This is a genomic window from Actinopolymorpha singaporensis (assembly GCF_900104745.1).
GTDB lineage: Bacteria > Actinomycetota > Actinomycetes > Propionibacteriales > Actinopolymorphaceae > Actinopolymorpha > Actinopolymorpha singaporensis.
The window spans coordinates 1,025,099-1,140,441 of record NZ_LT629732.1; the positions used below are offsets into that span (position 1 = coordinate 1,025,099).

102 protein-coding genes, 1 tRNA gene, 2 pseudogenes and 1 riboswitch (2 of these 106 running past the window's edge) are annotated in these 115,343 nt (G+C 69.5%); of the genes and pseudogenes, 45 read left to right on the forward strand and 60 right to left on the reverse strand.

Annotation, left to right across the window (positions count from 1 at the left end):
* Positions 1–1,020: the 5' portion of a phospholipase D family protein gene (locus BLU27_RS04715; RefSeq protein WP_092650887.1), read on the reverse strand. The gene continues 585 nt to the left of window position 1, outside the view; only the first 1,020 of its 1,605 coding nucleotides appear in the window; its start codon is at positions 1,018–1,020; the stop codon falls past the left edge of the window.
* A gap of 321 nt (positions 1,021–1,341) precedes the next feature.
* Here BLU27_RS04715 and BLU27_RS04720 point away from each other — a divergent pair, with 321 nt between their 5' ends.
* Positions 1,342–1,905 carry a hypothetical protein gene (locus tag BLU27_RS04720; protein WP_092650889.1) on the forward strand — a complete coding sequence of 188 codons (564 nt, stop codon included), beginning with the start codon at positions 1,342–1,344 and terminating at the stop codon, positions 1,903–1,905.
* An 18-nt stretch (positions 1,906–1,923) separates the two neighbouring features.
* On the opposite strand, the gene BLU27_RS04725 is transcribed toward BLU27_RS04720, so the two are convergent.
* Positions 1,924–2,847 (reverse strand): hypothetical protein, encoded by a 924-nt coding sequence (locus BLU27_RS04725; RefSeq protein WP_092650891.1) that lies wholly within the window; start codon positions 2,845–2,847, stop codon positions 1,924–1,926.
* A 1,178-nt stretch (positions 2,848–4,025) separates the two neighbouring features.
* On the opposite strand from BLU27_RS04725, the gene BLU27_RS04730 reads away from it, so the two are divergent.
* The 5 genes from BLU27_RS04730 (at position 4,026) to BLU27_RS28785 (ending at position 8,590) form a co-directional block, all read left to right on the forward strand.
* Positions 4,026–5,168 carry an NAD(P)-binding domain-containing protein gene (locus tag BLU27_RS04730; protein WP_092650893.1) on the forward strand — a complete coding sequence of 381 codons (1,143 nt, stop codon included), beginning with the start codon at positions 4,026–4,028 and terminating at the stop codon, positions 5,166–5,168.
* A 253-nt stretch (positions 5,169–5,421) separates the two neighbouring features.
* Positions 5,422–6,123 carry an alcohol dehydrogenase catalytic domain-containing protein gene (locus tag BLU27_RS04735; RefSeq protein ID WP_241827986.1) on the forward strand — a complete coding sequence of 234 codons (702 nt, stop codon included), beginning with the start codon at positions 5,422–5,424 and terminating at the stop codon, positions 6,121–6,123.
* On the forward strand, positions 6,120–7,223 hold the full coding sequence (locus BLU27_RS04740) for an NAD(P)/FAD-dependent oxidoreductase (protein WP_172804871.1): 1,104 nt from the start codon (positions 6,120–6,122) through the stop codon (positions 7,221–7,223). Before BLU27_RS04735 ends, BLU27_RS04740 begins: the two co-directional genes overlap by 4 nt.
* Before the next feature lie 540 nt (positions 7,224–7,763).
* Entirely contained in the window at positions 7,764–7,991 is a 228-nt protein-coding gene (locus tag BLU27_RS04745) for a hypothetical protein (RefSeq protein ID WP_092650897.1), read from the forward strand.
* Between the two features lie 395 nt (positions 7,992–8,386).
* On the forward strand, positions 8,387–8,590 hold the full coding sequence (locus BLU27_RS28785) for a hypothetical protein (protein WP_157728221.1): 204 nt from the start codon (positions 8,387–8,389) through the stop codon (positions 8,588–8,590).
* Positions 8,591–9,228: 638 nt separating this feature from the next.
* Here the strand turns inward: BLU27_RS28785 and BLU27_RS04750 are convergent.
* Both BLU27_RS04750 and BLU27_RS28790 read right to left on the reverse strand, forming a co-directional pair.
* The gene (locus tag BLU27_RS04750; protein WP_157728222.1) at positions 9,229–10,302 is read right to left on the reverse strand and encodes a hypothetical protein; all 1,074 of its coding nucleotides are present in this window, start codon (positions 10,300–10,302) and stop codon (positions 9,229–9,231) included.
* Positions 10,303–10,332: 30 nt separating this feature from the next.
* Complete coding sequence (locus BLU27_RS28790) at positions 10,333–10,473, reverse strand: hypothetical protein (RefSeq protein ID WP_157728223.1); 141 nt, start codon at positions 10,471–10,473, stop codon at positions 10,333–10,335.
* A 152-nt stretch (positions 10,474–10,625) separates the two neighbouring features.
* Between BLU27_RS28790 and BLU27_RS04755 the strand changes: the two genes are divergently transcribed.
* From BLU27_RS04755 to BLU27_RS28795, 5 genes are all read left to right on the forward strand, one after another.
* On the forward strand, positions 10,626–11,303 hold the full coding sequence (locus tag BLU27_RS04755) for a response regulator transcription factor (protein WP_092650901.1): 678 nt from the start codon (positions 10,626–10,628) through the stop codon (positions 11,301–11,303).
* Positions 11,296–12,450 carry a sensor histidine kinase gene (locus tag BLU27_RS04760; RefSeq protein WP_197681683.1) on the forward strand — a complete coding sequence of 385 codons (1,155 nt, stop codon included), beginning with the start codon at positions 11,296–11,298 and terminating at the stop codon, positions 12,448–12,450. The genes BLU27_RS04755 and BLU27_RS04760 overlap by 8 nt, the downstream gene beginning before the upstream one ends.
* 892 nt (positions 12,451–13,342) lie before the next feature.
* The gene (locus BLU27_RS04770; RefSeq protein WP_241827784.1) at positions 13,343–15,124 is read left to right on the forward strand and encodes a long-chain fatty acid--CoA ligase; all 1,782 of its coding nucleotides are present in this window, start codon (positions 13,343–13,345) and stop codon (positions 15,122–15,124) included.
* A 422-nt stretch (positions 15,125–15,546) separates the two neighbouring features.
* Complete coding sequence (locus BLU27_RS04780; protein ID WP_092650907.1) at positions 15,547–16,125, forward strand: 3'-5' exonuclease family protein; 579 nt, start codon at positions 15,547–15,549, stop codon at positions 16,123–16,125.
* A 50-nt stretch (positions 16,126–16,175) separates the two neighbouring features.
* Positions 16,176–16,364 carry a hypothetical protein gene (locus BLU27_RS28795; RefSeq protein ID WP_157728224.1) on the forward strand — a complete coding sequence of 63 codons (189 nt, stop codon included), beginning with the start codon at positions 16,176–16,178 and terminating at the stop codon, positions 16,362–16,364.
* Between the two features lie 318 nt (positions 16,365–16,682).
* Here BLU27_RS28795 and BLU27_RS28800 read toward each other — a convergent pair whose 3' ends face one another.
* The 4 genes from BLU27_RS28800 to BLU27_RS04800 all read right to left on the reverse strand — a co-directional run bounded on the left by BLU27_RS28800 (position 16,683) and on the right by BLU27_RS04800 (position 19,360).
* On the reverse strand, positions 16,683–17,075 hold the full coding sequence (locus BLU27_RS28800) for a hypothetical protein (RefSeq protein WP_157728225.1): 393 nt from the start codon (positions 17,073–17,075) through the stop codon (positions 16,683–16,685).
* 171 nt (positions 17,076–17,246) lie between these two features.
* Positions 17,247–18,062 (reverse strand): family 1 encapsulin nanocompartment shell protein, encoded by an 816-nt coding sequence (locus tag BLU27_RS04790; protein WP_092650909.1) that lies wholly within the window; start codon positions 18,060–18,062, stop codon positions 17,247–17,249.
* Positions 18,059–19,096, reverse strand: coding sequence for a Dyp-type peroxidase (locus tag BLU27_RS04795; protein ID WP_092650911.1), 1,038 nt, complete (start codon positions 19,094–19,096; stop codon positions 18,059–18,061). The genes BLU27_RS04790 and BLU27_RS04795 overlap by 4 nt, the downstream gene beginning before the upstream one ends.
* A gap of 15 nt (positions 19,097–19,111) precedes the next feature.
* Positions 19,112–19,360 (reverse strand): RsbRD N-terminal domain-containing protein, encoded by a 249-nt coding sequence (locus BLU27_RS04800; RefSeq protein WP_092650913.1) that lies wholly within the window; start codon positions 19,358–19,360, stop codon positions 19,112–19,114.
* A gap of 1,098 nt (positions 19,361–20,458) precedes the next feature.
* Between BLU27_RS04800 and BLU27_RS04810 the strand changes: the two genes are divergently transcribed.
* Positions 20,459–20,923: a hypothetical protein gene (locus BLU27_RS04810; protein WP_157728227.1), complete on the forward strand. Its 465-nt coding sequence runs from the start codon at positions 20,459–20,461 to the stop codon at positions 20,921–20,923.
* Positions 20,924–21,287: 364 nt separating this feature from the next.
* Positions 21,288–22,505, forward strand: a complete 1,218-nt coding sequence (locus BLU27_RS29760; protein WP_197681684.1) for a peptidoglycan-binding protein — start codon at positions 21,288–21,290, stop codon at positions 22,503–22,505.
* A gap of 130 nt (positions 22,506–22,635) precedes the next feature.
* On the opposite strand, the gene BLU27_RS04820 is transcribed toward BLU27_RS29760, so the two are convergent.
* The gene (locus BLU27_RS04820) at positions 22,636–23,187 is read right to left on the reverse strand and encodes a hypothetical protein (RefSeq protein WP_157728228.1); all 552 of its coding nucleotides are present in this window, start codon (positions 23,185–23,187) and stop codon (positions 22,636–22,638) included.
* Between the two features lie 1,255 nt (positions 23,188–24,442).
* On the opposite strand from BLU27_RS04820, the pseudogene BLU27_RS04825 reads away from it, so the two are divergent.
* Positions 24,443–24,598, forward strand: a pseudogene (locus BLU27_RS04825) (transposase); the annotation flags it as partial.
* 63 nt (positions 24,599–24,661) lie between these two features.
* On the opposite strand, the gene BLU27_RS04830 reads toward BLU27_RS04825, so the two are convergent.
* Positions 24,662–25,264, reverse strand: a complete 603-nt coding sequence (locus BLU27_RS04830; RefSeq protein WP_092650924.1) for a DUF4142 domain-containing protein — start codon at positions 25,262–25,264, stop codon at positions 24,662–24,664.
* 325 nt (positions 25,265–25,589) lie between these two features.
* Positions 25,590–26,363: an MFS transporter gene (locus BLU27_RS04835; RefSeq protein ID WP_277869302.1), complete on the reverse strand. Its 774-nt coding sequence runs from the start codon at positions 26,361–26,363 to the stop codon at positions 25,590–25,592.
* 56 nt (positions 26,364–26,419) lie between these two features.
* On the opposite strand from BLU27_RS04835, the gene BLU27_RS04840 reads away from it, so the two are divergent.
* Positions 26,420–26,806 carry a VOC family protein gene (locus BLU27_RS04840; RefSeq protein WP_092650928.1) on the forward strand — a complete coding sequence of 129 codons (387 nt, stop codon included), beginning with the start codon at positions 26,420–26,422 and terminating at the stop codon, positions 26,804–26,806.
* Positions 26,807–26,915: 109 nt separating this feature from the next.
* On the opposite strand, the gene BLU27_RS04845 is transcribed toward BLU27_RS04840, so the two are convergent.
* The 6 genes from BLU27_RS04845 to BLU27_RS04870 form a co-directional block, all read right to left on the reverse strand.
* Complete coding sequence (locus tag BLU27_RS04845) at positions 26,916–27,290, reverse strand: molybdopterin-binding protein (RefSeq protein WP_092650931.1); 375 nt, start codon at positions 27,288–27,290, stop codon at positions 26,916–26,918.
* 369 nt (positions 27,291–27,659) lie between these two features.
* Complete coding sequence (locus tag BLU27_RS04850) at positions 27,660–27,995, reverse strand: WhiB family transcriptional regulator (RefSeq protein WP_092650933.1); 336 nt, start codon at positions 27,993–27,995, stop codon at positions 27,660–27,662.
* Positions 27,996–28,250: 255 nt separating this feature from the next.
* Complete coding sequence (locus BLU27_RS04855; RefSeq protein WP_157728229.1) at positions 28,251–28,547, reverse strand: STAS domain-containing protein; 297 nt, start codon at positions 28,545–28,547, stop codon at positions 28,251–28,253.
* Between the two features lie 344 nt (positions 28,548–28,891).
* Positions 28,892–29,431: a hypothetical protein gene (locus tag BLU27_RS04860; RefSeq protein WP_157728230.1), complete on the reverse strand. Its 540-nt coding sequence runs from the start codon at positions 29,429–29,431 to the stop codon at positions 28,892–28,894.
* Entirely contained in the window at positions 29,421–29,993 is a 573-nt protein-coding gene (locus BLU27_RS04865) for a hypothetical protein (protein WP_092650941.1), read from the reverse strand. Before BLU27_RS04865 ends, BLU27_RS04860 begins: the two co-directional genes overlap by 11 nt.
* A gap of 229 nt (positions 29,994–30,222) precedes the next feature.
* On the reverse strand, positions 30,223–30,543 hold the full coding sequence (locus BLU27_RS04870) for a hypothetical protein (RefSeq protein ID WP_092650943.1): 321 nt from the start codon (positions 30,541–30,543) through the stop codon (positions 30,223–30,225).
* A gap of 504 nt (positions 30,544–31,047) precedes the next feature.
* Between BLU27_RS04870 and BLU27_RS04875 the strand changes: the two genes are divergently transcribed.
* Positions 31,048–32,127, forward strand: a complete 1,080-nt coding sequence (locus tag BLU27_RS04875; RefSeq protein WP_092650945.1) for an NsdA family TPR-like regulatory protein — start codon at positions 31,048–31,050, stop codon at positions 32,125–32,127.
* Here the strand turns inward: BLU27_RS04875 and BLU27_RS04880 are convergent.
* Positions 32,124–32,588, reverse strand: a complete 465-nt coding sequence (locus BLU27_RS04880; protein ID WP_241827785.1) for an NUDIX hydrolase — start codon at positions 32,586–32,588, stop codon at positions 32,124–32,126. The two genes, BLU27_RS04875 and BLU27_RS04880, sit on opposite strands and share 4 nt — an antisense overlap.
* A gap of 1,124 nt (positions 32,589–33,712) precedes the next feature.
* Between BLU27_RS04880 and BLU27_RS28805 the strand changes: the two genes are divergently transcribed.
* A complete protein-coding gene (locus BLU27_RS28805; protein WP_157728231.1) occupies positions 33,713–34,477 on the forward strand; it encodes a hypothetical protein in 765 nt (254 codons plus the stop codon).
* A gap of 1,203 nt (positions 34,478–35,680) precedes the next feature.
* On the opposite strand, the gene BLU27_RS31105 is transcribed toward BLU27_RS28805, so the two are convergent.
* The 6 genes from BLU27_RS31105 to BLU27_RS28815 all read right to left on the reverse strand — a co-directional run bounded on the left by BLU27_RS31105 (position 35,681) and on the right by BLU27_RS28815 (position 42,332).
* On the reverse strand, positions 35,681–36,835 hold the full coding sequence (locus tag BLU27_RS31105) for a helix-turn-helix domain-containing protein (protein ID WP_092650949.1): 1,155 nt from the start codon (positions 36,833–36,835) through the stop codon (positions 35,681–35,683).
* A 19-nt stretch (positions 36,836–36,854) separates the two neighbouring features.
* Complete coding sequence (locus tag BLU27_RS04890; RefSeq protein ID WP_197681688.1) at positions 36,855–37,448, reverse strand: hypothetical protein; 594 nt, start codon at positions 37,446–37,448, stop codon at positions 36,855–36,857.
* Between the two features lie 302 nt (positions 37,449–37,750).
* A complete protein-coding gene (locus BLU27_RS04895) occupies positions 37,751–38,242 on the reverse strand; it encodes a zinc-binding dehydrogenase (RefSeq protein ID WP_206744635.1) in 492 nt (163 codons plus the stop codon).
* A 170-nt stretch (positions 38,243–38,412) separates the two neighbouring features.
* Positions 38,413–38,847 carry a tetratricopeptide repeat protein gene (locus BLU27_RS31110; protein WP_092650955.1) on the reverse strand — a complete coding sequence of 145 codons (435 nt, stop codon included), beginning with the start codon at positions 38,845–38,847 and terminating at the stop codon, positions 38,413–38,415.
* On the reverse strand, positions 38,840–41,020 hold the full coding sequence (locus BLU27_RS30970) for a tetratricopeptide repeat protein (protein ID WP_092657181.1): 2,181 nt from the start codon (positions 41,018–41,020) through the stop codon (positions 38,840–38,842). The genes BLU27_RS31110 and BLU27_RS30970 overlap by 8 nt, the downstream gene beginning before the upstream one ends.
* 814 nt (positions 41,021–41,834) lie before the next feature.
* Positions 41,835–42,332 carry a hypothetical protein gene (locus BLU27_RS28815; protein WP_157728234.1) on the reverse strand — a complete coding sequence of 166 codons (498 nt, stop codon included), beginning with the start codon at positions 42,330–42,332 and terminating at the stop codon, positions 41,835–41,837.
* Positions 42,333–42,703: 371 nt separating this feature from the next.
* Here BLU27_RS28815 and BLU27_RS04915 point away from each other — a divergent pair, with 371 nt between their 5' ends.
* Positions 42,704–43,414 carry a GTP pyrophosphokinase gene (locus BLU27_RS04915; protein ID WP_092650957.1) on the forward strand — a complete coding sequence of 237 codons (711 nt, stop codon included), beginning with the start codon at positions 42,704–42,706 and terminating at the stop codon, positions 43,412–43,414.
* A gap of 179 nt (positions 43,415–43,593) precedes the next feature.
* On the opposite strand, the gene BLU27_RS04920 is transcribed toward BLU27_RS04915, so the two are convergent.
* Positions 43,594–43,684, reverse strand: a tRNA-Ser gene (locus BLU27_RS04920).
* A 196-nt stretch (positions 43,685–43,880) separates the two neighbouring features.
* Positions 43,881–45,317 (reverse strand): FAD-binding oxidoreductase, encoded by a 1,437-nt coding sequence (locus tag BLU27_RS04925; RefSeq protein ID WP_197681689.1) that lies wholly within the window; start codon positions 45,315–45,317, stop codon positions 43,881–43,883.
* A gap of 280 nt (positions 45,318–45,597) precedes the next feature.
* Between BLU27_RS04925 and BLU27_RS04930 the strand changes: the two genes are divergently transcribed.
* Entirely contained in the window at positions 45,598–46,155 is a 558-nt protein-coding gene (locus BLU27_RS04930; protein WP_092657183.1) for a phosphotransferase-like protein, read from the forward strand.
* A 32-nt stretch (positions 46,156–46,187) separates the two neighbouring features.
* Here BLU27_RS04930 and BLU27_RS04935 read toward each other — a convergent pair whose 3' ends face one another.
* Together BLU27_RS04935 and BLU27_RS04940 are read right to left on the reverse strand one after the other, a co-directional pair.
* On the reverse strand, positions 46,188–46,646 hold the full coding sequence (locus tag BLU27_RS04935) for a YbaB/EbfC family nucleoid-associated protein (protein WP_092650958.1): 459 nt from the start codon (positions 46,644–46,646) through the stop codon (positions 46,188–46,190).
* Positions 46,647–46,711: 65 nt separating this feature from the next.
* Positions 46,712–47,776, reverse strand: a complete 1,065-nt coding sequence (locus BLU27_RS04940; RefSeq protein ID WP_157728235.1) for a hypothetical protein — start codon at positions 47,774–47,776, stop codon at positions 46,712–46,714.
* A gap of 237 nt (positions 47,777–48,013) precedes the next feature.
* Here BLU27_RS04940 and BLU27_RS04945 point away from each other — a divergent pair, with 237 nt between their 5' ends.
* Positions 48,014–48,538: a hypothetical protein gene (locus tag BLU27_RS04945; protein ID WP_157728236.1), complete on the forward strand. Its 525-nt coding sequence runs from the start codon at positions 48,014–48,016 to the stop codon at positions 48,536–48,538.
* Between the two features lie 19 nt (positions 48,539–48,557).
* On the opposite strand, the gene BLU27_RS04950 is transcribed toward BLU27_RS04945, so the two are convergent.
* The 8 genes from BLU27_RS04950 to BLU27_RS04985 form a co-directional block, all read right to left on the reverse strand.
* Positions 48,558–49,376, reverse strand: coding sequence for an endonuclease/exonuclease/phosphatase family protein (locus BLU27_RS04950; protein WP_157728237.1), 819 nt, complete (start codon positions 49,374–49,376; stop codon positions 48,558–48,560).
* Between the two features lie 42 nt (positions 49,377–49,418).
* Positions 49,419–50,285, reverse strand: a complete 867-nt coding sequence (locus tag BLU27_RS04955) for an endonuclease/exonuclease/phosphatase family protein (RefSeq protein WP_241827786.1) — start codon at positions 50,283–50,285, stop codon at positions 49,419–49,421.
* Positions 50,286–50,536: 251 nt separating this feature from the next.
* Complete coding sequence (locus BLU27_RS04960; RefSeq protein WP_172804873.1) at positions 50,537–51,547, reverse strand: Gfo/Idh/MocA family protein; 1,011 nt, start codon at positions 51,545–51,547, stop codon at positions 50,537–50,539.
* Positions 51,544–52,812: a DegT/DnrJ/EryC1/StrS family aminotransferase gene (locus tag BLU27_RS04965; protein WP_092650970.1), complete on the reverse strand. Its 1,269-nt coding sequence runs from the start codon at positions 52,810–52,812 to the stop codon at positions 51,544–51,546. The genes BLU27_RS04960 and BLU27_RS04965 overlap by 4 nt, the downstream gene beginning before the upstream one ends.
* A complete protein-coding gene (locus BLU27_RS04970; protein ID WP_092650972.1) occupies positions 52,809–54,161 on the reverse strand; it encodes a hypothetical protein in 1,353 nt (450 codons plus the stop codon). The genes BLU27_RS04965 and BLU27_RS04970 overlap by 4 nt, the downstream gene beginning before the upstream one ends.
* 126 nt (positions 54,162–54,287) lie before the next feature.
* Positions 54,288–55,751 carry a CynX/NimT family MFS transporter gene (locus tag BLU27_RS04975; protein ID WP_172804875.1) on the reverse strand — a complete coding sequence of 488 codons (1,464 nt, stop codon included), beginning with the start codon at positions 55,749–55,751 and terminating at the stop codon, positions 54,288–54,290.
* Between the two features lie 159 nt (positions 55,752–55,910).
* A complete protein-coding gene (locus BLU27_RS04980; RefSeq protein WP_157728239.1) occupies positions 55,911–56,612 on the reverse strand; it encodes a WecB/TagA/CpsF family glycosyltransferase in 702 nt (233 codons plus the stop codon).
* Between the two features lie 233 nt (positions 56,613–56,845).
* A complete protein-coding gene (locus BLU27_RS04985; RefSeq protein ID WP_092657186.1) occupies positions 56,846–57,646 on the reverse strand; it encodes a carbon-nitrogen hydrolase family protein in 801 nt (266 codons plus the stop codon).
* A gap of 39 nt (positions 57,647–57,685) precedes the next feature.
* On the opposite strand from BLU27_RS04985, the gene BLU27_RS04990 reads away from it, so the two are divergent.
* The 5 genes from BLU27_RS04990 (at position 57,686) to BLU27_RS05005 (ending at position 62,055) form a co-directional block, all read left to right on the forward strand.
* Positions 57,686–58,672: an NTP transferase domain-containing protein gene (locus tag BLU27_RS04990; RefSeq protein ID WP_157728240.1), complete on the forward strand. Its 987-nt coding sequence runs from the start codon at positions 57,686–57,688 to the stop codon at positions 58,670–58,672.
* 33 nt (positions 58,673–58,705) lie between these two features.
* Positions 58,706–59,938, forward strand: coding sequence for a potassium channel family protein (locus BLU27_RS04995; protein WP_092650976.1), 1,233 nt, complete (start codon positions 58,706–58,708; stop codon positions 59,936–59,938).
* Positions 59,939–60,013: 75 nt separating this feature from the next.
* Positions 60,014–61,000: an NAD(P)H-quinone oxidoreductase gene (locus BLU27_RS05000; RefSeq protein WP_092650978.1), complete on the forward strand. Its 987-nt coding sequence runs from the start codon at positions 60,014–60,016 to the stop codon at positions 60,998–61,000.
* A 214-nt stretch (positions 61,001–61,214) separates the two neighbouring features.
* Positions 61,215–61,373, forward strand: coding sequence for a hypothetical protein (locus tag BLU27_RS28820; protein ID WP_157728241.1), 159 nt, complete (start codon positions 61,215–61,217; stop codon positions 61,371–61,373).
* 76 nt (positions 61,374–61,449) lie between these two features.
* Positions 61,450–62,055 carry a bacterial proteasome activator family protein gene (locus tag BLU27_RS05005; protein WP_092650980.1) on the forward strand — a complete coding sequence of 202 codons (606 nt, stop codon included), beginning with the start codon at positions 61,450–61,452 and terminating at the stop codon, positions 62,053–62,055.
* 67 nt (positions 62,056–62,122) lie between these two features.
* Here the strand turns inward: BLU27_RS05005 and BLU27_RS30220 are convergent.
* The 5 genes and pseudogenes from BLU27_RS30220 to serS form a co-directional block, all read right to left on the reverse strand.
* A pseudogene (locus tag BLU27_RS30220) lies at positions 62,123–62,941 on the reverse strand (HAD family hydrolase).
* Between the two features lie 30 nt (positions 62,942–62,971).
* Entirely contained in the window at positions 62,972–63,706 is a 735-nt protein-coding gene (locus tag BLU27_RS05015) for a hypothetical protein (protein WP_157728242.1), read from the reverse strand.
* A gap of 85 nt (positions 63,707–63,791) precedes the next feature.
* Positions 63,792–65,483, reverse strand: coding sequence for a methionine--tRNA ligase (gene metG / locus BLU27_RS05020; protein ID WP_092650984.1), 1,692 nt, complete (start codon positions 65,481–65,483; stop codon positions 63,792–63,794).
* 187 nt (positions 65,484–65,670) lie between these two features.
* On the reverse strand, positions 65,671–66,561 hold the full coding sequence (locus BLU27_RS05025) for an HAD family hydrolase (RefSeq protein ID WP_197681692.1): 891 nt from the start codon (positions 66,559–66,561) through the stop codon (positions 65,671–65,673).
* Complete coding sequence (gene serS, locus BLU27_RS05030) at positions 66,558–67,832, reverse strand: serine--tRNA ligase (RefSeq protein ID WP_092650986.1); 1,275 nt, start codon at positions 67,830–67,832, stop codon at positions 66,558–66,560. Before serS ends, BLU27_RS05025 begins: the two co-directional genes overlap by 4 nt.
* 226 nt (positions 67,833–68,058) lie before the next feature.
* Between serS and BLU27_RS05035 the strand changes: the two genes are divergently transcribed.
* Positions 68,059–70,101, forward strand: a complete 2,043-nt coding sequence (locus BLU27_RS05035; RefSeq protein WP_157728243.1) for a bifunctional phosphatase PAP2/diacylglycerol kinase family protein — start codon at positions 68,059–68,061, stop codon at positions 70,099–70,101.
* Between the two features lie 29 nt (positions 70,102–70,130).
* Here BLU27_RS05035 and BLU27_RS29775 read toward each other — a convergent pair whose 3' ends face one another.
* On the reverse strand, positions 70,131–73,394 hold the full coding sequence (locus BLU27_RS29775; protein WP_197681693.1) for a hypothetical protein: 3,264 nt from the start codon (positions 73,392–73,394) through the stop codon (positions 70,131–70,133).
* A gap of 89 nt (positions 73,395–73,483) precedes the next feature.
* Positions 73,484–73,589, forward strand: a riboswitch (ZMP/ZTP riboswitch).
* Positions 73,590–73,625: 36 nt separating this feature from the next.
* Between BLU27_RS29775 and BLU27_RS05045 the strand changes: the two genes are divergently transcribed.
* Entirely contained in the window at positions 73,626–74,624 is a 999-nt protein-coding gene (locus BLU27_RS05045; protein WP_092650990.1) for a 5-aminoimidazole-4-carboxamide ribonucleotide transformylase, read from the forward strand.
* Between the two features lie 14 nt (positions 74,625–74,638).
* Here BLU27_RS05045 and BLU27_RS30975 read toward each other — a convergent pair whose 3' ends face one another.
* From BLU27_RS30975 to BLU27_RS05055, 3 genes are all read right to left on the reverse strand, one after another.
* Entirely contained in the window at positions 74,639–74,752 is a 114-nt protein-coding gene (locus BLU27_RS30975) for a hypothetical protein (RefSeq protein ID WP_338417591.1), read from the reverse strand.
* A 580-nt stretch (positions 74,753–75,332) separates the two neighbouring features.
* A complete protein-coding gene (gene pheA / locus BLU27_RS05050; protein WP_092650992.1) occupies positions 75,333–76,271 on the reverse strand; it encodes a prephenate dehydratase in 939 nt (312 codons plus the stop codon).
* Positions 76,272–76,416: 145 nt separating this feature from the next.
* Complete coding sequence (locus tag BLU27_RS05055; RefSeq protein ID WP_092650994.1) at positions 76,417–77,178, reverse strand: TetR/AcrR family transcriptional regulator; 762 nt, start codon at positions 77,176–77,178, stop codon at positions 76,417–76,419.
* A gap of 221 nt (positions 77,179–77,399) precedes the next feature.
* Here BLU27_RS05055 and BLU27_RS05060 point away from each other — a divergent pair, with 221 nt between their 5' ends.
* Together BLU27_RS05060 and BLU27_RS05065 are read left to right on the forward strand one after the other, a co-directional pair.
* Positions 77,400–78,527 carry a DUF418 domain-containing protein gene (locus BLU27_RS05060; protein WP_092650996.1) on the forward strand — a complete coding sequence of 376 codons (1,128 nt, stop codon included), beginning with the start codon at positions 77,400–77,402 and terminating at the stop codon, positions 78,525–78,527.
* 119 nt (positions 78,528–78,646) lie between these two features.
* A complete protein-coding gene (locus tag BLU27_RS05065) occupies positions 78,647–79,723 on the forward strand; it encodes an aldo/keto reductase (protein ID WP_092650998.1) in 1,077 nt (358 codons plus the stop codon).
* Between the two features lie 49 nt (positions 79,724–79,772).
* Here BLU27_RS05065 and BLU27_RS05070 read toward each other — a convergent pair whose 3' ends face one another.
* The 3 genes from BLU27_RS05070 to BLU27_RS05080 all read right to left on the reverse strand — a co-directional run bounded on the left by BLU27_RS05070 (position 79,773) and on the right by BLU27_RS05080 (position 83,106).
* Positions 79,773–80,225 (reverse strand): RpiB/LacA/LacB family sugar-phosphate isomerase, encoded by a 453-nt coding sequence (locus BLU27_RS05070; protein WP_092651000.1) that lies wholly within the window; start codon positions 80,223–80,225, stop codon positions 79,773–79,775.
* A gap of 149 nt (positions 80,226–80,374) precedes the next feature.
* Positions 80,375–81,907, reverse strand: coding sequence for an NADP-dependent phosphogluconate dehydrogenase (gene gndA / locus BLU27_RS05075; RefSeq protein ID WP_092651002.1), 1,533 nt, complete (start codon positions 81,905–81,907; stop codon positions 80,375–80,377).
* Complete coding sequence (locus BLU27_RS05080; protein ID WP_241827787.1) at positions 81,904–83,106, reverse strand: anhydro-N-acetylmuramic acid kinase; 1,203 nt, start codon at positions 83,104–83,106, stop codon at positions 81,904–81,906. Before BLU27_RS05080 ends, gndA begins: the two co-directional genes overlap by 4 nt.
* A 339-nt stretch (positions 83,107–83,445) precedes the next feature.
* On the opposite strand from BLU27_RS05080, the gene BLU27_RS05085 reads away from it, so the two are divergent.
* Positions 83,446–84,060, forward strand: a complete 615-nt coding sequence (locus BLU27_RS05085) for an SRPBCC domain-containing protein (RefSeq protein WP_092651004.1) — start codon at positions 83,446–83,448, stop codon at positions 84,058–84,060.
* Between the two features lie 11 nt (positions 84,061–84,071).
* Positions 84,072–84,407, forward strand: a complete 336-nt coding sequence (locus BLU27_RS05090) for an ArsR/SmtB family transcription factor (protein ID WP_092651007.1) — start codon at positions 84,072–84,074, stop codon at positions 84,405–84,407.
* On the opposite strand, the gene BLU27_RS05095 is transcribed toward BLU27_RS05090, so the two are convergent.
* Positions 84,404–85,402: a helix-turn-helix transcriptional regulator gene (locus BLU27_RS05095; RefSeq protein ID WP_092651009.1), complete on the reverse strand. Its 999-nt coding sequence runs from the start codon at positions 85,400–85,402 to the stop codon at positions 84,404–84,406. The two genes, BLU27_RS05090 and BLU27_RS05095, sit on opposite strands and share 4 nt — an antisense overlap.
* Positions 85,403–85,522: 120 nt before the next feature.
* Between BLU27_RS05095 and BLU27_RS05100 the strand changes: the two genes are divergently transcribed.
* On the forward strand, positions 85,523–86,272 hold the full coding sequence (locus BLU27_RS05100; protein WP_092651011.1) for an alpha/beta fold hydrolase: 750 nt from the start codon (positions 85,523–85,525) through the stop codon (positions 86,270–86,272).
* A gap of 39 nt (positions 86,273–86,311) precedes the next feature.
* Here the strand turns inward: BLU27_RS05100 and BLU27_RS05105 are convergent, their stop codons facing one another.
* Positions 86,312–87,322 carry an aldo/keto reductase gene (locus tag BLU27_RS05105; protein WP_092651013.1) on the reverse strand — a complete coding sequence of 337 codons (1,011 nt, stop codon included), beginning with the start codon at positions 87,320–87,322 and terminating at the stop codon, positions 86,312–86,314.
* Positions 87,323–87,529: 207 nt separating this feature from the next.
* Between BLU27_RS05105 and BLU27_RS05110 the strand changes: the two genes are divergently transcribed.
* Both BLU27_RS05110 and BLU27_RS05115 read left to right on the forward strand, forming a co-directional pair.
* Positions 87,530–88,012, forward strand: coding sequence for a hypothetical protein (locus BLU27_RS05110; RefSeq protein ID WP_092651015.1), 483 nt, complete (start codon positions 87,530–87,532; stop codon positions 88,010–88,012).
* Positions 88,013–88,333: 321 nt separating this feature from the next.
* A complete protein-coding gene (locus BLU27_RS05115; RefSeq protein WP_157728244.1) occupies positions 88,334–89,269 on the forward strand; it encodes an alpha/beta fold hydrolase in 936 nt (311 codons plus the stop codon).
* A 12-nt stretch (positions 89,270–89,281) separates the two neighbouring features.
* Here BLU27_RS05115 and BLU27_RS05120 read toward each other — a convergent pair whose 3' ends face one another.
* The 6 genes from BLU27_RS05120 to BLU27_RS05145 all read right to left on the reverse strand — a co-directional run bounded on the left by BLU27_RS05120 (position 89,282) and on the right by BLU27_RS05145 (position 95,916).
* Positions 89,282–89,500: a hypothetical protein gene (locus tag BLU27_RS05120; RefSeq protein WP_092651019.1), complete on the reverse strand. Its 219-nt coding sequence runs from the start codon at positions 89,498–89,500 to the stop codon at positions 89,282–89,284.
* A gap of 38 nt (positions 89,501–89,538) precedes the next feature.
* Complete coding sequence (locus BLU27_RS05125; RefSeq protein WP_092651021.1) at positions 89,539–90,150, reverse strand: D-sedoheptulose-7-phosphate isomerase; 612 nt, start codon at positions 90,148–90,150, stop codon at positions 89,539–89,541.
* Positions 90,143–92,770 (reverse strand): alpha-mannosidase, encoded by a 2,628-nt coding sequence (locus tag BLU27_RS05130; protein WP_092651023.1) that lies wholly within the window; start codon positions 92,768–92,770, stop codon positions 90,143–90,145. Before BLU27_RS05130 ends, BLU27_RS05125 begins: the two co-directional genes overlap by 8 nt.
* A gap of 126 nt (positions 92,771–92,896) precedes the next feature.
* Positions 92,897–94,030, reverse strand: coding sequence for a LacI family DNA-binding transcriptional regulator (locus tag BLU27_RS05135; RefSeq protein WP_241827788.1), 1,134 nt, complete (start codon positions 94,028–94,030; stop codon positions 92,897–92,899).
* A 120-nt stretch (positions 94,031–94,150) separates the two neighbouring features.
* Complete coding sequence (locus BLU27_RS05140; protein WP_092651027.1) at positions 94,151–95,140, reverse strand: AraC family transcriptional regulator; 990 nt, start codon at positions 95,138–95,140, stop codon at positions 94,151–94,153.
* Complete coding sequence (locus BLU27_RS05145; protein WP_092651029.1) at positions 95,137–95,916, reverse strand: phytanoyl-CoA dioxygenase family protein; 780 nt, start codon at positions 95,914–95,916, stop codon at positions 95,137–95,139. Before BLU27_RS05145 ends, BLU27_RS05140 begins: the two co-directional genes overlap by 4 nt.
* Positions 95,917–96,356: 440 nt before the next feature.
* On the opposite strand from BLU27_RS05145, the gene BLU27_RS05150 reads away from it, so the two are divergent.
* Positions 96,357–97,256 (forward strand): hypothetical protein, encoded by a 900-nt coding sequence (locus tag BLU27_RS05150; RefSeq protein WP_157728245.1) that lies wholly within the window; start codon positions 96,357–96,359, stop codon positions 97,254–97,256.
* Positions 97,253–98,149 carry a carbohydrate kinase family protein gene (locus tag BLU27_RS05155; protein ID WP_092651032.1) on the forward strand — a complete coding sequence of 299 codons (897 nt, stop codon included), beginning with the start codon at positions 97,253–97,255 and terminating at the stop codon, positions 98,147–98,149. The genes BLU27_RS05150 and BLU27_RS05155 overlap by 4 nt, the downstream gene beginning before the upstream one ends.
* Here the strand turns inward: BLU27_RS05155 and BLU27_RS05160 are convergent.
* A complete protein-coding gene (locus tag BLU27_RS05160) occupies positions 98,133–98,759 on the reverse strand; it encodes a flavin reductase family protein (protein ID WP_241827789.1) in 627 nt (208 codons plus the stop codon). The two genes, BLU27_RS05155 and BLU27_RS05160, sit on opposite strands and share 17 nt — an antisense overlap.
* A 65-nt stretch (positions 98,760–98,824) precedes the next feature.
* Here BLU27_RS05160 and BLU27_RS05165 point away from each other — a divergent pair, with 65 nt between their 5' ends.
* From BLU27_RS05165 to BLU27_RS05180, 4 genes are all read left to right on the forward strand, one after another.
* Positions 98,825–99,517: a winged helix-turn-helix domain-containing protein gene (locus BLU27_RS05165; RefSeq protein WP_092651034.1), complete on the forward strand. Its 693-nt coding sequence runs from the start codon at positions 98,825–98,827 to the stop codon at positions 99,515–99,517.
* 293 nt (positions 99,518–99,810) lie between these two features.
* Positions 99,811–102,039: an anthranilate synthase component I gene (locus BLU27_RS05170; RefSeq protein ID WP_092651036.1), complete on the forward strand. Its 2,229-nt coding sequence runs from the start codon at positions 99,811–99,813 to the stop codon at positions 102,037–102,039.
* Positions 102,040–102,121: 82 nt separating this feature from the next.
* Entirely contained in the window at positions 102,122–103,780 is a 1,659-nt protein-coding gene (locus tag BLU27_RS05175) for an HNH endonuclease signature motif containing protein (protein ID WP_092651038.1), read from the forward strand.
* Positions 103,781–103,817: 37 nt separating this feature from the next.
* Positions 103,818–104,372, forward strand: coding sequence for a YciI family protein (locus BLU27_RS05180; protein WP_092651040.1), 555 nt, complete (start codon positions 103,818–103,820; stop codon positions 104,370–104,372).
* A gap of 12 nt (positions 104,373–104,384) precedes the next feature.
* On the opposite strand, the gene BLU27_RS05185 is transcribed toward BLU27_RS05180, so the two are convergent.
* Complete coding sequence (locus tag BLU27_RS05185; RefSeq protein ID WP_092651042.1) at positions 104,385–104,957, reverse strand: TetR/AcrR family transcriptional regulator; 573 nt, start codon at positions 104,955–104,957, stop codon at positions 104,385–104,387.
* A gap of 87 nt (positions 104,958–105,044) precedes the next feature.
* Between BLU27_RS05185 and BLU27_RS05190 the strand changes: the two genes are divergently transcribed.
* Both BLU27_RS05190 and BLU27_RS31115 read left to right on the forward strand, forming a co-directional pair.
* Positions 105,045–105,416, forward strand: a complete 372-nt coding sequence (locus tag BLU27_RS05190; protein WP_092651044.1) for a DUF4267 domain-containing protein — start codon at positions 105,045–105,047, stop codon at positions 105,414–105,416.
* Positions 105,417–105,513: 97 nt separating this feature from the next.
* Positions 105,514–105,789 (forward strand): AraC family ligand binding domain-containing protein, encoded by a 276-nt coding sequence (locus BLU27_RS31115; protein WP_197681877.1) that lies wholly within the window; start codon positions 105,514–105,516, stop codon positions 105,787–105,789.
* Between the two features lie 14 nt (positions 105,790–105,803).
* Here BLU27_RS31115 and BLU27_RS05200 read toward each other — a convergent pair whose 3' ends face one another.
* Positions 105,804–106,841 carry an ornithine cyclodeaminase family protein gene (locus BLU27_RS05200; protein WP_092651046.1) on the reverse strand — a complete coding sequence of 346 codons (1,038 nt, stop codon included), beginning with the start codon at positions 106,839–106,841 and terminating at the stop codon, positions 105,804–105,806.
* Positions 106,842–106,975: 134 nt separating this feature from the next.
* Between BLU27_RS05200 and BLU27_RS05205 the strand changes: the two genes are divergently transcribed.
* Entirely contained in the window at positions 106,976–109,957 is a 2,982-nt protein-coding gene (locus BLU27_RS05205; RefSeq protein WP_092651048.1) for an FAD-binding and (Fe-S)-binding domain-containing protein, read from the forward strand.
* A 99-nt stretch (positions 109,958–110,056) separates the two neighbouring features.
* Here the strand turns inward: BLU27_RS05205 and BLU27_RS05210 are convergent, their stop codons facing one another.
* Complete coding sequence (locus tag BLU27_RS05210) at positions 110,057–113,332, reverse strand: S41 family peptidase (protein WP_092651050.1); 3,276 nt, start codon at positions 113,330–113,332, stop codon at positions 110,057–110,059.
* 637 nt (positions 113,333–113,969) lie between these two features.
* Here BLU27_RS05210 and BLU27_RS05215 point away from each other — a divergent pair.
* Together BLU27_RS05215 and BLU27_RS05220 are read left to right on the forward strand one after the other, a co-directional pair.
* Positions 113,970–115,046 (forward strand): polysaccharide biosynthesis protein, encoded by a 1,077-nt coding sequence (locus BLU27_RS05215; RefSeq protein ID WP_092651052.1) that lies wholly within the window; start codon positions 113,970–113,972, stop codon positions 115,044–115,046.
* Positions 115,047–115,058: 12 nt separating this feature from the next.
* On the forward strand, positions 115,059–115,343 hold the 5' portion of the coding sequence (locus tag BLU27_RS05220) for a glycosyltransferase family 2 protein (RefSeq protein ID WP_092651054.1). 966 nt of this gene lie beyond the right edge of the window; 285 of the gene's 1,251 nt are visible here — the first part of the coding sequence; its start codon is at positions 115,059–115,061; its stop codon lies beyond the right edge, outside the window.

Below are 115,343 nucleotides of genomic sequence, written 5' to 3' on the forward strand. Positions count from 1 at the left end.
ACCGTCCTGGTCGGGGTGGTGAGGGATCACCGCGACAAGTAACAGGTCGGAGTTGGCGGCGAGCGCGTCGGCGAAGCAGGAGGCCACGTCATCCGACCACAGGTACTGGTCTTCGACGTAGACGAGCCGGTGCGCGCGGGCGAGGACCTTGCGGTAGGCGCGGGCGATGCTGCGTTCCCCGTCCGGAGCGAACGGGTAGCGGGGACGCCGCGACGGATAGGTGCGCAGCACCTGCACGAGATGGGTGCCCACCGGTGACGGGTCGGACGGCTGCGCGGGAAGGGTGGACGGGTCGTCATCGTCGCGCCGTAGTACGTCGGCCACCCGGTAGGCGGGGTTGAGACTGACCGGTGTTGGGTCGTTCCAGCGTTCCCGAAAACTGAACTCGAGATCCCCTACCGCCGGCCCACGGATCTCCAGTTGAATGTCGTGCCACGGTGGATGGGGGCCATAGACATCGCTCATCGGCTGCCGCTGCGGGTCGCCGTGGTGTTCGCTGGTGTCGCGCCGGCTGTGGCACAGGTCGATACCGCCGGCGAATGCCACGTCCCGCTCGGGGTGTCGGGCGTGCCGGACGACGACGAACTTCTGATGATGAGACCCGCCAGGACGCACCCGCATGTCGCGGATGCACTCACCGCCCGCGGCATTGATGTCCTCGCCCAAATGCCGGTTCTGCTCCGCGCTGAACGCCAACCGGTCCCAGTGCGAACGCCAGATGAGCCCCTTGACGATCACACCGCGGCCGGCGGCTTCACACAGCACGCGCGACACCTCGGCGCCCGGCTCGTCGAGACGCTCGTCGGGGTCGCCACGCCAGTCGGTGAACATGATGACGTCCCCGGCTTCGGTGGCAGTGACGACCTCGACGAGGCGGGCGAAATAGGTCGCGCCGTGCACCAGCGGCGTGACCGTGTTCCCGCCAGACCATGCTGCCGCCCCGTCGCCGCGTCGGTGGTCGAGTTCGGTGGCGTGGTTGCCCCGCTCAGCCGCGGTGAGGAACCACTCCTGGTCCGTCATCCGCGCGCTCTACCCTCCGTGACCGCCTGCCCAGGCAGCCGCGCCCGGTTCATCCGCGGCAACGCGCCGGTCAGGTAGAAGAGGGTCACCGGCGCAAGGTAGCACCAGCGACTGGGGCGCCGGTCCGGCCACCGCCTCGACCACGGCGGCGCGCCCAGCGCCGCGCGCCGCGCTGGAGTTTGCGTAGTCGAGTGCGATGGAGTACCCAATACCGGACATAACGCCCCACCCGGGGCCGGCGGGCGAGGGGAGGGCCCCCCCGGCCCCGGGACAACGAAGGAGACCATCATTTCGACTCACCAGCCGTACCGGGCAGGCCACATGGCAACCCGCGAGGACCTGGCCACCCGGCGGGTACCGGTGGCCGACCCGGCGCAGCCGGTGGTCCAGCACCAGACTGCCGGACTTCACTGGCCGCAGTACGTCAACAACCACCGGCTCATCGGCGGACTCGTAGCGGGCTTCGCGGCCCTCCACATCGCCGACATGATCGGCTACTGGCTACCCGGCATCGGCCTGCCGAAGCTGGACTTCGCCTACTTCAATGGCGCCATTCTCATGCCCAAAGCGGCCGCCACGCCGCAGTGGTTCGAAGGGCACATCTTCCACACGTTCAACGGCCTCGTGTTCGCACTCGGCTACGCGCTGGTGGTCTTCCCGCTGCTGGGCAAGACGCTGACGACCGCGCGAAACGTCGCCCGCGGAGTCGCCATGGGTATGGTCCTGGCAACGCTGAGCTGCCTGTGGTGGATCCCGACCCAGTTCCCGGCTCTCCACGCGGGCTTCATGTCGCACAACCTCGGCTGGAAACTCGTGCTGGGCGTGTACGTGTGGCACCTTGCCTGGTCACTCGCGATCGGCTTCTTCTTCAACCCGAAGGACTGAGCACCACATCAACGACGGTCACTCGGCCGCCGGCCAGCCCTCGAGCTGGCCGGCGCCACCCGCACGCAGATAGGCGTGGAGGCGTACGCAGGCGTCCTGGTCGCTGTCCGGCCGCAGCGTCAACTGCCGCTTGCCGGAATGCACGGACGCGACACCCCCGCCGAGCACGAGATGGTCGGTGAGGACCTCGGCCAACAGGCACACCTCAGGGGTGCTGCCGCCTCGCGCAGCCACCCTCGTACGGACGAGCGGTGTCGCCCAGATCAGCCGGCTCTCGACGACCACGAGACGCCGCTGGGTGACCAGCACCGTGACCGGCTCCCCGGCACGGCATACCAGCTCGGCGGCGAACTCGATCCGCTCGTCATCCCCCATGAACGTCGCGAGCGCACGGTCGACCACCTCGGCCGGTAGCGGTTCGGCGGAAACGGCCTCGTCTGGCACGGGGGCTCGCACCGCCTCACCTCCCCAGCTCGTGTCGACCTCGGGGAGCGCACCCGCTGCCCGGGCCGCGTCCAGCAGCGTGGGGAAGAAGCCGTGGAACGCCTCCCGGTCACGGATCCGCATCGTCGTGGTGAACTCACCGCCGGAGGGCCCGCCGGCCGTCCTCACCGTCACAACGAAGTCACCGAGACTGGGGCCGATCGGCCGGCCCACGAAGACGACATACGCCAGAGCCACCGCCGTCACACGTTCGCGGGACTCGAAGATGACCCGTTGGTCGGTGACAAAGGCGAAACCCGCGGCGTTCCCCTCGTGCGGGAAGCGCACCGCGACTCGCGCACGCTGCCGCTCGCCGGGTTGAAGCACCGACTTCACCCGCAGCCAGTCACGCGACTCCGCCGCGATGGCGCGGCCGCGCTGGGTCGCCGCCCGGACGTGCAGATCTTCCAGGGCACGGTCGCCGACCGAGATGCTGACTGACTTTCTGCCGAGACGCACGAGGCCGCAGATTAGACCGTCCCGCGTATACCTCTCAAACCTGGGCGAAGCGGGCCAGCGGACCCATCACGACCTGTGCCTTCGAGGTTGCCGCGGGTGGCTGCGCAGCTCGATGTCCCTGGGTTCGGCGGTTGCTGCGGTCCGCGGGCGCGCTGCCGGGCAACGGACCGCTGATCAGCGGCTAACTCCGAACTCCACTAGCTTCGTTGATGATCGCCCCGGCTGGTCCTCGGATGGCTCCGGCAAGGGGAGGGTTAGGGCCCGTGTCGATGACCATGAGGGGGGCCGGGGCGGTCACCTTCAAGCCGGGACCGCGTCCGTGGCCTGTCCCGCATTCAGCGGCCAGTACGCCGGCCGATGACCGGCCGCCGTTGGCATCGTGGCTATGGCCACATTCGGAAGCAGTGTCAGCGTGTCGATACATGGTCAGACCGCGGCCCGCTAGCGTTCGGGCACCCGGCCCGTTGGCTCATAGCCGCTACTCCTGGCATACCCCCGTCGTCAGTGGTCAGCGACCTCCACCTGTGGACCAACGGGCCGGGCTTCCCCCGGTTCCCGGTGCCGGCTGCTCATGTGAACCAATCCTTTTCGGCCCAGTACGGCGCCCGCGGGTCGAGTTCGTTCCCCTCGCTCACGAGCAAGTGGTGCCGAAGTGCTGTAGCTTCGCCGGACGATCGCCCCGGCGGCCTTCGCCAGGTCTTCGACCCAGCGGAGCGCCTTTCGGAGGTCAGCGCAGGTGGCCGGGGCGATCACCGCGCCGGGTAGCGGTGGCAGAAGGGTCGGAGGGTTTGGCCGGTGGCCTGGCTTGGTCCGGGAGAGCGGCAGTCCGTAGCCTGTCCCGGCGCAGGCGGGCAGCTCGCTGGCCACCCCCAACCGCCCGCCGAGGGCCGCCGCTCTTCGGGTACCCGGACCAAGCGAGTGGCCAGACCTCCGGCCCGGCATCAACCACGCACCGTCCGCCACGGCCCGGATACCCCCGCACACCGGTAGCGTCGTGCGATCCGACAGTGGATGGGCTGCAGATCCCCGTCAGGTGATGTGCACGGGCTGAATGTGCCCTGGTCAGGCGCACACCCTTGGCGAGGAAGAGGAGTTCGCCGCCCGGCCCCCTCCATCACCATGGCCGGCCACGCGGTACGCGAGATAGCGTGGGAGGCATCCCAGACTTCGGGAGAATCATGCCGAAGCGGACAGATCTGTTGGTCATCGGCGCGGGGCCCTACGCCTACGCGGCTGCCGCTTTCGCGCGTGCCAACGGGATCGACACTCACATCGTCGGCCACCCCATGGCTTTCTGGCGCGAGCAGATGCCGGCGGACATGTACCTGCGCTCGGGTCCCGACTGGCACCTCGACGCAGACGACACCTACACCTTCGAGGCGTTCTTCGAGGACCACAACATACGGTCCGAGGAGTTCGACCCGATACCGATCGCCGTCTTCGTCGACTACGCCGAGTGGTTCCGTAGGCGTACGTCGCTCGACGTCGACGCACGCCTGGTCGACGACCTGTCCAAACCAGGCGGAGCGTTCGTCGCAACCCTGAACGACGGATCGACGATCACCGCGGACAAGGTCCTCGCCGTCCCCGGCATCGGCTCCTTCGCTCACTTCCCGTGCTGGCACACGGAGATCCCGCCGACTCGCCGGTCACACACGAGCGAACTTGTCCACTTCGAGAATCTTGCCGGCGCCCGCGTCGTCATCATCGGAGGGCGGCAAAGCGCCTACGAATGGGCCGCGCTGCTCTGTGACCACGGCGCCGAGCAAGTGCACATCGTGCATCGACATCCGATTCCTGACTTCGCCAAGGTCAGCTGGGCCTTCGTGAACCCGTACGTCGACCAGACTCTGGCGCACCGGGGATGGTGGCGTCGACTCCCCGCAGAAGAACGGCAGCGGATCGTCAGCGAGTTCTGGCGAGTGGGCCGTCTCACCCTTGAGCCCTGGCTGGTCCCACGCCTCACTCCGAGCGTCGTCACCAGCCATCCCCACTGCACGGTCACGGACGTGACACCGGTCGACGAGGCTGTGCGCCTGCGGCTCTCGGATCGATCAACCCTCACCGCGGATCATGTGATCTTCGCCTGTGGCTACAGGGCGGATCTGTCTCGTGTTCCCTTCCTTCGCGGCGTCTCGGACCAGGTACGGACGACCGACGGTTTCCCCGACCTGACCGAAGGCTTCGAGACATCCCTTGCGGGGCTGCACGTGATCGGCTTCGCCTCGACCCGCGACTTCGGGCCCTTCTACGGATTCACCAAGGGCTGCCCGTCATCCGCGCGCATCGCGGTGGACGAAGCGATGCACCGCGCCGCCTGACCGACCACCGATGGGACGTCCCTACCGAGCATGTGCGGCAGTGACGCATGACCACCGCAGGAGTGGGCACGAGGCCCGTAGCCGAGGTCAAGGCCCAGCCCGCAGAGCCCGCCGAACCCCCTGGGGTCGCAGGCTTCCCAGCACACCCCCAGGAGGCTTCTCATGAAGCGAGGTCCCCGACGCGGAGATCGAACGTCCTACCGACATTCTCGTGCGGATCACCGCCGCCAACATCTGCGGCTCGGACCTGCATATGTATGAGGGCCGGACCGACTTCGAAACCGGCCGCTGGTTCGGCCACGAGAACCTGGGCGAGGTCATTGAGGTCGGCGATGGCGTCGACAAGGTGAAGGTCGGCGAGCGGGTGGTCCTGCCATTCAACATCTCCTGCGGGTTCTGCAAGAACTGCGAGCGCGGGTTCACCAACTACTGCCTGACCACCCAGCCGGACCCGAAGATGGCCGGCGCGGCCTACGGCTTCGCAGCAATGGGTCCGTGGGCAGGCGGGCAGGCTGAGCTGATGCGAGTGGCTGGCCGACATCTTCCCCACCAGCTACCACGCCACCGAGATGGCCGGGGTCGTCCCCGGCGACTCGGTGGTGATCTACGGCGCCGGTCCAGTGGGGCTGATGGCAGCGCTGTCGGCCACGATCAAGGGCGCCAGCAATGGTCGTCGACCGCCACCCGGACCGAATGCGGCTGGCCAAGGAACTGTCATGGCGGACCTCGACCACAGCGCTGCAGGCCCGATGCCAAGTCCTGGGGCAAACGGGTTCGGACCAGCGATCGCGCGTGCCCCCAGCCACGCCGGCGGGTGTGTCAGCTTGACCGCTGCTCGACGGCTTCTGGATCGGCGACCGTGAATAGGGCGCGCCTTGACCGCTGCGGAGCGATGGACGACGCTCGAGGAATAGACACCCATCGCGGCACAATCTGCGCTTGTGCGGTCCGATGACAGGTTCGCCAGAGGTCGCGGTGATCGGGGGCGGGATCGTTGGCCTCTCGACTGCGTACGCGTTACGTGAGCAGGGCGTCGCGGTGCGCCTGTACGAGACCGGTTTGCCCGGCGGCGGCCAGTCCGCCGGCGAGTCGCGAATCTTCCGGCATGCGCACGACGACCCTCGGCTCGTCGCGTTCGCGCGCAAGAGCCGCGGAGTGTGGGCTGAGTGGGCCGAACGGTTCAACGTCGAGCTGGTCTCATCAGATGGTGCGGTGGCAATCGGCGAAAGCGCGCTCGCGCGGCTGCGTGTGCTCGACCGTGTCGGCGGCGTGCCCGCGCGCGCGATCGATTCAGACGAGCTCGCCGAGCGAATGCCGCTGCTCGCTGGGTACTCCGGACCAGCGATGTTCGACGAGGCGGGCGGCGCGATCCGTACGCGCGCCACCATCAAAGCGCTCGCGGGTCAGCTCGGGGACGCCGTCGTAACTGGCGAGGTGGTCTCGATCGAACCCCGCGGCAGTAGGACGGTTGAGGTGCGTAGCGTCACCGACTGCGCTGTCTACTCGAATGTAGTCGTGTGCGCCGGCCGCGAAACCGCACGCCTGGCGCGAAGCGTCGGCCTTTCGCTGCCAGTTCGCCTGGCCGCACACGTGCGGCTGACTTTCGCCGTGAAGGCCGCCGCCCCGGCGCGGGTCGCGTGCCTGCAGGACGGCAGCGGCGACTTCGGCGAAGTCGGCGTCTACGCGACGCCGCTGCCGGGCAACAGCCGCTATGCGGTCGGACTCAGCGAGACTGTCGGCGTCCGCGACGATGGGACGTTCATCGACCCGGCGGCAGTTCGATCACTGGACGAACGTGCACGCGATTACGTGGCACGGGCGCTGCCTGGCCTCGACCCGGAGCCGCGCGAGTTTGTCCACTGCTGGGTGACCGACCTCCCGTGGAGTGAGGACGGCGTGGCCGTCTGGGAGGCAGGTCGAATCCTTTTCGTGGCCGGCCACAATCTCTTCAAGCAGGCACCATCACTGGGTCGCGCCCTCGCGCGGGCCACGACCGGCGACGGTCTCGCCGCCGAGCTCACGCCCGAGGCGCGCCTCGGCGAACCCCAGCAATAGTTCCCGGGGACCCTTCGGGCGCCGCACTCAGGGAGTCGCTGCAAGCGGTCGGCGCGGAGCGGTGTGGTCGCTGCGGACGCGAGGGTCCCCGCGCGACAATGTGACCAGGTGACTTGCGTACGAGCCGTTGGGCTGGCGACCCGCCACCTGGTACCCGGTCCGCCGCTCCCGACTGACGCACTCGCTGGAAACGTGGCGCCAAGACAGCAGCCGCGGCCGAACCTTGGGTGATGCCGTCACGGTGCGGGCTACGGTGGGCATCGAAGGCACCTGACCGTTGTCGGGACGCTGAGGGCCTCCACGTCACCTGGAACGCTTGCCTAGAACGCCGTTCTGCCGAGTTCGTTCCGCTCGGAGGGTCGCTATCCAGATACACCATGGGCCTCTCCAAGAATGCTTGAAGAGCAGGAAGGCACCCGGTCAGGAGTTTCCAAGAATTTCCAAGGAATCGCGTCGACCGCGAGTGACTTTTGCTACCGGGTCGAACACAAGCCCAGATCATAAAGACATAAGACAACGCCCCAAGTAGCGTTGCCCGCCATGACGACCTGCCCGGACACCATCCCCGCCGTCGTCTACCTGCGGACGGGCGACCAGTTGCAGGTCATCGCGTTCCGCGCCGGGATAAGCGACGGCGGGCTGATCCTGTACGAGCTGGCGCTGCAGGACGGCAGCCCGCTCCGCCTCGACGTCACCATGGTCGAGCGGGTGTGGCTGGAGCAGATGCCGGCCGGGTCGGCGGTCATCCTCGGGCGCTCCGACGCGTGAAACCGGCCCCGCGCCCTCGGGGTGATGTAGGGGACGCGGGGCCGACGGGTGGGCGGAGTGTGACGGGCCAACTTCGGGCCCACTTGTGGACGCGAACGACCCAGACACCGATCGGTCACGGGTCGTGTCGCCCACGCAGGTCCGTCATTCCGGCTCCAAGATGAGAATCGGCCCCGCGCCCGGAGGGGGGAGGTGGGCGCGGGGCCGACAGGCGGACGGCCCGGGAGGTGGTTTGACAGTCACCGGGCGGCCGGCCTTGCCACGTGAACGACCCAGCCACCCATCAGTTACGGGTCGTACCACCGGTACGCCACGAGACCGCCCGGAACGCCGCTTCGCAGTAGCCCCGACTCCTCCATCGCCTTGAGGTCGCGTGGCGGCAAGAAGTGGGCGGGATGATCACCAGTCGACCAGAACCGCACACGGCCGGGCAGGCGCTGTGTGCCGAGCGGGCCTGCCACTGGCGAGTTTCGTTGGGAACCCCCAAGGTGGTGAGCGATCCGACCCGGTGTCCGGTCCGTGGTCGCCCGATGCGCGCTGCGGTCGATCGAAATCGACGCATCCTGTCGATCACCGAGTTCGTTGCGTTGACCGGCTGAGTTTGCTCAAGACGGGTGCGGTCCTGTCCTCTGTGGCCTCTCCAGCTGATAGGGCCGGGGTGTCTTCGTGGTACCACAACCAAAGTCTGCGCCTCGCCGTATGCGTGTAAGAAACGCCTGACCGGCCCGTCCTCCGCCGAGAGATGCCATGCAGGTGAAGCGGAGGGCATGGGATCGAACCCACGACCGAGAGGGGTCCCTCGGTAGCGGTTTTCAAGACCCGAAGGACTTCGGGCTTGACCTGCGGCTTTCCCGAGCGCATGTCGTCAGCCGAGCCCATTCCCCGCGATGTTCTGTATCCTTCGCCGAGTTCGGTCTACAACTGGCAGGCCCACGGGCAGGTCCCTGCCCGCCGCAGTCCCGCTGGACGCTGGGTGCATCCCGTGGATTCCCGCCACCCAGGAGATCTACCGGCAGAAGGTCGCCAAGTCCTTCCGCCTCAAGCCTCGTCCGCCGCGCGTGAGCCCTCGCCCGAGGCGGCCGCTCCCGGGCGAGCCGGCGCACCGCCGATCGACCCGCGACCTAACCGCCCAGGCGTACAAGAGCGACGTCTTGCCGCGGTGCGCGGGCGCCTGGTCACCGGACCGCCCACCCGTCGGGAACGCTTTGACTGTCGGTAGTTCCTTGCCGCAGAGGCATCAGATGTCCTGATCAGGATCGTAGAAGAAGATGCTGGATGCGGCTTCCTGCTGGAAGAGCACGGAGGGCCACCACGGCGCGTCCGGCGGAACCTGTACCACGGTGGCCCGCCGCTCCAGTTCCGCGGTGACGTCGTTGTCGAGGACGCTCCGGGCGGAAGGGGGCTGGTGCATCAGGAAGCCGCGCGGACCGAGGTACAGGTAGCCGTCGATTCCCGGGTAGCCCTTGCCCGGATCCAGCGGCGCGTCTCCGGGCAGCGAGAAGTAGGAGGAGTCCAACTCGCCCAGCCAGGTGCCCTTGAAGGTGGTGAGCGACGGCACGGGCCAGGAGGCCATCCGCCGTTCCAGCTCGTCGTTGTCCTTCGCGAACCCGAGATGTCCGGTGATGACGAAGGTCGAGTTCGGATAGGTCTGCTCGTAGATCTCGGCGGCGCCCCTGCCGTGCCGCAGATGACCCGTCCCCATCAGGATGAGGGCCTTGCGTCGCTTCGAGAGCACCTCGCTCTCCAGCACGGAGGCGATGTGCTGGTCCCGGTCGGCGAGGAACGGGTAGAAGTCCGCGGGACTGGTCACTTTGCTCCAGTCGATTGGTGGTTCGCACGCCAGGACCCGCAGCTTCTTCGCACGGGGCAGCCGCTGGTTGATCCGGCGTACCAGGGGGTAGAGCTGTTCGTAGAAGGTCGAGTAGCTGCCGGCGGCGTTCAGGCCGTTGCGCCACACCTGCCGCACCTCGGCGAAGGGCACGTCCCCGCCCGCGATGTACTCGTCCAGCATCGGTTGGTACAGCGAGTTGCCGTTCTCCGCGACGATGTCGGTCACGACGGACGGCAGGCGGGGGTTGCACACCAGGGAGATGAGGAATTCGTCGATATTCCGGACGCCGTGCGATGGGCTCAACCCGCCCACTATCGGGTAGGTGTTGAAGGCGGCCAGCATGGCGTCCTGAGCGCCCCGTGGAGCTGTTCCGGCAGGAGTGTCCTCGGCCCCCGCCGGACCGGCCAGTACAGCACCGGCCAGGGCGGTACCGGCAAGCATGGTTCCCCCGGCGCCTACCAGGAAGTTGCGACGTCGCATCAGGTGGTCTCCGTTTCGTGGTTGCCCGCGTCAGCGGGTCGATGGCGGATGGTGCGGCGCTGTTAGGCGTCGCGGATTAGCACCAGGGGTGCCGCCGGTGAGCAGCGCCCCGGCGGCCACGCGTTCGTCAGCTTTGCGCAGCCCGGTGATTTCGATGGTCGCCTCACTCATCCGAGTGTCCTTCTCCGTCCGTGATTCCGGTTCGACGCTCGTTGTACGCCGGTGCCGGTCTCGACACGGTGCGCGCGGCTGATACCTGGCTGAGACCGACGGCCTGGCATGCTTGGAGCAGGTCAGCCGCTGTGTGAAGGAACGTGCCCGCCGTGAGAGTGCTGGTGGTCGAGGACTTCGAGCCCATGGCCCGGGCGATCCTGACTGGACTGCGGCGCGAAGGAATGGCTGTCGATGTCGTGTACGACGGCGGTGCCGCGCTCAGCCACCTGGCACTGACCCGCTACGACGTCGTGGTGCTGGACCGGGACCTACCCGGCGTGCACGGCGACCAGATCTGCCGCCGACTGGCCGCTGGGCGCTCACCCAGCCGAATCCTCATGCTCACCGCGGCGGGCAGCCTCGACGACCGGGTGGAAGGTCTCGGCATGGGCGCCGACGACTACCTGGCCAAGCCGTTCGACTTCCCGGAGTTGATCGCCCGCGTGCGTGCACTCGGTCGCCGCGCCGCGCCTCCGGTACCCCCGATGCTGAGCCACGGCGACATCCGCCTCGACCCCGGCAGCCGGGCCGCGTTCCGGGCCGGGCGGCGCCTGCCGCTCAGCGCGAAGGAGTTCGCCGTCCTGGAGCACCTGCTCACCCGCGCAGGCAAGGTGGTCTCCGCCGAGGAACTCCTGGAACGGGTCTGGGACGAGGCCGCCGACCCCTTCACCACCGCGGTCAAGCAGACGATGTACCGGCTGCGGGCCAAACTCGGCGATCCACCCGTCATCGATACCGTGCGCGACGGCGGGTACCGGATCGGAGAACCCGATGCCCCCGTTGCCTGACGACGTATCGGCCGGCGTTGTTCTCCGGCCCACCCTACGGATGCGGATGGCCCTGCTGTACGCCGCCCTCATCTGCACCTCGGTCGTCGCGATCCTCGGCAGCACCTACCTTCTCGCGCCCGGCCTCCTCGTGCACCGCACCTGGCAACCCGCCCCGAACCAGCCGGCGCAAGCCACGGGCACGGCCACGACCGGGCACTCCTCCGGTGTCTTCGCCGAATCCATCGGCTCGGATAAATTCGGCGGCCTGCTCATGGCACTCGCGGTCATCGCCGCGTTCTCGCTCGCGCTGAGTTGGCTCATCGCCGGTCGTTTCGTCCGGCCACTACGCGCCATCATCGGAACCGCCCAGGACATCTCGGCCAACGACCTGCACCGCCGCCTGGGCCTGCACGGCCGCCACGACGAGTTCACCCAACTCGGCGAGACCCTCGACGACCTGTTCGCCCGCCTCGAAGCATCGTTCGAGGCACAACGACATTTCATCGCCAACGCCTCACATGAACTGCGTACCCCGCTCAGCGCCGGCCGAGCCCTGCTCCAGGTCGCGATCACCGATCCCGCCCCCACAGTGGAGACCTTGCGGGCGACCTGCGAAGAACTGCTCCAGCTCGGCGAACAGCAGGAGCGCCTCATCGCAGCACTGCTCACCCTGGCCAACAGCCAACGCGGACAGCAGCGACCACAACCCCTGGACCTCGCCGACGTCGCCCGCACCGTGCTCCTCACGCGTGGGCCCGAGGCCGAACGGCGCCGCGTACGGCTCGACGTCGCGCTCACCGCCGCCCCCGCCACCGGCGACCCAAGCCTGGTGCAAAGCCTGGTGACGAACCTCGTCGACAACGCCCTCCGGCACAACGTGCCCAACGGACACGCCGAGATCCGCACGGCCACCGGCACCGCCGGTGCGGTCCTGTCGGTCGCCAACACCGGGACGATCGTTCCCGCGATCGAGGTGGAGCACCTCTTCGAGCCCTTCCGGCAACTCGGCACCGAGCGGATCCGTCACAGCGAAGGGCATGGACTCGGCCTTGCCATCGTGCGCGCCATCACCCATGCGCACGGCGCCACGCTCACAGCCCACGCCCGCCCGAAGGGCGGTCTCGACATCCAGGTGGTCTTTCCAACACCCAGCGCGCTGCGATGACGCGCGGGTCGGAAAGCTGCGACTGCACCGCGGCCACGGCCATCCGGTAGTTTGCTGGCCCGCCGGTGGTCTCAGCCGTCATCGCCACCACGGGATCGGATCGAAGTGGTCGGCGCAGTTGCCTTCGCAGGCGTAAAGCTGACTCCCGTTCCCTTACGAGTGGCCGATGACCACTCGCGGTTCGCGCTCGTCACGGGACGTGCCACAGACGACGCAGGCACGTCCGACTCCTTGCTCATCCATCAGTTACATCAGTGTCGAGGGTCGGCGCGGTCGGTAGCTGGTTCGCCGTCTGCGCATCCGCCAAAGTGCGCGTCTCTGGACGTCCCGGCTTGGTGCTTGTGGTCACTAGGTGTTGCAGCCATCGGGGTCACGCTGGGGTCAGCCCGCCGGGACCGGCAGGTCGTTGCGTTGACGGGCAGGGTGGGTGTCTGCCAGTGAGCCTCACGCCACCAGGACATCATCACCGACCACGGCCAGGCCGCGGCCGCGATCATCAGCGCCGCCGAGTTGGAAGACCTCGAGGACCGGCTCGCCATCGCCCAGTACGAGCTCGAGAAGGCCAACGGCACCCTGCGGACCATCCCGCACGAGGAGGCCAAGCGCAGGCTCGGGCTCACCGAGTGACCTACGCTCTGGACTGGCGCGAAAACGCGCCGTTACCGCATCGTCTACGAGATTCGAAGACCACACCGTGACCGTGGTCGTAGTCCACGTCGGCCGCGCCGGTTGACTACCAACAGGCGCCACGTCGGCCGGGCAGTGAACTAGCAGCGGGCAAGGCCGACGTATTGGACGGGGACGCCGGCGATCGGTCCTGACGCAGGCCGGAGACCACGATCGCGGCACAGGCCTGTTGGCGTTGCCCTGCCGCCACTACTACCCTCACCGCGTGCGCTGGCGGCTGGTGGTGCCCGCGGTGGCGAGGACGGCCCTCATGGCGGGTTGTTCGGTGGTCGACAACGGGCTGGCGGTACGGACGGGGATCGAGGACGTGCGCCGCACTCCCTCACAGACCGGACGGACGAGCGGCAGCTCGCCGCGATCGATCGAGGAGAGAGACCAGATGCTGGGGCAGATGTCGGACCACCCGCTGACACTCATCCACGCGTTCAACCGCGCCGAGCGGCTGTTCGCCGAGAAGACGATCACGACGCTGACGGCGACCGGGCGGGAGCGGCAGACCTACGGCGAGTGGGCGCGGCGGACGCGCCGGCTCGGCGGGGCGCTCGACGCGCTCGGCGTCGCGCCCGACGCGCGCGTCGGCACGTTCGCGTGGAACAGCGCGCGCCACCTGGAGCTGTACTTCGCGGTCCCGTGCAGCGGGCGCGTGCTGCACACACTGAACATCCGCCTGTTCCCCAAGCAGGTGACCTTCATCGTCAACCACGCCGAGGACGAGGTCGTATTCGTCGACCGCTCGCTGGCCGCGACGCTGCTGCCGCTGATCGCGGACGCGCCGGCGGTGCGCCACGTTGTAGTGATGGACGACGGCGCCGGCGAGGTGCCGGCCGACGATCGCATCATCGACTACGAGGCGCTGATCGGCGCGTCCCCGGCCATCGACTTCCACGTCGACGACGAGAACCAGGCCGCGGCCATGTGCTACACGAGCGGGACGACCGGCCACCCCAAAGGGGTTGTCTACTCGCACCGCTCGACGGTGCTGCACTCGCTCGGCGTGATGCTGGCCGACACACTCGGCGTCAGCGAGCGGGACACGATCCTGCCGATCGTCCCGATGTTCCACGCCAACGCCTGGGGCCTGCCGTACGCGGCCGCGATGGCCGGCAGCGCGCTCGCGTTCCCTGGGCCACAGATGAGCCCGTCGGCGATCGCCGAACTGATCGAGCGCGAGCGCGTCACCTTGGCCGCCGGCGTGCCGACGATCTGGACGGCCGCGCTCGACGAGCTGCACGGCCGCGACCTGTCCGCGCTGCGGGCCGTCGTCTGCGGTGGGTCGGCCGTGCCGCAGGCGCTGTCGGAGGCATACGAACGGCGGCTCGGCCTGCCGATCCTGCAGGCGTGGGGCATGACCGAGACGAGCCCGGTCGGCTCCGTGTGCACGATCAAGAGCACGCTTGCCGACCTGCCCGCGGACGAGCTGGCGCGCCTGCGGGCAAGCCAGGGCGTGCCCATGCCGCTGGTGGAGGCGCGGATCGTTGAGCCCGGGACGACCCACGAGGTGGCGTGGAACGGCAGCGACCACGGCGAGTTGGAGGTCGTCGGGCCGTGGGTCGCGGCCTCCTACTACGGCGCCGAAGGCGACCGTGGAGCGTCGTTCACCAAGGACGGCTGGCTGCGGACCGGCGACGTCGCCACGATCTCGCCCGACGGATACATCCGGCTCGTCGACCGCACCAAGGACCTCGTGAAGTCCGGCGGGGAGTGGATCTCCTCCGTCGAGCTGGAGAACGCGATCATGGCCCACCCCGCGGTGCTGGAGGCGGCGGTGATCGCAGTGCCCGACGAGCGGTGGGGCGAGCGCCCACTGGCCTGCGTGGTCCGCGCGGACGACCATGCGCTGACCGCGGACGACCTCCGCGCGTTCCTGTCGTCGCGCGTCGCACGCTGGTGGATCCCCGAGCGGGTCGAGTTCATCGACGAGGTCCCCAAGACCTCGGTCGGGAAGTTCTCCAAGAAGACGCTGCGGGAGCGGTTCGGGGCGGGCTAAAGCCCGCGGTGCTCGCCGTCGGCGGCGGCAAACTCATTTTCAGACCACACCCGGATGCTCGCAGGCTACGTCGCCGTCCACGTCGTGTGGTGGTCTCTCACCCTCACCGACTCCACTTCAGGGTGCCCAAGGCCCTGGAAGTCGCGCAGGCGCTCACGTTCCCGCTCATTCCCATCGTCATCGCGTGGATGGTCGCCCTAAGGATCGTCAGCCGTTGCAGCTTGGCCTGGTGGAAGTCGTTGACGGTGAGGTCACGGCGCGCCGCTGCTGCTGGTTCCGGGTGCTCGGCCACCCGTGGGACACGATCAGCTGGTCCCACACCCTCCACGACAAACACGGGGGAAAGCTGGACCGCGCGACCTACGAGCGTGCACCGTTCATTGTCGTGGCCATCCATCGCTGCCGTAATCGCCGGCCGCCCGGTGTTCATCTACAACGCCGGGACGGACATGACGTACCTGCGCGCCGCGTTTGATGCCCACGGGGCGCCTTGGCCACGGCTGGACTACGCGTGCGCGTACAACGTCGCGCAGACGGTGAGGGGTCCGGGGAAGCCCGGGTACCTGGGCGGCTATCGCCTCCACTACGTGTACGAGCGGGTGGTCCCTGACCGCTCACCGGCGTTCGAAGCGAGTTGGGGCCAAATCGGCCACGACCCGGTTGAGGACGCCGAAGCGACCGCTCGGATCGTCCTCGCCGCCTCCGAGCGTGTCGGCGCCAACTCCGTTGCCGAACTGCTGGACGAGGCCTACTGCCCACTGCTGCGGATGGAACCCGACAGCTGCGAAACCGCGACCACGGGGACACGTACGCGCAGGCCACGGCCGCCTCTCCCGCCGGCGAAGATTTGGGAACGCAACTGCGCGACCCGGCGGGCGTATCTGGAGATCCGCCGGTACTGGCGGGGCGACCCAGCGGTCCTTGATGCCCACAATTACCCGAAGCTCGGTACCCCGCCGGTAGAGCTACAGGCCTACGTGCGGCGGCGGAGGCGGTGGTAGGGCCAACTAGATCCGTTTTCGTCCCGGCGTCACGTGGGAAGGGAGCGCGCATGAGATTGTCGATGCGAGCCAAAGTGATCGCCCTGGCCGTGCTGGTCGTCCTCGGCGCCGGGGCCGTCGTGGCGTTCCGGACGGTGGGGTCCAGCCAGGACCAGTGCGACAAGCCGCTCAGCGAACGCGTGGGCGGGTGGACCTGCTACAGCCCTGACCCGTACGGTGAGGTCGGCGTGTCGCGGTAGCCCAGGACCGTGCAGCGGGTATCGACCGCCTCCCGTCCCCAGGCGGGTCGGCGGCGCGCAACTCAGCCACCGCTTCACGAATCAGCGAGACAGCACGGACTCAAGATCAAAACGCACACCGGGCGAGCTCACATCGGGTAACAAGACGCAGCCGGCCGGCAGGAGTCAACGGGGCGCTAGCGTGGCACACGAGGGGTAGATCCCTTTCGCCCCTCCCTCACGCCCCGGCCACCGTCATGGCGCCAGCATGCACGGCTGACGCTACGTCAAGGTCAAGCCTGGGGATACCGGCACGCGAATGCGCCGCCACAACACGCATCAGGTGGCGGACACCTGCCGCGCATCAGCCGACGAAGACACCGCCACCATCCGACGCAAGCTGATCACCGTCCGCCGGGCGTCGAGCTTGTCGAGGGCGATCTGTCCGATCTGGCGGCGGTGCCGGGGCTCGCTGGCCGGCTGTTCGACCGGATCCTGTTCCTGCAGTCCTTCGGGTACGCCGCGGGCCCGGTCCGGGCGTTGCAGACCGCGCGCGAGATGTTGGCCGAGGACGGCTTCATCCTGCTCACCCGGACCCAGCCGATCCGGTACGCGATGGAACGAGCGGAGCAGAACCTGTGGATCGAAGCCGCGGTCGAGCCGCAGATGCCTGCCGAAGCCGCCGAGCGCTATTCCCAGCATCAGGTTCCCGATGAACAGGCTCGCGATCAAGGCCCACACCAGAGTTGATTCACGCTGGAACAACAACGGACCCGGCTGGTGCGATGGTGCCGGGTCGGACGACCAGGCGCAACGGTTCGAGGCTTGGATCGACGCCGCCTACCCACGCTGACGGCACACGGTCACCGAACTGCGGGCGGCGCGGCACGTCCACCTCGGCGGTCACCCGGAGGTGAGCGGGACGCTGGCCTCGGCCGTCAAGGCCAGGAACGCGAACGACTCCTCGAGATACAGCTGGACAGTGTCCGCGTCGTGGGACAGATACCCGATCGACACCTCCTGCCCCAGGTGCAGCTCGAAGTCACCACCGCGCGTCGACACCAACAGGCCACCCTCGAGGGCAGGCGCCCACACGATCTGCCCGTCCCCGAGCAACCGTGCCAGATGGTCGAGGATCGGGTAGCCGTGGTCGGTGGTCTCCGCTACCGATGTGTATGCCTCGGCCGACAGCAGCAAGCTGTACGGCCCGGCGACACCCGCCAGCCGTAACGCGCTGATCGCCCGCGCCACAGCGTCCGGCGTCTCCGGCACATCCGCGGGCAACATCTGTGCAGGATTGGAGCTCAACGGCGCGATACCCACGATCCCCGCCGCGTCCAACCCGGCCACGATCGCGCGGTCCTCCGCGTACGCGATCTGCTGCGCGGCGTCCTTCACGGGCTGCCAGTCGGAGTCCTTCGCACCGCGCTCGACGTCGTCCACGGCCTGTCGAGAGACCGTGAACGGAACGCGCAGTTCGATCGCAGGCTGTGCCAGCCTCCGGTGCACGACCACCCCGGCGGGCAGCCCGCCGCCCGGTGCATCGACGGCCCGGACGTGCCCAGTGCCAACCGCCGCCAGCGCCGGCCCGGTCGGGCCGACCACGTCCACGACCCGGCGGCCCGCGACGTTCCGAATGAACGTTCGTCGTGCCTCGGCCTCGATGGCGGCCCACGCGGCGTCGGAGATCGGTGCGAGTTCGCGGTGCAGATTCTTCATGAGCTGGCACTCCCTTTCAGGCTGCCGACGTCCAATGAGCCATCCACGCCTGCCGGCGTACCGTCGGCGGCGGCGAGGTGGGGCGGGTCGGATTCGGGCGGGTCGGAGAGGAAATCCGCGGTGGGCACGAAGAACAGGTTTCCGGTCACAGCCACCGAGAAGTCCAGGATCCGGTCGTAGTTGCCGGCAGGGTTCCCGATGAACATGTTCCTCAGCATCTGCTCGATCACCTCGGGCGTGGAGGCGTACCCGATGAAATAGGTGCCGAACTCCCCGGCACCGAGCGAACCGAACGGCATGTTGTCGCGGACGATCTTCCGCTCTGTCCCGTCCGGGTCTGTGATCGTGTTCGCAGCCACATGCGAGTTGGACGGTTTCACCTCGTCCGGAAGTTCGATATCGCTCAGCTTGTGGCGGCCGATCACCCGCTCCTGCTCCTCCACCGGCAGCGCGTCCCAGGCGGTCAGGTCGTGGAGGTACTTCTGCACGATGACGTAGCTGCTCCCCGCGAACCGCGGATCCTCCTGCCCGACCTGCACCGCGTCCACCGCGTCCGCGCCACCCGGGTTCTCCGTTCCGTCGACGAAACCCAGCAGGTCGCGTTCGTCGAAATACCGGAAACCGTGCACCTCGTCGACGACCTCGACCCGTCCGGCCAGCCTGATCATCAGCTGCCGGGCGAGCTCGAAACACAGATCCATCCGCCGCGCGCGCACGTGGAACAGCAGGTCACCAGGAGTCGACACCGCCGCGTGCTTGCTCCCGCTCAGCGCCCGGAAGGTATGCAGGCCCTTCGGCCGGGGCAGGACGTACAACCGATCCCACGCGTCCGCGCCGATACCCACCACACAGCTCAGGCCGTCCTCCGGCTGCCGGAACCCGACCGCCCGGACCAACCCGGCGACGTCGGCGAACAGATCGAGCACCTCAGCCTCGGCACCCGGGCACACCGTCACGACCAGGAAGATCGCCGCCCTCGCCGGCGGCTGCAGGACGTCCTGTGGCGTGCCCTGGGTTGTGCACTGCAAACTCATCGACCCTCGTCTCATTCAATTGGCCCGACGCCGGCCGGTCTGGTGCGCCGGTGTCAGGCCCAGCGAGAAATCCGGGCGCGCCGTTGCCGCGACGATCGAGCGCAGGTTCTGCTCGACCGAGCGGTGCAGGTCATCCAACGGGACCAACCGACCGCTGCGATAGAGCTCGATCCGATCGAGAATCGCGCCGTACGCGTCATCGATCAGCAAGGGCAGCCGCGCCCGCGCCCACTCCGTCAACTCGCCCCGCCCCGCCCGGCTCATGCACACCGACCTCCGGAAAGGGCCACCAGTCCCCCGCCGTTCCCACCGACCCACTCGACAACAACCACAGGATGCCCGGCCCGAAGCAGATTGGTACCGGCATTCCGGCCCTCCCAGCGAGCCCAGTGCCGCTGCCGCGACTCCCATAATGGTCGGCCAGGATGGGTTCCGGATCCGTTCGGGTGTGATCAGCGATGAGCTGTGGGCCGTGATCGAGCCGGTTCTCCCTTGTGGGGTTGGACGTCGCGACCGTCCGGGTAATGACCACCGTCTAATGCTGGCGGGGATCTGCCAGCGGTTTCGTATCGGGTCGGCGTGGGATCTGCCAGAGTTCGCCGCCTGCCATTACCTACGTTTCGGGGGAACGATCCGAAGCGGATGCTCGGCCCCGGCCTTGTCGAGATGCTCGATCACTTGGCCGAGCTGGCGACACGTCCGCTCGGTCTCGAGTTGTGCACCGAACGTGTATCCCAGAAGAGCGTTTCCGCAGGTCAGAACGGCTAAGAGGCAGGTCAGGCGGAGGGCATGGATTCGAACCCATGACCGAGAGGGGTCCCTCGGTAGCGGTTTCAGGCAATCTCCAACGCCCCTTGCGACCAGCGCGTTCACCGCACCGGCCACCACTTCGCCGCGTATCCGCCGCGCCATGATCCGAGCAAGCGACCGCCAACCGCTCCCTGCCGCACCGATGGCGTACGCCCGCCGGCACCTACCCTCGCTGGCTCGGACGTCTGTGCAGACGGTGCCAGCCACAGATGCCGACACGGCAGCGGTCGGCACCGTCATCAAGTGTCATGTAGTGCACTGACCGGCCTGCAGCCCCGGTCTTCGAGCGCTTCCTCTCCCGTCGACGCCACCGTCGTGCGGGTCGCGGAGGGATGCAAACGGAAGCAGAGCGACGACGCATCGAGTGCCCCACTTCTCTTCTACCCCTGCAGGGAGGTACCAGGTCGAGTTGATGCTCCCAAAGTTCTGCAATTCCCCAGACGCGTTGATCTGCCGGGTGTGATCATGATGCCGCGCTGGCCAGCGAGCGTGTCTCTTCCTCGTCAATCAGCTTGGACGGGGGCCGTCTTCCTTACGTTGAGGAGAATGTTCATGCCAACCTTTCCCATCAGCCACACCGCCAGTTGGAGCGACCCGGCTGGTCGTGGCTTCCACATCAGCGCTACGGGTCACATCTCGGCGCAGGGGCAGCTGTACCTGCAGGTACTCACCAACACCAACAGTTGGGGCTTGGGTTTCACCAGCGGCACCTCGGCCCTGGCGATGGCCGGCGACGGCACCGTGGTGTGGGCCTCGGGTATCCGCACCGCCGGGGTCGACGCCAAGTCGGTGTTCTGGGGCCGCTCGAGCCGCACAGACACCTACTACAACGAGTGGATTCCCGGCGACAAGCTCGCCCAGGTGGAGTCCCTGCAGTTCCTGCTGGGCCACGACCCGCATGACCGCTGGGCCGAGGACTGGGCGAAACTGACCGCCGGTCTCGCTGTCGCCGCCAAGAGCGTCGTCGAGATCATCACCGACATCAGCACCGTCATCAAGGATGTCAAGGTCAGCTAGCAACCGAGGTCGACCACCCGCGCCGACCGCAGGTGTCCTCGAACTCGTACACCTCAACGGTGTCGTACCAGGCGTGGTAATGGGCGGTAGAAGCAGGAGGCCCTTGCGTGCGGAGAAGAATCGGACCTGCCGAAGGTTCGACTTTGCCAGCACGCAAGGGCATTTCCCGGGGGCTTGCCGATGCGTGTCTAATACGCCGCCGCCCGGCGGTAGGTGGCTATGGGAATCCAACTGTATGAGGTGTACACCGCCTGCTGCATCGATGCTGCGAGCGGCGACATGGCTGATGCCTTGACATGGAGGGGGTTGGGACATGGGTGACGAGAGCACAGCTGCATCGGATCTGGGCCTTACGGCAGAACAGGTGGCCGATCAGACGGCCCGGTTGATAGGGCCTGATGCGGAGCTGGAGCAGCCGTCGCAGGACCAGGATGCTGCGATCGACGGCGACGAGCCGGACCAGGACCACAACGCTCCGGCGCCTGGGCTGCACCGGGAGAAGCCAGCGGTGAGAGCTCGTGTCGGTGAGGTCGTGGACCTTGCCCGCAGGCAGTTGGGGATCGGGGAGGATCCCCCCGGGAGCAACCGCAACAAGTTCACCTCGTGGTACGGCACACCGACGGCATGGTGCGCGATCTTCGTGCGGTGGAACTTCGTCAACCCCGAGGGGTTCCCGTCGGGGTGGTCCGACTCCGAGCTGAACCCGAACTCGGCGTACTGCCCCGCAGTCGCGAAGTGGTATCAGCAGCAGCGCCAGTGGATCAGGATCGGACACGGTGCTCCCCGACCCGGTGACCAGGTCTTCTTCGACTGGACACGTGGACGCTCCGGCAGTGGCTACAACCACACAGGGCTGGTCGAGGCCGTCCACGCCGACGGCACTGTGACCACCATCGAGGGGAACTGGTCGGACGGCGTCCGGCGGGTCCGGCGTACGAGCTACTACATCGTCGGGTTCGGACGCCCCACCTACGATGACTCCACCCCTGTGCCTCCCGAGCCCACACACCCGGCCCGATACAAAGTGAAGATCGCGGGGCTTGAGTACGGCTACGGCGCGGCCGGCAGCCAGGTAGCCGAGCTCGGCAAAGCTCTGGTGGCCAAAGGCTTCGGCAAGCACTACACGAACGGGCCCGGCCCGCGGTGGACCGACGCCGACACCGAAAACTACAGCGACTTCCAGAAGTCCCTCGGCCTGTCCGGCCGCGATGCCGACGGCGTTCCAGGCCCCGACAGCCTCAAGAAGCTCCTCGGCCACCTACCCACCATCACACCGAAACGACCAGATCACATCGTCGACCTCGCCCAACTGGTCAGCGCCGCTGAGCAGGACCCCGCCCGCAAGCAGGGCGGCACCACTCCCGGATCAGCCGACGACGTACGACTCGTCGAAGACGCACTCCACCGCGAAGGCCTGCTCGCACAGACCTACGCCGGGGACGGCAGCTTCGGATCGACCACCGTGCAGGCCTACCGCAAATGGCAGCTCCGCTGCGGTTACAGCGGCAAAGACGCCGACGGAATCCCCGGCAAGGACTCCCTCACACGCCTCGGCAAGAAATACGGCTTCACCGTTAAGTAGCAACCTGACGGCGCCCGGCATCGTTCGGTCTCACTGAGCAGAGCGCACGTAACAGCCCGCTTGCGCAGGGGCTCGCGACGGTGACGAACGACTGCCCCACTACCGCCGCACGCTCACGTATACCGGCTGACTAACTCGTCGCCTCGTCGCCAGGCTGTGGGCGCACCGGTAGGCGACCACTGAGCCATTCGGCCTCAAACCGACCGAGCCAGATGTACGCCCAGTGGATGAGCCAGCTGAGAGTGGCCACCTGCTCCATCAGCGTTGCCTCGGTCTCACCGACATGCGCGACGCCGCTCGTGCGGTTGCCCTGGCCATTGGAACTCTTCCGGGGATAGCGAGTACCCCAAAGAGTGTCCTCCACCTGGAGCCACACCGAGTGAGCGACGCCGTGCCGGAACTCCAGCGCTGTGGTCACTTCGCTCAAATATTCGTCAAACTCGTCACGGCGATGATCGGGGACTCCTGCGTCGGGCTTCTGCATTTCTGCAGCCATCAATGTCCCGGGCCTGCTCGCCCAGGTCTTGACGAACGCCCGACGCTCGTCCTCTTCTGTCGTCCCGTCCGGCGGTCCGAGCGTAAGGGTGGTATACACCTCCGCCAGCGCCCGTTCGAGTTCGGCCGCCTTCACGACAACACGACCAATATATTCATACAAAATGTTGGGGAGATCGTTGCTCACGCCAGGAATCTACTCGCCCTAAGACACGTGCCGCGCCATCGCACGGTTTGACGGTCGGCGAGCAATCAACATCGGGCCATGCGAGAGCGTCGAGCCGCGACGGGAGGTTGCGGGGGGTGCGGACGACGCTGACCTGCACAAAAGTACTTGCTTGGCGGTGGCGGACGAGGGCTCGACGTCCGCCCCGGTGACCCCCAGCGCCCCGTTTTGGCCACAACACGGGCCTCCACCTCCCCTGGGTCGGAGCCATGCGAGAGCCATCCGGGGACTTCGTTGCCGCTGTTAGGCACGGGCCGGTTCCGAACCCTCACGAGCCGCCGACACGCTGGATCGCTGAGAGCCCGGACCGACGCGAGGACCCGACGGAGTCCCGGTCCGCAGCTCCGCTCCGAGGGTTGTCTCGAGCCCGACCCGATGATTCACCGAGAGGTGACTGACCTACGGAGACGGGGGAAAGCACCGAAGATCACGGCTATGAACCAACGGGCCGGATACCTCGACGCTCGGCCCGTAGGAGCGGCTCGGTCATGTCCCGCCACGAACCATGGACGACGTCCTCGAACCTTCCACCGGCTGCGGTGTGCTGAAGTTGCGACCCCCGTACAGGACCCTGGTCGTTTGAGAGTCGCACGACGCCGTCCTACGCACCGGTGCACGACTCACCTGGACTCCCCGAGTTCCATGCCATCGACAGTATGGGGATCCGCGTGGTCCCTTCGTCCTTCGAGCGTCTACCACCGTGCGGGCGAGTACTGGCGACTGCCTGCGAGAGGCCGAACCCAGATCGATAGCTGACGACTGCGACGGCGAAACGTCGCCGTGTATTCGCCGCAGGCAGTCGCAGACGCCCGCCTGTCGGTGCCCGCACCTACTACGACCGCCGACGGGCCGCCGGCGACAGCCACGAGACAGCGGTCAGACGGCTGGCCAACAAGCTGATCGGGCAACTCCACCACTGCGGGCCCACCGCTAGCTCTACTGCGAAGACCTCCCCTGGCCACCGGTAGAGGAGACCGCGGCCTGAACCGACCAACCTCTCCTCTCCGGACCGGGACAGCCGGGCTCCCGCGGGTCGCAGCACAAGTCCAGGCGCCCGGGCCGGTGGTCACCACGCATGTGCGTGCGCACTGCTCGGGGCTGCCGACGGCGCAAGCGTGGACCGGGCAGGATGGGTGGATCACCGCACCGACCGAGGCCGCGGCCAGGGAATGAACGGTTCACCGAGTTCGCCGGCAAGTGGGGCGGGCAATAACCGGCGATCACCAGGTTGTGGGAGAACGCGTGGGCCGAGTTCGTGCCGTTCCTGGACTACGACGTGGAGATCCGCCGCGTCATCTGCTCCACCAACGCCATCGAGTCCCTCAACGCCCGCTACCGGCGGGCGGTCAAGGCCCGCGGGCACTTCGCAACGACCAGGCCGCCCGGATCCACCGTTCATCGGACACACCCTCAGCCGCGCTGTCCTGCACGGACATTATCTGGTAGGCGTGACATGCAGCGCGGACTCGGCATGCTCGGCATGTCTCAGGTGCGTCTGCAGGATTGGCAAGTAGCGAGCAGCATAAGCCTTCACCGCTGGGTTACTGCCTGCGCTCTCTTCCTTCCTGAATACGGCGATGGCTGTCTGGTGGCCCCTGGCGGAGGCCGTGACGAAAGCGGCATCCTTGCTCCTGCCCTTCTGGGCCTCCACCCGAGCCACCATGGATTCGAGCTGCATGCCGGGCGTCGTCGGCAGGGCCACACGCAGGCGCGAGGCGAGTGCCCGCAGGTTGGCTTGCGCTGCTGTGTGGTCACGGACGTAGTGGGCGGCGAGGTTCTTCGCTGTCATGGTGGTGGCGTGTGCCTCCATGTACCTGCCGAGCGAGATCTCGGTCAGGTTGATCTGCGACGCCTGGTCCATGAACATGTGATCGTGGCTGGATACCGGCTGAGCAGTCCGACTGGTGACCAAGCTGACGTTAGCGGCCCTGGTGCTGGTATCGGCCGCTGCTGTCCCAGCAGTCGCCGCTATGCCCCAGCCCGCTATGGCCAAGCCGACGGCCAGCCCGGCGCGTGTTGCCATCTTTTGCAGGGTCATGGAAGCCTCCCCTCCTCCTGTAGCTGTCAGCCCACTCCCCGCTAGCCTTCAATGTGACGACAACGCAACGTAACCGTCGCTTTTTGCACTTTGACGCCTCTTCCACCTGAAGGCAGAAGATTGATTGCAACCCGGCAATGAAAGCCGTTGTGATCGCGGGTTCCATTCTGTTCTCTTCTGGCCCGTGGGTCGCGTCGATTGCCGGCTAGGTTAGCCCGCTCGGCCAGGCCGACGTATCCCCCGATGGTCCGACCTGCGCACCAGCCCTTTGGACTTCAATCTGCGAACTAGCGGAACCCTCGAATCAGGTGAGTGTCGCGATTTCTCAGCGCCGCGAGATCGGAGCTGTACGGGGCGCGGCAGCCTCGATCCGCACCTGCAGGTCCGCGGTCGAACCGCGTCCGATCGAGCGGTGGCCGGCCAAACCCGCCAGCCCGCTCAGCGTTGTCGGCCGCAGAGCGCATCGCACGCCCAGAAGCACCCACGCGAGTGCGACGCCGTACCCCCATGCCGGCATGTCCAGCTCGCGGAGAACGAAGACTGCGAAGACCGTAGACACAATGCTGTTCGCAAGGAACCACGTGTGCACGGAGATCGCCGGAGGGCGGAGTGTCCGATGCTGATACGTGTACCGCATCCCGTCCGCGATGTCGTGGCCGGTATGGCGGCCGTGAGGACGAGGCTCTGGTCTCGGCTCGTCCACCCTGATTCGAGACTGCAGGACAGCCGCAATCGCGTTGATAGCGCCTTCGAATACAAACAGGATCGGCGCGCCCACCAGGTTGAGCAGTGCGCCACCCAGTGCGGGTCCGACCGTGCGCGCAACCGTTTCACTTTGACCGAGCCGAGCGTTCGCCATCACGAGCGAGTTCCTCGGAACGATGCGTGGAAGGAACGGCTGAGCGGCCGAGTCCCCGAACAATGTAAGGACACCGAGCACCAGGACGACGGTCGCGAGCGACCAGAAGTCGAGTGCATCGGTAAGCAACAGCACCGGCACCGAAGCCAAAGCCACCGCGCGGACCACGCTGGTGATCATCAATGCCCGCTGCCGACGCCACCGATCCATCAGTGCACCGATGATCAACCCGAGGAACAGGTACGGGACGACGCCCCGACCACGGCCTGATGCGTCCTACTGGGCAGGATGTCGAGATGGAGGTACTTACCAGCCGGCTGATACTGCGACCGACCGACCTGATGCGCAGCCAGCGGTTCTACCGGGACGTGCTCGGCCTGGCGATCTACCGGGAGTTCGGACCGCCGGACCGTCCAGGAATCGTGTTCTTTCTCGGTACAGCGCTTCTGGAGGTGTCCGGCATGTCGACCGCTCCTCCGCCGGCGAACCTCGCGATCTGGCTGCAGGTTCGCGACGTGGCCGCCGAACACGCCCGCCTGGCCAAGGCCGGGGTCGACGTAGTGGCGCCTCCACGGCGTGAGCCCTGGGGCCTGATCGAGATGACGATCCAGGACCCAGACGGCACGCGGCTCATCCTCGTCCAAGTCCCCGACGACCATCCGCTGCGCCGCGACCAGCGCTGACTCACAGAAGGTTGTGAGTTCGACTTCCCTCGGCCGCGCACATGTGAAAGGCCCACCACCAGGGGGAACCTGGAGTTCGCCCGCCTGTTCTCCGAGCCCTGATACGGCCTCAGGTCGTGGATTCGACTCGGATCGGGTGGGACAGCACCGGGTGGTAGCAGTAGCCCAGGTCATTCGATGGGACGGTGTCGGGCTGGGTATGGCCCTGGTCGTCGGTGGCGCGTACCCGGATGGTGTGATCGCCGGGTTCGGGATCCCAGCTGAACTGCCAGCGTACCCGCGCGCCCGGTATCTCCGGCGGAGCCAGGGACGCCTCCTGCCAGGAACCCTCGTCGATGCGGTATTCGACTGCCGTGACCTGGATCTCTCCCGCGAACGCACGCCCCCGGACGACTTGCGGTACCGGCCGCAGCCGTGCCGGCCAGGACAGTTCTGTGGAGCGAGGAACAAACGCTGCCGCATCAAATGACTGCTGATGCGGCAAACGGCGACTATGATCATTTTGGGAACCCGCGATTGTCATGCCCGGTGCTCGTGCTCTTACCGGAGCAGACAGAGCCGCCCGTCATCCGACAGTTGATCGGTAATGACTTTTCCCAAACGTCTTCAGGGGCGACCACAGGTCGCCGCACGCCCGCCTGACGGCGCCGGCTCTCGCTCCGCGCCTTCGGCGCCCGGCCGGCTGGCCCAACTGGGCGCGACAAGAGGGCCGCCAGAACACTGGCGACCCTCATCACGTCCCGCCCAACGGGACCACGTGCGTGGTTGGTGCCGGGCGATATGCCGAGCCCACTGTGACGGACGTCGATTACTGCGGGCTCATCGCCAGCGTGTCTGCGAAGTCAGGTGGTGCTCAGGACGCACGTGTGGCTTCGCTGTAAGCGTGCGTTCTCGCCCACTGCCGGTGGTTCCGTCGGCTTGCCTCGGTGGTGCCGCCCCACACCCCGTAGGGTTCCGGCAGGTTGATCGCATGCGCTTCACACTGGGAGCGGACCGGACAGCGCGCACACACCGCTGTGGCCGCTGCCTCTCTGGCGGCACGTTCTGCTGCGCTTTCCGACTCGCGTCCGTAGAACAGGTGGGACGGCACGTCGGCGCAGGCTGCGTATTCGTGCCAACGGGTCCACGCCTTCGGCGGTCGGGAAGTGTTGCTCCGTCCGCCAAGGATCGCTCTTCGGCGCTTGGGCATCGTGGTGTCTCCTCGCCTCAGGTCACATCGGGTCAACGCAACAGCGACGCGCTGTACGACGTGTGCAGTGGATGGGATGACGTACTGCTACGTGTGATGACGTACTGCTATGTGTGGTTGCCTTGGCCGGTGGGTTCCGACAAGCCGCGTCTGGGCTGGTGGGGCTGGCAGCCGAGAGCGGCCGAGTCGACTGCCCGGTCAGGGTTTGCCACGGGGGTCCCGTGGCGGGAACTGCAAGTGCGGGTCGCGGCCGGATCAGGGCATCAGCGGATGGCCTGGGCGGGTCATGTGGAGTACCCGGTTGTCGCCGCTCGCGGGTGCCGCCACCCTCATGTCCACTCCCAGCTGACCGGCCCGCTGGTACGCGGCAGCCAGGCACCGGACCCCTAGCGGGCCGACGAAGCGTGCCTGGTTCAGTTGCAGAAGTAGCACCGGTGGCCGGCTCAGCAGCAGCCACTGCAGCCGGCGCTTCAACTCCCACGCGTTGTGGTCGGTGACGGCCCCGGCAACGGAGGCCACGGTGTGGCCTCGGGTGTCTGCGCTCCACGTCACGTCAAGTGTCGAAGCGATCTCCGGCCGTGGACCTGCCACCAACGCGCCGCCCCAGGGCGGTCGCGGGGACGCGCCTGTGTTCTGACCGCCGGGCTCGCAGCGAACGTTCTGGCTGGGAAAGGACCTGTCCAACGGGCCTACGTCGGCAGGCAAGAAGGCGTGTCCAGTCATAGCTAGCCTCACAGAGGACAATCGGCGACGACCCCCGTGGCTGTCGACCGGGACCGTACCCGCACTGATCAAGGCCAAACGTTGCGGCCGGATCCGGACTGCAGATCGGCGGTGCACCACCGGGGTTCCGGTGGCGGAAGTGAGTGGCTATGGGGTCCCGGCGGTCGCACTGGTCAATTGCGTTGACCACAGATGTCGATGCGGATCAGATGTGTCCACCGCCGGTGGACTTGGACTTGGCCGGAGCGTGCGTAGCAGGTGGAGCCGAGGGACCGGATGCGTTCCTCGACGTCTTCCACGCAGATCCCGCCGACCAGGACCATCCAGGCTCGTTCACCGACCCTTGTGGGGTAGATGAACAGCAGCCACGGCAGCCTGCCGGACCGGTTGCGGAGCCCGTTCTCGGCCATGAAGGTGCGCAGCCGGTGCCGGGTCACGTCGACCCAGAACACCGCCACGAGGATCCTGCCCGAGTACGGCACCACCAGGGCGACGGCGACGGGTGCGACGATCACTGACCCGGCTGCCCAGGCGGGCAGGTTCATCCGGACCAGATACACGAACACCGTCGCCGTAGTGCCGGCCAGCGCCAGTTCCGGCAGCCACCGCCAAAACGCGAGAAGCAGCTGCGCACCCCACCGTTGGTGGATGCGGGGTTTGACGTTCTCCACCGCACGAGCCCGGTTACTGCGGCCACCTCGCTTACGCGGCATCGTCGCCACCTCCATGGATGTCGGAGGCGGTTGCTTTGGCGATGTCGTCGAGGGCGGCTTGGGCCTTGTAGAAGGTCTTGTGGACCTGGCCCGTCTTGAACGCGTTCTGACCGAAGATCGCGCACACCACTTCGGCGGCACGGTCCCGTTCGCCGGCGATCGTCGCCGTCATCGCGGTCGCATCTTTGAAGACGGCCTCGCCCTGGCGGCAGTCCATGTCCGCATCGAACTCGCGGGCATCGTTGAGAACCTGCTCCTGCACCTTCAGTTCCGCGGCCATCCAGTCGACCGCCTGGCGCAGGTGCTCATACACCGCCATCAGCCGGTAACCACGCAGCAGCATCTGCCGCAACGCCCAGCTCAAACCGGCGATGTCATCGAGGTCATCGATGTCGTCGTCTGACTCAGCCTCCGGCTCCTCGGCCGGCTCATCGGCGAGCCCGTTGGTGTTGGTTGTGAACTCGTGATCAGCGCCATTGGGCGCGTCAGCCGGAGTGTCCTGAGGGGTCATCGGGTCCCGGTACGGGTCCTCAGGCGACTGGTTGTAGGTAGCATCAGACATGCCACAGCCCTCCTCATCAGGGTGTGTGGAAGGCAGAGAGCCGGAAGGTTTCCAGGCCTTGTTCCGGCTCTCCGCCGTCTGTGGGGAGCGGCCCCTTCGGGGGCCGCTCTTCTACTTGTTGTGGATCGCGCCGCTCAGCGGCGCCACCTGCCCACGATTGGCAGGCTGCTCAACGGTTGGGCACTCGAACTCGAAGGGTGTCTCGGCGTTCACAGCTGTGACTGGGGGTTCAGGCCGCCTTGACCGCCTGCTTGGCCTCCAGCGCCTTCGCACGGAAGGCGACACCGTTCCGGCCGCCCGTCGCCCACGGGATGGCTTCCAGCTCGACCGGGGTAACGGACTGCCCCACGGCCACCTTCGGCGGTGCACCCGCCACAGTGATCGTGATGATGTCCGCCCCGGACTCAGGTTCGAGCGCCATCACCTGCACAACGAACAACAACTCACCGGTCCTCCGATCCGCCTTGTGCCGACCATCCTGATCAGTCTTCGGCTCCGCCGCCTTCGTCACCGTGAACGTGTGAACCGAGGTATCGACGATCAACTTCATGAGTGCACTCCCTTGACTGGGATCGATGGAAACGAGGCACCACTCCTCGTGCCGCTATGAGATCCCCACGCGGGCTTCTCGCACCACGAACGGGATGCATACGAGGCCGACGCATATGCGCGCGATACATACGGACGAGTGTCACGGAGCGCGTGCGTGCTCTCACTGTCGTAAGCTCAGTCGCGACCACAGGGGGTTTCCACGTGCGCGTACACCAGGCGAGAGCTCAGGGCACCGCAGACACGGAAGCGTGCCCGCCGACCCCTGCCTGACGAGTTCTGGCAGCAGGCAGAGATTCAGCATGCTGCCCGGAGCAGGCACTTCGGCTACCTGCTCAAGGCGTACAGGGAGCTGCAGAGTCCTCTCGTCCGCCAAAGTCAGTTGGCCGGATGGTTGGGGCTCAGTCAGGGGCAGGTCAGCCGGATCGAGCGAGGAAGCACCAATACGCACGACCTCGAGAAGCTCGCCAAATGGTCACGGCTCTTGCACATCCCACGATATGTCGTGTGGTTCGACCTGACGGCCCAGGTTGAGCACGCAACCGAGGAGGACGAGCCGGACGTGGACAGGCGACAGCTAATCAAGTCGGTCGGCGTCGGAGCGGTCCTGCTTGGCACCGAGGCCTCGGACGCCGCCGGACGCGTGCTTACTGCTAGCCCTTCGCGCGTCATCGGGAAGAAGGACATCGACTCCCTCAGGTACTGGACGCAGGCCTTCCGGCAGGCTGACAACCGGTTCGGTGGCGGCGAGAGTCTGCAGCAGGCCGTTGCCTTCATCAAGAACCGTGTTGCCCCCGTCCTGAACACTTCCCGCGGCTCGTCGAAGATCCGGTGTGACCTCTTCGCGGCCGTCGCAGAACTCTTCCAGCTGGCCGGCTGGATGTCCTACGACATCGGCGACCAAGCTGTCGGGCGTCGCTTCCTCCACCAAGCTCTCCAACTAGCGCGAGAAGCCGCAGACAGGGCCCTGGTCGCCGAAATGCTCTTGGGCATGAGCCATCAGGCAGCATTCTTCAACTCCCCAGACGAAGCTCTCGACCTCGCCATGGCTGCACGCCAGCTCGCGGAGTCGACAGGCATAGCCGCACTAGTCGCCGAGGCCGCAGCGATGGAAGCCCATGCGCATGCTCTGAGACAAGATGCCTCGGCATCCCACAGAGCGCTGGGACACGCCGAGGCGTACTTCTGCCGCATGCGATCGAACGACGCACCGACGTGGCTCGTCTACTTCGACCAGGCGTACCTGTCGGCGAAGTTCGCGCACACACTGAGAGAGCTCGGCCAGGCCTCCGACGCCGAGCAGTTCGCACGTCAGTCATTGCGGATGACCGAGGGGTACGACCGCGGCCGGGTGTTCAACACAGCCTTGCTGGCCGGCACCCTGGCGGACCAAGGCAAGGTCGATGAGGCTGTTGCGTACGCTAGCGATGCCCTGGACCTGACACCTAGTGTCCGCTCGACAAGGACGACGGCCTACATGACCGACGTGGCGGTTCGACTGTCTCCCTTCCGCCAGCAGCCGGCGGTGCGCGGGGTCTACAAGCAGATGACGGCTCAACGCATCCCGCTCCGCCGAGTGGCTTAGCCGGCCCGGGACAGCAAGACGTGGAGCAGCCCGATCTGAGCGGCCGCTCCGTCGATCTCACCGCGCTCCATCCGCTCTTTGACGGTTGACAGGTCCACCCAGTCGACCTTCGACGCCTCGTTGATATCCGGCGACTTGCCTGTGGGCTCCGCGCCCTCGGAGATGAAGAGCAGATTCTCGAAGTCGGCCGTACCCGAAAGCGGCTGGAAGCTCCCGAGCGGACGCATGTTGCGTGGCCGCCAACCGGTCTCTTCCTCCACTTCCCGCACCGCGCAGTCGAGCGGATCCTCATCCGGGTCGACGTAGCCACCCGGCAGCTCCCACGTCCATCGGTCAGGTACGAATCGATGACGCCAGATCATCAGGACGCGTTCGCCGGCGTCGTCCAGGACGATGGCGATAGAGGCCTTCGGCATACGCAGGACGTACTGCTCGAAGTGCACCCCATCGGGGAGCTCCACATGAGCGATGCTTAGCCGAAGTCTTCGAGTGTCGTCCACGAGCCTCTCCTCGTGGATCGTCCAACGCGCCACCTCGCCTGAGTCTCCTTGATCAGCAGCCACGCAGCAACGCTATCGGACGTCACAGAACCAACCTCTGCCGATCCAGCGGACCCGGCGACTCACCGTCAGCCAGACGCGCATCTGCGGGCGCCCCAGCGACGCGACAGAAGGAGGATCGCTACCTCGTCGCTTAGGTGCCCGACCTCCAACGAGCAGGAAGACGAGCGTCCAAGTTCGGCATCAGTTTGGAAATAGTGCACATCTCGGAATAGCCGTACTAAACTGTTCCTACGCATAGAAAGGTCCGGGGGGAAATGCGCAAGAAACGCAGGGCAACCCGCAACAGCGCTCGGCCAGCTCGCCGAAACAAGGGAAAGTCCACCGGCGTAGTATTTTGGGGCTTTCTCATATATGCCTCGATCTACAGCTTCAGCCATGGTCAAGTACTAGCAGGCGCCGAATGTGCGTCCCTAGTTATCGGCGCCCCGTTATGGTGGTATTTTTTCACTAGGCCGACTTTTTGCGGTGTGCAAACTCCTAATACAAGCTACTGTACACACCAGACTTACGGGCTGCTATTCGGCTGCACAAATCCAAAGAACCACCAGTGGGGAAAGGTGTCCGCACGGGCGGGACGCTATATCGAATTTCTCAATCGCCACTCGACTATCACACTCGCCGAGTCATCGCGGCCGCCACGGACAACTCCACGGAATACCCGCAGAGGATCTAAAAGACCGCCGATAACTAACGGCACATCCAAAATTGAATCCGCCGGTCTTGTAGTAGCTGTGTTGAGCCTAATCGGGACCGCCATCCAGACTGTCATTACAATACTATTGTATGCTTCGGCCCTGACCTCTTGACCTCAAACAGTCGGTCAGTGCCGATCCCTACGAGCCATTCCAACTAAGCACGTGTCTGAGGCTTCGCCTAAACGGAAGCATGAGCGGGAGGTCGTCGCTGTGTGTAACACTGCACCTTCCGCCCGCGGGGCAGAGTCCACTGCGCTACACCACCGAGCCGATCCAGTACGTACCTAGCAGTACCTCGTCAGGATCCAATAGGCCATCATTGCCGGTATGACTCAAGACATTTTTGGACTCCCGATCGAGGCGTGGGACGCCATCGGCAGTATCGCCACCGGACTTGGCGTCCTCGCAGCCGGCTTCGCAGCTGCGATAGCAGCCAGGCAGCTTCGGTACAACAAGAAGGTTGAAATCGATAAGAATCGACCCTATGTCGTCGTCACGTTCGAGCAGGGCCTATCGCATTTTCCTCACGTCGATATTCTAGTTCGGAACGTTGGCGCCGGGCCGGCACACGATGTGACAGTTAAGGTTGACCCACCTCTCCAACGTGCAAGCGAGATCGACGACATCCCAATAGCACGAGCTAGATATTTCAACGATACCATTCCGCTTATGCCACCAGGCTATCAGTTGCGTACCTACTTCGATTCCATGCAGGAGCGAAAAGACATGGGTCTGCCGGAGCGATACACCTTCACTATCGAGTACCACGATGGACATGGCCACTCATGGTCAGAAAAATCCATCACTGACCTCGGACTACACGACGATCTGCTGTTCACTAAGACCTATGGCTTGCACGACTTGACACTTGCGATCCGCGGAATAGCCAAAGACCTGAAGGCGTCAGCACTGGCGAAGGGAGAGGTACAAGCAACGATTGAGACTAGGGCAGGGCGCGATGAACGCAGACGCCGCCAAGTGGAGACTCTCGCTGCAAGACGGTCTGACTTCGTACAGCGACGGCGTAATCAGAGTGATGCGAGCCAAACATCAGGTGCAGGCAGTGATCAAGGGGATAGGACCAGCTCGTGACGCCGGACGCATCTCGTGGGTGCATTTCGAATCTGTTCACAGGCCAAGCCACGCTCGCAGTCGCTCCAGTACGCCCGGGCTGCTGAAAGGCGTTGGGGAGGAACTTCTCCTAGGCACTGCCTCATCCGACGTACCTGGCTGCGTACCAACCAAATCCTTGGCATGAGTCTCCGCTTCTAGCGAGCCAGCCTGGACCATCCACGGCCTGGGCGCTTCCCTAGCTACCGCCACTCGCTCCGCTGCAGGGCGTCGGTAAGACCACGGATGTCCATGGCGCCTACTCCCGACCAGATCTGGCGAATCGGACCAAACATCCGATCCACCAGATTATCGTGAGAGGCAAACGATGGCGGGGGGACTATGGCTCTTTGCGGTGCTCGAACATTAGACGGAACCAGCTGCCGAAGGAAGGTCCGTCAGGAGGGCATGCTGTGCTCGATTCACGGTGGCAGCCCGTCACTTCCACCTAACCGCAGACCCAGGAAGCGCCGGTCCCCTCCGACGCAGCGACGCCGGCCACGCAAGCAGGGCAAACAAACGGTCCGCCGCTTAGCCAAACGATCTAGTCATAGGGTGCGAGTCGCCGTTAAGCGGCGAAGAGACGCACAGCGACAGCGCACACGGCGTGTATCGATAGCAGCAAATCTCTGCGCTGGCGTCCTTATAGATGGATGGGCAGACACTGTCGCCGACAAGGCAAGTGAGTATGCGACAAATAAGACACTGACACAACTTCTCCGACACAACCAATGGCGCCACTGCAGAACTCTCGCTCATCTGGCACGAGAAATTCTAACCGTCAAGCAGTCAGTGCACGATGCCATAGGTAGACTTGGCAGTCTAGCGATGCGCTTTCTTGGATTTGAACACACTGAGCGGACATTCATGAAGGAATTGTTATCCAAGATCCCACTACCTGAAGTCGACAAACTGACCGCAGTTGCTCGCAGCCTGCAGGTAACCGGCATCGCTATCTGTCTATTAGACGGTCGTAAGCTCACTCGCTGCCAGTGCTTCAGAGACTTGGCGCTAGCCGAGTCTAGCGAGCGCATGAAGCAGATCTTCCGGACTGCTCTAATCGACTTCTCCAACCTCGCCCGGTTCGGTTCGCCGAGCCCCACCCCCACCATCATCGCAATGAATGCAGACCGATAGAACATCCCAAATCGAGTTCTCAGGCTAGCCGCATATACAGAGACGGGTCTACCCCCGCGAACCGCCGCTACCACGAGATCGAGCACCGCCCTGCAACACCTTGAGGTCTGCCCGCGTGAGCCTAGACCCACCTTCCCTCTCAGCGTGTTCGAACTGGCCCCCAGATACGACGGTAGGAGTAAGGCCGAAGATCAGTTCATTTACGTCGTCGGGTACGACAGCTAGATCATTGCATAACTGCTCGAACCCGCCTGGGGTCCTTCTTAGGTCTGCGAGAACCTTCCCTAGCAAGCGGGACGATTCTCGCCTCATACCTTGCGGCTCACCAGACCGATAGCCCATTCTCGATAGATTCACGCAAGTCGTATGGTAATGCCAGTCAGTCATCAGACCTAGATCATGTAGTCGATAAGCAAGAGCGATTGCAGAGACTCCCCATCTAGTTTTCTTTCGCGTGAGATCCCCGAGACGAGGATTCATCGAAAATTGGGCATGTATGTCCGCCTCAGGCATTAAGAAAGAGGAGGCGAAAGCATCTGCTTCGCGTTCTGCCTCAACGCCGGACGGACGGACCGGCCCGCAGTGCAAAACAAGATGACCCAACTCATGGGCTGCATCAAACCGCCCGCGTTCTGCAGACTTGGCAGTACTTAAAAGCACGAAAGGCTGCCCCGAAGCGTAAAAGGAAAAAGCGTCTAGAGCCCGAGCTTCAGTCTTCACGGAGAATACTGCAACTCCATGTAGTTCTAGCAGATGAACCATATTTCCAAGGGGAGCGACCCCTAAGCCCCACTTAGCGCGTACAACGTACGCAGCCTCACTCGCGGCTGCCAAACCTACATATTTGTGTAAGCTAGGAACATCTATAGGGGGGACGCTGTAACGCTCATCGATCCATCGACGAAGCTCAACAGCATGAGAGGCGACCGACAGTGCCATCTCCCGGTTACGCGCAGTCATCTTGGTTGGCGCCCGAAAGCTAACGGCCTCCGCAGGAACCTCCTCAAGCGGCGGCTTAGATAGGTAGGCGACTGATACTTCTAGTGCTTCTGCCAGGTGCCGAAGCGTATCCCGAGAAGGAACCTTCTTGTTGTTCTCGTAATCGGAAATACTCTTAGTGCTTATCTGACTCTTTCCACTAAGAGCGGTTATCGTCAAACCGCGGCGCTTTCGCGCTGATACTAGCCGCGGCGAAGAAAACATATACGCCTACTCCAATCACCTATCTCCGAGCAACAGGGAAATCATATCCTGGCGGTTCCTCGCGGTTACGGCCAGATCCTCGATCGAAGGGATCTACGATCGGTATGATGATGCGATGAGTCCAGACAGTTACATGTTCGTTTGCCATCTCTTCCGGCAGGCTGACCTCTGACAGCAGAGAACCATGCACGTCTACGTAGGTCATCAATAGCCACGTTTCTCGAAGCCCCGCCAGGGAAGCGTTGAGGGTTTCTGCAGATATCAATACGTTGACGTCATGGTAACCACCGATAGACCTGTTATCCTTGACAGCTTGCCGAATACTGGTGCCTTTTGGGTTACGGTTCGTCGGTTTTCCATTCAATATGCCAGTTCCCGCGGTCCCGCTTGTGACCACGAGGCAGTGCTTATTGTTTGGATGGACGAGAGTTGGCTGGTTCATCGGGTTGAGACGCTTCCAGCCCTCGGGTTTAAGTATTTCAGTCATCCGACGGACGTGTCGCGACCATCGCGCACTCTCACTGCTCCCTGGAGCATCATCATCCGTGTAGGTAGCACTTTCAGCCTCACCAAAGCGCAGCGCATCATGGATCGACTCAACGTTGAGTCCCAACGCGGCTAGGCGAGCACGCCCCGATGCTGAACCACCGTCGTAAATCACTCCTGGCCTTCCCCGTACTTAGGCACCAGCCTCCGTGGAGGTTCACGATACACGACTCAAACCTAGGGGAGAGAAACGCGAACTCGGCGTGTCGAGCGGGTCAGACACCTTCGGGGCCAGATGCGGATCTAGGTGGCGGGTGGACGCCGCAGGTTTGGTTGTCGGGGATCGCAGGTCCAAAGGCTCTGCCGGCCGCGGATGTCTAGACGGCGGCCGAGGATCCGCAGGGCACGTTCGGCGACTGCTGTCAGGCCTCAGGCATGGCGGGAGAGTCTTCGGTGAGGATGACGATCTTCCCGCCCGGCCGTGTTGTTTTCCATGGCCCGGTGTGCCTCGCGAACGTCTTCGAGATGGAAGGCGTTGCCGAGGGAGACGGTGGCTTGGTCAGCCGCGACCGCGTTGAGGAGCTCCTGGAGCACCGCCGGCGGGAGGTCAGTGGCGTCGCCGGTGTAGCCGGTGAGCTGCACAGACGTCACCGGTGGGGTAGAAGTCGGGCAGCGTCCACTGGATGGACAGCATCCCCGACGTACATATGGTGGCGTGGACACAGCGGCGTGCAGGCAGTCGAACAGTGTGGGCGCGCCTACCAGGTCCAGGGCAGCATCAACGCCTCCGGGCACGATCTTACGGACCGCCGTGGCGAGCGGACTGTCGTCGACATGCACGTGGTCGGCTCCCTTGCCGGTGAGCAGCCCACCCCGTGCCGAGCCGCGGCAGGGGAACGTTCCGATCTGCAATGCCTCCACCGAACCTCGCCGTCCAACACGACTGCGCGCATGCAGACACCCTTTATCCAGCAGTTCTCAGCTGTCCCGCCCGGAGCCGGACATCTCACCAGGCGCCACGTCGACCGTCAAACTGGCACGTCATCACGACGGCATCCACCGCACCCCAGTCGCATGCCGCAGGCGAACGATCACGGGCTAGCTGAACTTGCCGAATTGGAGCCAGGATCATCTTCGGTTCGGCGGCGAACCATCCGACCGTCGTCGAGGACCAACAAGTCTGGTGCACAGCCGCGGAGTTGACGGATGATGTCGGCGAGGAGCTGTTGGTCGGGAAATTCGCTTGCACGAACGATTCTTAGCGCACGGAGTATAAAGTCCCGAGCGCTGACATGTTCCCCTAGTCTCTGCGACACTGCGCCGAGGTCGGCCAACGCGGCTGCGAACTTTGGGTGGTCTGCTCCAAACGCGAGCTCATAGATAGTTAGAGCGCGCTCCTGCATCTTGCGAGACTGAACAGGCTTGTCCGCTAGGCAGCACTGTGCGCCCACAGTTAGCGCGTACGCGACCTCCGGATGGTTCGGCCCAAACGCATTCTCATTGATGTTCAGGGCTCGCTCATACATTTGCCAGGCCCGATGGTTCCCCTAGATCATGGAGCACTCGGCAGAGGCTGATCAACGTTTTGGCAACGTCTGGGTGATCGAGGCCTAATGCGCGCTCACTGATATTCAGCGCCCGCAACAAGGTTCTCCGAGCCTGATCTAACTTCCCGAAATAGTGCCAGACATCGCCTAGGTTGTTTAGTACGGTGGCGGCCTTTGGGTGGTCCCGCCCTAATGCGCTCTGGCTGATATTCAGTGCCCGCTCAAACGTTTGCCGAGCTAGGTCCGGCCTCCCCAGGGCAAACCAGGCATTACCAAGATCATTCAACGCGTCGGCAACATTAGGGTGGTGTGGTCCGAATGCGTGCTGGCTGATGGCCAAGGCCCGTTCATACATTTGGCGCGCCAAATCCGGCCTCCCCAGGGTAAGCCACGCATTGCCGAGGTTACCTGCTGTGGCACCGACGCCTGGGGCATTTGAGCCGAGGGTGCGCTCACTGATGGCCAAAGCCCGCTCATACATTTGACGAGCCGAATCCGGCCTCCCCAAGGTAAGCCAGACATTACCGAGGTTGTTGATCGTGGCGCCGACCTCTGGGGCGTCTAATCCGAACACCTGCTCCCTGATGATCAAAGCCCGCTCCCACATTTTCCGGGCTTGATCGCACTGTCCAAGTTTATAAAAGACCGTGCCAAGTTCATTCAGCGCGGTCGCAACCTTCGGATGGTTCAAGCCGTACATTCCAGAGTATAAGTTCAATATTCTAGTACGTATCGACAGTTCATTCCGGTATTCGCCTTGCGCTCTACTGTAGCTAGCGGCACGCTCGATATACCGCTCATTGCTTGAGTCAATTGCTTCCCATGCCCTACTTGAAATATCTAAGCACCCTCGCACATGGGCCTTGAATCCAATTCTTCCTATGTTCCTGGAGTCGCCATCTATGCTCGCTTCCCCAAGTGCCGCCTCCCAAATCCTTTTAGGAGGATTCTCATGCACCGAAACTATCTCGGCAACTTGCTTATGAGCCATAAGCGTGACGCTACCGTCTGCAGTGACCTCACGGACTAAGCGAGCTCCTTCTACAGTCGGCGCTGTTGCCCATTCGATGGCCCCGGCCATATGTTGGGAATCGACCGACTCGGAGCTAGCTCGGTAGCCAAGGACCAAATCCGGAATTAGGGCTATAGGTAAGCCCCGCTTGGTCCCAGTATTGGCCCAGTTCAACGCAACGGCGACGGTGCTTCGAGACACAGAGCAATCGCCGCCGGTTGGATCGTATGGGCACATCGAATTTCCGCTTCGTAGCCTATCCAGCAGGCCAGAGACCTCCGAAAATGCTGCCGCGATCCCATGGCCAAAATCGACCTCAGGGTAACTCGCAACCGCCCGGCGAAGTTCATCTTCCGACGGTAGTCTCTCGAGGAAAACCGGTCGACCAAATTCTTCTGCTAGATGGTGATGCTCCGCCTTCCAAGTATCGTACTCTAGTGACGAAATGGTCGCCACTACGCGCATGCCGCGAAGATGCTCTCGGCAACGTTGCAACATTTCCACTGTGAGACCGACATTAGAAAATTCATTGATCCGATCTAGCCATAGCACGATCTTTTCTGATGGCTCCAGGTGAGACAGAAGCCCTAATTCATCTAGAGCTTTCCGAAAGCCGTCTGGGGGCAGGGGTGCAATAACTCGTCTCCGCGTTACCTCGTCTTGGGCCATCTCGAACGCGGTCCGGGTCTCGCCACTGGCAGGGGCGCCAATAAGCAGAAGTAGGCCCGATCTCCGCAAGGTAGAGCGTGCATCTTCGTCATGATCGCGGCGAATATATGGGGGTCGGTGCTCACCATTCCTAAGATATGAGTCAGCCAGATGAGATCTCTTTACTCCAAGAATGGACTGGTCAACTTCATCGACAAACGGTAGCGGCCACACCGTCAAGCATCGATTGATCTCATTTTGCCAATCGGCTTCCTTCTTAGCTTCTTGCCGTGCAGAAAGTTCGTCGGCCCGTCGCTTCTCCTGTAGGTTACGTAGCTCTAACATCAAGGCAAAAATAGCCGCGACTACTATGACCGCTACCTGAAGCGTTCTCGGTGCTCCTACCGCTCCCAGTGCCTGCTGTATGGCTGCTATAGCAACAAGGCATATGCCAAGAGATGCCAACCAGTGGTCCCGAAGCCACCTAACCATTTTACGAATCAGAACCACCAGACCCACGTCCCTTTCCGGCGAAGAGTCGGCCGTCGTGGCTTGTCCCCGATGAACGAAGTCCTATTTAGTCTGACAGACCATCGTCGAACCTGCGACACCCACGACGACACAATCAGGACGAGCCAACCGCGTGCATGCGTCACGCGTATCAACATCGCCAACCGCGATCCAGGTCTCCCAAGCCCACGACCTCACAGAAGGCTGCCGATCAGGTTGGCCGGACGCTACTGGTGTAAAGCATCAGGTGGCACACGACTGTCAACCATCAACCGGCACAGGACGCCTGGCCCGTCATCGATCGGTGAAGACTTTCCCTACGTCTTCAAGGGCGGCCACCGGCCGCCGCGCGCCCGCCTGAACGGCGCCGGCCCTCCCTCCGCGCCTTCGGCGCCCGGTCGGCCGGCGCGGCTGGGCGCGACAAAAGGGCCGCCAGAACACTGGCGACCCTCATCAACTCCCGCTCCGCGGGAGACCGTGCGTGGCTGGTGCCGGGCCGGAGGCTTTACCCACCTCGCTTGGCCCGGGACCCCAAGAGCGGCGGCCCACGGTGGGCGGTTACCGGCGGGCAGCCAAGCTGCCCACCGCGCCGGGACAGGCTACGGGCCGCCACTCTCCCGGACCAAGCCAGGCCACCGGCCAAACCCTCCAACCCTCCTGTGATCGTCCCGACCCCCGATAACGGCTTCGGCAAAGAGGACGACCTCACTTCCGAAGCCGTGGCGAGAACCCGCCGGGACGAACACCGTCGACGCTACGACCGTCCCCGACCACTCGCAACCGGGCCGAGTAACTGCTACCGATCGGGCTCGTCTGACTGCTCCTGCTCAGCCTCGCGTTCGTCGACCAGGCGCGCTCGTTCATCGGCGACGTCTGCGCGTTCGCCGGCGGCCCGCATCCCTTCGTCAAGCATCGACGCCTGTGCAGCAGTGTCGCGGTCGCGCCGATCCAGAGCCGCTTCTCGCCGATCCAGGGCTGCTTCTCGCTCGTCGGCCTCAGCCTCTCGACGGTCGGCAATACGGTCGCGCTCATCGGCGACTGCATCGCGATCGTCGGCCACCCGTAGGCGTTCCTCCGCAGCCCGGTCTGCGCGCTCCTGCCGCTGTGTCGCCGCAGCATGATCACGCGCCAAGTTGAACGAGTGCATCTCTTCGACGCACTGGTCAAGATCCTGCGCTGCCCGATCCCGTAGCTCCGCCGCGAACTTGCGTAGTTCGTCCTCCCGCTGCCGAAGCCGGCGAACAGCCTCTTCAGTGTTCTCGGGACCACCATGGGCGGGGGGCTTTGGGCCCATACCTCGGAGTCTAGGCGCGCCTCGAACCAGGCCTCCCGCCCACGTCGCCCACCAACCACGCTCGGCGGCACGATGCGTGCCAAACAGCCCAGACGTAACCGTCGGGCCGAAGACCCGTCGATCACCACCGCACACCGAGCGAACCGTCGGCCGGCAGGAGAGCCGTGCCATACAGCAGAGAAGTACAGCAACCAGGCCGGCCAGGGACACGCACCCATGATCGCTAGTAACCCGCTGGCCTGCGCAAACATCCTCCGCCGACCACCTCGCCCGTTGATGGCATCAAGAGGATCACCCCCGCGGGCCGACTGCCCGGGAGACCCCATGAGCATCTGGCCGGACATACGCGCACGCCGAGTAGATTCGGGCACGTGGTGAACGAGGACAGTCCATCACGCGGCGGCCCGCGCGAGTGGCCCTATCCGCAGCCCAGCGCCATCGAGCAGCTCGGGGACATGGACCGCGACGACGCCCTCGCCTTCTTGCGCCAGCTCCGCGACTTGCTGATGGTGCACAAGTTCGGCGTCGACGAGCTCATGACCAAGCTGCGGATCTGGAGCGAGGAGTTCGACCACGCCCACGAGCACGATCCGATCGAGCACATCAGCTCGCGGATCAAGCGCCCGGAAGCGATCGCCGCCAAGCTCGCCCGTCGCGGGCTGCCGGTCGACCCGGTGTCGGCCCGCGAACACCTCACCGACATCGCCGGCGTGCGAGTCGCGTGCAAGTTCATCTCCGACGTCTACCTCATCCGCGATCTCATCCGCCAGCACCAGATTGAGATCGTGCAGACCAAGGACTACATCGCCGCGCCGAAGCCGAACGGCTACCGCAGCCTGCACCTGATCATCAACGTGCCGGTGCACCTGTCCGACCGCACCGAGCTGGTCGCCGTCGAGCTCCAGCTGCGCACCATCGCGATGGACTTCTGGGCCGCCGTCGAACACGAACTGCTCTACAAGAGCGGCGGCCAGGTGCCGGAGACCTTCGCCGCCAAGCTCAAAGCGGCGGCCGAGGCCGCTGCCAGACTCGACGCCCAGATGACTTCGCTGCACGAGCGCAGCGAGAGGGCATCCGGTTAGACCAGCCAACCTGGCCACATCGAGGGCAACAGGGCGCCCGATCCTGGCCCGCGTATGGCCCGCAAACGCCGAGATCTGGCCGGACAGAGCAAGCCACGCCGAGCCCTGCCGAGCATGATCCAAAAGGCGCCTCAGAACGGCGTTTCCGCAGGTCAGGGCGGCTAAGAGGCAGGTCAGGGCGGAGGGCATGGGATTCGAACCCATGACCGAGAGGGGTCCCTCGGTAGCGGTTTTCAAGACCGCCGCACTAGGCCACTATGCGAGCCCTCCCGACCTGCGGTGCGACGCCGACCTCGGGTCGGCACCCGATCAAACGACCAGACCCCCACCCCGGCGAAACCCCGCAGATCCGCCCTCGGAGCCAGGCTCGAGGGCAACGCCGACCATTGTCCCATCCGGGTACGACACCCCGTCCCACCCCCGGCGCCGAGACGCAGGCCGAAGGCCCAGCCAAGTCGACCCGCACTCAGCCCGTCGGAGGGATGTTGTGGTTGAGGCGGAAGAGGTTCTGCGGGTCGAAGCGCCGCTTGAGTTCGACCAGGCGCGCGTAGTTGTCCCCGAAGGTGGACCGCGTTAGTTCGTCCGCCTCGTAGAAGCCCGGGAAGTTCAGGTACTCCCGCCCGTCGGAGTACGCGCCCGTCTGCTCGTACACCTCACGCGCCCAGCCGATGTTGGCGTCGTCGTCCTCGGGAAGCTCCCAGTTGGCTTCAATGCCCAGCATGTACGGCATCGACCGGTCGCCGAACGCGGTGTCCCCCGCCGGCACCCGCGCCATCGCGCCGCCGAGCGGCCACACGTCGATGCTGGAACGCGGCGACGGAGCCGCCTCGCCAAGCTCCACGATCGTGTCGATGAGCGCGTCGTCCAGCCCGGTGAGGAAGCGGGACTTCCAGTAGTAGCGGAGTTCGCGCGCGGGATAGTCGCCGTCGAAGAACTGCTGCAGGTCGAGGTACGTACGCCGTCCGCTGAGGTCGGCGACCGGCCGGCCGAGGGCGCGGGCCGCGGCCAGAACGCGCTCGCCCTCGTCGGGGTCACCGACGTACGTGGCGAGGTGGATCAGCACCGGTCGCCCGACGTACTCCTGCGGGAGCCCGTCCATCGGTGGCCCGTCCATCAGGATGGCGAGCGTGGTCACCTCGTCCGGGATCGTCTCCTTCCACGACCGGATCGCCCGCAGCACGTCGCCCGCGTCCGCGCCGGCGTGCACGACGAGCGCGCAGAACAGGTCCGGCCCGACCGGGTGCGCACGGAACTCGAACTCCGTGACGATCCCGAAGTTGCCACCGCCTCCGCGCAGCGCCCACAGCAGGTCCGGGTCCTCGCTGGGCTTCGTCCCGGCGCGCACCGTACCCCCGTCGGAGGTCACCACCTCGGCGGCCAGCAGGTTGTCGCAGCTCAGGCCGTGTTTGCGGAACAGCCAGCCGAACCCGCCGCCGAGCGTGAGGCCGGCCGCCCCGGTGTCGCTCACCACGCCCATCGGGACGGCCAGGTCGAACGGCTGGGTCGCCTGGTCGAGGTCGGCGATGCGCACGCCACCCTGAGCCCGGACGATCTCGGTGGCGGGATTGGTCAGGGCGGCGCTCATCGGGGACAGGTCGACGACCAGGCCACCGTCACAGGACGCGATGCCGGAAACGTTGTGCCCGCCACCGCGGACGGCGAGGAGCAGGTCGTGCTCACGGGCGAAGTTCACCGCGGTGGCGACGTCACCGGAGTCCGCGCAGCGTGCGATCAGTCCGGGCCGCTTGTCCACCAGGCCGTTCCACACCGACCGGGCCGTGTCGTACTCGGGGTCGATGGGCTGGATGAGGCGGCCGCGCAGCTCGTCCGCGAACCTCTCCAACGCCCCTTCGGGCACCTCGACGAGATCGCCGGCGAAGGAGTGCAGTCGTACGACGCCCACGGCCGGACCCCCTCGGAACGGCGGAGAGACAAAGCGGAGACACACAGCGGAGACACACAAGGACGCGCGGACGCGGCGGACCACGCCTGCTCTCCCGGCATCCCACCATCGGCGGACGCGTGGCGGCTCGGATATGTAGCCCCTCTCACCATGGGCCTCCGGTCCGCGAGCACCCGGGCCGATCGGCCGGCTCTGTCGTGTTCGGGGAGGCGAGACTGCGCGGGGCCGGCGAGATCCAAACCAGGTGCACCGCGTCGCGCCCGCGCTGCACGATGGTGCGATGGTCCCCCACCCCGAGACGCCCGAGGTCCCCAAGGTCATCGTGGTGACCGGCATCATGGCCGCCGGCAAGTCGACCGTCGCGCAGTTGCTGGCCGAGCACCTGGACCGGTCCGCGCACGTACGCGGCGACGTGTTCCGCCGGATGATCGTGTCGGGGGCCGCGCCGATCGTGCCGGACGGCGGGGAGGCCATGGACGCCGAGCTGCGCCTGCGCTACCGGATCTCCGCCTCGGTCGCCGACGCCTACGCCGAGGCCGGCTACATCGCCGTCGTACAGGACATCCTCATCGGGCGGCATCTGACGGAGTACGTGCAGTCGCTGGTCGCCCGCCCGGTCGGCGTGGTCGTCCTCGCACCGCGGCCGGAGGTGGTGGAGCGCCGGGAGGCCGGCCGGGGCAAGACGGGGTACGCCGACGGCTGGACCGCCGCCGAGCTCGACGCCGCGCTACGCCTCGAGACGCCCCGGCTCGGGCTGTGGCTGGACACCTCCGACCAGTCGCCGGAGCAGACCGTGACGCAGATCCTGGACCGGCTCCCGGAAACCCGGGTCGCCTGAGGCCGAACCAGGCCGCTCCGACCGGTCCGCGGTCAGGGCTGTTTGAAGCCGGTCACCCGGTGGGTGGCGTCGCGCATCGCGGCGTTCGCCTGCTCCGGCGTCACGTCGCCGCGCCCGATCCGGATCAGCTCCTCGGCGGCTTCCCTGACGTTGCCCGTGCCGTTCAGAGCCGCGTCCAGGTCGATCCCGGCTGCCCCGGTCAGCTCGGACATGAGCTCCTGGCTGCGCTCGGCCAGCGCCGCGTGCGCCCGGTTGATCGTCTCCCTGAGCTCCTCGGCGAGGTCCTCGGACGCCTTGCGCATGACGCGGGGGTTGAGCTCGATCGCGGCGACCTGGCCCTTCGCGTCCACGGTGACGGTGATGTACTCGTCCTCGCTGGTGGCGCCGGCCGTCAGGTCGTTCATCCGCTGCTGGATCGTCTCGAGCTGGTCGACCATGTTCAGCAGGCCGTCCATGTTGGCGTCGAGCTCGGGGATCCCGAAGAAGCTCATGTGCGCTGTCCTCCCGGCCGTTGGGGTGCCCAATCCAGTGGCTCAGTTGGGACCGCGCGGTCAGCTCACGCCTTCGCCCAGTCCTCGGTGGGATCCTTCAGGTCGATGAACGTCTGTTCGTCACCGCCCGGCCCGATCTCCAGCTTCTTGAACTGTCCGGCGCTGGCGATTGACGTGGCGTTACCTGCCCACGTGGTGATGAACGACAGGATCGCGGCCGCCACCGCCGTCGTCGCGATCGCGTTGGTGATCGCCACGGCGACCTGGCCGAGCTTGCCCGCCAGCGTGGTGAGCGGGAACGCCTCCATGATCTTGAAGCAGATCATCGCGACCAGACAGGCGGCGTCGGTGATCACCATGCCGGTCTGGATTCCCCGGATGGCCGAGACGACGCCGTCGATCGCGGTCGCCTGACTGGACGCGGCGTCCTTGGCGTCGTTCAGCTCGACCTGGAAGTCGGCCAGCCAGGCGTTGAACTGCCTGCGGGAGTCGTTCTCCACCGACCAGGCGTCCTCGCTCAGCCCCATCGCCGTGTCGAGGTCACCGATGTTCTTCAGGTGCTCGGCCGTCTGCTCCCAGGCTCCCTTCGCCTGACTGAGGGACTCCTCGTCGGGCTCCAGCGCCGCCCAGGTCCCCACGCTGATCAGGGCGAGCGGGCACAGTCTGGCCGTGGCGTTCTTCGTGACGATCGAGAAGACCCAGTGCGGCCGAAGTGCCACCGCCGCGACCACCGTGAGCGGAACCCCGCCGGCGGCGTAGCCGTCGACGATCGACCCGAGCAGCGACGTTGCCGGCTTTGGTCTGGTGGCCTCGAGCTTCTCCTTGCCGTCGGCGGTGAGGGTGTTGGCCTTCTCCGCCGTCCAGTACGTGTGGGCGACCTGTGCCAGGCCCTCCACCATCTGCCTGAGCTTCTCCCGGCCGTCCCTGAGGTTGTGCAGCTGGCTTTCCCGCGCCGCGTCGTAGGAGCCGGCCAGGATGGTCGCGGGCAGCGCGCCGAACGCGTGCCAGGGAAGCTTGGTGTATTTGTCGACGTAGTCGACGGCGACGTTGAGGTGTGGACCGGCCTTGTCGGCGGCCGCCTGAGCCGCCGCCTCGATCAGGTGCCTGGTGTGTTTGTTCTGCGGTGCCACCGATCCGGCCTCCGTCGTCCCGTTGCCCACCCGGACCAGTCCCCGGCCGCCGGCCCGGCCTCCCGATCCCGGTATGTCGCGAGGCGAGGTGCCGAGCCTACTGGTGCGGACGGTGATGCCGGACCTGCCGGCAGGTGCACCTGTGGACAACACCGGCGCGGATCTGGCTGTGGACAACCACGGGTCAGACCGAGCGGTCGGCACGTGCGGTCGGCACGTGCGGATACCCTGTCGGCCGTGCGCGCCAGAGAAGTGTTCCGACCCAGCCCGCTGGGCACGTTCCTCGGCGCCGTCGTACTCCCGGTGATGGCGCTCTTCCTGGTCGGCGCGGCCGTCGTGATGCTGGTCAGGTCTCCCGGCCCTTCCGGCGTACTCGGGTTCGTCCTGTTCGGCGCGGCGGCGTTCCTGCCCGGCATCGGTGGCTACCTGATGCTGCGCGGCTGGTTCGCGATCGAGGTCGACGAGGCGGCGCTGTCCATGGTCGGACTGTTCAACACCAACCGGCTGCGAATGCCGTGGGGCGACCTGGACGGCGTCGGGCTGGTGAAGTGGCGCGGTGCCCGCTTCCTGTCCGTACGCCCGACGCGGGGGTGGGAGACGAAGCCGCACCGCTGGGCGATGCGCTGGGAGCCCAACCGCCGGCTGCTGCTGATCGCCGGCGTCGAACGCTGGTCGCGGCCGACCGAGGAACTGCTGGGGTGCGTACGCGAGCACGCGGGTACGAAGTGGCGCGACCCGCTGGACGAACCCCTTGCCGACTGAGCCCGTCCCAGAGTCGGTCTCAGAGCCGTACGTCCACCACGACGGGCAGGTGGTCGGAGGCGTCCGCGCCGGTGAGCACCTGGCGGCGGGCGGGCGTCAGGTCGGGTGAGACGAGCACGTAGTCGATCCGCCGGTCGGGTACGGCGACCGGGATCGTGTGGCCGGGGTCGTCGCCCTCGTCCGGCCAGGCGTCGACGAGTACGTCGGTGAGCGGCTTGGTCTCCGGCGCGGCGGGCAGGGCGTTCAGGTCCCCGGTGAGGATGGTCCGCCGCGGTGCGCGCCCTAGAAGGTCGGCGACCCGGGTGGCCTCGCTTTCCCGGGCGCGCGGGTCGGCCTCGGACAGATGCGTGGTGGCGAAGCGCAACCGCGTTCCGTCGACGTCGACCTCGACGGCAAGGAGCCCGCGGAGTTCGAGCGCCGGGTCGGCCTCCGGCCCGTGCGGCAACAACTCGTGCAGCACCGACAGGATCGGGAAGCGGGACAGCACCGCGAGGCCGTACTGCCGGCGCTCCGGCCCGGGCCCGTCTGGATCGGGGTCGAGGTCGAGATTGGCCCCGTACGCCACGTGCATGCCCAGGGTCCCCGCCAGCCACTTCCCCTGGTCGGCGAACGCACTGCGTTCGGACCAGTGCCGGTCGACCTCCTGCAGCCCGATCAGGTCGGCGCCCGAACGCGCGAGCACCGCGGCGGTCCGGGCGAGGTCGAGCCGGTCCTCCGCGTCCGCGCCGTGGTGGATGTTGTACGTGACGACGCGGAGGGCGGTGGCCACCTCGTGACCACCGCCCTCCGAAGGACCGTGCGGGTGTTCGTGTTCCACGTGGAACCGCGGGCTGCTCACCCGGTGCAGGCTACGGGTGCGGCGGGCGAACTGCTCCCGCCGTCAGCGGCGGACGGCGAAGTCGGCCACCACCGGCAGGTGGTCGGAACCGTCGGCGTCGGTGGCCACCCGGGCGTGCAGGGGCTGCACGTCCGGCGAGGACATCACGAAGTCGATCCGGTTGTGCGGGTCCTCCTGGGAGTACGTGAACCCGTCGCCCACGCCGACCGCCGCCCAGGCGTCGGTGAACACGTTGGTGAGGATCTTGATCTCGGCCGCACCGGCACTGGCGTTCAGGTCGCCGGTGAGGAACGTCCGGGTGGGCTGGTCGCCGAGGAGTTCGACGATCCGCTGCGCCTGCGCCTGGCGTTCGAGGTTGTCGTTGTGCTGCAGGTGCGTGTTGGCGAACCGCATCATCACGCCGCGCACCTTGATGTCGGCGACGAGCAGGCCGCGCTGTTCGTGGTCACCGAACTTCGGCAGCAACGTGTTGGTGGAGGAGAGGATCGGGAAGCGGGACAGGATCGCGGTGCCGTACTGACGGCGCTCGCCGCCGGGTGTGGCAGGGTCCAGGTCGAGGTTGGCGGCATAGGCGACGTACATGTCCAGCCGGTCGGCCAGCCAGGCGGCCTCGTCGAGGTTGTCGCTGCGGTCGCCCCAGTGCCGGTCGACCTCCTGCAGGCCGATCACGTCCGCATGCAGGTCGCGGATCTCGCCGGCCACGTCGGGCAGGTCGAGCACGTTGTCCGGGCCCGCACCGTGGTGGATGTTGTAGCTGGCCACTCGCACCCGTACCGGCTGGGCCTGGGCGGCGCCGGCCTGGTCGGCGCTGGCCGGCGCGGCCGCGAGCCCGACGGAGGTGGCGAGCGCGAGTGCGGCCGCACCCACGAGGGTGAGTGCACGCGTGAGTCGTGGCGTACGTCGAAGCACGAACTGCTCCCTTCCCGGCAACAGGGGTAGGGCACCCATCCCACCGGCGCCCCCGCACGAAGGCGGGGCGTACGCATGGACGGCGTACGAACCCCCGGTGACGGTATGACCCGACCCGCGAAACGAACCAGCACCCGGCGGCAACAGGGTGCGTGCGGGTCACGTTAACGGGTTTCGGTCCGGAGTGGATCTTCGTACGCAACTGCCGCGGCCGGTCCCGGTCACGCTCGCCAGGGTTGAGCCACGCGAAGTCAGCGGCGCAGGCTCGCGGGGTCGACCGGCCGGCCTGTGCGTGCCGACTCCTCAGCGGCGAGCGCGATCGCAAGCGCGGTCAGGCCGTCCTCGGCGGTGACCCGGGGCTCCACGCCGCCGGCGAACGCGGTGACGAACTCGGCGAACTGTTCGGCGAACGGATCGACCGAGCCGTCGTCGGCGTACACCACCGCACCGGTCCCGTCTGTCACCACCTGCCTCGGCGCGGAGTCGAACCGCAGCACGCCCTCGTCGCCGGCGAGCTCGAACGTCGACCGCACCGGGGTGCCCGGCACGTCCCAGACCGCCTCCACCCGCGTGGTCACCCCGTCGACGTGGGTGAGCGTCGCGGCGCTCCGCTGCGGCGACCCGGCGTCGGCGCGCGGTGTCGTACGGCCGACGACCTCGCTCACCTCGCCGGCCACCCAGCGCGCGTAGTCCAGGTCGTGGATGGCCAGGTCGACCAGGAGGCCGCCGGACCGGACCACGTCGGCGAACCAGGTCTGCGCACCCGGACTCTCCGCCTCCCGGAAGAACGTGAACTCCTTCGGCCGCCCGATCCGGCCGGCGGCGACGGCGTCCCTCGCCGCGACGTACGCCGGGAAGTAGCGCAGCACCTGCGCCACGCACAGCCCGACACCGGCGTCGATGCACGCGTCGATCATCGTCCGGCCCTCGGCGGGCTCGCGGGCCAGCGGCTTCTCGCAGACGACATGCCGGCCGGCGCCGGCGGCCCAGTGGGCGAGCGTCGCGTGGGTGTCGGTGGGCGTGCAGATGTCGATGACGTCGGCGGCGGCGAGCACCTCGCTCGGCTCGGTCACCGACCGCACACCGTGCTCGGACGCGAACGCCCGCCCGCGTTCGGCCGAACGGGAATGGACCACGACCTCGGCCCCGAGGCGTTGCCAGGCCTCGACGTGCCGGCTGCCCATCTGGCCGGTGCCGATGATCGCGACCCTGGGCCGGGCCGTCGCGTCGAGCGTCCGCGCGCCCTCCGCCGCTGCGGTCACGTCGCCTCCACCAGGGTGTCCGCCGCCGCCGAGACCTTCTCCGCAGCTGTGACGATATCGGCCATGTCGGCGTCGGAGCCGAGGAGGACCTGTTGGGGAATCCACACCAGTTCCGCGCAGAAACGCTCGGTCACCGGCAGGTGGAGCCGGCCGTAGTCGGTCGCGGGGTAGGACGGGTCGAAGCCGGTCGCGCGCTGGTCGAAACGCCGCTGTGCGAACACGCCCTGCCGGTCGAGGGGTACGCCGTAGCCGGGACTGGCCGGGATGCCCTCGGCGTTCAGGGCGGCGGTGAAGCGCTCGCGGGGCAGCCCGCCGAAAGCGTTCGGGTCGTACCGGAACTGGTACAGGTGGTAGCCGTGCGTCGTGCACCGCGGGTCGCGGCCCAGCGGGGTGAGTCCAGTGATCCGGGCCAGCCCCTCGTCGAGGACGCGGGCGCTGCGTTCACGGCGTTCCAGCTGCTCGTCCAGGTCGGCGAGCTGGGCCAGCAGGATCGCGCTCTGGAACTCCGTCAGGCGGTAGTTGCCGCCGAGGATGCCGTGGTCGTACCACGCGCCGGCCCGCGAACGCCCGCAGTGGTGGAAGCTCCACGCCCGCTCGGCGAGTTCGTCGTCGCTGGTCACCACCATGCCGCCCTCACCCGCGGTCATGTTCTTGCTGGCCTGGAACGACCAGCAGCCGAAGATGCCGAACGAACCGACCCGCCGCCCCCGCCAACTGGCGCCGTGCGCGTGCGCGGCGTCCTCGATCAGCGCCAACCCGTGCTTGACAGCGAGGTCGGCGAGCCGGTCCAGATCGGCCGGGTGCCCCGCGAGGTGGACCGGGATGATCGCCTTCGTGCGCGGGGTGATCGCTGCCTCCACCGCGTCCGGGTCCAGGCAGGCGTACTCCGGGTCGACGTCGGCGAACACCGGCAGCGCGTTCACGCCCAGCACGGAGGTCGCGGTGGCGAGGAACGTGTAGCCCGGCACGATCACCTCGTCGCCGCTGCCGATCCCGAGCGACTTCAGCGCGATCTCCAGGGCGATGGTCCCGTTGCACACCCCCAGCCCGTGCCGCGCGCCGTGGTAGGACGCGAACGCCCGCTCGAACTCCGTCTTCATCGGGCCGTCGGCGGCCGACCAGATGCCGGCCTCGGCGGCCTCGGTGACCGCACGAACGGCCGCGTCGTTCACCGGCGGCCAGGCGGGCCAGCCGGCGGAGCGTACGGGGGTGCCGCCCAGCAGGGCCGGCCGGTCGGCGTCCGTCGTGGGTCTGGTCGCCGTCATCGCTGGTCTCCGATCTGCGCGGGCGCGGGTTCGCCGAGCACCTCGTCGAGCGCGGTCAGTACGCGGTCCTGCACCGCGGGCGCGAACCTGCCCGCGCGGTAGACGTACGGATAGGACTGGTCCGGTTCGTACCCGCCCTCGCGCAACTGCGCGGCGGTGACGACGTACCCGATCATTCCGTTGGTGTACGGGATCGGCAGCGCGGCGCCGGACGTACGGCGCTTCACGTGGTGCCCGTACGCCACGCTCACCTCCGCGTCGAAGCCGACCAACGTGAGGCCGCCGGCGAGGTCCGCCCTGGTCAGCCGCAACTGCACCTGATCGACCAGGCGCCCGGGCTCGGCGAGCAGCCGTCGTGCCCAGTCACCGTCGATCCCGGGCGCCTCCCGGCGGCGGGCCAGTTCGTCGCGCGAGGGCACCTGCAAGGGCAGGTTGACGGTGTGGGTCCGCACCGCGACACCGCCGGGCGGCAGCGGAGGCAGCCGTCGCAGCGGCCGGTCGAGGACGGCGGCGACCGCGGCGGCCAACTGCCGGCCGATCGCCTCGATCTCCTCGTCGCCGCCACGGTGGAACTCCCCGTCCCGTACGACGTTCGGGTTGATGTCACCGCAGCAGCCCTGCAGGAAGGCGATGGGTACGCCCGCCCCGACCGTGTGTTCCAGCGCCGACCGCATCGCGCCCGGGTAGTCCGGCGACACCTGCGGGTCCGCGGATACGACGGGGTGACAGGTGTAGTGGACCAGCAGCGCCCGGGTCGAGCCGTCCGGGCGGGCGAGCCGGAGCACGCCCACCTCCGGGTCGTTCGGGCCGTCGGGATTCGGGCCGCCGTAGGTGCCGTCGGGGTTGGCCCTCCTGCGGTTGATGCCGAACCCGCAGGTGCCGGTCCCCCGCTCGACGTACACCGGTTCCATCCCGGCCAGCGCCGCACCGACAGCGGCGAGCACGGAGTCGGTCAGGCGGGCGACGTAGGCGGGGTCGCCGCTGCCGAGAAGGGGCGAGAACGTCAGCCCCGGTTGCGGTGCGCAGTGGGTGTGCGAGGCGTGCAGGACGACGCTTCCCTGCGGTACGCCGTGCTCGGTCTCGATCCGCCGGGTCAGGTCGGCCACCGTGTCCGGTCCCCACCACAACAGGTCGGCGCAGATTAGCAGCGCTTCGCAGGTGCCGGCCGCCTCGCCGAACGCGAACACCTGCGCGGACAGCGGCGCCCGCACCTTCTCCCAGGGTTCGAGCCGCACCGCGAAGCCGGCCAGCGGCACGGGAGCGGTGGGGGTGATGTCGGCGGTGGCGGTTCCGACGTACAGCTCGGCTTGGGTCCTGGAGAAGGGAGTGGTTTCCGAGGTCGCCGTCACGGTCGTGTCGCCTCCCGGCCAAGGCTTACTGGTGTGGCCAAGTATGGCGAACGATCACTGCGGGCGACAGCGTGCGAACCTGCCGCGGACGACCGGAACCGTCCACTGAGACAGCGACCAGGGCCGTCAACCGCGAGAGTGCCCGGAGCCGTCCACGTCGGCGCGCTCGCCGGCTCGGTCGTCGGTGGGGTTCGGCTCGGCGGAGAGGTGCTGCGCCGCGTCCGCGGCGGCCAGCTCGTCGTCGACGTACCTCGGCCGGGCCGCCATCAGCCCGGTCGCCACCTGCGGCACGACGAGCACCAGCAGCAGCCCGATCGGCACCGTCCACCCGCCGGTCACGTCGAACAGCGCTCCCATCGCCAGCGGCCCGCAGGCCGCCAGCAGGTAACCCACGCTCTGGGTGAACCCGGACAGCCGCGCCGTCAGGTCGTGCGAGCGCGACCGCAGCCCGATCATCGTCAGCGTCAGCGGGAACGCGCCGCCGCCCAGGCCGAGCAGGATCGCCCAGGCGACCGCCCCGGAGGCGGGCGCGAGCAGCAGCCCGACGTAACCGACGACGTACGCCCCGCCGCACGCCCACACCAGCGGCCGCTGGTCGGGCAGCCGCGCGGCCAGCGACGGGAAGAGCAGCGACAGGGGTACGCCCACCAGCGGAAGGATCGCCAGCAGCAACCCCGCGTGGGCGGCGTCCACGCCTGCGTCACGGAAGATCTGCGGCAGCCAGCCGAACGCGGCGTACGCCTGCAACGACTGCAGCCCGAAGTACCCCGCCAGCGACCACGCCAGCGGTGACCGCCCGACCGACCACAGCGACTCGTGCCGGTTGCTCGAACCGGCCGGTCGAGCGACCACGCCCCGGCGCCGGGCCAGCACCAGCCACGGCAGCAGCGCCACGCCGGCGGCCACCGCCCAGGCTCCGAGGCCGAACCGCCAGCCGCCGAACGCCTGCGCGATCGGCACGGTCAGCGCGGCCGGCAACGTGGTGCCCACCGCCATCGACGTGGTGTACGCGGCGGTGGCCAGGCCGACCCGTCCCGGGAAGTACGCCTTCACGAACGCGGGGACGAGGACGTTCCCGGCCGCCATCCCGGCCAGCGCGACCGTCGTGGCCAGCAGGAAGACCGGCACGGAGGGTACGAGCACCCGCACCAGCTGGCCGGCCACCACGGCGAGCAGCGCCGCGGCCAGCACCCGCCGGGCACCGAACCGGCGCGACCAGCCGGGCGCCATCGCACCGAACGCGGCGAAGCTCAGTACCGGCAGCGTGGTCAGGACACCGGCCACCAGCGCGGAGACGCCGAGGTCCGCGCTCACCTCGTCCAGGACCGCGCCCAGGCCGGAGACGGCGGGGCGGAGGTTGAAGGCGAGGAGGACGACGGCGGCGAGGAGCAGCCAGGCCGGCCAGCCGCCGCGGGCCGGCGCCGACTGTGCCGCCACGGTCGGCTGCGCCGTGGCCCGCTCCGCGTCCAGCGTCGCCACGGCGACGTCGGAGTAGGTGGGGCTGCGGTGGGACTCCGCGGCGCTGCCGGCGGGCGCCACTAATGACCGGGAGGAGGCCGACGAGCCGGCGGATTCGCAGGTTGATGACACGTGGGCCAATCGTATGGGGTGTCTCGCGGACGGCCCACTCGTTATCCGAACCGGCTCCGGCCCACGGAGCGTCACCACCGGAGTCGCCCCGGTGTCGGCCCCCTGTCGGCCCCGGTGTCGGCCCCGTAGTCGAACCTCCGGAACGATCAGCCCGGAGGGTCAGCCGCGTGCGGTACGGGTCCGGCGCACCATCGCCCGCAGGACCAGGGCGAGGAACCTCGTGTTGGTCACGGCGTACCGCGTGAACAACCGGCGGGGCTCCTGCAGCAGCCGGAACAACCACTCCAGCCCGAGTCGCTGCATGTACGCCGGTGCGCGGCGCAGGTCGCCGGCCAGGACGTCGAAGCTGCCGCCCACCCCGATACACACCGGCACCCGGGCCTGGTGGGCGCCCTCGATGATGAAGCGCTCCTTGGTCGGGGTCGGCATCCCGACGAAGACCACGTCCGGGTCGGTGGACCGGACCTCGTCCCACACCCGGGAGGCGTCGTCGGGACGGAAGTAGCCGTCGCGGTGACCGACGATGCGAACGCCCCTGGCGCTGAGCTGGCCGGCCAGACGGCGGACCACCTCGTCGCGGCCGCCGAGCAGGTAGACCCGCCAGCCGGTCTCCCGGGACCGGTCGAGCACCTGCTCCATCAGGTCGATGCCGGCGACGCGCTCCGGCAGCGGCTGGCCGAGGGCGCGGGCCGCCCAGACGAACGGCTGCCCGTCGGAGCCGATCAGGTCGCCGCGTTCGAGGACGGCGAGGTACTCGGGGTCGTCGTGCGCGCGAACCACGTTCGCCGCGTTGACGCACAGGTGGGTGCCGCTCTCGCGGCTGGCGACCCGTTCCTCGACCCAGTTCAACGTGCCTTGCATGTCGACTGCGTCGACGGGCACTCCGAGCACTCGTAGCCGACGACTCACACTCGTCACGGCCATGTGTCGCACACCCCTTTAGGAGACGAGCCCCCCAGCCTGTCCTTGCCTTGATCAGGTTTTCGCAAGCACAGACCATAGAGGTGACGAAGTGGATCAGGCGTACCGGGCGCCGGTTTTTGTCCCACACATCGATTTTCGGGACGTTTGAAGGGGTTTTCGTCACCCACAGCTCACGGTAGCGAACGGACGGTGAACCGTCGATGCCGCAGCGTGGGGTTGCGGGAACGCGCCTGCGCCAGGCGTTCGACCTCGACCTCGCCGACCGTCGCGCCCACCTGTTCGCCCAGGGAGGTCGCCACGACACCCATCGGGTCGACGAGCATGCTTCGGCCGGAGTACGCGGGACCACACTGCCCGGAGGCGGCGACGTAGCTGGTGTTCTCGATCGCCCGGGCCCGCGTCAGCGTGACCCAGTGGTCCTCCTTCAGCGGGCCGCGCATCCAGGCGGCCGGCACCACCAGGACGTCCGCCCCGGCGTCGACCAGCGTCCTCGCGAACTCGGGGAAGCGGAGGTCGTAGCAGGTGAGCAGGCCGAGCCGGTGGTCGCCGACGTCCACGGTGACCGGCGTCGGCTCACCGGCCACCAGCCGGTCGGACTCGCGGTAGCCGAACGCGTCGTACAGGTGGATCTTGCGGTAGGTCGCGGCCAGCGAACCGTCGGGCCGTACGGCGACGAGCGTGTTGTACGCCCGCCCTGCCGGGTCGTCGGCGACGCGTTCGAACATGCCCGCCACGACGACCGCTCCCAGCTCGCCCGCGAGGTCGGACAGGCCCCGCACGAACGGGCCGTCCAGCGGCTCGGCGTACTCCCCGAGCACGGTGTCGGCCGAGCCGAAGTCGCACATGCTCGCCTCCGGGCACACCACGACCGCGGGCCGGTCGGCGGCGACGGAGCGGGCCAGGCGCCCGATCTCGGCGAGGTTGCGCTCCTTGTCGAGCGTGGCGGTGAACTGCAGCAGGGCGATACGCACGCGCCCAGTCTGCCGCTCCCTGGTGGAACACTCGACCCCGTGACCATTCCGACGGCGCCCGATCAGGCTGCGGACGATCCGGCCGCGGACGATCAGGCGTACGACGTGATCGTGCTCGCCGGTGGCGGCGCGCGCCGGTTCGGCGGTACCGACAAGGTGCTGCTCCCGGTCGGAGGCCGGCCGATGCTGGACCGGGTGCTCGCCGCCTGTGCGGGGGCGGCCTCCGTCACTGTGGTCGGCCCGCAGCGTCCGGTGGACCCGCACCTTCCCGTACGCCCGCACTGGGCCCGGGAGGATCCGCCTGGCTCGGGGCCACTCGCGGCGGTGGCGGCCGGACTGGGCGGAGGTGCCGCACCCGTCGTGGTGGTGCTGGCCGCGGACATGCCGCTGCTGGACCCGGACGTGGTGGCCGGCCTGGCCGCGGAACTGGCGAGCGGGCCGAACCCGGACCTGGAGGGGGTCACGCTGACCGACGGCACCGGGCGTACGCAGCCGCTGGCCGCGGCCTACCGGCGTACCGCCGTCGAACGGGTTCTGGCCGAGACCGGCGATCCGCGCGACCAGCCCGCCCGCCGGCTCACCACGCACCTGAAGTGCGCGACGCTCCACTCTCCCCGGGCGGCCCGCGACTGCGACACCCCGGACGACCTCGCCGCCGCCGACCGGCTCGCCCGTACCCCCACCGAAAGCACCGAAAGGCCACCCATGCTCCTCGACTGGGCCCAGCAGCTCACCACCGCGCTGTCCGCCGACGCGACCGAAACCGGCGGGAGCCCGGTGGTCGACGCCGACCTGATCAACACCGTGCTCGACCTGGCCCGCGACGCGGCACACAACGTCGACCGGCCCGCTGCGCCGCTGACGACGTTCCTGGTGGGGTACGCCGCCGCGCGCCGGGGCGGCTCACCGGCCGACCTCGCGGCCTGTGTCGAGCTGGCCCGCGGCCTCGCCCGGCAGTGGCAGACCCGCGGTGGTTCGGCTGATCCGTCGTCTCCTGGGGGTACGGAGAGCGGCTCGGCGGACTGACCGAAGCCGGCTGGCGCTACTGTCGTTGCCGCCATGTCACTTCCGCAGCGTCCCAACCGCGCGGCGCCGCACCTGTTCGGTGAGGTGCGTCTCCCCGAGAGCTACGTCCCGCCCCTACGCCAGATCGCCATCCGCGTCGCCGCCGCGCTCGGCCTGCTGGCGCTGGTGGTCGCGGTGGTCTACCTCGACCGGGACGGATATCGGGACGCCGCCGGCGGGTCACTCAACGTGCTCGACTCGCTGTACTACGCGACCGTCAGCCTCACCACCACCGGGTACGGCGACATCACCCCGATCACCCAACAGGCCCGGCTGACGAACGTCCTGCTCGTCACGCCGCTGCGGATCGCCTTCCTTATCGTGTTGGTCGGCACGACCCTGGAGGTCCTGGCCACGCGGAGCCGGGAGCAGTGGCGCATCTCGCGATGGAGGACCAGGTTGCGCGATCACACCGTCGTCGTCGGGTACGGCACCAAGGGCCGCAGCGCCGTCGACACCCTCGTCAACGGCGGCATCCCCGCCGACCAGATCGTCGTCGTCGACGCGTCACCGGGCGCCGTTGCCGAGGCGAACGCCGCCGGGCTGAGCGGGGTGGTCGGCGACGCCACGCGGGCCGACGTGCTCCGGCGTGCCGAGCTTGCTGCCGCCTCCCGGGTCATCGTCACCGCCCACCGGGACGACACGGCGGTCCTCGTCACGCTCACCGCCCGCCAGCTCAACCCCAGCGCCACGGTGGTGGTGTCGGTGCGGGAGGCGGAGAACATCCGCCTGCTGCGCCAGAGTGGTGCCGACGTCACCGTCACCTCCTCCGACGCGGTGGGCCGGATCATGGGACTCTCCACGGTCAGCCCGGCGCTCGGCACGGTCCTGGAGGACCTGCTCAGCTACGGCGAGGGCATGGAGGTCGCCGAACGCCCCGTACTCCCCCGCGAGGAGGGCCGTTCGCCGCGCAACCTGGACGACGTGGCGGTGGCCGTCGTCCGAGGCGGTGAGGTCTACCGCTACTTCGACCCCACCGTGTCGCAGTTGCTGCGCGGCGACCGGGTAATCGTGGTCCGGCCCGCGGAGGAACTCCCGTGGGCGCCGCGGCCGGGCGGAGAACACGAGGTTCACCACGAGGACGAGTCCGACGACGCCGAGGAGCCCGGGCCGATCAGGCCGGCCGGGTCGGACGTACGCGGCGGACCCAACGGTCCCGGCGCACCCGGAAGCTCCCGCGCCAACGACGGATCAGGCACCAACGGCTCTGGCGACAAGACCGTCTAGGGGTTCAGGGCGTCGAACGGATCCAATAACGACCGGGTAGGCGACAAGGCGGTCGACCGGGAGGAGAGCCGAACGATGCGTGCAGTCGTACTCGAGGGTGCGGGTGGTCCTGAGGTCCTGACGCTCCGGGATGTGCCGGACCCGGAGCCCGGCCCCGGCGAGGTGGTCGTCGACGTGGTGGCGGCCGGCGTCAACCGTGCCGACATCATGCAACGCCAGGGCAACTACCCGCCTCCGCCGGGCGCGTCGGACATCCCCGGCCTGGAGTGTTCGGGCCGGATCGCCGCGCTGGGCCCGGACGTGGACGGGTTCGCGGTCGGAGACGAGGTGTGCGCCCTGCTGGCCGGTGGCGGGTACGCCGAGAAGGTGGCGGTCCCCGCCGGCCAGGTACTCCCTCGCCCGGAGGGCGTGAGCCTGGTCGAGGCGGCCGCGCTGCCGGAGGCGGTCTGCACCGTGTGGTCCAACGTGTTCATGCTCGCGGGGCTGCAGCCTCGGGAGACCCTGCTGGTGCACGGCGGTGCAAGCGGCATCGGCACCACGGCGATCCAGTTGGCCACCGCACTCGGTGCGCGGGTGCTTGCCACGGCGGGTGGGCCGGCCAAGTGCGCGGCGTGCCGGGACCTGGGCGCCGATGTCGCCATCGACTACCGCGAGCAGGACTTCGTGGAGGTCGTACGCGACGCCACCGACAGCCACGGCGCCGACGTGATCCTCGACATCGTGGGCGGGCCGTACCTCGACCGCAACGTCTCCACGCTGGCCACCGAGGGCCGGCTGGTCGTCATCGGGATGCAGGGCGGCCGCAAGGGTGAACTCGACCTGGGTCGCCTGCTGGTCAAGCGGGCCGCGGTCATCGCCACCGGCTTGCGTGCCCGGCCCGTGGCGGAGAAGGCCGCCATCGTGGCGAGCGTGCGGGAGAACGTCTGGCCGCTGGTCGCCGACGGGCATCTGCGCCCGGTCGTCGACCGGGTCGTGCCGATCGATCAGGTGGCGGAGGCGCACGGCGTCCTCGACCGCGGCGAGCAGGTCGGCAAGGTGCTCCTGGCCGTCCGCGAGGAGTAGCCGGCGGCCGCCGACAAATCTCCCGAGGAACCGCCGAGGAACGGCAAAAACGGACAAACCGAAAAAATCTGGTCGGGGAGGCAACCGTGGCGCTGTCCAGCCCGTCCCACCTGTAACTCGCGGCGGCAGGCCGGCCACCACGGCCGCTCCGAACCCGTCGCGGCAGGACACGGCGTGCGAGGGCGGCGCACCGACGACGAGGCGGGTGAGCGGAATGAACATCGACTACACGCAGAGGGCGCAGCGACTCGCCCGCATCCGCATCCGAGCCGAGGTCGCCCGCCGCCGGGCCGAACGCCTCCGCAGGTCCGGTGACACCGACCGCCGCACTTCGCGGGGCCGCTCCGCCCGCCACACCGACCCACATGCCTGAGGCGTCTCACCCGGAGGTCCCCGTTGGTCCGGGGGCGCCCTCGCGTCTGCGATCGGGAGAGGTAAGGATGGGTGCCATGACCGATCCCTTCTTCGCCTCTGACGCCGGCTCGACCGGCTCCGACCACCCTCGCGGCGGCGAGGAATCGCCCCGAGTCGTGATCGTCGGCCCCGACGGCATGGCCGTGGAGGGCCCACCCGCCAGGGACGACGACGCGGACGGCGAGTCGCACGACGACGAGCGCTCGGTCACCGACCTGGTCGAGCAGCCGGCCAAGGTGATGCGTATCGGCAGCATGATCAAGCAGCTGCTGGACGAGGTGAAGGCCGCGCCGCTGGACGAGGCGAGCCGGCAGCGCCTCCGCGAGATCCACAAGTCGTCGATCGCCGAGCTGGAGAAGGGCCTCGCCCCGGAGCTGGTCGAGGAGCTCAGCCGCCTCTCGCTGCCGTTCGAGGATGGCGTTGTTCCCTCCGAGGCGGAGCTGCGGGTCGCGCAGGCCCAGCTGGTCGGCTGGCTGGAGGGCCTGTTCCACGGCATCCAGACGGCGTTGTTCGCCCAGCAGATGGCGGCCCGGGCCCAGCTGGAGCAGATGCGCCGTTCGCTCCCGCCGGGCAGCCAGCTCCCGCCGCAGATGCAGCCGGCGCCGCCGGAGGCCGAGCGCCCCGGAGGCATGTACCTCTGAGCCGATCGCGGGTCGCAGCCGACCCGGACGAAGGTGGTACGACGGCAGAAACCGTCGTACCACCGGCTCAGAGGTAGATGCTCTCCAGCACCCGCGCGACGCCGTCCTCGTCGTTGGACGGGCAGCGGCGTTCGACCGATGCGAGCACCTCCGGATGCGCGGTCGCCATCGCGAACGCCGTACCAGCCCAGGCGAGCATGGCCAAGTCGTTCGGCATGTCACCGAACGCCACCACCTCCGTGGGGTCGATCCCGCGTTCCTCGCACAGCGCGGCCAGTGTCGTGGCCTTCGAGATCCCCTGGGCGGAGATCTCCAGCAGGCCCACCTTGCTGGAGTGGGTGAGCTCGACCAGGTGGCCGGCCGCTTCACGGGCCTTCGCCAGCAACTCGTCCGGGTGGTAGGTCTCGTGGCGGACGAGGAGCTTCACCATCGGCTGGACCAGCAGGTCGGAGATCTCTCCGACTTAGACCTCACCCGCGACGTCGCCGTCGACGATGTAGGTCTCCTCGTGGCCGAACCGGTCGCCGGACTCCACCCCGAACGACACCCCGGGGATCGCCGCCCGGATCGACTCCACCACCGACCTGCCGATCTCCGGAGACAGCGGGAACTGCTGGACCACCTGCTCCTGGTGCAGGTCGTAGATCAGGGCGCCGTTGGAGCAGACCGCGATCCCGCGGTGTCCGGTCTGCTCGGCCACCGGCCGCATCCACCGCGGCGGCCGCCCGGTCGCGAACACCACCGTCGCGCCGGCCTCCTCCGCCGCTGCCAGCGCGGCCCGGGTCCGGGCCGAGACCGTCCCGTCGGAGCGCAGGAGGGTGCCGTCGAGGTCGCTGACGACGAGGCGGGGCGGGCTGGACGGCAGGTGATGCGGCGGTACGGTCACCCGCCCATCCTCCCAGAGCGGGCGCGAGGGTCAGTTGGTGGCGTTCTGGAGCCTGTCGGCGATCTTGGGTACGACCTGGCCGGCGATGTCCCGGGCCTCCGACCGGCTGTCGGCCCAGACGTAGACGGCGCTGAGCAGGTCACCCTCGGCCTGGTACACCGCGAGGTAGGAGTACGTCCGGCCGTCGCGGGCGTCGACGCCGCGCCACGCGAACGCGCCCTTGACCGCGCCCGACGGCGGGTCGACCACTGTCACGTCACGGATCTGTCCCTGATCGTGCTTCCACCCGTCGCAGTCGGCGACCGCTCGCTCGATCTCGGCCAGCGCCTTCGAACCGGTGCCCGGCTCGTAGGCGACGGCCTCCCCGCTGACCACCAGCGACGGGGACGAGGCCGACTTCCAGAAGAAGTCCTGGTTGCGGGCGAGCCGCTTCCTGTCCCCGGCCCACTTCCGGCCGCAGATGTCGTTCGTCGGCGTGGACAGGCTGTCGTCCTGGTTCTGGATCTGGACGTCGTGGCCGATCTCCTTGTCGGTGAGGACGATCTTGCCGATCGACCCCTTCAGCTCCTCGGCCGTCTTCGGCTCGGCCGTCGGGGTCGGAGTCGGCGTGGACGTCTTCGTCGGCTTCGCGGCCCGGGTCTCGGCCACCTTGGCCGGGGGCTTGCCGTGCTGCGCACCAGCCGAGTCGTCGTCGCTGGAACCACAACCGGCGAGGGCCACCGCGCAACTGGCGACGAGGGCGAGCGCAAGTCGGAATCTTGGCACGAGTCGGAACTCTAAACCACCGAACGAATCCGGGCCGCAACCCGCCCACATCGCCGTGACGTCACCTCGACGGTCCCGTCGGCCGTCACGTCGCCGGCACTTCCTCCCTTCGCTCCTCCGTCACCTCCGGCCTCACGTCCGGCCTCACTTCCGGCCTCACCTCCAGGCGCGGGAAGACCGGCGCCGGATCGGGCAACCGCTCGCCGGGCAGGCCTGAGCCGACCTGGACGAGCACGCGCTCGGCGAGCGTGGGCACGAACGGTGCGAGCTCGGCACCGATCGCGCGTACGGCCGCGGTGAGGACGCCGAGCACAACGTCGAGCCGGCGCCCGGCGTCCCGGTCTCCGGCGCGTTCGGCCTTGGCCAGCGTCCACGGTGCGGTGTCCTCGACGTACCGGTTGGCCTGCGCGATCACCGCCCGCACCGCCCGCGTCGCCGCCCGCAGGTCGAACGCCGCCAGCGCGTCGTCGATCCGGTCCGGCAAACCGTTCGCCTCGGCCAGGAGCGCGGTGCCGGCGAAGTGCTCGCGTACGTCATCCCGCTCCGGGCCCTCGGGACCCTCGGGAACGATACCGGCACGGTAGCGGTGCACCATGCTGACCACCCGCTGTGTGAGGTTGCCGATCCCGCCGGCCAGGTCCTGGTTGGCCACGTCCACGAGCCGGTCGAGGGTGAAGTCGGTGTCGCCGACCTTGGGCACCCTGGCCGTGAGCCACCAGCGCAGCGCGTCGGTGCCGTACTCCTCCGTCAGCCTCACCGGGTCGACCACGGTGCCGAGCGACTTGCTGAGCTTGCGGCCGTTCGCGGTGAGGAAGTCGTGCACCAGGATCTCGGTGGGCAGCGGCAGCCCGGCCGACAGCAACATCGCCGGCCAGTAGATCGCGTGGAAACGCAGGATGTCCTTGCCGACTACGTGCACCCGGCGGCTGCCGGAGGCGCCCTCGCCGCGCCACCAGGTCCGAAACGCCGGTGCGTCCGGTCCGTCGCCGTAGTCCAGGCCGGTGAGGTAGTTGCCGAGCGCGTCCCACCAGACGTACATCACCTGGGTGGGGTCGCCGGGTACCGGCACGCCCCAGCCGCGGGCCCGGTCCACCGACCTGGAGATCGAGAAGTCGGTCAGGCCCGCCTCGACGAAGGCCCGCACCTCGTTCGCGCGTACGGCCGGTTCGATCCGCAGCCGGCCACTGGCGTAGAGGTCGAGCAGCTGCTGCTGGTAGCGGGACAGGCGGAAGAACCAGTTCTCCTCGCTCACCGGTTGTGGCCGGGTCTCGTGCTGGGGACACAGCCCGTCGGCGAGTTCGTCCTCGGCGTAGAACTGCTCGCAGCCCACGCAGTACAGGCCCTCGTAGTGCTTGCGGTAGAGGTCGCCCGCGTCGGCGCAGGCGCGCCACAGCCGCTCGGCACCCGGGCGGTGGCGGGGATCGCGGCTGGTGCGCAGGAAGTCGTCGTAGGAGAGGTCGAGGACCTCGCGCTGTCGTGCGAACGCGGCGGCGTGGGCGTCCACGAAGTCCTGGGTGGGTACGCCGGCCCGCTCGGCGGCCTGGACGTTCTTGAGGGCGTTGTCGTCGGTCCCGGACTGGAAGCGCACCTGGTCACCGCGCAGGCGGCGGTGCCGGGCGAGGACGTCGGCCTGGACGAGTTCGAGGGCGAACCCGAGGTGCGGGTCGGCGTTGACGTACGGGATCGAGGTGGTGACGTAGAACCGGCGCGGCGCGGCCGGGCGGGCTGACGCGGCCAGCCGGGTCGGGGAGGTCGGCTGGGTCGGACTGGCGGACATCGGGCAGGTTCCCTTCGTCTGCTCGCGAGGGGAGGCCCGGTCCTGAGATGCAAGAAGGCCCGCTCTCGCGAGGGGCCTTCGGCTGTGGATACGGCACGGAAGCGACCCCTAGCGGGGCCGCATCATCTCCTGGTGCCGGAACGTCATGCCGGAAGCTTACCCGCTCCCCGAACCGCCGCAGAGCGGGTCAGCTCGCCGGGACGGTGACGTTGGGGAACCAGCGGGCGAGCTCGACGGCCACCCCGTGGTCCTCCTGCAGCGCGGTCACGTGATCGGCGACCCGCTGGATCTCGATCGCGGCGTTGCCCATCGCCACACCGCGCCCGGCCCACGACAGCATCTCGGCGTCGTTGTCGCCGTCACCGATCGCCAGGATGTCCTCCCGGTCGACGTCGAGGCGTTCGGCGACCTTGGCCAGTCCGGTGGCCTTGCTGACGCCTTCGGGGGCGAGGTCGAGCCAGGCGGTGTAACCGATGTAGTAGGCGACCCCGTGCAGGCCCACGCGGTCGATGATGTCCAGGAACTGCTCGGCCTCGATGCTGGGCTCGCGCAGGATGACACGGGTGGCGGGCTCGGCGACGAGCTGGGCGATCGACTGCACCTCGATCTCCCCGGTCAGCTCACCCGGGGGAAAGTGCGCGTTGACGCGGTAGCCGACGCCCAGCTCCTCCACGGCGACGAGCACACCGGGCAACCGGGAGAGCAGCATCCGCACCACCGGCTCGGGGTCGAACGTCACCACGTCGACGAGTTCGACCCCGCGGCCGTCGACCGAGCCGTCGTGGGTCAGTGCAGCGCCCTCCGGGTGCAGGCGTACGGTCACCGCGCCGTTGCTGCACACGAGGTACGGCGTGGGCAGGTCGAAGTGCTGCGCCAGGGGGCGGGTCGCCGTCAGCCCGCGTCCGGTGGCGAGCACCACGTGCGCCCCGGCCCGCACCACCTCGCGAACAGCGGCGTCCACCACCGGGGACAGCTGGTTCCTCGCGTCGACGAGAGTTCCGTCGATGTCGAGCGCCACCAGGCGGGGGCGCCAGCTCTCGGCGATCCGGTCAGGCGAGGTCGTCGAGTGAGCTGTCACGCGCGCGGCTCCAGCAGAACCCGGCCACCGAGGTAGGACTGCAGGGCCTTGGGCACCAGGACCGAGCCGTCGGCCTGCTGGTGGTTTTCCAGCAGCGCGACGATGGCCCGGGCGATCGCGACGAGGGTGCCGTTCAGCGTCGCCACCGGGCGTACGCCGTCGGCGTCCCGGAACCGCACTCCCAGCCTGCGGGCCTGGAACTCGGTGCAGTTGGACGTCGAGGTGACCTCGCGGTAGCGACCCTGGGTGGGGATCCACGCCTCGATGTCGTACTTGCGCGCCGCGCTGGCACCGAGGTCACCGGCCGCGGTGTCGATCACGCGGTACGGGATCTCCAGCCGGTCCCAGAACTCCCGCTCCCAGGCGAGGAACCGCTGGTGCTCCTCACGCGCCTGGTCGGGGTGACAGAACGAGAACATCTCGACCTTGTCGAACCAGTGCACCCGGATGATTCCCCTGGTGTCCTTGCCGTAGGAGCCGGCCTCGCGCCGGAACGCCGGGCTGCTGCCGGCGTACCGCAGCGGCAGCGCGTCCGCGTCGAGGATCTCGTCCATGTGGTAGGCGGCGAGGGGGACCTCGGACGTCCCGACGAGGTAGAGGTCGTCCTGTTCGACCCGGTAGACGTCGTCGGCTGCCTGGCCGAGGAAGCCGGTGCCCTCCATCGCCCGCGGCTTCACCAGCGACGGCGGGATCATCGGGGTGAAGCCGTACGCCATCGCCTGTTCGACGGCCATGTTGATCAGCGCCATCTCCAGCAGCGCGCCGACACCGGTGAGGTAGTAGAACCGCGCACCGGAGACCTTGGCGCCCCGCTCGATGTCGATCGCGGCGAGCAACTGCCCGAGCTCCACGTGGTCGCGCGGTTCGAACCCCTCGGCGGCGAAGTCGCGGGGGCTGCCGACCTCCTCGAGTACGACATAGTCGTCCTCGCCGCCCGGCGGGACGTCGTCCTCGACGAGGTTGTCGAGCTCCAGCATCAGTCGCTGGAACTCCCGCTCACCTTCGGCCTGCTCCGCCTCGGCCGCCTTGACCTGTCCCGACAGCTCCCGGGTACGGGCCAACAGGGCCTGCTTCTCCTCGCCCTGGGCGCGCGCGACCTGCTTGCCGAGGGACTTCTGCTCGGACCGCAACTGCTCGAACGAGGCGATCGAGGACCGGCGCCGCTCGTCGGCGGCGAGCAACTGGTCGACGAGTTCGACCGAGGCGCCGCGACGCCGCTGGCTTTCGCGGACCCGGTCGGGGTCTTCTCGGAGCAGTTTGGGGTCGATCACGGCATCGAGAGTACGCGGGTGGGCAGGTGGCCTCGCCACCGGTTTACCTGGTAAGCCCTGGCCGGACCAGGCACGACGTCGTTCAGGAGCCGGAACCGTCCCGGGCCGCAGTTCGGGCCGCGGCCGGGCGGTGCCCGGCCGCGAGCGGAGCCGGCGAGGACGCGCCGGGGCGCCGGGCGCCCCTGCGGTCTGCGAACTGGCCGATCCCGGGGTAGACATGCTTTCCGTGAGCAGCAAGACGGGGGCCAGGGACCGCCGGCGGCGCCGACGGCGCGGTGTGAAGGCACCTGTGCCCGCCGCTCCGAAGGTCGCGACGGCGCCGAAGAACGGCCGGCCCGTCGTCGGCAAAGCCGACCGCGCCGACAGAGCCGACCGCGCCGACAGAGCCGACCGCGCCGACGGCGCCGACCGCCGGTACGCGGAAGCACCCGAACCCGCACAGGAGCGCTCCGAGCACGGCGAGCAAACCGGGCAGGCCGAGCGGAACGGGACGCAACGAAACGGATCGCAGTCGCCCGACCGTTCCGGCACGGATGCCACGGTGACCGCACCGGGCGCCGCCACCGGCCGGCCGGGGAGATACCGCGCCGGAAACCGGCCCGACGGCGACGGCCGGGGCAGAGCCGGAAGAGCCGGCCGGTCCGCCCAGCACCGTGCCGCCCGGGCCGCCCGGCAGCGGGCGGCGCGGAACCGGGCGGTCGAGCGCCGGGCGATGTTCGCCACGCTGGCCGGAAGCGCCGGGTTCGCCGTCCTCCTCGTTCTCGTCGTCATCCAGTGGGCACCGCTGGCCGGCCTGGACCGCTCGGTGGCCACCTGGTGGACGACGGTGGTGACACCGGGCTCGGGGCTCGCGGACTTCTTCGTCGTGGTGCAGGCGATCAGCCAGCCGTGGGTGCTGCGGGCCGCCGCGGTGGTGGTGGCGGCGTTCGTGATCAGGGCCGGGCACCGCCGGCTCGGCCTCTGGCTGATCGGGGCGGTCGCGGTCGGCACGCTGCTCGAGTGGTTCCTCAAGGCGCTGGTCGCGCGGCCACGGCCGCCGGTGGCGCGGCCGGTCTCGGAGCCGCTCGGTTACTCCTTCCCGTCCGGACATGCCCTGATGTCGGCCCTCGTGGCGGTCGCGCTGGTGATCGTCGCGCTCCGGCTGCGGGTCCGTACGCGCGGCAAGGTCGCGGCGATCGTCGCGGCAGGCGGGACGATCCTGCTGGTCGGGCTGGATCGGGTAGCCCTGTCGGTGCACTACGTTTCAGACGTGCTAGCCGCCTGGATACTCGCGCCCGCCCTGCTCGGAGCCACAGTTCTCGCCTTCGGGCTGGGTCGCCCCCGTGACCCGGCAGGTGAGCACGAGCCGGAACGCCCCCGCCGCCGCGTCGCCGTGGTGCTCAATCCCTCGAAGATCGACGACGCCACCGACTTCCGCAACCAGGTCGAACGCACGGCCCAGCGCGGAGGGTGGGAGCCGCCGGAGTGGTTCGAGACCACCGTGGACGACCCCGGTCACGCGATGTCCAAGGCCGCGCTCGCCGCCCAGGTCGACCTGGTGATCGCCGCCGGCGGCGACGGCACGGTCCGGGTCGTCTGTTCCGAACTCGCCGGCAGCGACGTTCCGGTCGGAATCGTGCCCGTCGGCACCGGCAACCTGCTGGTCCGCAACCTCGGCCTGCCGCTGGACCTGCAGGAGGCGATCGAGGTGTCGTTCACCGGTTCCGACCGGCGGCTCGATCTCGTGCGGGTCGAAGGGGACAGCCTGGAGGCCGACCGGTTCGCGGTGATGGCCGGGCTCGGGCTGGACGCGGCCGTGGTGGGCGAGGCGCCGGCCAAGCTCAAGCGGCGGGTCGGCTGGGCGGCGTACGCGGTGTCCATCGCACGTAACCTGTCGTTCCCCGCGCTGAGGGTGGACATCGCCGTCGACGACGATCCGCCGGTACGCCGGTGGGTGCGCACCGTTCTGATCGGCAACGTCGGCACCCTGCACGGCGGGCTCGAACTCCTCCCCGAGGCCGAACCGGACGACGGGATGCTGGACGTGGTGGCGGTGGCGCCGCGCCGGCTGACCGAGTGGCCGCACGTGGCGTGGCGGGTGATCCGGCGGTCGAAGGAACAGGACGAACGCCTGCACACCTGGCGCGGCCGCCGGGTCGTCGTGACCGCCGCGGAGGACTGCCCGCGCCAGCTCGACGGCGACGTCATCGACGCAGGGCGCGAGCTGCGATGCGAGATCGAGCCGGGCGTCCTGCTCATCCGGATGCCGCAGACGGAGCGCCGCACCTAGCTCTGTCCTGGCTCCGCCTACTGGCTGCCCTACGCGGGCTCCCCGTCAGCGGGTCGCTCGTCGAAGGCGGCCTCCACGACGTACGCCGGCACCTGGTCGGGTTCGGCGAGCACGGCCGCGACGGCGTACCGAAGGTCCCACCGGCCGCTCGCCCAGGCCAGCGCCCGGGCGAGCCCGGCACCTGTGGCCGCGTGCGGGCGCCCGTCGTCGTCCACCCACCACTCCACCGACTGACCGTCGACGTGCAGGTCGTCGTACTCCCGCCAGCTCGTGGGCACGTCCGGGAGCAGCAGGCGGACCGCCTCCGGCACCGGGCGTTCGCCGCCGTCACCCGCAGGCTCTCCCTCGACCTCACCGGCGGCGAGCTCGGAGGCCAGCGGCAGGTCGAGGAGTTCGGCGAGATTGTCCGCGGCCTCGCCGGTCGCCACGACCTGCTCGCCCAGGTCGGTGCGCTGCGCCCACATCGGTGCGTCCACGACCACCGCGTCGTCGGCGTCGACCACCCGGGTCTGCCGGCCGGCCAGGACGCGGACGCGCTCCGGGGCGGAGTCCGTGCCCAGCAGCTGCGGGTCGAGTGAGCCGAGCTGCGCCCACAGCCGCACCATCGTCGGCGCGTCCACGACCAGGGCGGGGTCGGCGAGCCGGTGCAGGATCCGGCGCAGGCCTGCGCTGTCCAGGTCGTCGGCGGTCCGGACGAGGCCGATCGCCTGCCGGGCCGCCGGGTCGAACGCCGCCAGCCAGGCCGGGGCCGGGCGGGCCAGCGCGGCGATCGCGGGTTCGGCGTCGGGGTCGGCGTACGCGGGGATCGGCAGGCCGTCGACGTGGACGTGCCGTCGGATCCACCAGGCGGAGTACGACGGGACGTCCACCGCAGGCAGCTCCGGCCGGCGCGGGTCCCGCAGCCGCGCGGGAACCACCAGTGCCCGGCGCAGTGCCGGCTCGGCGACCAGCAGCGCGAGTGCCCGCGGCCAGGCGTCCTCGCGTACGAAGTCGACGTCGCGCACGGCGAGGAACTCACCGACCGTTCCGCCGCCGTCGCCTGCCTCGAGCTCGTCGGCGGCCTCGCTGGCCCAGGTCTCGATGTCGTCGAGTTCGGCGAGTTCGTCCGGCGGGGCGGTGAGGTCGACGTCGGAGGCGGTGACCAGACCGAGCGTGCCCACCACGCCGGCCGCCTCCAGCACCTGCGGACCCCAGCGTTCGAACACCGCCCGATCGAGCGGAGCGAGGTCCTCGGGGTCGAACAGCTCCTCCGCCCGCGAGCCGGGGAGGACGAGTGCGCTGGCGGGGGCCAGTTCGCCGGTGTCGTCGGGCAGGGCGAGGTCGCCGAGCCACGGCAGCTCACCGGGCTGCAGTCCCCCGGCGCGCACCGCGGCGGCGACCAGGGCGAGCACCGCGTCGGCGACCTCGGCCGGCTCGTCGGCGTCCGGGGAGTCCTGGACCGCCGCCCGGACCGCTCCGTCGTCGAGGATCCCGCGCGGACTGGCGGGTGTCGCGCCGAGGCGTTCGAGGATGTCGAACGCGGGTTCGGCCGCGGCCACGGGATGGATCAGCCGAAGGCCGTACGACGCGAGGACGCCCGTCGTCTCCTCGGGGAGTTCGGCGCCGCCGGGCAGCAGCAGGCCACGCGCACCGCGGGCGACCCGGCCGTCGGCCAGCGGGATCGGCAGCGCGCCCAGCGCCTCCCGGCGTTCGGGGTCGGCGGCGGCACCGGCGAGGGCGACGTACAGGTCGTGCCACCAGTCCGGCGGGTGCGCGTCGGCCACCGCGCCGAGTTCGTCGACCAGGTCGGCCAGCGGAAGCCGGCGTACGCCGAGCGCGTCGAGGGCTGAGCCGTGCCGGGGCTCCGGGGCGACCAGCCCGCCGACCACGGACGCGAGAGTGCGTACGAGCACCGGGTCGGCGTTGTCGACGACGACCGCCTCCCGCGGGCGCAGCAGGAGGTGCGGGTCCTCCGCCGACGGCAGCAGCGGCGTGCCCGGGAGCCGCTGGGCGATGGCGTCGCGCAGGGCGCCGTCGAGCCGGCCCGCCGGCAGGCCGAGGGGCACGAGGTCGAGCGGGTCGGCACCGGACTCGGCGCGGGCGCGGGCGAGTTCGGCGTACGCCGCGGCCGCCTCCTGCACCAGCCGGTCGGTGAGCGGACCGGGTGCGACGTGCCGGCGGGTCGGGTCGAGCGGGAACGACGCCAGCAGAAGGGCCGGGACCGACAGGGGTTCGTCGGTCGGCGTGGGCGCGTGTACGACCCGCGGCAGCGCCGACTGGGCGGTCCACCCTCCACCGAGCGGGTCGACCGGCGCGGCGTCGCGGGGCACCGCCCACAGCACCGACCAGTACGGCCGGTCGCGTTCCTCGGTGGGGCGGTCCGCCAGCAGCGTGGCGCGTTCGGCGTCCGTCCAGGTTCCGCCGGCCCGGACGGTGTGCCAGCGCGCGGCGGCGTCGGACAGCACACGTACGGGTGCGGTGCCGGTGTCGATCTCGACCCGGTCCAGGTGGGGCAGAGCCAGCAGCAGGGTGTCGTCGACCTCGGCCAGCAACTCGCGTACCAACTCCGCCGCGGCCTCGTCGCGCAGCGGCAGCACCACGGCCGTGTCGAACCCCTCCGGCGGCTCGCCCTCCGCGGGGAACGGCAGCCGCAACGCCGGCACCTGGCCCCCGCGCCGGCGTACCTCCGTGTCCAGTCCGGTCGCCTCTCGCGCGGCCTCGGCGACCAGCGCGGCGGTGTCGGCGCGGGAGAACCGCACCCCGCCGGACCGGGACAGCACGACCGGCTCGTCGGTGACCGCGAGCACGGCCGCGAACCCGACCCCGAACCGGCCGACGGCCGACTCGACCGGCTCTAACGGCTCGACCGGCTCCAGCGGCTCTAGCGGCTCTAGCGGCTCGGACAACTCTGAGGGCTCACCGGGACGGACAAGGCCGGTCGGTCGGGCCAGTCCGGTCGGTTCGGTCGGTTCGGTCGGTTCTGCGCGCTTGGCGGAGGCCCGCAGCGTCGCCAGCGACTGCACCCCGTCGGCGGTCAGCCCGGCGCCGGTGTTCTCCACGACGAGGACGGGTCCGCCGGACGCGGACCACGCCGGAGCGTCGTCGCGCAACGTGAACCGGACGACGCCGGGTACGCCTGCACGCGCGGCGGCGTCGGCGGCGTTCTGTGCCAACTCGACGACCAGCCGGTCGCGGTAGCCGCCGAGCGCCAGGTCCTCCTCGGCGTTGGCGTCCTCCCGGAAGCGCGCCGGTGACGCCGACCAACCGGCCAGCACCCGGTCGCGGATCTGCCCTGTCGCAAACGGATCGCTCACCGTAGGCATTATCGACCCGCCCGGACCTGCCCGCGGCCGGGGCCTGCGGGCAGGTCCGGCGCGATTCACGCGATTCACGCGGATAGGGTTGGGCTCGCCGCGACTGGCGCGGATGGATCCGACCATCGGGAAGCGGCGAACCGGCCTCGGTCGACTCTGGGGCCTGGACCGGCCTCGACCGCCTGGGGGCCTCGGTCTGCAGCATCCACCTGCGACCGAGGGAGAACCCCGATGCAGCTGCGGTACGGCATGAATCCCCACCTGCCGGCGTCCGTGACGCCCGTACGACCCGGCGAGTGGCCGCTCGAGGTGGTCAACGGCACGCCGTCGTACCTCAACCTGCTGGACGCGCTGGCCGGCTGGCGGCTGGTCAGGGAGGCCGCCGACCTGTTTGGCCGGCCCGCCGCCGCGTCCATCAAGCACCTGTCCCCGGCCGGCGCCGCCCTCGACGGCCCGGTGGACGAGGTGGCGGCGACCACCTTCGGCGTGGGCGGCAGCGTCGACGCGGCGGGGCTGAGTCCGGTGGCACGGGCCTACGTACGTGCACGGGACACCGACCCACAGTCGTCGTACGGCGACGTCATCGCGGTGTCCGCGCCCGTCGACGTGACTCTCGCCCGGCTGTTGCGCCGCAAGGTGTCGGACGCGATCATCGCCCCGGCGTACGAGCAAGGCGCGGTTGACATCCTGGCGCCCAAGAAGAGCGGGCGTTTCCTCGTCCTGCGGACGGATCCGGCGTACGAGCCTCCTGAGGAGGAGGTCCGCGAGCTCCACGGCCTGCGCCTCGTCCAGCCCGTCGACAAGCTGAGGTTGACACCCGAGCTCGTACGCGTGGACACGGCGGGGCAGCCGCTGCCGGCACACGCCGTCGAGGACCTGCTGTTCGGCCAGGTCGTACTCCGGCACACCCAGTCGAACTCCGTCGTCTACGTGCGCGCCGGCGTGACCCTCGGCGTCGGCGCCGGTCAGCAGTCCCGGATCGCCTGCACCCGGATCGCCGGGGCGAAGGCCGACGCCTGGTGGGAGCGCCGCCACGAGCGGCCGGCCGACGTCGCGTTCGGGTCGGACGCGATGGTGAACTTCCGCGACAACGTGGACGAGGCCGCCCGGCACGGCGTGCGGTGGTTCGCCGAGCCGGGCGGTTCGATCCGCGACGACGAGGTGGCCCGGGCCTGCCACGAGCACGGGATCAGGCTCGTCCGGACCGGAGTACGCCTCTTCCGGCACTGAGGCCCTGGCGGGTCTCAGCCACGGGCGAGGACGGTGCGCAGGGCCCGGCCGAGCTCGGCCCGGGCATCGGTGCCGGCGGGCGCCTCGGCCGACCGCCAGGCGACCACCCCGCCCGGGCGGACCAGCACCGCACCGTCGGCACCGGTCCCGTGCCGTGCCGGACCGTCGGCGGCGGTCAGGTCGGAGCCGAAACGGTACGTCCCCGACCGGCACCTCCAGCCCGGCCGACACCGACCCAGCCGCGTCGGTCCGTGCCTGCCCGGCCGGCCCGGCGAGCAACACGAAGTCCCGTCCGTACAGGTCGAGCGTGGAGATCTCCGCACCGGCGTGCCCGACCACGACGTGCGGTGCCCGGGTGCCGGGCTGCCCGGACAGCGCGCCCTGTGGCAGCGGCGACGCGTCCTCGTCGGCGCCGACCACCGCGGCGGAGCGGTACTGGTAGCCCATCGCGACCGCGGAGTACTCCAGCATCTGCACGTCCGCGTCGGGCCCCATCCGGTTACCGAACCGCGCGTACGCCTGCTCCATGGTGAGGCGGCGTCGCCGACCAGGAAGACCCGGCCGGCGGCGCGGGAACGGACAAGTGTCGGTGGTCCCTGCCAAGGTGTTCTCGTGCTGGTACCGCGGCGTCCCACGCCCGCCGCGGTGCCGAGCACGGAGCAGCACCGCAGGACCACGCGGCAAGCAGTGAGCGCGCAGGTCAGCGACTCAGCTGCGACCCTCCCGCACACGGGCCAGCCAGTCCGCCGCGCCCCGGAAGTCGGCGTCGGTGGTGCCAATGCGCAGGTCGATCCGGGCGCCGTCCGCGCGCGGATACGACCCGAGGAAGCGCACCTCCGCGCACACCCGGCGCAGGCCCATCAGCGCCTCGCCGACCCGCGCCTCATCGACGTGCCCCTCGCAGTCGATGGAGAAGTTGTACCGGCCGATGCCGTCACCGGTCGGCCGGGACTCGATCCGGGTCAGGTTGACCCCGCGTACGGCGAACTCGTCCAGGATCTCCAGCAGCGCTCCCGGGTGGTCGTCGCGGATGAACGCCACCAGGGACGTCTTGTCGGCACCGGTCATCGGCCCCGGTGCGGCCGGCCGGGTGGCCAGCACGAACCTCGTCACCGCGTCGGCGTTGTCCTCGATCTCGTTCGCGAGCACGTCGAGCCGGTACCGCTCACCCGCGATCCGGGGTGCCACCGCCGCGTCGAACTCCGACCCCTCCTCCGCGACGGCGGCCGCCGCGGCGGCCGTGGACGAGGCCAGCGTCACCTCCGCCTGCGGGAGGTTGTCGGCCAGCCACCGCCGGCACTGCGCGGCGGCGTGCGGGTGGGTGCTGATCCGCTTGCAGTCGGCCAACTGGGTGCCGGGCCGGGCCAGCAGCGCGAACGACACCGGCAGCAGGATCTCCCGGGTGATCATCAGGTGGCCGCCGGCAAGCTCGTCCAGTGTGACCGGGACGCCGCCCTCGACGGAGTTCTCGATGGGTACGACCGCACCGTCGGCCGTGCCGGAGCGTACGGCGTCCAGGGCGGCGGGGACGGTCGCGCAGGGTTCGGGGTCGATCCGGTCGAGGTGGGGCAGGGTGCGCAGGGCCGCCTCGGTGAAGGTCCCGGCGGGGCCGAGGTAGGCGTACCGGACTCGTGCGGCTTCGGTCACGCTCCGAGAGTAGACCGGCAGGTTCGATCAGCCCCGCCAGGCCCGGGCCCACAGGAGCGAGGACCCAGGAGCAAGGACCCAGGAGCGAGGCCTGGGAGCGACGCTCGGCAGCGAGGCCCGGGGAGGTCGCCCGCCCCGCCCCGGCTCAGGCGTCGGAACGTTCCACCCTCCCGGCGACCCCGTCCAGGATGAGTTCGAGCCCGAACGCGAAGTCGGCGTCGCTCGCGGCCGTGTCGGAGGTGTCCGGCGGCGAGGCCTCGAACAGCCCGGACGAGAACATCTGGGCGGTCTGCGGAAAGCGCCCGGGCTCGACGAGTCGTTCCAGTGCCCGGCCGTACGCGCGCTCGGCCTCGACCTGCCCCTGCCCCTCGGCCCTGCCCTCGGCGAGCTCACCGGACTGGCGTACCGACTGGGCGACGTAGCCGCTGACCAGCAACAGGATGCCCATCTTGGCCCCCCAGTCCAGGTGGGTGCCGGACAGAACCTTCAGTGCCGCCTCCATCCAGGCAACCTGGTGTGGCCCGGCCGGCGGCCCGGAGACAGGTACCCGGGTCAGCCACGGCCGGCGCCGGAACACTTCGCGCTGCGCGTACGCCCAGGTACGCAGCCCTTCCCGCCAGTCCCGCGAATCGATACTCGGCGGCTCGCCCAGGGCGGCGTCGGCCATCAGGGTGAGCAACTCGTCCTTGGACCCGACGTGCCGGTAGAGCGACATGCCGGTGAAGCCGAGGTTCTTGCCGACCCGGGGAAGCGTCACGCCGCCCAAGCCCTCGCGGTCGGCGATCTCCACCGCCGCGGCGACCACCTGGTTGACGTCGAGAGCCGCGGGCCGGCCGAGGCGCGAGGTCTCGGGGATTCGCCACAGCCGGCGTAGCGGCGCCGGCACGTAGTCGTCGTCGCTGCCCATGGCCCCCTCGTTCGCCCGGAATGTACCCGGGGGATGTGACCGCCATCCTGCCAGACGAGCTTAGTTTGTCTCTGATAGTTTGTGTCCGCAAGTTAGTCCGGAATCCAGGCAGGACCTGACCCCAGGGGGACACCATCAACGTCCACGTCGCACCGCAGACCCGCAGAGGGCCGGTCCGGCCCGCCGAACGCGCCCTCGCACCCGACCTGGCCCGAGGCGCGATGCTGTTGATCATCGCCGTGGCCAACGTCGCCGGGGTCGTCTTCGCGGGCGAACCGGGCCTCGACGCCACTCCGCACGGCGCCGAGCGCGTGATCGACTTCTGGCTCTTCGACCTCGTGCACGCCCGCGGCTATCCCGTCTTCGCCGTGATGTTCGGCTACGGGGTCGTCCAGCTCGCCCGCCGCCAGGAAGCCGCGGGAGCCACGCCGGAACACATCCGCTCGGTGCTACTGCGCCGCAACGCCTGGCTCGTGGTCTTCGGGCTCGTGCACGCCGTCTCGCTGTACTACGGCGACTTCCTCGCCGCCTACGGCATCGTCGGGATCGTGATGACACTGGTGCTGTTGCGCCGCGGCGACAGGTTCCACCGGATCGTGCCGGTGATCTGGGCGCTCATGCTGGTGGAGGTCGTGGTCATCGCGGCCCTGGTGACGAGCCGTCTCATCGTCGGAGGTTCGAGCGGCGCGGCCGGCCTTCCGTCCAAGCACGTCGACTCACTCGCCGCGACGAATTACGCGGCGTCCGTGCTGGACCGCCTCGGCGAGTGGCCCGTGCACACGCTGACCGTGCTGCCTTTCATCCTCATCACCTGGCTGGGCATGTGGGCCGCGCGCCGCCGCGTTCTCGAGGAGCCCACCCGTCACCGGACCCTGCTCAGGTGGACGGCAGGGCTGGGGTTGGGGATCGCCGTCGCCGGAGGCCTCCCGGCCGCCCTGATCGCCGCCGGGACGCTGCACGTCGACGAGTCGGCCGCGGGCCTGGCGCTCACCCTCCACGGAGCCAGCGGCATGTTCGCCGGACCTGGGTACGTGGCGCTCTTCGGGCTGGTCGCCGCGCGGGTGGCCCGGCCGGGACCGGTGGTCGGGGCCCTCTCCGCCCTGGGTCGGCGCTCGCTGTCGGGGTACCTGGCCCAGTCGGTGGCCTGGCTCGTCCTGCTGGCGCCGTTCACCCTCGCCCTCGGCGGCCGGTTCGGAAGCCCCACCGTGACCGGCCTGGTCGTCGCGGTGGCCGTCTGGCTCGGGACCGTCGTGGCCGCCGACCGGCTCGACCGGCGTGGTCGGCCGGGCCCGGCGGAGTACGTGCTGCGACGGCTGACGTACGGACCTCGTGGTCAGAGCGGGTTGTAGGGGGCATCCGAAGGGGGCCGACGGGCGCTGCTGGTCGGCGCCTGTTCCGGCTGATTGGCCCGGGATCGTCGGTCACCTTCGGCCCGGTCACCCGGTCCGCATGCTCCTACGTTGGACGCATGACGAACCAGCAGACCGGCACGTTCCACCAGACCGGCACCTCCCCCGCAACGCCGCCCACCACGTTGCCCACCACCAGCCCCACCCTCGCCCGGCGGCTCGGCCGTACCGACATCCAACCCAGCGCCCTCGGTCTCGGCTGCTGGGCGATCGGCGGGCCGTTCACGATGTTCGGCCAGCCCGACGGCTGGGGTGAGGTGGACGACGAAGAGTCGATGCGGGCGGTCCGCCGCGCACTCGACCTCGGAGTGACATTCTTCGACACCGCCGACGCGTACGGCACCGGGCACAGCGAACGCGTGCTCGGCCGGGCGCTCGGCGCCGCCCGCGAGCGGGTCGTGGTGGCCACGAAGTTCGGCTACACCCACGACGAGGAACGCCGCGACCTGACCGGCACCGACACCTCACCGGCGTACGTCCGGCGCGCCTGCGAGGCCTCGCTGCGGCGCCTGGGCACCGACTACATCGATCTGTACCAGCTCCATGTCGGTGACCTGCCGGTGAGCGAGGCGCTCGCGGTCATGGAGACGCTGGAGGACCTCGTCGCCGCCGGCACGATCCGGGCGTACGGCTGGAGCACCGACGACGCCGAGCGCGCGGAGTTCTTCGCCTCCGGCACGAACTGCGCGGCGATCCAGCACGACCTCAACGTGTTCCGCCCGGCCACCGACCTGCTCGCCACCTGCGCCCGGCACGACCTCACCAGCATCAACCGGACACCGCTCGCGATGGGCCTGCTCACCGGGAAGTACGGCGCGGGCTCCCAGCTTCCGGCCGACGACGTACGCACGGTCTCGACCTGGCAGCCGTGGTTCGACGGGGGCCGGCCGTCGCCCACTCTGCTGGCCAAGCTGGACGGCGTACGCGAGATCCTTCGCAGCGGTGGTCGGACGTTGGCACAGGGCGCGCTGGCCTGGATCTGGGGCAGCAGTGACCGGACGATCCCGATCCCCGGCTTCCGCACCGTCGCCCAGGTGGAGGACAACGCGGGCGCGCTCGCGCACGGTCCGCTCACGGCGGCGCAGGTCGCCGAGGTGAACGCCCTGCTGCGCGGCCCGGACGACGAGACCGTGTGACGCGAGAGTGGGACGCCGAGACGGTGCGCGGGTGGACGCGGGCCGGGCGTCAGGCCCGGGCGATGGCGTCGACGTGGGCGACATTGGCCCGGTCGTCGGCCTCCTCGCTCGGCCGACCCTCGAACCACGCGTCCAGAATCTCGGTCAGCAGCGGCCCGGAGACCACCCGGAGGCTGAGGGCAAGGGCGTTCGCGTCGTTCCAGCGCCGCGCACCGGTGGCGGTGTAGGCGTCGGCGCACAGGGCCGCCCGCACACCCGGCACCTTGTTGGCGGCGATCGACGCTCCGGTACCCGTCCAGCAGCACACGACGGCCTGGTCGGCGCGGCCGTCGGCGACGTCACGGGCCGCCGCCTCACTCGCCCAGGCCCAGTCGTCACGGTCGTCAGCGTCACCGGGGTTCAGCGCGCCGTGGGTCAGCACGTCGTGGCCGCGCCGGCGAAGGTCGGCGACCAGTGCGTCGGCGACACCGGCCGCCATGTCGGAGGACACCGAGATGCGCATGTCGGTGACCGTACTCCGAAAGACCCCCGAGACGACACGTCGGTGGGCCCCCGGGGAAGCCCGGAGCCCACCGACACCATGCCGAACAGTTCGGCCGCGTTCGTTCCACGTGGAACGAACGCGGCCGGACCGTTGTCAGAGCTCGACGATCAGGCTTCGCGCTCGGACCGGTCGCCGGACCATTCGAGGTGGAACGAACCCTCCGCGTCGGTACGGCGGTAGGTGTGCGCACCGAACAGATCGCGCAGCCCCTGCAGCAGGGCCGCCGGCAGCCGGTCGCGGCGCAGCGCGTCGAAGTACGACAGCGCGGCACCGAAGCCGGGCACCGGGACACCGGCGGCGGCCGCGGTCGCGACCACCCGGCGCCAGGCCTCCTGACCCTCGTTGACCGTCCGCGCGAAGTACGGGTCGACCAGCAGCGAGGGCAGGTCGGGCGTCTTCTCGTACGCCTCGCGGATCCGGTCCAGGAAGCGCGCCCGGATGATGCAGCCACCGCGCCAGATGGTGGCCATCGCGCCGAGGTCGATGTTCCAGTCGTAGGCCTCCGCGCCGGCCCGGATCATGTCGAACCCCTGGGCGTAGGCGACCACCTTCGACGCGTACAGCGCGCGGCGAACGTCCTCGACGAACTGGTCGGCATTGTCGACGGCCACCTTCTCCGACGGCTCCGACGGCCCCTCGAGCACGCCCCGGGCCGCGTCGCGCTGCTCGGCGTGACCGGACACCGATCGAGCGAAGACCGCCTCGGCGATGCCGGACACCGGGGTGCCGAGGTCGAGCGCGATCTGCACCGTCCAGCGGCCGGTGCCCTTCTGCTCGGTCTGGTCGAGCACCTTGTCGACGAACGCGCCCTCGCCGCCACGCGGGTCCTTCGCGGCAAGGACCTCCGCGGTGATCTCGATCAGGAACGACTCGAGGTCGCCGGTGTTCCACGTCCGGAAGATCTCGGCCAGCTCGTCGGGCGTCTTGCCCAGGACCGTGCGCAGCAGGTCGTACGACTCGCCGATGAGCTGCATGTCGGCGTACTCGATGCCGTTGTGCACCATCTTCACGAAGTGCCCGGCACCGTCGGCGCCGACATGGGTGCAGCACGGCGTGCCGTCTACCTGTGCGGAGATGGACTCCAGGATCGGTCCGAGCGTCTTGTACGCCTCGGCGGTGCCACCGGGCATGATGCTCGGGCCGTTCAGCGCGCCTTCCTCGCCGCCGGAGATGCCGGTGCCGACGAAGTGCAGGCCGCGCTCGCGCAGCGCCGACTCGCGCCGGCGGGTGTCGATGAAGTGGGCGTTGCCGCCGTCGACCAGGATGTCGCCCGGCTCCAGCAACTCGGCCAGCTGGTCGATGACCTCGTCCGTACCCGCGCCGGCCTGGACCATGACGATGACCTTGCGCGGCCGCTTCAGGGAGCGGACCACGTCGGCGAGCGACTCGCAGGCGATGAAGTTGCCCTCGCCGCTGTACTCCGCGATCAGGGAGTCGGTGCGCTTCCGGGTGCGGTTGTGCACCGCGACCGTGTGGCCGTTCCGGGCGAGGTTGCGGGCCAGGTTGCGGCCCATGGTGGCCAGGCCGGTCACGGCGATGTCGGCCTTGTCCGGCGTCTCGGGCGTCTGCACGGACGCCTCCTTCTCGGACTGCTCCGGCTGCGCGGCCGTGCCGCCGGGCTCGGTCGTCGTTTCGGTCATGCCTTCGATCCTCTCGCTACGGGCGGCTCGATCCGCAGTCGGGTCGGTACCACGCCGGGTGGTTCGGGGAGCCGGAGCGGGCTGTGACCGGGAGTGATGCTCCCGAGGACGGTCGCCGTGTCCGCGCCGGTGCAGGCCGGGACCGTTCCGGTCACCCCGTGGAAGGTGAGAAATCCCAACAGGGCGAATGCATACGCCTCCTTCCCGTCGGACGGAAGCCCCAGGTCGTCGATCGGCCGAATCCGCACCGCGGCATCTCCGGCGCGGGCGAGTTCCCGGATCCGACGCATCAGCCAGCCGTTCCGGACCCCACCGCCCGACACGATCAGCTCGCCCACGCGGTGAGTGCCGCATTCGGTCGCCACCAGCCGGGCGGTCAGCTCGGTGACCGTGGCCACGATGTCGTCCGGGGCGAGGTCGGGTACGCCGAGCAGGGCGGCGTCGAGGTAGCCGCCGTGGAACAGCTCCTTGCCGGTCGACTTGGGCGGGGACCGGCGGAAGTACGGCTCGTCCAGCAGGGCGGCGAGCAGTTTCTCGCTCACCGAACCGGACGCCGCGATCTCCCCGTCGACGTCGTACGGCCGGCCGAAGTAGCGCCGGCAGGCGAGGTCGACGAGCGCGTTGGCCGGCCCCAGGTCGTACGCCAGTACGTCGCCGTCCGGCCGGACCAGCGTCAGGTTGGCGATGCCACCGAGGTTGAGCGCCGCACGTGCCGTCGGTCCCGGCGGCAGCAGGAGGACGTCGAGGATGCTGACCAGCGGCGCACCCTGCCCGCCCCGGGTGATGTCGCGGCTGCGCAGGTCGGAGACGACGGGGAGGCCGGTGCGTTCGGCGATCCACGCAGGCTGGCCGAGTTGCAGGGTGCCGCGGGCCCGGCCGTCGTCGATCCAGTGGAAGAGCGTCTGACCGTGGGACACAACGAGGTCTGCCCGCCCGTCGGCCAACTCCTCCGCGCCGCGGGCAGCCGCCTCACCGAACGCCTGGCCGAGCACGGTGTCCAGCCGGCACGCGTCGGCCATCGAGGTCTGGGCCGGCGGCAGGGCGGCGCCGACCAGTTCGCGGATACCGGGGTCCAGGGGGTAGCCGAGCGCGCCGAGGGGGTGGAGCACGATCTCGCTCCCGTCGAAGGCGAGGTCCGCGGCGGCGACGTCGATTCCGTCGTACGACGTACCGGACATCAGGCCGACCACCCGGGTCACCGGACCCTGCCCTGAACTCTGCTTTGGACTCTGCCCCGGCCCGGGTCCCGAGCGTTCGGGTCGGCCCACGTCTCCGCCTGCACTCGCTGCCGCCTCCCGCCCGTGAACGTTGCCCGGTGAAGGTTGCCCGGTGAATCTCACCCGGTCTGTCCTGTCGGCACGACAGACTACGGCGACCAGGACCACCCGCTCGCCCAGCGGCTGGAAGCGGCCATCGGCGCGAGTGATGTGTCGCCCCGGCGGCCGACCTCTGATTCGCCTTGATTTATATAAGTCGGCGGCAAAGGATGGCCGTGTCGCTCCGGTGCTCCCGCCGGGCCGAGGACGGAGGGGACCGCCATGGCAGCACGCGCCGACGTACGCACCGCTGCAGCCGGCGACGCAGGCAGCGGCAGCACGGACCTGCCCGCCGGCGAGGCCGCCGAGCTGGCGGCGGCTTCCTGGCCGGCCGTCCACGCGGGTACGCCGGCAACGGCCGGAGCCCGCCTGGAAGTCGTCCGCACCTACCCGCTCCCGTACGGCGAAGTGTGGTCGGCGGTCACCGAGCCGGAGCGGCTCGGCCGGTGGTTCGCCGACGTCACCGGCCACCTGCGGGTGGGCGGCACCTGGAACGCGACGTTCCCCCAGGGCTCGGCGTCCGGTGTCGTCGCCGAATGCGAGCCGGCGGCCCGGATCGTCACCTCCTGGCGGTGGGCCCACGAGCCGGGCGGCATCGCGCCGGGCCGGCTGACCGTGACCGTCGAGCCCGAGGCCGACGCCACCAGGCTGCTGCTCGTCCACGAGAGCGTCACCGGGAACGCGACCGGACAGGCCGCGGGCTGGTACGCACACCTCGCCGGGCTCGCGTCCCACCTGCGCGGCAAGGACCGGGGCGGGGCCGACTGGGAAGCGGAGTTCGCCCGGGCTCTCGGCGTGCTGCGCGCCCCGGGTGCCGGCGGCTCCAGGGTGTTCTGAAGGATCGACCCGTGCACGCCTTCGACGTTCTCGGCGATCCCGTACGACGGCGCATCCTCGAACTCCTCGCCGACGGCGAGCAGTCCGCGGGGGCGATCGTGGAGACGATCCGGGCGGAGTTCGGGATCAGCCAGCCGGCGGTGAGCCAGCACCTGCGGGTGCTCCGCGAGAACGGCTTCGCGCACGTCCGGGCCGAGGGCACCCGCCGCCTGTACGCCGTCGACACCGCGCCGCTGCGGGAGATCGACGAGTGGCTGGAGCGTTACCGCCGGTTCTGGACGCAGCGGTTGGACGCGCTCGGGACCGAACTCCGCCGCGGCCGGCGCGCCCGCGGCGAGGATTCCTAGGGGCCGGCACCGCGGTCGGCGTACCCCTGCAGCGCCGCGCCGAGCGCGCGTACCTCCGCCCGCAACTCGGCCGGACGGCGCACCTCGAACGGCCAGCCGAGGCCGGCCAGCATCAGCGCGGCGCCGGCGAGACGTTCGGCCCGCATGGTCAGCAGGACTCCGCCGTCCACCTCCGCGAGTGTGGCCAGCGTCGCGGGGATCCGCCGGCGTACGTCGGCCAGCGGGGCGTCAAGGACCACCTCGACCTCGTGCGCCCACGGAACCCGGGCCAGCGACTCGCTCACCCGGGCGACCGGATCGAAGCCGGCCGGTGGGTCGAAGCCGATGTCGGTCGTGGTGGCCGCGAGGATCCGGTCCACCCGGAAGGTGCGCACCTCGTCGCGCCGGTGGTCGTGGCCGGTGACGTACCACCTGCCCTGGTCGACGACCAGGCCGTACGGGTCGAGGTCACGCTCGGACCGCTCGCCGCCGCGGCCCGCGTAGACCAGGTGCACCCGTCGCCGGCGCCGCGCGGCGGACGCGAGGGTGAGGACCACCTCGGTCGGCGGCACTTCGCCGGACCGGGGGGGCCTGGTCAGGCCGAGGGTCTTCTGCACGGCGGTCACCCGGTCGCGAACGGCCTGGGGCAGGACGCGGGAGATCTTGGCCAGCGCACTCTCGGTCGCGGTCGCCGTCGTGGAGGTGGCCGGACCGGCGGCGCGCGCCGCGACAAGCCCGAGCACGACGGCGGTGGCCTCGTCGTCGGTCAACATCAGCGGGGGCAGCTTGTAGCCCGGACGCAGGCGGTAGCCGCCGTAGCGGCCGCGTTCGGCCTCGACCGGTACGCCGAACTCGGTCAGCCGGGTTGCGTACCGGCGCACGGTGCGCTCGTCGACGCCCAGCCGGTCGGCCAACTCGGCGCCGCCGAGCCGATGGTGGGCCTGCAGGAGTTCGAGCAGGGCGAGCATCCGGGTCGTGGGGTGGGGCCGGTCGGCGGACGACGGGTTCGGCGGCATGTTTCCAGGATGCCGCGTAATGCGGGCGGATTCGGTCCGGATTCGGTTCTACGGTGGCCGGCGTGGGCTTGAACAGCCGACTTCTCCGCTCTCCCGAGCGTTCCCGAAAGGAATCCGCAGATGGCCACCTACGTACTCGTCGCCGGCAACTGGCTCGGCGCCTGGGCCTGGTCGAAGGTCACCGCGCGCCTGCGCGCCGCCGGCCACGACGTCCACCCCGTCACGCTCACCGGCCTGGGCGACCGGGTGCACCTCACGTCCCGGGAGGTCGACCTGGACACCCACATCGCCGACGTCGTGAACACGATCGAGTACGCCGACCTGCACGAGGTGATCCTGGTCGGCCACAGCTACGGGGGCTTCCCGGTGACGGGCGCGGCCGAGCGCATGCCGGACCGGCTCGCGCGCCTGGTCTACGTCGAGAGCGGGCCGCTGCCCGACGGCACCTCCCAACTGGACATGACCGGACCGGAGGAGCGCGAAGCGATACTGCGGCGCATGAAGGAGCGCGAGGACGGCTGGCTCCTTCCGCCGCCCTCCCCGGCCGAACTCGCCTCCGGCGTACCGGTGTACGCCGGGCTCGACGAGGCGGCCCGGGCGTCGTTCACCGCCCGTGCCGTGCCGCAGCCGCTCAACGCCAACGCCCAGCCACTCCGGCTCGCCGACGACGGGCGGCGCCACGGCCTGCCGCACACCCTGGTCACGTGCATGTTTCCCGTGGAACAGGTGCGGGCGATGGTTGCCGAGGGCCATCCGTACTTCGCCGGGTTCGCGGGCAAGGAGTGGACCTACGTCGAGCTGCCGACCGGACACTGGCCGATGCTGTCCGAACCGGAGCGGCTGGCGCAGGCGCTCGCCGACCTGAGCTGAGCGACCCGATCTCTCCGAGGCAGAGGTGGCCGAGGTGGCCTACTTCGAGCCGGTGGAGCCGGTCGAGCTGGACGAGGTGTTCGAGGCCCCGGCGAAAGAGCCGTACCGGTCGCCGACCGCGGGCGGCAGCGCGTCCAGCTCGGCCAGCGCGTCGGCCGGGAGTTCCAGGTCGCCGGCGGCGGCGTTCTCCTCGAGGTAGCGCAGGCGCTTGGTGCCGGGGATGGGAACGACGTAGCGTCCCTGGGCGACCACCCACGCGAGCGCGACCTGGCCGGGGGTGGCCCCCACGCGCTCGGCCACCGCGCGGACCTTCGTCACCAGCGCCTGGTTGGCGTCGAACGCCTCGCCCTGGAAGCGCGGCAGCTGCCGGCGCATGTCGCCCTCGGGCAGGTCGGCCGCGGAGGTGATCGCGCCGGTGAGGAACCCACGCCCGAGCGGTGAGAACGGCAGGAACGCGATCCCCTGCTCCTCGGTGTAGGGCACGACGTCGTCGAGCTGGCCGCGGGTCCACAGCGACAGCTCGGACTGGACGCTGGCCACCGGGTGGATCGCCTGCGCCTCCCTGATCTCGTCCAGCGTCGCCTCGGACAGTCCGATCGCCCGGACCTTGCCCTGTTTCACGAGTTCGGCCAGCGCGCCCCAGCTCTCCGCCAGCGGCACGGCCGGGTCGACGCGGTGCAGCTGGTAGAGGTCGATGTGGTCCACGCCGAGGCGGGCGAGGCTGCCCTCGATCGCGCCGCGGATGTACTCCGGCCTGGCGTTGCGGTGGAGCTGGCGCGCACCGTCCGGGATCAGCCCGACCTTGGTGGCCAGCACCGCCCGGTCACGCCGGTCGCGCAGTGCCCGGCCGACGAGCTGTTCGTTGGAGTACGGGCCGTACGCGTCGGCGGTGTCGATCAGCGTGACGCCGAGGTCGAGCGCACGGTGGATCACCTTGATCGAGGCGGCGTCGTCACGGTCGGCCTCGGTGTACGCCCAGGACATTCCCATGCAGCCCAGGCCGATCCGGCCGACCTGCGGACCTTCGGCACCGAGCGTCGTCGTTCGCATCGTTTACAGGCCCCTTCCACCCTGGCGGACAGTCACACCGTCGAGCCTGCCAGACCGGCCGCGGGCCGCCCAACGACAGTCCGCCGCAGTTCAGCGTGGATCCGGCGCGCCTACGTCCCTTGACACTGCCCGTCAAGTAACTTGACGATACAGGTCAAGTGACTTGACCTTCTGTGTCAAGCTGCAGGCGTAAGCGAGGAGACACGCATGAGCGCCGCCGACCGGGAACACCGAGAGCTCGCCGCGCACCTGCTGCAGCTCCTGGAACGGCGACTCTTCGATCCGCTGGAGATCCTGCTCGGCACCGGCCCACAGCTGGACGAGCTTCGCGACCGCGCGGCCATCCAGGCGGCGGCGTGGGCGTCCGACCTGCTCGACGACACCGAACGCCAGGCCGCCCACACGCTGGCCCGGCTGGTGGGCACCCTCTGGCCCGGTGACGAGGTGTTCGACCCGCCCGCCTCGTGGTGGCGGACGCCGCTGGGGCAGGTCGCCGTGCGCCGGGTCGGCCACCCGACGGCGGCGGCGGTGACGTACGCCGTGGCCGGCGCGATGCTCGGCGTCACCCGGCAGGGCGTACACGACCTGCTCACCCGGGGAAAGCTGGACCGTCACCCCGACGGCGGCGTCACCGTCGCGTCGGTTCGCGAACGGCTCCGCCTGCGCGAGGCCGCTTACCGAGGCTGGTGACCGTCAACCCAGGCTTGCCGACGTCAGTCATCCCTTGCCCGGTGTCCATCGCCATCATCAACTCGGCCCCGGCCACCCATGCCCGGCCACCCTGCCCGGCCACCCATGCCCGGCCACCCTGCCCGGCCACCCATGCCCGGCCACCCATGCCCGGCCACCCTGCCCGGCCACCCTGCCCGGCCACCCTGCCCGGCCACCCATGCCCGGCCACCCTGCCCGGCCACCCTTGCCTGGCCACCCTTGCCTGGCCACCCTTGCCTGGCCACCCTGCCCGGCCACCCTGCCCGGCAAACTGCCACGCTCAGTACGGAGGAACTCGCCATGTCCACCTCTCCCGTCAACGCTGTAAGGGATCTCGTGGTCGACACCGGTCCCGTCCCCATCGCCGTACGAGACTTCGGCGGCGCCGGCCGGTCACTCCTCCTGTTGCACGGCGCCGGCGGCAACCTCGCGGTCTGGACGTCGTTCGCACGGCTGCTGACGCCGGACTTCCGCGTTGTCGCGCCGGACCTGCGTGGGCACGGCCGTTCGGGCAGCGGGCCGTGGACCTGGGCAGACGTGCTCGCCGACCTCGAGGCCGTCGTCGAGCACCTCGGCCTGGCCGACCCCGTGGTCGTCGGGCACTCCCTGGGCGGCTGCCTGGCCGCATGGTGGGGGCGAACCCACCCCGACTGTCCGGCGGTCGTCGACCTCGACGGACATCGTGGCGCCGAGACCAGCCCGGACAACTACCCGGGGCTGGATCCGGGGCAGGTCACCCGTGACCTCGCCGCACTGTCCCAGGTCTTCACCGACCAGGCGGCGGCAATGGCCGAGCCGCTCGCGCCGAAGCAGGTCGCGGCGATGCGCGAGCGCCTGGTCGGCGCGATGACCGCGACGGGGCTGCCGCCCGAGCAGGCGAACGAGCTGTTCGACCGTGGGCTGGTCGTACGCGAGGGCCGGACCTTCCTGCGGCCGGAGGCGGAGACCGTGCAGGAGATCCGGCCGCTGTTGCGGGACGGCGACCTGCTGGACACCCTCCACGAGGTGCGCAGCCCGACCCTGCTCTGCGTGGCCACGAAGGACCTCCCCGCCGCGCAGGCGTTCGGTGACCTGATGGCTGCGTACCGGCGAGGGCTCGACCGCGACCTGGACCTGCTGGAGGCGGCCCACCCTGCGGTCACCGTCAGGCGGCTGGACACGAGCCACGCGATGCCGCTGGAGCAACCGGCCCTGGTCGCCGGGTTGGTACGCGACTTCGTTGCCGCGCACCTCTGACCGGCCCGCGTGTCAACCGTGTCTTGCAGCCGTCGCCGCCGGCTCGGCCGACCTGGGCGCCGCAGCCGCGAACTGACGCGTCGACACGAACACCGCGACCAGGCCCAGCGCCACGGCCGCAGCCGCCACCAGCGCCGGCACACCGGGGCCGTGCACGAGCGCCAGTGTGCCGACCACCCCGGCGACAGCCTGACCGGCGTAGATCGCCGAGGTGCCGGCCGCGATCCGCACCTCGACCTCAGCGAGGCACTGTCAACCCATCCTTGCCGTCAACCGGCAGTCGTGGCCTGAAGGCCGACGCCGCGCTCGTCGGTCTCGCCCGCGGCCCACGCGTCCACCCACTCGCTGACCAGGTGCAGCACAAGCAGGTGCATCTCCTGGATACGCGCGGTCGTGCTCGACGGGACCAGCAGCGACACGTCGGCGTGCTCGGCCGCCTTCCCGCCCGAGCCGGCGGCGAAGAGCACCGTACGGGCGCCCACCTCCCGCGCGGCGGCCAGCCCGGCCACGACGTTCGCGGACATGCCGCTGGTGGTGAACCCCGCCACGACGTCGCCTGGCCGGGCCAGCGCGGTGGCCTGCCGGGCGAACACGTCGCCGAAGCTGTAGTCGTTGCCGATGCAGGTCACCACGGACGGGTCGACACTCAGAGCCACGGCGGGCAGCGGACGGCGTTCGCGCTTGTAGCGGCCGATCAGCTCCGCGGCCAGGTGCTGTGCGTCGGCGGCACTGCCGCCGTTGCCGAACGTGTAGAGCCGTCCCCCGGCCGCGAACGTCGTACACAGCAGTTCGCCGAGCTCACCGACCCGCGCCAGCAGGGGCTCGACCGCCCGCGCCGTGTCCACGTGGTCGGCAAGCTGCCTGGCCAGAAGGTCATGCATCACCAGGAACTCCCTCGTCGGCGGTGTTCGTCGCGGCCGCCACCGCCGCCGCCACCTCGGGGGTCGCGGACTCCGCACCGGCAGGCTCGAGGGAGGGCTCGGTGGCGGACTCGGTGGCGGACTCGAGAGAGGGCTCCGTGTCGGCGAGCGGGTCTTCGAGCAGGTCGATCTCCACGACCGGCCGGTCGGGATCGAACGGCACGAGGAACGACCTGATCTCGTGCGGGGCGAAGGTCGCGCTGACCGTACGCCCGGCGAAGCCGAGGTCCAGGCTCCACGCGGCCGGCACCCCTGCCGACTCGTACGCCCGGACGACCAGGCCGTCACCGTCCTCGGCACGCTTCAGCACGGTCGTGACGACGGAGCCCGCCCTCCCGTGCTCACCCTCCACAGCGAACGACGCCGTCGCCGGTCGCACGCCCGGGTGGAACGACTCGTACGCCGGCTGGGCGGGTTCGGTCAGCTCCGCCGCCAGCCGGACGACTCCGGCGTCACGCCAGTCACCCGCATGCGGCACCAGGAGGTAGCGGAACGTCTGCCGGCCCTGGTCCTGGTAGCTGTAGAGCCCGTCAGGCTCGAGTTGACGCGGCTCGTGCCAGGCGTAGACCGGGCTCCGCGCCGCGGTGATGCCGATGTCGGAGCCGCTGACGTCGTACGCCGACTTGGCGTCGTTGACCACGGCCAGCCCGGCCCGGGTGCCGTTGGCGTGCGTGCCACTCACGTCCACCCAGGACTGGCCGGGTTCCTCCGCGCCGTCGGCCGGCCGGGTGAGGTGGCCGTACGGAATCTCGTACGCCGCCGAGGGATCCTGCAGACCGACCGGGAACCGCAGCTTCAGCAGCCGGAGCTTCTCCTGCCAGTCCAGGTCGACCCGCACCTCGAGATGCCGGGCGTCCGCACCGAGCATGATCTCCTCGACCAGCCTGGAGCGTTCGTACGTGCTCTCCACCCGGACGACGGTGCGCACCGGCCCGCTCTCCACGATCCGGGCCGAGGTGCAGGTGAACGGCGTACCCGGGCCGGCGTAGGAGACCACCCGGTGACCCCAGGTGTCGGTGGGGTCGTCGGTGACCACCGTGTGCGGCGCGTCCACTCCGGCCATCAGGTCGACGCCGGTCGCCTTGTCCAGCAGGGTGCGCAGCCAGCCGGTCGCGGGATCGACCTCGGCCCGCAGGTGAGCGTTCTCCAGCACCGGCGCGGAGGCGGGCCCGCGCACCGCGGAGCCGTGATCGCCAACGGAGCCAGGCGCCTGCGAGCCCGGCCGGATCCAGTACAGCCGGTGTCCCAACGGTGGAAGGTCTGCCGGGAACGCGATCCGCTTCGGGTTGGAGGTGGTGGCCAGCGGGCGGGTGGACTGCGAGGGCACCGGCTGTCCCGCGTCGTCCTCCACCCACGGACGCTCGATGGCCAGGCCGAACTCGCACTCGACGTCGGCGCGGACCCGCCACGGATGAGGGTTGAACACCAGCACCGGCTGGGTGCCCTCACGGAACGGGATATCCGTGTCACGCGCCAGCGTCTGCAAGGCGAGGTTGACAGTACGCCGCGCGATGGACCGGGCCTCGCCGAGCTGGTCGCGGGCGTCGTCGTAGGCAGGCTCGATCGACGTACCGGGCAGGATGTCGTGGAACTGGTTGAACAGCACCTGCTTCCACGCGTGCGTGAGCGACTCGTGTGGATACGGCGTGCCCGCGACGGCCGAGGCCACGCTCGCCCAGCGTTCGGCCACCACCAGCGCGTGCTCGGCGGACCGCATCCACGCCTTGATGCCGGAGTGCGCGGCGTAGCAGCCGGCCGCGTGGTGCTGGAGGTCGCCGCGCCACACCGGAAGCTCCACCCCGGAGGCGAACACGTCCTCGACGTACGCGAGCGGGCTGGACAGCCGGAGTTCGCCGTACGCACCGAGCCGGTCCAGCCGGTGCACGCTGTCGATGTTGTCCTTGGTGGGGCCGCCGCCGTGGTCGCCGACGCCGTAGAAGACCATCGCCGAGTCGAGCCCCGGCGGTAGCTGGGCCATCGCCTTGTCGGTGTGGTGGGCGATGTCGGCCCGCGGGCTGCAGTACTCGTGGGGAATGCGGTAGGCCAGCACCCGGGATCCGTCGGCTGCCTCCCACCAGAACGGGTTGCCGGGCAGCTGCGCCTCGTGCGGGCCCGGGCGCAGGAAGCAGTACGCCTCCAGCCCCTGCTTGCGCAGGATCTGCGGAAGGGTCGCGTTGTGGCCGAACGGGTCGGCGTTCAGCCCGACCGTGGCGGCGACCCCGAACTTCTCCCGCAGGTAACGCTGGCCGAGCAGGCCCTGGCGTACGAACGACTCACCGGTGGGCACGTTGCAGTCGGGTTCGACCCACCAGCCGCCGACGTTGACCCACCGCCCGTCCGCGACCCGCTTGCGGATCTCCTCGAACAACGCGGGGTCGGCCTCCTCCACGAAGGCGAGCAACGCCACCTGATCACAGGTGAAGACGAAGTCGGGATACTCCGCCATCCGGTGGATCGCCGACCAGAACGTCGCCCGGGCCTCCTGGAACCCCTCCGGCCACTGCCACAGCCACACCGGGTCGATGTGGGCGTTGCCGATCATGTGCAGGAGCCGCGCGGGCGCGGCCGCTGGTCGAGACATTGGCGGGTGACTCCTCGGGGGGCGGGGTTGTGCGGGCGCAGCAGCTGGCATCGTTCCCACACGAACGTAGATGGCTCCCGCGATCTACGTCAACGCGCCGGCTCGGCGTCCACGTATCAGCCGGATCTACGCCGGTGAGGGCGTACGCCGGCGGCCCGGCCGGGCGGTGGATCCGCGCACGATCAGCGGGCAGTCCAGCCGGGTGGTGCGCGGGCGACCGGGTTTGGCCATCCGGTTCAGCAGCAGCCGGGCGGCCCGGGCACCCAGCTCCACCGACGGCTGGGCGACCGTGGTGATGCCGGGACTCACCATGCTCATCCACGGCGAGTCGTCGAACGCCACGAACGACAGGTCGTCGGGGATGCGCAGGCCCAGCCTGGCCGACTGCCGCCAGACCGCCTCCGCCACGACGTTGTTGGCCGCGAACACCGCCGTCGGCCGGCGCCGGCGCGACAGCAGTTCGCCCACCTTCCCCTCGATCTGGGCGGGCTCGAAGCCCACCGCCTCCACCCCGTCGGCCGGCACCTCCCTGCCCGCGGCCGCCCAGGCCTGGTGGTAGCCCCTGATCCTGCCCGCGCTGGTCGTCCACCCGGTCTCGTTGACCAGCAGGGCGATCCGCCGGTGGCCGAGCCCGAGCAGGTGCTCGGTGAGCTCGCGCGCGCCGGTGACGTTGTCGACCAGGACCGCGTCGCACTCACCCCGGCAGAACTGCCGGTCGATCTCGACGAGGGGTACGCCGTGGCGGGCGACCAGCCGGCTGGCCGCCGCCGACACCGGCGTGACCAGCACACCGGCGACCCGCATCGCGAGCACCGTACGCGCCGCGGCCACCTCCTCGGAGTCGCTGCCGGTGTCGTCGACCAACACGATCGTGTAGCCCTGTTCCCGCAGCACCGAACTCGCCCCCGCGGCGACCTCGGCGTAGAAGCGGTTGCGCAGGTCGGACACCAGCAGGCCGACGGCGGGGGTGTGCCGGGCCTTGAGGCTGCGGGCGTTGCCGTCGGGTACGTAACCGAGTTCCTCCGCCGCGAGCTGGATGCGTTCGCGGGCGGCCGGCGCGACGTACCCACGGCCGGTGAGCCCGCGCGAGGCCGTCGAGCGGGACACCCCTGCCCGCTGGGCGACGTCGGCCAGCGTCGCCCGGCCCGGCGCCTCCGGGATGACCGGTGGCGTGGGCACGGCCGGCGCGGTGGCGCTCGGGACGGCGGCCGGGGCGACCTCCAACGCGGCGGCATCGGCGCGTCGACGCGACTGGGGCACAAAACCTCCTGAGGGAGCGGGTGGCCGCAGGTGGACGCCCTCCCACGTTCCCCCGCAGCCGGAAAAATGCCGACATCTCGGCATGGACTACCGGACGGTAGCCACCGGCTCGATGGAGCGTCAACGTTCGGTGACCGGCGACGGCGACTTTGTGGCCTGCCGATCGCGCAGTTGGGCGGTGCCTCCCCCGTCCCGGAAGGCGCCCGGCGGAACTCCCCAGTGCCGGCGGAACGCGGTCGTGAAGTGACGGACATCGGGGTAGCCGCACTGCCGGGCGATCTCGGCGACGGCGGCGTACTCCCCGTCGGCGGAGTGTTCGAGCAGCCGCTGGGCCGCGATCTCCAACCGGAGCCGGGTGAGGTACGCGTGCACCGTCGTGCCCGTCTGGGCCCGGAACAACCGGCCTACCTGCCGCTCACCCAGGTGCACCTGGGCGGCGACGTCGCGGACGGACACCGTCCGGTCGTAGTTGTCCTGCAGGTAGCGCACCATCGTGGCGACGGTCCGCTCGTCGCGGCCGGCCGGGTCCGCGGTGGGCCGCGGGCGCAGGTGGGGTTCGTCCACCACGGCCCGCGCCGTCTCCACCACCAGGGCGCCGGCCAGCGCCGACAGCAGTTGCTCGTACGCCGGACCGGGCGCGGCAGCCTCGGCGGCGAGCAGGCCGAGGACCGCCGGGATCCGCTCCGTCGCCTGCGACAGCGCCCGCGTACCCGGCGCCGCGAACAGCTCCAGCACCTCGCGCCCCTCACTCCGCTCCGGGATGACCGCCGGGGGTCGGCGGGTGCGGGCCGGCACCAGCGTGTACGACCAGAAGTGGATGCACAGCGGGTCGTCGGTGTCGGACACGATCTCGTGCACGTCGCCGGGACGCGCGACGAACAGCGTCCCCGGGACGACCACGTGCTCCTGCTCACCGGCCCGGAAGACGCCCGTGCCGGCGTAGGCGTAACAGATCTCGAAGAACGAGTGCGTGTGCAGGTAGTTACGCCACGGGCGCGGTTCGTAGTAGCCCCAGTAAAGGAACTCGGCGCGATGCCCGGCCACGTCCACACCGACGCGCGCGGAGGTCAGCGACGCGAGCGCCCGGCCGTTCGCCGGCGGACCGCTCACATCGCTGCCGCGGCCGTGCCGCGCGAGGTCGGGTCCACGCCGCGAAGGATCATGCCCTGGCCGAGCGAGTGGGTGTGCAGGTCCTCGGTCGGCCGGTCGGCCGGGTCGCGGTACTGCACCAGCAGCGTCGTACGTGCCTCGGAGGTCGTGTTCACGCCCGAGCCGTGCACCGTGAGGTAGGTGAAGAACAGCACGTCGCCGGCCTCCGCCTCGCACGGCACCGCCTTGTCCAGCGGCCATTCAGCGAACGGCAGGTGCCAGCTCCCCTCCGCCTGGTGGACCAGTGGGCCGTCGCGGTGGCTGCCCGGCACCACGCGTACGCAGCCCTTCTCCAGCGGGGCGTCGTCGAAGTGGAAGATCGCCGCTCCCACCGAGTGCTTCGCGTGCGGGAAGAACGGGTGGTCCTGGTGCATCGGGAACGGCGAGCCCTTCTCCGGCGGCTTCACGAACAGCTTGGTGTGGTGCAGCTGGACGTTCGGCGTACCCATCACCGCGGCGGCGACGTCGGTGAAGCGCGGGTCGACCAGCAGCTTCGAGAACGCCGCGGCGTGGAACTGCACGTCGTGGCAGTGCTTCAGCTCGGTGCGCTCCCCCATGCCGAGGTGCCGGGCGCTCTCCCAGGTGGGGTCGGCGTCGCGGTTCAGGCGTTCGATCAGCGCGTGGCTCTCCTCGCGGTAGGCCCGCGCCTCCGCCCTGTCGAGCAGGCCCTTGACGAGCACGTAGCCGTTTTCGGCGTACGCGGCGGCGTAGGACGCGAGCTGGGGCTCGTCCACCATGGGGGTTCCTCCTGCGGTTCGGGTGGGAGTACGTACGCATCTGCGACGCGTCCGACGGTAGGCGTCACGCGCTCGGCGTCCGCAGGGCCTGGACGGACATCCTTGTTGAAAAACCGGACACGCCGCGGCCCGCCCGCCGGTCCCGGACGGGTCGCACACCACCCGATCAAAGCGTCGGGGAGAGCAGAGCGTGTCAGCGCGATGTCGGTGGGTATCTCCAGCCTCCCGGTGTGCACCCCCAAGACGCCTGGGCCGACGAGTCCTTTGCCGAGTCTGGTGACGGCAAGGGCGTCTACGTGGTGGCCGCCGCATTGTTCGAGGGCGAACTGAATCATGTCCAGCACATCCCGACAGCCGGTGAAACCAGGCCTGGCATGATCGCCCGAGAACGAGCTGCCCGAACGACCATGGGGGAACGATCCCAGGACTGTGAGGCACCGATGCCGGATCCCGGCCTGCGCGGGCTCGCCCGCCCCGACGGAACGTTCGTGATGGTCGCCATGGACCAGCGGGAGTCGCTGCGCGGCATGCTCGCCCAGACGTCCGGCCGCACCCCGGACGCGGTGCCGGACAAGGAACTACGCGAGTTCAAACAGGACGTGGCGGTCACCCTGGGCCCGGAGGCGTCCGGGTTCCTCGCCGACCCGGAGTTCGGCGCGGAGATCCTCGCCGGCAGTCCGTCGCCAGGACCGGACACCGGGCGGATCGTCGCCGCCGACCGGTTGTCGAGCCGACCCGGTGAGGTGGTCGGAGACGCGGTGTTCGACGAGACACTGGACCTGCCGGGGTACGCCGCGCAGGGAGTGGTCGCCGCGAAGTTGCTGATCGTGTGGCGCGAGGACGGACGCTCCGACGAACGCGTGGCCGACGCGGCCCGGTTCGTCGCCGCGTGCCGGGACGCGGGGATGCCCAGCATCGTCGAGGGTGTCGTACGCCCGACGGAGGAGCAGCAGGCGAGCGGCACCTTCGACCGGGAGGCGACGCTGCTGCGGTGCGCGCGGGAGCTGGGCGTGGCCGAACCCTCCCTGTACAAGGCGGAGGTTCCGTACTTCGGCCGCGGCGACGCCGACCGGATCACCGCGGCCGCGGCCGAGCTCACCGGCTCCATCGGCTGCCCCTGGGTGGTGCTGTCCTCCCACGTCGAGCGCGCCGATTTCCCGGCCGCGGTGGCGGCGTGCTGCCGAGGCGGCGCCTCCGGGATGCTCGCCGGCCGTGCCCTGTGGACGAACGCGCTGCCGGCGGCGGACAGGACGCGGCTGCTGCGCGAGGAGTCCGTGCCGTACCTCCGCGAACTCGCCGCGATCGTGTCCGCGAACGCCCGCCCCTGGACGGACGCATGAGCAGGCTGGTCTTCGTCGGTTCGGTGAACGACGACGCGATCGCGGTCGTACCCCACCTCCCGGGGCCCGACCAGCGGCTGCTGGCCGAGGCGCTGGTCCACGCGGGCGGCGGCAACTCCGCCACCGCCGCGGTGGCCGCCGCCCGGCTCGGCGGGGACGTCGCGTTCGTCGGGCCGATCGCCGAGGACCCGACCGGCGAGCGCATCGTCGCCGACCTGACCCGCGAGGGCGTCGACGTGTCCGGAGTCGTTCCCGTCCCCGCCGGTGCCGGCGGCGCGAGCGTTGTCCTCGTCGACCGCTCGTCGGGTACGCGCGCCATCTGCACCCGGCCGCTGCCGGCGTTCGAGCTGGGCCCGCGCGCACGGGACCTCGTGGCGGGAGCCGCATGGGTGCACCTGGACCACCTGGGCTGGCCGGCGACCCGGGACGTGCTGATCCAAGGCTCGGACGGCTCCGGGCGGCCGAGGATCTCGGTGGACGCGGGCAACCCGATCCCGGGCTTCCACCCGCGCGGCGTGGATCTCTACGGCCCGACGGTCGACCGTCTTCGACTGACGTACGGCGACCAGCCGGTGGACGCGCTGCTGGAACACGCCCGGGCCGACGGTGCCGGCCTCGTGGTCGCCACCGCCGGTGCCGGGGGCGCACACCTGCTGCCCGCGAGCGGTCCGCCGGTGCACGTGCCCGGATTCGCCGTCGAGGTGGTGAGCACGCTGGGAGCAGGCGACGTGTTCCACGGTGCGTTGCTGCTCGCCGTCGACCGCGGGCTGGACCTGCCGGACGCCGTACGGTACGCCAACGGCGCGGCGGCCCTGGCCTGCCGGGCGATCGACGGGCGTTCGGGCATCCCCACCCACGACGAACTGACGAGTTTCCTCACGTCTCGGCCTTGAAGGTCCGTCCGAGCCGCGGCCCCGCACCGAAGTAGTGCCGGAACACGTACAGCAGCGGGTGCCACCGCCTGGTGTCCACGTGATTCGTCCCCGGGACGGTGATGTCGTCGGCGGCATGCACCCGGCGGACGAGCGTCTCCACGATCCGGAAGCCGCCCTCGGTCCCCGGCCTGATCGAGACGACCTCGGCCTCCAGGTGCAGCGGGCATTCGGCGACGCGCGGCGGGCGGACCGTCTCGGCCGGGAGCGGGGTCAGCCCGGAGGCGCCGAACTTGTCCGGCTCGTGGCGGTATCGGTCGGCCTTCGCGTCCGGGACCGGGTGGCGGCCGGTCAGCGGAGCCAGCCGTTCCACGCTTTCCCACAGGTCCGCCGAGGGGAGGTTGAGGACGCACTCGCGTTCGCGTTCGAGGTTGGGGACCGCCTGACCGGTGTCGCTCAGACCGAGGACGACGGTGGAGCCGAGTGACCACGCCGACGACATCGGCGTGATGTTGGCCGATCCGTCCGGGTTGGTCGTGGTGACCAGGACGACGGGAGTGCCGAAGTACAGAACCGAGGGCGTGATCGTCCGGTGGGCGGACATTGCGAGCTGGGTCGACTGGACGGACATGGCAGGGACGCTAGGGCCGGGTCTGTTCGGGCCGGCCCGAAACGTGTCGTGGGTACGGTGGCGGCATGCCCGCCGAAGTGGACCTCGCCCGGATCGCCGGCCTGCTCGCCGACCGCAGCCGCGCGGCCATGCTCCTGGCGATGTTCGACGGGCGAGCCTGGACCGCCGGCGAGCTCGCCCGGGCCGCCGAGATCGCCCCGTCGACCGCCAGCGAACACCTCGCCCGGCTGCTCACCGGTGGCCTGACGACGGTCGTGACGCAGGGCAGGCACCGGTACTTCCGGCTGGCCGGCACCGAGATCGCCGAGGCGATCGAGCCCCTCCTGCAGATCGCGCCGCCGACGCCGGTCACCAGCCTGCGTGCCGCCTCCCGCGGCCGGGCGCTCGCCGCCGGGCGTACCTGCTACGACCACCTCGCCGGACGAGCCGGCGTCGCACTGGCCGACGCACTGCGTGCCCGCGGCATCGTCACCGACGATCCGGCGCTCACCCCGGTGGGCCGGGACGCCCTCACCGAGTTCGGCGTCGACGTGGCCGACCTGGCCCGCGGGCGCCGCCCGCTCGTCCGCGACTGTCTGGACTGGACCGAACGCCGCAGCCACCTCGCCGGCGCGGTGGGCGCCGCCCTGACCGAGCGGCTGTTCGCGTTGGAGTGGCTCACCCGGGTGGGCAGCGGACGCGGAGTCCGGGTTACCGAGGCAGGCAAGGACGGGTTGCGTACGACGTTCGGCATGGCGCCGCTGCCCGAGGTCGCCTGACCGCGCGCGGGTGACCACGTGATCACCCGCCCGGCCGGTCCACGCCGTTTCCCCCACCTGTTTCTCCCACCTGTCTCCCTACCTGCGAGCGCGAAGATGGGTTAGGCTGCCGCGCATGCAAAGTCACGTGCTGCAGTGGTGGTGGCGCCCCCTTCCGGCGGCCGCCCCGACCTGCGCATCCTGACGCATTCGCAAGCGACGACCGCCCTCACCGGCGGTCGTTTCTCGTTGTCCGGCACGTAGTACGCGGACACAGAGCCACCGGTGCGGGCCCTCCCGAGAGGCCGACCGACGTGCTCGAAACACCCAAGCCCGCCACGACCGCATACGTCACCGCCGGCGGCGTGGCGGTCACCCGTACCGACACTCCCGTCGAGGAGAGCGTCCTCACCGAGCTGGTCGCCGACCTCGACAACCGCCGTGGCGCGGTGCTGTCGTCCGGCGTCGACTATCCGGGCCGCTACAGCCGTTGGCACCTCGGCTACGTCGACCCGCCGATCGAACTCGTCGCGTACGCCCGGCGGATCGAGGCGCGCGCACTCAACGAACGCGGCATCGTCCTGCTGCCCGTGGTGGCCAGCGCGATGGCCGGCACCGGGGAGGTCGTCCTCGACGAGAAGTCGCGCTTCGCGGTCGACGTTCCCGAGTCGGCCGGTTCCTTCACCGAGGAGGAGCGCAGCCGGCAGTCTACCGTCTTCTCCGCATTGCGCGCGGTGGTCGCGGCGTTCGCCAGCTCGGTCGACCAGCATCTCGGGCTGTACGGCGCGTACGGCTACGACCTCGCGTTCCAGTTCGAGCCGGTACGGCTACGACACGACCGCACGACCGACCCGCACCGGGACCTCGTCCTGCACCTGCCGGACCAGCTCGTCGTGGTGGACCGCAAGCGGGAGACGAGCGTGCGGTACGCGTACGACTTCGAGGTGGACGGACGGACCACGGCCGGTCTGGCGCGGCAGACCACTCCCACGCCGCGGGCCGCCGCACGGCCGGTGCCCCCACCGCCCGAGCCCGGCCGCTACGCCGGCATCGTCCGCACCGCACGGGAACGCTTCCGGCGCGGCGACCTGTTCGAGGTGACTCCGAGCCACGTGCTCAGTGGTCGCTGCGACTCGCCGGCCGCCTTCTACGAACGTCTGCGTACGCAGAACCCCGCGCCGTACGAGTTCTTCTGCAATCTCGGCGAAGGCGAGTACCTCGTCGGTGCCTCACCGGAGATGTACGTCCGCGTGAGCGGCGACCGGGTGGAGACCTGTCCGATCGCGGGGACGATCCGCCGGGGCCGGGACGCCCTGGAGGACGCCGGCCAGATCGCGACCTTGCTCAACTCCACCAAGGACGAGAGCGAACTCACCATGTGCACCGACGTGGACCGCAACGACAAGGCGCGGGTGTGCGTACCTGGCAGCGTACGGGTCATCGGCCGTCGTCAAGTCGAGCTTTACAGTCGGCTGATCCACACGGTCGACCACATCGAGGGCAGACTGCGGCCGGGCATGGACGCGTTCGACGCGTTCCTGACCCACATGTGGGCGGTCACCGTGACCGGCGCACCGAAGCAGTGGGCGATGCAGTTCATCGAGGACGCCGAGTCCGCGCCCCGGCGTTGGTACGGCGGCGCGGTCGGGTTCGTCGGCTTCGACGGATCGATGAACACCGGGCTGACCCTGCGTACCGCTCACGTCGAGAACTCCATCGCGAGCGTGCGCGCGGGCGCCACGCTGTTGTACGACTCCGACCCGGACGAGGAGGAACGCGAGACCCTGCTCAAGGCGCAAGCTCTCCTTGACACGATGTCCGAGCCGGATCCGGGTCCGCGCAGTGGGGCCTGCGGTGATGGCCCGGCCGCTGCCGTGACCGATGGGGGCGACGCCGTCGGTGCCGGCACGCGCGTACTGCTGGTGGACCACCAGGACTCCTTCGTCCACACGCTCGGCGACTACTTCCGCCAGCACGGCGCGGACGTGGTGACGTTGCGGTACGGCTTTCCTGCCGAGCAACTGGACTCACTCGCGCCCGACCTCGTGGTGCTGTCACCAGGCCCGGGCCGGCCCGCGGACTTCGACTGCACCCGCCTCCTGGCGGCGGTGGAGGCTCGCGGACTTCCGGTGTTCGGTGTGTGTCTCGGCCTCCAGGCGATGGTGGAGTACGCCGGCGGCACTCTCGACCTGCTTCCCCGGCCTGCGCACGGCAAGCCGGGGTCGGTGCGGGTCGTGACCGACGGCGCGGGCGAAGGAATGCTTGCAGGGTTGGGCTCGTCGTTCACCGCCGGGAGGTACCACTCGCTGTACGCGTCGCCGGCGAACGTTTCCGGATTCGAAGTCGTGGCGGTCACCGACGATCCGGGTGGGGCGCAGGTCGCGATGGCCATCGCGGACGACGTTCGACGACGCTGGGCGGTGCAGTTCCACCCGGAGTCGATTCTCAGCGCGACCGGACGCGCGGGCCATCAACTGGTGGCGAACGTTCTGCGTCTGGCTCGTTCCTCGGACCGCCGCCCACTGGGAGTCGGACCCGCCTAGGCGGGAACCCCCCTTTCCTGTAAGGGAAATCGCGCCTGTGGACGAGGGGGTTGTTGTCGGTGGTGGCCGGTAGGGTTCGAACATGTCTTCGAGGTTCCAGGTGTCTTCCGGTGTTGGGGGTGGCGGTAGGCCGCCGCATCCGTTGCTGGCTGCCCTGGAGTTGCTGGCCGCTGCCAACGACGTGGTGTTGTCGACGTCTGTGGCGTCGCTGACCGAGGAGCAGGCCGGTCAGGCGCTGGAGGTACTGGGTAGGGAGATCGCCCGGCTGCAGGCGGCCCAGCTGAAGGTCGTCCGCCAGGCCGAGGCCTGCGACGTCGGCAAGATCACCGGTGCGCCTAACGCGGCGGTGTATTTGCGGACGGCCCTGCGGATGAGCAAGCACGAGTCCTCGGCTGTGGTGGGGTTGGCCCGCGACCTGGACAGGGAGGTGCCGTCGACCGGGGAGGCGTTGGCTCGGGGTGCGGTGTCGGTGCGGCAGGCGCAGGTCATCGCCGATGCGGTCAAGAAGCTCCCCGACTACGTGGGTCCGGAGGAACGGGTCGAGGCGGAGGGGTTCCTGATCGGCAAGGCCCGGTTCCACAACCCCGACGAGCTGCGGGTGCTGGGTACGAAGCTTCTGGAACGGGTCGCGCCGGAGGAGTACTACCGGCAACTGGGCGAGGAACTTGCCAGGAAGGACCGCACAGCCGAACAGAAACGCTCCCTGCGCTACTCCCCGAACGGGGTCCAGCAGTCGGAGTCGGTGCACATCACGTTGCCGGCGTGGGAGATGGAACTGCTCCGCAAACTCATCGAACCCCTCGCCGAACCCGTCAAGGGAGCAGACCCAGACAGGCGGCCCATCGACCAGCGCCGCGGCGACGCGTTCGCGGAGTTGTTGAGCCTGCTCGCCGCTGCGGCGAAAGCGCCCGTCCGTGGCGGCAGACCACCACAGGTCGCGGTCACCATCCCACTCGACACCCTCCTGAAGGGCACCGGTGCAGGGACGGTCGACGACACCGCCACCGTGATCCGTCCCAGGCCCTGCACCTGCCCCTGCACAGACCCCAGGTACGCCAAACAGAGCACCAAGAAGCCCGCCAACACCGAAGAGCCGACATCAACGGAAGCCGGAGGTCAGGAGGAAGGCCAAGTAGGTAAGGAGAAACGACCATCGTCCGGCACCGGCGCGCTCGCGGACGGGATACCACCACCGCGAGAACCCGGCCAGCACCCACAATCAGATATCGGGGATCCGGAGAGTGACGCCGAACCCGAGAAGGGTGCTGCGGGCCCGGGGACTGCCATCGACCCGCACGACGGGTGCCCGACGTGCGGAGGTGGCGGGTCAGCCCGCTACCTCGGTGTCGACGGCAAACCCATCTCGGTCGCCACCGTGCGCCGGCTCGCCTGCGAGGCCGACCTGATCCCCGTCGTACTCGGCGGGGACGGGCAGGTGCTCGACCTCGGCCGCTCCGACCGTTTCTTCAAAGAACACCAACGCCGTGCACTGGCCATCCGCGACGGACACCACTGCAACTTCCCCGGCTGCCAGATCCCCGAACCACGCTGCGTCACCCACCACATGACCGCCTGGGACCACGGCGGCCCGACAGACCTCGCCAACGGCGTACTCCTGTGCCGCCACCACCACGTCACCGTCCACCACAAAGGCTGGCAAGTCCGCATGGGCACCCACGGCCACCCCGAATACACACCCCCGGAATGGTCCGACCCGCAGCGACGCGTCCTCCGCCCCTGAAGTGCCCAGGCCGCACAGCAATCTAGGCTGAGCGACCGTGCAGTACTTCGTCTACGGCCGTGACCGCCCGGGCGCGTACCCGCTCAAGGTCCGTCTGAGCAACGAGCACTGGGATTTCATGGATCGGTACGCCGATCGGCTGATCGCCCGTGGCCCCACACTGACCGGCCACGACGACGAGGCGGAGTCCACGGGCAGCCTGCACATCGTGGACCTCCCGGACGCAAGGGCTGCCCGCGACTTCGCGTACGAGGAGCCGTACTTTCGCGCGGGGGCCTTCGAGTCGGTCCTGCTGTGCCGGTTCGACAACGTCCTCGGACGCACGATGTGGGACTTCACCGGCGCCACCAAGGGCTACGCCCGGTATCTCCTGATCGCCATGGACGCCTCCGAGCCGGCGCCGATCACCTCGCCACAGCTGATCGTGTACGGCGGGCTGTCGACTCTGGACGGCGAGACCCGGCTCGGCCGGGCGGCGGCCGTGGAGGCACCGAACCCCCAAGCCGCGGGAGCCCTGCTCCCCGCCCAGAGCGGCGTCCACACCGAGGTACGTCCCTGGCGCTTCGGCGGCAGGCCGGTCGGCACAGCGTGAGCAGCCCCGGCCCTACCCGGAGAACCGGCTGATCAGGGCGGCCATCCGGATGTCGTGATCCTCAGCACGTAGCCGGCCGTTGCGCATCAGGGTGACCAGCCCGTGCAGTGCGCTCCAGAAGGTCTCGGTCAACACGTCCGGACTCTCCTCGCCCGCGAGTGGCCGCAAGGTCTCGCGGAGTTCGGCGAAGCCCTCCTGCAGGGGAGGCGGCGACTTGGGGCTGGCGAACGGCAGGTCGACAGGGAGGGTGAACATCGCGTCGTACAGCGCGGGGCGACGTTCGGCGAAGGCGGCGTACGCGGCGGCGACGTCAGCGAGGGCATCCCGCGGACTCGGCGCCGACGTACGAGCGGCGCGAAGCTCGGCCGCCAGCTCGGCGAAGCCCTCCACCGCCACCGCGGCCATGATGGCGTTCTTTCCCTTGAAATGGCTGTAGAGGACGGGCTGGCTGTACTCGATCTCGTCGGCGAGCCGCCGAGTGGTCACCGCGTCCCAGCCCTCGGACTCGGCCAACTCACGCGCGGCCGTGACGATCAGGCGTTCCCGCTCGGCCCGCTCGCGTTCCCGGCGCTCCTGGATCGGCATACCCGAAGGCTAGCACCGCTAGCAATCCTGCCGCTGGCATGTTAGCGTCACTCTGAAATCTAGCGGCGCTAGCAGAAGGAAGTCGCCATGCTCACCTACCTCGCCTACGGGCTCGCCATCGTTCTCGACCTGTTTGTCGTCTTCATCGGCGCGCGGTTCCTCCTGGTGCCTCGCGCGGCGGCGGCCGGTTACGGCGTCCCGGCCAAACAGGACGGCGATCCGGCGTACCTCACCATCAAGGGGCTGCGCGACGGAACCTTCGGCCTCGTTGGCCTCGCGCTGCTCGCGTTCGTGGGTGCGCAGGCCGAGGCGTGGTTCATGCTGGTGGTCGCCATCGCGCCGATCGGAGACATGCTGATCGTGCTCCGCCACGGCGGAAGTCGGGCAATCGCGTTCGGCGTCCACCTCGCCACGGCCGTGGTCGTCCTCGTCAGCGCGGCGCTCCTGTTCGCGGTCTGAGTGCCTGCGATCCTCGAACCCCACAAGGTTTTCCGCACTGCTCGAAACCCCGCCAGACTCCCTGACGTTCTGAAAGGACCACGCGCATGTCGCCCAACTGCTCTGCGGTGAGCAGGTCGTCACCGCCGACCGCGGCGACCTGGTCGTCGTACCGCCCGGTCTTCCACATGCCTTCGCCGCCGCGCCGGGAGCGGACGCCGACATCCTCATCGTCATCACCCCTGGGGTCGAGCGGTTCGAGTACTTCCGCCACCTCGAGCGCATCGCCTACGGGAAGGTGCCACCGGAGAGTCTGCTGGAGGTCCAGGAGCTCTACGACACCTACTTCGCAACCAGCGCGAGCTGGGAGGACGCCAGATCCGGGCGCTCTTGATTCGCGGGACCCGGTCAGGCAAGCCAGTCGTACGACGTGCCGAGTCCCGAGGCGCGCGCTGCGTCGTAGGCCAGCCAGCTCAACGCGAGGTCCTGCCACGGCAGGCCGACCGGCGCGTACACCGTGACCTGCTCCGGCGCCGATCGACCGGCAACGCGTCCGGTCAGCACCTCGCCGAGGGTTCCGGCGGCTTCGTCGGGGCCGAGCCCGACGTTGCCCAGCGCGCCGGCAGCGACCGCGAGGTCCACGTCGTCCACGAACACCCGGGCATGCCGTAACAGGTCCGCCGTCAACTCCGCCTTGCCCGGTTCGTCGGCACCGAGCGAGCTGAGGTGCGTCCCGGACGGCACGTCGGCCCGCGACAGCAGCGGCGACCGCGCCCAGGTGGCGAGCACGACGATGCCGCACCGCCGGGCCACCTCGGCGGGGTCGGCCGCGACCACGACCTCCACCGCCGCGCCGTCCCCGGTTCCCCTCCGAACATGTGCCTCACCGAAAGCGCGGGCCCGATCCGGATCCACGTCGTGCACGGCCAGGCCGCGCACGGTTCGCAGAACGGACAGCCCGCGGACCACGAGGTCGGCCTGCGCACCGGCGCCGACCACGCCAACCCGGGCGACCTCCGGCCGGGCCAACAGGTGCGTACCCAGCGCGGCCGCCAGTCCGGTTCGCCACGCGGTGACGGTCGCGGAGTCCAGGACGGCCAGCAACTCGCCGGAGCCGAGGTCGTGCAGGCACACCAGGCCGCGCAGGGCGGGCCGTGCACCGGGGAACTTCGCGTTGACCTTCACGGTGTACGCCGGAACGCCGGGCACGAGGCCCGGCATCAACGCGGTCGCCGTGCCCGGCCCGGGTAGGTCGGTCCGCACCCTGCGCGCAGAGATGTCCTGCTCCCCGGACCCGCCCTCACCGGACCCGCCCTCACCGGACCCGCCCTCACCGGACCCGCCCTCACCGGACCCCACCGTCGCGAACCCGTGCCGCAGCGCGTCCAGGCAGGTGGGCACGTCGAGCACACGCTCCAGGTCGGAGCGGCCGAGCAGCAACGTCACCGGCCAAGTGCACCACAGGAGCTGACCGGAACCACCACCCGAACCAGTACCAAACCGGCGCCGCGACCCGAAGCGCCCGGCCGAGCCCCACCCCTCGTCGCGACCGGCGGGACAGCGCGTGGAAGGCTCGGACCGTGCAGAGTTCCGCCCAGACCCAGAACAGCACGGCACAGCGGCCGAGGTCGGCGGGCGCCGGCGGCACCGGCACCGACCTGGCCGAGTCGGTACGCCGCGAACTCGCGAAGGTCGTCCGCGGCGCGGTCCGGTTCGACGCCGGCTCCCGCGCGATGTTCTCCGTCGACGCCTCCAACTACCGCCACATTCCGGTCGGCGTCGTACAGCCGGTCGACGTGGACGACGTACTCGCCACCGTCGACGTGTGCCACCGGCTTGGCGTGCCGCTGCTTCCGCGCGGCGCAGGTACCAGCATCGCCGGTCAGGCGGTCAACACCGCGGTGGTCATGGACTTCAGCCGGCACCTCGACGCGATCGTCTCCGTCGACCCGGACCGGCGGCGGGCCCGGGTGCAGCCCGGTGTGGTGCTGGACGACCTGCGGAAGGCGGCGGCGCCGTACGGCCTGACGTTCGGACCGGATCCGTCCACCCACAACCGCTGCACGCTCGGCGGCATGATCGGCAACAACGCCTGCGGCTCGCACTCGGTGGCCTGGGGCAAGACGGTCGACAACGTGGCCGAGCTCGACGTCGTACTCGCCGACGGCACCCGGCTCACCGCCGGCCCCACCAGCGAGGACGAGCTGACCCGCCTGTGCGCCGACCCGGGCCGGGTGGGCCGCCTCCATCGCGACCTGCGCGCGGTACGGGACACCTACGGCGACCTCGTGCGTACCGAGTTCCCCGACCTGACCCGCCGGGTCTCCGGCTACAACCTCGACCAGCTCCTGCCCGAGCAGGGCTTCCACCTCGGCAGGGCGCTGGTCGGCACCGAGGGCACCTGCGCGACTCTACTCGAGGCCGAGGTGGACCTGGTCGAGTCGCCGCCGGTGCGGGCGCTGACGGTGCTGGGGTTTCCGGACCAGTTCGTGGCCGCCGACAACGTCGTACCGCTGCTAGATCTGCGCCCGCTCACCATCGAGAGCGTCGACTCGAAGATCGTCGCCATCGTGCGCGCCCGCAACCCGTCCAACCCCGCCCTGGAGGCGCTGCCGGACGGAGGCGCGTGGCTGTACGTCGAGACCGGCGGCGAGTCGGTCGCCGAGGCCGAGGCTCGCGGCCGGGAGGTGGCCCGGGTGATGGCCGGCCACGGCGCGACCAGCGTGGTGGTGAGCGATTCCGGCCGGATGAAGGCGCTGTGGCGGGTACGCGAGGACGGCGCCGGCAGCACCACCCGGCTGCCGGACGGCAGTGAGGCGTACCCCGGCTGGGAGGACGCGGCGGTCCCACCGCAACGGCTCGGCGGCTACCTGCGCGGCTTCGACGCTCTGCTCGCCGAGCACGGGCGCCAGGGCATCTACTACGGTCACTTCGGCGACGGCTGCATCCACGTCCGGATCGACTTCGACCTGCTCTCGAAGGAGGGCGTGGCAGGGTTCCGGCGGTTCATGGAGGAGGCGGCCGACCTGGTGACCTCCCACGGCGGCTCGCTGTCCGGCGAGCACGGCGACGGGCAGGCCCGGGCCGAACTCCTCGACCGGATGTATCCGCCCGCGATCCTGGATGCGTTCGAGAAGTTCCGGTCCGCATGGGACCCGGCCGGCCTGATGAACCCCAGGCGGATCGTTTCGCCCGCCAAGCTGGACGAGGATCTGCGGGTGTTCGTCGCACCGCCCACCATCCGGGCGGACACGACGCTGGCGTTCTCCCACGACGAGGACGGCTTCTTCGGGGCGACCCGGCGCTGCATGGGCGTGGGCAAGTGCCTGTCCGCCGACGGCGGCGTGATGTGCCCGAGCTACCGCGCCACCCGGGAGGAGAAACACTCCACGCGTGGCCGGGCGCGGCTGCTGTTCGAGATGGCCAACGGTGAGGTGGTCAAGGACGGCTGGCGTTCGGAAGAGGTACGCGAGGCGCTGGACCTGTGCCTGTCCTGCAAGGGCTGCAAGACCGACTGCCCGGTCAACGTGGACATGGCGAGCTACAAGGCGGAGTTCCTCAGCCAGCACTACAAGGGACGCGTGCGACCGGCTTCGCACTATTCGATGGGCTTCCTGCCGCTGTGGCTGCGGCTGGCCGCACCGTTCGCCCGGCTGGCCAACGCGGCGACGAAGGTCCGGCCGCTGGCCGCGCTGGCCAAGCGGCTCGGCGGCATCGCTCCCGAACGCACCATCCCGGAGCTCGCGCCGACGACGTTCGTACGCCGCTTCCGGTCCCGTCCGGCGCCTGCGCTGCCGGCGGACGCGCCGCGGGTGCTGCTGTGGCCGGACTCCTTCACCAACGCGTTCGACCCCGACCTCGGCATGGACGCGGTGGCGGTGCTGGAGTCGCTGGGCTACCGGGTGGAGATCCCGGACAAGCCGGTGTGCTGCGGACTCACCTGGGTGTCGACCGGCCAGCTGGGCACCGCCAAGCGGGTGTTGCGCCGCACTCTGCGCACGCTGCAACCCTGGCTTGACGCCGGCATCCCGGTCGTGGGGCTGGAGCCGAGCTGCACGGCGTTGTTCCGCGGCGAGCTCACCGACCTGCTGCCCGACGAGCCGGCCGCGGCCACGCTCAAGGACCGGACGCGCACGCTCGCCGAGGTGCTGGCCGAGCACGCCGACCAGCTCGACGTACGCCGGCCGGGCCAGCGGGCGCTCGTGCAGGTGCACTGCCACCAGCACGCCGAACTCGGCTTCGTCGCGGACCGGAAGGTGCTCGGCGCGCTCGGTGTGGAGGCGGAGGTGCTCGACTCCGGATGCTGCGGCCTGGCCGGCAACTTCGGCTTCGAGAAGGGCCACTACGAGGTGTCGATGGACTGCGCCGAACGCAAGCTCCTACCGGCGGTGCGGGCGGCCGACTCCGACGTGGTGATGCTCGCCGACGGGTTCAGCTGTCGTACGCAGGTACGCCAGGCAGGCGAACGCGAACCCGCCCACCTCGCCCAGCTGGCCGCCCGCGCCCTCGGCGTCGGCTCCGCCGCCTCCGGCGAGGCGGATCCGTCCGCCCCTCGCGGCTGAGTCAGCGCCGGGGCCCGACCCGGGCCAGGTCTGGTATGTCGATCTCCAGTGGCCACGGCTGCCGGGTGCTGAAGGTGTCGGTCACCGGTGCGGGCGAGTTCACCGGCGTTGGCGAGGAGTGAGGGTGGGCGCGGTGAGCCGGGGTCGTTCGGCGGGACGTGGCGTGTGCGGCGGCTTGGCCTCCAGCTCGGCCATCGCCACCTCGATCGCCCGGTCCAGCTGTGGGTCCCTCCCTGCGCGGTAGTCCTGCGGCGTGATGTCGACCTCGATGTCGGGGTCGGTGCCGTAGTTCTCCACCCGCCAGCCCACGTCGTCGAAGGCGAAGGAGTGCTCGGGCTGGGTGGTGACCGTACCGTCGGCCAGGGCGTGCCGGGGCGAGATGCCGATCACGCCGCCCCAGGTGCGCTTGCCGACGAGCGGCCCCAGGCCCAGCATCTTGAACGCGTGGCAGAAGATGTCACCGTCGGAGCCGGCCCACTCGTTGGTGAGCGCGACCAGCGGACCGCGCGGCGACTCGTAGGGGTACGGCTCGGGCTCCAGCCAGCGGGAGAAGTCGTAGCCCAGCCGACGCCGGGCAAGCTTCTCCAGCAACAGCCCGGAGACGAAGCCGCCACCGTTGAACCGCACGTCGACCACCAGCGCGTCCCGGTCGTACTCGCACAGGAACCCGCGGTGGAACTCCGCGAACCCCCGGCTGCCCATGTCCGGGATGTGCAGGTAGCCGACCCGGCCGTCGGTGTGCTCGGCGACGTAGGCGCGGTTGGCCTCCACCCAGTCGCGGTAGCGGGCGGCGCGCTCGGAACCGGTGGCCCGTACGGTGACGGTGCGCGGTGGGTCGTCGCCGCGTACGACCGTCAGCTGGACCTCCTCGCCGGCCTGGTTGACCAGCGGCGCGCCCGGCGGCAGGTGGGTGCCGTCGGCGGCGGTCCCGATCGGCTGACCGTTGACGGCGAGCACGGTGTCGCCGACCGCGACGTCGACGCCGGGCCGGTTGAGCGGGGAGGTGAAGCCGTCCTTCCAGCGGTCGCCGCCGAGCAGGTGCCCGACCCGGTAGTGGCCGGTGTCTGGGTCGAGTTTCCAGTCGACGCCGAGGAACCCCTGCGCGTAGTGCGGTCCGGGACGGTAGGCGCCGCCCATCTCGTACGCGTGGGAGGTACCGAGCTCGCCCTGCAGCTCCCAGATCAGGTCCGACAGCTCCGACCGGGTGCTCACCCGGTCGACCAGCGGGAGGTAGCGGTCGTAGATGCGGTCCCAGTCGATCCCGGACATGTCGGCCACCCAGAAGTGGTCGCGTTGCAACCGCCAGGTCTCGCGGAACATCTGCCGCCACTCCGCACCGGGCCGCACCGAGACCTTCACCCGGCCGAGGTCCACCCAGCCGGTCGCCCGCCGCGGATCGTCGCCCTCGTCCTGCGGCTTCTCCCCCGCGCGAAGCACCCGCAGCCGCTCGCCCGCGTGATAGAGCAGCGTGTGCGCACCGCGGTCGAGGGTGAAGTCGGACAGCCCGTCGATCAGCCGGTCGGACTTCTGCGTCTCGAAGTCGTAGACGTCGAGGACACCGCCGCCCTCGCGGTGTCCCGGCCCCTCCGGAGGGCTCTGCAGCGGCCAACTGGAGTACAGCACCTTGCCGCGGATCCCGGCGACCCGCTCGTAGCGGCCCTCCGGCACGGGGAACGCGACGACGCGGTCCGGGAGTCCGTCCACGTCGATCTCGACCGGAGGCACGTGGTCGTGGGAGACGTCCTCCTCCGCCTTGCGCTCCTCCTCCGCCTTCTTCTGGGTGGCGGCCGCCTCGCTGACCACCGGCCGGGGCTCGGGCACGAACGGTGAACCGACGGACGTGCGCAGCGCCAGCGCGTACGGACGGGTGCCGAGCGGGAAGCCCGCCTCGAACTGCAGCGCGTCGAACACCGGCACGAAGTCGCGCTGGCCGAGGAAGTAGAGGTACTTGCCCTCCGGGTCGAAGCTCGGCGAGTGGTCGGCAAGCACCGGACGCGACGCCGGCCAGGTCTCACCGCTCTCGACCCGGCACAGGGTGATCGCGCGGACCTTCGCGCTGCTCGGCCGGGAGTACGCCAGCCACCGGCCGTCGGGCGCCCAGGTGATCCCGGTGATCGAGCCGTGCGGCGTCTGGTCCAGCGGGCGGACGGCCGGGGGGTCGGCGGCGAGGTCGACCAGCAGCACCTCGTTGCGGTGGTTGGTCACCGCCACCTGGTCCGCGCGCGGTGACACGGCGAGCTCCACGACGCGGCCGAGGTCGAGGTCGTCCAGCCACCGGGGCGGCGCGCTGCCGTCGGCGGTGAGGACGACCAGGCGTTCCTCCGGGCGGTCGTCGCTGGCCAGGGCGACCAGCCTGGCGTGGTCGTTCAGCCAGGTGAGCAGCCGGTGACGAACGCCGTCCGGCTCGCCGTGCTGGCGGACCGCCCCCTCCCAGTGGGCGAACGAGAACGCCTTCCCCCGGGTGGTGATGGCCAGGTCGCTGCCGTCGGGCCCGAGAGTGGCCGAGTCGAGGTGGTCACCGGCATGGACGAACTGCCGGTTGCGTTGCGTACGGGAACTCCCGAACTCCACCGGGACCTGACGCGGCTCGTCCTCGGCGGGGTCGAGGAGATACAGGTCGCCCGCGTGGTGGTAGACCAGCCGGGCACCGTCGGAGGAGAGGTTGCGGGCGTAGTAGTCGCCGTGGTCGGAGTGGCGGCGCAGGTCGTCGCCGTCCGGCGTACAGGAGTAGACGTTGCCGATGCCCTCGTGGTCGGACAGGAAGTAGACGCGGTCACCCACCCAGCACGGGCTGGCGAGGTTGCCGGGCAACGCGACCAGCGGGCGGAACTCGCCGGTGCCCTCGGGGTCGGTCCACAGCCGACCGGCGGTGCCGCCGCGGTAGCGCTTCCACCGGGCCGGGTCGGCGGTGTTGCGGCCGAGGACGACGCCACCCGCCGCGCCGAGCGCGATCGACTGGGCCTGGCCGTAGGGAAGCTCCGCGGACGGGCCGCCGTCGGCGCCCACCCTGCGCAGGCGGTATTCGTCGACGGGCCGGCCGGTGGTGCTGGCGTAGACGATGGTGTCGGCGTCCAGCCAGCCGGCGATGCCGGCCCGCGCGGCCTCGAACGTGAGCCGCCGGGACGTGCCGCCGGCCGCCGGCATGACGTAGACCTCGCCGGGGCCTTCCTCCTGGCCGACGAACGCGATCCGGGAGCCGTCCGGTGACAGCCGGGGACGGCCTGCCTCGGCAACTCCCGCGGTCAGCCGGAAGGCCCGGCCACCGGTCGCCGGCACACTCCACAGGTCGTCGTCGGCGCAGAACACCACCGTGTCGCCGCTGATCGTCGGGAACCGCAGGTATCCGGTGTTGCCGCTGTAGCCGGTCTCGCCCATGCCTGGATGACCCCCTGTCGAACGACTGTGGTCCTCGGGTTCCGTCCTGGGACGGACCCTCCGCCCGCGTCGTCGCCGCGGCGCGGGAGTTTCCGAGCCTATGCCGTCACTCCGACACCCGTGATCGGCATGTCCGCGGGAGATGGATCGGCCGAACGTGGGGGACGAGGCCGGGCGGGATGCGCCGACGGGCAGGCGAGTGCGGCACGTGGACGGCGTTCCCAGCAGGAGGTGGGCGGAACAGAGTACCGGCGAGACGCTCCCCTCCAGCGTCTCGCCGGCACGACCCCCCGTCACCGCTTGCCCGGCGCGACAGCGGCCGGACTCCGTACGAACAGGTCAGTACGGAATCCGGCCGCGTCGCCCCGTCCCCCGAAAAGTGGCGCGGCCGGGCCTCCCGATCCCGACCGCGCCGTCCCCCCGACGTTGGCTTGGCCGAGCCCCCCCGCTCAGCCGCGCCGCCCCCCCAGTTGCTGTGGAAGAGCATGCTGGCTCGGCGTCAACGGAGCGTGAACAAGGTACGGAGCGTCAGGGCGCCTCCGTCAACTCAGTGACTTGACGTCACCGTCACGGCCGGGCGCGAGGCTGTTCCGCGTTCCGGCCGATCGTCGGCCGACGTCAGGAGGAGCACGTCCACATGTTGGGAGTTTCGCCCGCCCACGTCCTTGGCAGACCGGCAGAACCGGTCTACGGCGAGGAGGCCAGGCGGCTCGTCGCAGGTCGCCGCGTCCTCGTCACCGGCGCCGGCGGCTCGATCGGCGGCGAGATAGTCAGGCAGTTGTCGCGACTGGGAGTAGGCGAGCTGTTCTTCGTCGACAACGACGAGTACGCGTTGTACTCGCTGCAGCGGGAGTTGTCCGGCACCGCACTGCTGGACGACTCGCACTTCGTCCTGGCGGACGTCGCCGACGAGGCGAAACTGAACCGCGTACTCGCCTGGGCCCGGCCGAGCATCGTCTACCACGCGGCTGCGCACAAGCATCTGCCGTTGCTGGAGAACTCCCCGGAGGCGGCCGTGCGGACGAACGTCCTCGGCACCGCGGTCGTGCTGCAGGCGTCGGTCGCACACGGGGTGGAACGGTTCATCAACATCTCCACCGACAAGGCCGCCCGGCCCACCTCGGTGCTCGGGATGTCCAAGCGGTTGGCGGAGATGGTCGTCGCCGACAGGGCCGGCTCGGCCGACCCCGGCATCACCGTCGCCTCGGTGCGCTTCGGGAACGTACTCGGAAGCCGCGGTTCCTTCGTCGAGACCCTGCGCTGGCAACTCGCCGCCGGTCGGCCGGTCACCCTCACCCACCCAGGGGCTTCGCGCTACTTCATGACCATCCCGGAGGCCGCCGGGCTGGTCATCGAGGCGTCCGTGCTGGCCCAGGCCGGCGAGACGTACGTGCTGGACATGGGTGAGCCGGTGCGCATCCTCGACCTCATCCAGCGGTTCGCCGCCCTGTCCGGCATGCCCGAACCTCCGATCGTGGTCACTGGTCTGCGTCCGGGCGAGAAGTTGCACGAGGAGCTGTTCGACCCGTCCGAGGCGCAGAGGCCCACCGCGCACCCCCGGATCCGGGAGGTCGACGTGGCCGAGAACGGTGCCGCGTCCTGGGCGGCGATCAGGTCGCTGTGCGCCCGGGCCGCCACCGCCCGCCCGGACGAGGTACGCCGGGCGATGGCCGAACTGCTGGCGGGCGCCGACCTCGCCGTCCTGGCGAGCTGAGGGCCGGAAGCCATGACAACGAGCCTGGCCGCCCTGTCGGCCGCCACCCTGACAGCCGCCCCGACAGCCGCCCCGACAGCCTTGGTCTTTCTCGCGGTGGTCGCCGTGCCGGTCCTCGCGGTGGCCGTGGACGCACTGGCGAGCCTGCGGGCTCGCGGGCGGGTCTACGCGTTCGCCGGCACCCGGGTGAACTCCGACTTCGAGGTGCTGGTCCCGATCTGGGGCAGCATCCGGTACCTGGAGAACGCCGACCACCTCGCGGCACACGGCAACCGGGTGGTGCTGTGCACGCCCGCG

Coding starts and splice junctions, on each gene's coding strand:
- BLU27_RS05215 (WP_092651052.1), top strand. CDS start 113,970: ATGTTGGGAGTTTCGCCCGCCCACGTCCTTGGCAGACCGGCAGAACCG.
- metG (WP_092650984.1), bottom strand. CDS start 65,483: ATGTCCGCCAGTCCGACCCAGCCGACCTCCCCGACCCGGCTGGCCGCG.
- BLU27_RS04790 (WP_092650909.1), bottom strand. CDS start 18,062: ATGAAGAATCTGCACCGCGAACTCGCACCGATCTCCGACGCCGCGTGG.
- BLU27_RS04930 (WP_092657183.1), top strand. CDS start 45,598: ATGGTCCCCCACCCCGAGACGCCCGAGGTCCCCAAGGTCATCGTGGTG.
- BLU27_RS04965 (WP_092650970.1), bottom strand. CDS start 52,812: ATGACGGCGACCAGACCCACGACGGACGCCGACCGGCCGGCCCTGCTG.
- BLU27_RS05085 (WP_092651004.1), top strand. CDS start 83,446: ATGGCAGCACGCGCCGACGTACGCACCGCTGCAGCCGGCGACGCAGGC.
- BLU27_RS05185 (WP_092651042.1), bottom strand. CDS start 104,957: ATGCCGATCCAGGAGCGCCGGGAACGCGAGCGGGCCGAGCGGGAACGC.
- BLU27_RS05210 (WP_092651050.1), bottom strand. CDS start 113,332: ATGGGCGAGACCGGCTACAGCGGCAACACCGGATACCTGCGGTTCCCG.
- BLU27_RS04735 (WP_241827986.1), top strand. CDS start 5,422: ATGTATGAGGGCCGGACCGACTTCGAAACCGGCCGCTGGTTCGGCCAC.
- gndA (WP_092651002.1), bottom strand. CDS start 81,907: ATGACCGAAACGACGACCGAGCCCGGCGGCACGGCCGCGCAGCCGGAG.
- BLU27_RS05130 (WP_092651023.1), bottom strand. CDS start 92,770: ATGTCTCGACCAGCGGCCGCGCCCGCGCGGCTCCTGCACATGATCGGC.
- BLU27_RS04800 (WP_092650913.1), bottom strand. CDS start 19,360: ATGAGCCGGGCGGGGCGGGGCGAGTTGACGGAGTGGGCGCGGGCGCGG.
- BLU27_RS05115 (WP_157728244.1), top strand. CDS start 88,334: ATGTCCACCTCTCCCGTCAACGCTGTAAGGGATCTCGTGGTCGACACC.
- BLU27_RS31105 (WP_092650949.1), bottom strand. CDS start 36,835: ATGTTTTCTTCGCCGCGGCTAGTATCAGCGCGAAAGCGCCGCGGTTTG.
- BLU27_RS05125 (WP_092651021.1), bottom strand. CDS start 90,150: ATGCATGACCTTCTGGCCAGGCAGCTTGCCGACCACGTGGACACGGCG.
- BLU27_RS28805 (WP_157728231.1), top strand. CDS start 33,713: ATGACTCAAGACATTTTTGGACTCCCGATCGAGGCGTGGGACGCCATC.
- BLU27_RS04995 (WP_092650976.1), top strand. CDS start 58,706: ATGTCACTTCCGCAGCGTCCCAACCGCGCGGCGCCGCACCTGTTCGGT.
- BLU27_RS04830 (WP_092650924.1), bottom strand. CDS start 25,264: ATGACCCTGCAAAAGATGGCAACACGCGCCGGGCTGGCCGTCGGCTTG.
- BLU27_RS05105 (WP_092651013.1), bottom strand. CDS start 87,322: ATGCGAACGACGACGCTCGGTGCCGAAGGTCCGCAGGTCGGCCGGATC.
- BLU27_RS04720 (WP_092650889.1), top strand. CDS start 1,342: ATGGCAACCCGCGAGGACCTGGCCACCCGGCGGGTACCGGTGGCCGAC.
- BLU27_RS05190 (WP_092651044.1), top strand. CDS start 105,045: ATGCTCACCTACCTCGCCTACGGGCTCGCCATCGTTCTCGACCTGTTT.
- BLU27_RS05145 (WP_092651029.1), bottom strand. CDS start 95,916: ATGGTGGACGAGCCCCAGCTCGCGTCCTACGCCGCCGCGTACGCCGAA.
- BLU27_RS05070 (WP_092651000.1), bottom strand. CDS start 80,225: ATGCGCATCTCGGTGTCCTCCGACATGGCGGCCGGTGTCGCCGACGCA.
- BLU27_RS04860 (WP_157728230.1), bottom strand. CDS start 29,431: ATGCCGCGTAAGCGAGGTGGCCGCAGTAACCGGGCTCGTGCGGTGGAG.
- BLU27_RS04795 (WP_092650911.1), bottom strand. CDS start 19,096: ATGAGTTTGCAGTGCACAACCCAGGGCACGCCACAGGACGTCCTGCAG.
- BLU27_RS04850 (WP_092650933.1), bottom strand. CDS start 27,995: ATGCCCAAGCGCCGAAGAGCGATCCTTGGCGGACGGAGCAACACTTCC.
- BLU27_RS05045 (WP_092650990.1), top strand. CDS start 73,626: ATGCAGCTGCGGTACGGCATGAATCCCCACCTGCCGGCGTCCGTGACG.
- BLU27_RS05005 (WP_092650980.1), top strand. CDS start 61,450: ATGACCGATCCCTTCTTCGCCTCTGACGCCGGCTCGACCGGCTCCGAC.
- BLU27_RS28785 (WP_157728221.1), top strand. CDS start 8,387: ATGATCACCAGTCGACCAGAACCGCACACGGCCGGGCAGGCGCTGTGT.
- BLU27_RS04730 (WP_092650893.1), top strand. CDS start 4,026: ATGCCGAAGCGGACAGATCTGTTGGTCATCGGCGCGGGGCCCTACGCC.
- BLU27_RS05155 (WP_092651032.1), top strand. CDS start 97,253: ATGAGCAGGCTGGTCTTCGTCGGTTCGGTGAACGACGACGCGATCGCG.
- BLU27_RS05110 (WP_092651015.1), top strand. CDS start 87,530: ATGAGCGCCGCCGACCGGGAACACCGAGAGCTCGCCGCGCACCTGCTG.
- BLU27_RS04935 (WP_092650958.1), bottom strand. CDS start 46,646: ATGAGCTTCTTCGGGATCCCCGAGCTCGACGCCAACATGGACGGCCTG.
- BLU27_RS05055 (WP_092650994.1), bottom strand. CDS start 77,178: ATGGGCAGCGACGACGACTACGTGCCGGCGCCGCTACGCCGGCTGTGG.
- BLU27_RS28815 (WP_157728234.1), bottom strand. CDS start 42,332: ATGGGCCCAAAGCCCCCCGCCCATGGTGGTCCCGAGAACACTGAAGAG.
- BLU27_RS05060 (WP_092650996.1), top strand. CDS start 77,400: ATGCTGTTGATCATCGCCGTGGCCAACGTCGCCGGGGTCGTCTTCGCG.
- BLU27_RS04740 (WP_172804871.1), top strand. CDS start 6,120: ATGACAGGTTCGCCAGAGGTCGCGGTGATCGGGGGCGGGATCGTTGGC.
- BLU27_RS04745 (WP_092650897.1), top strand. CDS start 7,764: ATGACGACCTGCCCGGACACCATCCCCGCCGTCGTCTACCTGCGGACG.
- BLU27_RS28790 (WP_157728223.1), bottom strand. CDS start 10,473: ATGAGTGAGGCGACCATCGAAATCACCGGGCTGCGCAAAGCTGACGAA.
- BLU27_RS28795 (WP_157728224.1), top strand. CDS start 16,176: ATGAGATTGTCGATGCGAGCCAAAGTGATCGCCCTGGCCGTGCTGGTC.
- BLU27_RS05065 (WP_092650998.1), top strand. CDS start 78,647: ATGACGAACCAGCAGACCGGCACGTTCCACCAGACCGGCACCTCCCCC.
- BLU27_RS30970 (WP_092657181.1), bottom strand. CDS start 41,020: ATGGTTAGGTGGCTTCGGGACCACTGGTTGGCATCTCTTGGCATATGC.
- BLU27_RS05000 (WP_092650978.1), top strand. CDS start 60,014: ATGCGTGCAGTCGTACTCGAGGGTGCGGGTGGTCCTGAGGTCCTGACG.
- BLU27_RS04865 (WP_092650941.1), bottom strand. CDS start 29,993: ATGTCTGATGCTACCTACAACCAGTCGCCTGAGGACCCGTACCGGGAC.
- BLU27_RS04750 (WP_157728222.1), bottom strand. CDS start 10,302: ATGCGACGTCGCAACTTCCTGGTAGGCGCCGGGGGAACCATGCTTGCC.
- BLU27_RS04840 (WP_092650928.1), top strand. CDS start 26,420: ATGGAGGTACTTACCAGCCGGCTGATACTGCGACCGACCGACCTGATG.
- BLU27_RS04870 (WP_092650943.1), bottom strand. CDS start 30,543: ATGAAGTTGATCGTCGATACCTCGGTTCACACGTTCACGGTGACGAAG.
- BLU27_RS05100 (WP_092651011.1), top strand. CDS start 85,523: ATGGCCACCTACGTACTCGTCGCCGGCAACTGGCTCGGCGCCTGGGCC.
- BLU27_RS04980 (WP_157728239.1), bottom strand. CDS start 56,612: ATGCAAGGCACGTTGAACTGGGTCGAGGAACGGGTCGCCAGCCGCGAG.
- BLU27_RS05165 (WP_092651034.1), top strand. CDS start 98,825: ATGCCCGCCGAAGTGGACCTCGCCCGGATCGCCGGCCTGCTCGCCGAC.
- BLU27_RS05095 (WP_092651009.1), bottom strand. CDS start 85,402: ATGCCGCCGAACCCGTCGTCCGCCGACCGGCCCCACCCCACGACCCGG.
- BLU27_RS05150 (WP_157728245.1), top strand. CDS start 96,357: ATGCCGGATCCCGGCCTGCGCGGGCTCGCCCGCCCCGACGGAACGTTC.
- BLU27_RS28820 (WP_157728241.1), top strand. CDS start 61,215: ATGAACATCGACTACACGCAGAGGGCGCAGCGACTCGCCCGCATCCGC.
- BLU27_RS04810 (WP_157728227.1), top strand. CDS start 20,459: ATGCCAACCTTTCCCATCAGCCACACCGCCAGTTGGAGCGACCCGGCT.
- BLU27_RS05175 (WP_092651038.1), top strand. CDS start 102,122: ATGTCTTCGAGGTTCCAGGTGTCTTCCGGTGTTGGGGGTGGCGGTAGG.
- BLU27_RS05160 (WP_241827789.1), bottom strand. CDS start 98,759: ATGTCCGTCCAGTCGACCCAGCTCGCAATGTCCGCCCACCGGACGATC.
- BLU27_RS31110 (WP_092650955.1), bottom strand. CDS start 38,847: ATGTATGAGCGAGCCCTGAACATCAATGAGAATGCGTTTGGGCCGAAC.